The 115,343-nt window shown below is 38.7% G+C and carries 90 protein-coding genes and 1 tRNA gene (1 of these 91 running past the window's edge); 45 read left to right on the top strand and 46 right to left on the bottom strand.

Going from position 1 to position 115,343, the window contains the following annotated elements; genetic code table 11:
• The 3 genes in view from P8O16_RS05710 to P8O16_RS05700 are tightly spaced (at most 8 nt apart) and all read left to right on the top strand, a layout consistent with a single transcriptional unit that may run on beyond the window.
• Window positions 1–240 carry the final stretch of an alpha/beta hydrolase-fold protein gene (locus P8O16_RS05710; RefSeq protein WP_300311779.1) on the top strand. It extends 891 nt beyond the left edge of the window, so 240 of the gene's 1,131 nt are visible here — the last part of the coding sequence; its start codon lies beyond the left edge, outside the window; it ends in the stop codon at window positions 238–240.
• An 8-nt stretch (window positions 241–248) separates the two neighbouring features.
• Window positions 249–1,673 carry a M17 family metallopeptidase gene (locus P8O16_RS05705; RefSeq protein WP_300311776.1) on the top strand — a complete coding sequence of 475 codons (1,425 nt, stop codon included), beginning with the start codon at window positions 249–251 and terminating at the stop codon, window positions 1,671–1,673.
• A gap of 2 nt (window positions 1,674–1,675) precedes the next feature.
• Window positions 1,676–2,893 carry an ATP-grasp domain-containing protein gene (locus P8O16_RS05700; RefSeq protein ID WP_300311773.1) on the top strand — a complete coding sequence of 406 codons (1,218 nt, stop codon included), beginning with the start codon at window positions 1,676–1,678 and terminating at the stop codon, window positions 2,891–2,893.
• Here P8O16_RS05700 and P8O16_RS05695 read toward each other — a convergent pair.
• The 3 genes from P8O16_RS05695 to P8O16_RS05685 form a co-directional block, all read right to left on the bottom strand.
• The gene (locus P8O16_RS05695; RefSeq protein ID WP_300311771.1) at window positions 2,890–3,657 is read right to left on the bottom strand and encodes a TIGR02757 family protein; all 768 of its coding nucleotides are present in this window, start codon (window positions 3,655–3,657) and stop codon (window positions 2,890–2,892) included. The two genes, P8O16_RS05700 and P8O16_RS05695, sit on opposite strands and share 4 nt — an antisense overlap.
• A complete protein-coding gene (locus P8O16_RS05690; RefSeq protein WP_300311768.1) occupies window positions 3,657–4,211 on the bottom strand; it encodes a hypothetical protein in 555 nt (184 codons plus the stop codon). Before P8O16_RS05690 ends, P8O16_RS05695 begins: the two co-directional genes overlap by 1 nt.
• Window positions 4,212–4,349: 138 nt before the next feature.
• The gene (locus P8O16_RS05685; protein ID WP_300311766.1) at window positions 4,350–5,519 is read right to left on the bottom strand and encodes a LysM peptidoglycan-binding domain-containing protein; all 1,170 of its coding nucleotides are present in this window, start codon (window positions 5,517–5,519) and stop codon (window positions 4,350–4,352) included.
• A 182-nt stretch (window positions 5,520–5,701) separates the two neighbouring features.
• Between P8O16_RS05685 and P8O16_RS05680 the strand changes: the two genes are divergently transcribed.
• The 8 genes from P8O16_RS05680 (at window position 5,702) to P8O16_RS05645 (ending at window position 13,761) form a co-directional block, all read left to right on the top strand.
• Window positions 5,702–7,057 carry an NfeD family protein gene (locus tag P8O16_RS05680; protein WP_300311764.1) on the top strand — a complete coding sequence of 452 codons (1,356 nt, stop codon included), beginning with the start codon at window positions 5,702–5,704 and terminating at the stop codon, window positions 7,055–7,057.
• Between the two features lie 22 nt (window positions 7,058–7,079).
• Window positions 7,080–7,454 carry a cyanoglobin gene (locus P8O16_RS05675; RefSeq protein WP_300311761.1) on the top strand — a complete coding sequence of 125 codons (375 nt, stop codon included), beginning with the start codon at window positions 7,080–7,082 and terminating at the stop codon, window positions 7,452–7,454.
• Complete coding sequence (locus P8O16_RS05670; protein ID WP_300311758.1) at window positions 7,447–8,178, top strand: 1-acyl-sn-glycerol-3-phosphate acyltransferase; 732 nt, start codon at window positions 7,447–7,449, stop codon at window positions 8,176–8,178. Before P8O16_RS05675 ends, P8O16_RS05670 begins: the two co-directional genes overlap by 8 nt.
• Entirely contained in the window at window positions 8,175–8,462 is a 288-nt protein-coding gene (gatC, locus tag P8O16_RS05665; RefSeq protein WP_300311755.1) for an Asp-tRNA(Asn)/Glu-tRNA(Gln) amidotransferase subunit GatC, read from the top strand. Before P8O16_RS05670 ends, gatC begins: the two co-directional genes overlap by 4 nt.
• Window positions 8,462–11,251 (top strand): hypothetical protein, encoded by a 2,790-nt coding sequence (locus tag P8O16_RS05660; RefSeq protein ID WP_300311752.1) that lies wholly within the window; start codon window positions 8,462–8,464, stop codon window positions 11,249–11,251. The genes gatC and P8O16_RS05660 overlap by 1 nt, the downstream gene beginning before the upstream one ends.
• 79 nt (window positions 11,252–11,330) lie before the next feature.
• Window positions 11,331–12,047, top strand: coding sequence for an ABC transporter ATP-binding protein (locus P8O16_RS05655; RefSeq protein ID WP_300311750.1), 717 nt, complete (start codon window positions 11,331–11,333; stop codon window positions 12,045–12,047).
• 57 nt (window positions 12,048–12,104) lie between these two features.
• Window positions 12,105–12,653 carry a cob(I)yrinic acid a,c-diamide adenosyltransferase gene (locus P8O16_RS05650; protein ID WP_300311747.1) on the top strand — a complete coding sequence of 183 codons (549 nt, stop codon included), beginning with the start codon at window positions 12,105–12,107 and terminating at the stop codon, window positions 12,651–12,653.
• 40 nt (window positions 12,654–12,693) lie between these two features.
• Window positions 12,694–13,761, top strand: coding sequence for a branched-chain amino acid aminotransferase (locus tag P8O16_RS05645; protein WP_300311744.1), 1,068 nt, complete (start codon window positions 12,694–12,696; stop codon window positions 13,759–13,761).
• Between the two features lie 33 nt (window positions 13,762–13,794).
• On the opposite strand, the gene P8O16_RS05640 is transcribed toward P8O16_RS05645, so the two are convergent.
• Window positions 13,795–14,373, bottom strand: coding sequence for a hypothetical protein (locus tag P8O16_RS05640; RefSeq protein WP_300311741.1), 579 nt, complete (start codon window positions 14,371–14,373; stop codon window positions 13,795–13,797).
• A 62-nt stretch (window positions 14,374–14,435) separates the two neighbouring features.
• On the opposite strand from P8O16_RS05640, the gene P8O16_RS05635 reads away from it, so the two are divergent.
• The 3 genes from P8O16_RS05635 (at window position 14,436) to P8O16_RS05625 (ending at window position 17,399) form a co-directional block, all read left to right on the top strand.
• The gene (locus tag P8O16_RS05635) at window positions 14,436–14,999 is read left to right on the top strand and encodes a hypothetical protein (RefSeq protein ID WP_300311738.1); all 564 of its coding nucleotides are present in this window, start codon (window positions 14,436–14,438) and stop codon (window positions 14,997–14,999) included.
• Window positions 15,000–15,060: 61 nt separating this feature from the next.
• Window positions 15,061–16,162, top strand: a protein-coding gene (gene prfB, locus P8O16_RS05630; protein WP_300311736.1) for a peptide chain release factor 2 whose coding sequence is annotated in 2 segments (ribosomal slippage) — window positions 15,061–15,120 and window positions 15,122–16,162 — 1,101 coding nt in all. Because the reading frame shifts where the segments join, the coding sequence is not laid out codon by codon here.
• Window positions 16,163–16,217: 55 nt separating this feature from the next.
• A complete protein-coding gene (locus tag P8O16_RS05625) occupies window positions 16,218–17,399 on the top strand; it encodes an MFS transporter (protein ID WP_300311733.1) in 1,182 nt (393 codons plus the stop codon).
• Here P8O16_RS05625 and P8O16_RS05620 read toward each other — a convergent pair.
• The 5 genes from P8O16_RS05620 to P8O16_RS05600 form a co-directional block, all read right to left on the bottom strand.
• Window positions 17,396–18,745 carry a M24 family metallopeptidase gene (locus P8O16_RS05620; protein WP_300311730.1) on the bottom strand — a complete coding sequence of 450 codons (1,350 nt, stop codon included), beginning with the start codon at window positions 18,743–18,745 and terminating at the stop codon, window positions 17,396–17,398. The two genes, P8O16_RS05625 and P8O16_RS05620, sit on opposite strands and share 4 nt — an antisense overlap.
• Before the next feature lie 62 nt (window positions 18,746–18,807).
• Complete coding sequence (locus P8O16_RS05615; protein WP_300311729.1) at window positions 18,808–20,175, bottom strand: MATE family efflux transporter; 1,368 nt, start codon at window positions 20,173–20,175, stop codon at window positions 18,808–18,810.
• A 1-nt stretch (window position 20,176) separates the two neighbouring features.
• Entirely contained in the window at window positions 20,177–20,719 is a 543-nt protein-coding gene (locus P8O16_RS05610) for an NUDIX hydrolase (RefSeq protein WP_300311726.1), read from the bottom strand.
• 55 nt (window positions 20,720–20,774) lie between these two features.
• A complete protein-coding gene (locus P8O16_RS05605) occupies window positions 20,775–21,257 on the bottom strand; it encodes an Lrp/AsnC family transcriptional regulator (RefSeq protein WP_075350942.1) in 483 nt (160 codons plus the stop codon).
• A 209-nt stretch (window positions 21,258–21,466) separates the two neighbouring features.
• Window positions 21,467–22,666 (bottom strand): tol-pal system protein YbgF, encoded by a 1,200-nt coding sequence (locus P8O16_RS05600; RefSeq protein ID WP_300311720.1) that lies wholly within the window; start codon window positions 22,664–22,666, stop codon window positions 21,467–21,469.
• A 78-nt stretch (window positions 22,667–22,744) separates the two neighbouring features.
• Between P8O16_RS05600 and P8O16_RS05595 the strand changes: the two genes are divergently transcribed.
• Window positions 22,745–23,395, top strand: a complete 651-nt coding sequence (locus P8O16_RS05595) for a sulfate ABC transporter permease (protein WP_300311717.1) — start codon at window positions 22,745–22,747, stop codon at window positions 23,393–23,395.
• Between the two features lie 2 nt (window positions 23,396–23,397).
• On the opposite strand, the gene P8O16_RS05590 is transcribed toward P8O16_RS05595, so the two are convergent.
• Both P8O16_RS05590 and P8O16_RS05585 read right to left on the bottom strand, forming a co-directional pair.
• Window positions 23,398–23,544 (bottom strand): DUF2256 domain-containing protein, encoded by a 147-nt coding sequence (locus P8O16_RS05590; RefSeq protein ID WP_300311714.1) that lies wholly within the window; start codon window positions 23,542–23,544, stop codon window positions 23,398–23,400.
• The gene (locus P8O16_RS05585; RefSeq protein WP_300311711.1) at window positions 23,541–25,010 is read right to left on the bottom strand and encodes a cryptochrome/deoxyribodipyrimidine photo-lyase family protein; all 1,470 of its coding nucleotides are present in this window, start codon (window positions 25,008–25,010) and stop codon (window positions 23,541–23,543) included. Before P8O16_RS05585 ends, P8O16_RS05590 begins: the two co-directional genes overlap by 4 nt.
• 39 nt (window positions 25,011–25,049) lie before the next feature.
• On the opposite strand from P8O16_RS05585, the gene P8O16_RS05580 reads away from it, so the two are divergent.
• Window positions 25,050–25,334 carry a TIGR03643 family protein gene (locus P8O16_RS05580; RefSeq protein WP_300311709.1) on the top strand — a complete coding sequence of 95 codons (285 nt, stop codon included), beginning with the start codon at window positions 25,050–25,052 and terminating at the stop codon, window positions 25,332–25,334.
• Between the two features lie 48 nt (window positions 25,335–25,382).
• Here the strand turns inward: P8O16_RS05580 and P8O16_RS05575 are convergent, their stop codons facing one another.
• The 4 genes from P8O16_RS05575 to P8O16_RS05560 form a co-directional block, all read right to left on the bottom strand.
• The gene (locus P8O16_RS05575; RefSeq protein ID WP_300311706.1) at window positions 25,383–25,718 is read right to left on the bottom strand and encodes a rhodanese-like domain-containing protein; all 336 of its coding nucleotides are present in this window, start codon (window positions 25,716–25,718) and stop codon (window positions 25,383–25,385) included.
• Between the two features lie 70 nt (window positions 25,719–25,788).
• The gene (locus P8O16_RS05570; protein WP_300311703.1) at window positions 25,789–26,043 is read right to left on the bottom strand and encodes a hypothetical protein; all 255 of its coding nucleotides are present in this window, start codon (window positions 26,041–26,043) and stop codon (window positions 25,789–25,791) included.
• A complete protein-coding gene (locus P8O16_RS05565) occupies window positions 26,019–26,897 on the bottom strand; it encodes a sterol desaturase family protein (RefSeq protein WP_300311700.1) in 879 nt (292 codons plus the stop codon). The genes P8O16_RS05570 and P8O16_RS05565 overlap by 25 nt, the downstream gene beginning before the upstream one ends.
• Window positions 26,898–26,909: 12 nt before the next feature.
• Window positions 26,910–27,716 carry a sulfite exporter TauE/SafE family protein gene (locus P8O16_RS05560; protein ID WP_300311698.1) on the bottom strand — a complete coding sequence of 269 codons (807 nt, stop codon included), beginning with the start codon at window positions 27,714–27,716 and terminating at the stop codon, window positions 26,910–26,912.
• 221 nt (window positions 27,717–27,937) lie between these two features.
• On the opposite strand from P8O16_RS05560, the gene P8O16_RS05555 reads away from it, so the two are divergent.
• Entirely contained in the window at window positions 27,938–28,741 is an 804-nt protein-coding gene (locus P8O16_RS05555; RefSeq protein WP_300311695.1) for a universal stress protein, read from the top strand.
• On the opposite strand, the gene P8O16_RS05550 is transcribed toward P8O16_RS05555, so the two are convergent.
• Window positions 28,742–29,398, bottom strand: a complete 657-nt coding sequence (locus P8O16_RS05550) for a Crp/Fnr family transcriptional regulator (protein ID WP_300311692.1) — start codon at window positions 29,396–29,398, stop codon at window positions 28,742–28,744. It abuts the gene before it with no gap.
• Window positions 29,399–29,583: 185 nt separating this feature from the next.
• Here P8O16_RS05550 and P8O16_RS05545 point away from each other — a divergent pair, with 185 nt between their 5' ends.
• On the top strand, window positions 29,584–30,846 hold the full coding sequence (locus P8O16_RS05545) for an FAD/NAD(P)-binding oxidoreductase (RefSeq protein ID WP_300311690.1): 1,263 nt from the start codon (window positions 29,584–29,586) through the stop codon (window positions 30,844–30,846).
• A 36-nt stretch (window positions 30,847–30,882) separates the two neighbouring features.
• Here P8O16_RS05545 and P8O16_RS05540 read toward each other — a convergent pair whose 3' ends face one another.
• Entirely contained in the window at window positions 30,883–35,004 is a 4,122-nt protein-coding gene (locus P8O16_RS05540) for a hypothetical protein (protein WP_300311688.1), read from the bottom strand.
• A 29-nt stretch (window positions 35,005–35,033) separates the two neighbouring features.
• Entirely contained in the window at window positions 35,034–40,298 is a 5,265-nt protein-coding gene (locus tag P8O16_RS05535; protein WP_300311686.1) for a hypothetical protein, read from the bottom strand.
• A gap of 329 nt (window positions 40,299–40,627) precedes the next feature.
• Between P8O16_RS05535 and P8O16_RS05530 the strand changes: the two genes are divergently transcribed.
• The 9 genes from P8O16_RS05530 to P8O16_RS05490 all read left to right on the top strand — a co-directional run bounded on the left by P8O16_RS05530 (window position 40,628) and on the right by P8O16_RS05490 (window position 50,650).
• Window positions 40,628–43,033: a TonB-dependent siderophore receptor gene (locus P8O16_RS05530; RefSeq protein ID WP_300311683.1), complete on the top strand. Its 2,406-nt coding sequence runs from the start codon at window positions 40,628–40,630 to the stop codon at window positions 43,031–43,033.
• A 50-nt stretch (window positions 43,034–43,083) separates the two neighbouring features.
• Window positions 43,084–43,719 (top strand): hypothetical protein, encoded by a 636-nt coding sequence (locus P8O16_RS05525; protein WP_300311681.1) that lies wholly within the window; start codon window positions 43,084–43,086, stop codon window positions 43,717–43,719.
• Between the two features lie 95 nt (window positions 43,720–43,814).
• Window positions 43,815–44,042 carry a FeoA family protein gene (locus P8O16_RS05520; protein WP_075350745.1) on the top strand — a complete coding sequence of 76 codons (228 nt, stop codon included), beginning with the start codon at window positions 43,815–43,817 and terminating at the stop codon, window positions 44,040–44,042.
• Between the two features lie 3 nt (window positions 44,043–44,045).
• Window positions 44,046–46,175 (top strand): ferrous iron transport protein B, encoded by a 2,130-nt coding sequence (gene feoB, locus P8O16_RS05515; protein WP_300311676.1) that lies wholly within the window; start codon window positions 44,046–44,048, stop codon window positions 46,173–46,175.
• A gap of 172 nt (window positions 46,176–46,347) precedes the next feature.
• Window positions 46,348–47,823: a lipopolysaccharide biosynthesis protein gene (locus P8O16_RS05510; protein ID WP_300311674.1), complete on the top strand. Its 1,476-nt coding sequence runs from the start codon at window positions 46,348–46,350 to the stop codon at window positions 47,821–47,823.
• A 445-nt stretch (window positions 47,824–48,268) separates the two neighbouring features.
• On the top strand, window positions 48,269–49,189 hold the full coding sequence (locus P8O16_RS05505; RefSeq protein ID WP_300311672.1) for a universal stress protein: 921 nt from the start codon (window positions 48,269–48,271) through the stop codon (window positions 49,187–49,189).
• 88 nt (window positions 49,190–49,277) lie between these two features.
• Entirely contained in the window at window positions 49,278–49,826 is a 549-nt protein-coding gene (locus tag P8O16_RS05500) for an RNA polymerase sigma factor (protein WP_300311670.1), read from the top strand.
• Between the two features lie 33 nt (window positions 49,827–49,859).
• Window positions 49,860–50,213 (top strand): hypothetical protein, encoded by a 354-nt coding sequence (locus P8O16_RS05495; protein ID WP_300311668.1) that lies wholly within the window; start codon window positions 49,860–49,862, stop codon window positions 50,211–50,213.
• A gap of 2 nt (window positions 50,214–50,215) precedes the next feature.
• Window positions 50,216–50,650 carry a hypothetical protein gene (locus P8O16_RS05490; protein WP_300311666.1) on the top strand — a complete coding sequence of 145 codons (435 nt, stop codon included), beginning with the start codon at window positions 50,216–50,218 and terminating at the stop codon, window positions 50,648–50,650.
• 51 nt (window positions 50,651–50,701) lie between these two features.
• Here P8O16_RS05490 and mscL read toward each other — a convergent pair whose 3' ends face one another.
• Complete coding sequence (gene mscL / locus P8O16_RS05485) at window positions 50,702–51,115, bottom strand: large-conductance mechanosensitive channel protein MscL (protein ID WP_300311664.1); 414 nt, start codon at window positions 51,113–51,115, stop codon at window positions 50,702–50,704.
• A gap of 338 nt (window positions 51,116–51,453) precedes the next feature.
• Between mscL and P8O16_RS05480 the strand changes: the two genes are divergently transcribed.
• The 3 genes from P8O16_RS05480 to pfkA all read left to right on the top strand — a co-directional run bounded on the left by P8O16_RS05480 (window position 51,454) and on the right by pfkA (window position 54,947).
• Window positions 51,454–53,499 carry a S9 family peptidase gene (locus tag P8O16_RS05480; protein WP_300311663.1) on the top strand — a complete coding sequence of 682 codons (2,046 nt, stop codon included), beginning with the start codon at window positions 51,454–51,456 and terminating at the stop codon, window positions 53,497–53,499.
• Window positions 53,500–53,585: 86 nt separating this feature from the next.
• A complete protein-coding gene (locus P8O16_RS05475; protein ID WP_300311661.1) occupies window positions 53,586–53,960 on the top strand; it encodes a methylglyoxal synthase in 375 nt (124 codons plus the stop codon).
• Window positions 53,961–54,947: a 6-phosphofructokinase gene (gene pfkA, locus P8O16_RS05470; RefSeq protein WP_300311659.1), complete on the top strand. Its 987-nt coding sequence runs from the start codon at window positions 53,961–53,963 to the stop codon at window positions 54,945–54,947. It abuts the gene before it with no gap.
• A gap of 81 nt (window positions 54,948–55,028) precedes the next feature.
• Here the strand turns inward: pfkA and P8O16_RS05465 are convergent, their stop codons facing one another.
• The 4 genes from P8O16_RS05465 to P8O16_RS05450 all read right to left on the bottom strand — a co-directional run bounded on the left by P8O16_RS05465 (window position 55,029) and on the right by P8O16_RS05450 (window position 61,650).
• Window positions 55,029–56,552 (bottom strand): alpha-amylase family glycosyl hydrolase, encoded by a 1,524-nt coding sequence (locus P8O16_RS05465; protein ID WP_300311795.1) that lies wholly within the window; start codon window positions 56,550–56,552, stop codon window positions 55,029–55,031.
• An 89-nt stretch (window positions 56,553–56,641) separates the two neighbouring features.
• Window positions 56,642–57,703, bottom strand: a complete 1,062-nt coding sequence (fbaA, locus tag P8O16_RS05460) for a class II fructose-bisphosphate aldolase (protein WP_300311657.1) — start codon at window positions 57,701–57,703, stop codon at window positions 56,642–56,644.
• Window positions 57,704–57,720: 17 nt separating this feature from the next.
• Window positions 57,721–60,519, bottom strand: coding sequence for an alpha-amylase family glycosyl hydrolase (locus P8O16_RS05455; RefSeq protein ID WP_300311655.1), 2,799 nt, complete (start codon window positions 60,517–60,519; stop codon window positions 57,721–57,723).
• 87 nt (window positions 60,520–60,606) lie between these two features.
• Window positions 60,607–61,650, bottom strand: coding sequence for a SusE domain-containing protein (locus tag P8O16_RS05450; RefSeq protein WP_300311653.1), 1,044 nt, complete (start codon window positions 61,648–61,650; stop codon window positions 60,607–60,609).
• Window positions 61,651–61,990: 340 nt separating this feature from the next.
• On the opposite strand from P8O16_RS05450, the gene P8O16_RS05445 reads away from it, so the two are divergent.
• The 4 genes from P8O16_RS05445 (at window position 61,991) to P8O16_RS05430 (ending at window position 67,950) form a co-directional block, all read left to right on the top strand.
• Window positions 61,991–63,019, top strand: coding sequence for a LacI family DNA-binding transcriptional regulator (locus P8O16_RS05445; protein WP_300311651.1), 1,029 nt, complete (start codon window positions 61,991–61,993; stop codon window positions 63,017–63,019).
• Between the two features lie 196 nt (window positions 63,020–63,215).
• Window positions 63,216–65,654: a glycoside hydrolase family 31 protein gene (locus P8O16_RS05440; protein ID WP_300311650.1), complete on the top strand. Its 2,439-nt coding sequence runs from the start codon at window positions 63,216–63,218 to the stop codon at window positions 65,652–65,654.
• Between the two features lie 27 nt (window positions 65,655–65,681).
• The gene (locus P8O16_RS05435) at window positions 65,682–67,004 is read left to right on the top strand and encodes an MFS transporter (RefSeq protein WP_300311648.1); all 1,323 of its coding nucleotides are present in this window, start codon (window positions 65,682–65,684) and stop codon (window positions 67,002–67,004) included.
• A gap of 73 nt (window positions 67,005–67,077) precedes the next feature.
• Window positions 67,078–67,950 carry an ABC transporter substrate-binding protein gene (locus tag P8O16_RS05430; RefSeq protein ID WP_300311646.1) on the top strand — a complete coding sequence of 291 codons (873 nt, stop codon included), beginning with the start codon at window positions 67,078–67,080 and terminating at the stop codon, window positions 67,948–67,950.
• On the opposite strand, the gene P8O16_RS05425 is transcribed toward P8O16_RS05430, so the two are convergent.
• The 5 genes from P8O16_RS05425 to dnaG form a co-directional block, all read right to left on the bottom strand.
• A complete protein-coding gene (locus tag P8O16_RS05425) occupies window positions 67,947–69,833 on the bottom strand; it encodes a tetratricopeptide repeat protein (RefSeq protein WP_300311644.1) in 1,887 nt (628 codons plus the stop codon). The genes P8O16_RS05430 and P8O16_RS05425 overlap by 4 nt on opposite strands.
• A gap of 103 nt (window positions 69,834–69,936) precedes the next feature.
• On the bottom strand, window positions 69,937–70,722 hold the full coding sequence (gene surE / locus P8O16_RS05420; RefSeq protein WP_300311642.1) for a 5'/3'-nucleotidase SurE: 786 nt from the start codon (window positions 70,720–70,722) through the stop codon (window positions 69,937–69,939).
• Complete coding sequence (locus tag P8O16_RS05415; protein WP_300311640.1) at window positions 70,722–71,372, bottom strand: hypothetical protein; 651 nt, start codon at window positions 71,370–71,372, stop codon at window positions 70,722–70,724. Before P8O16_RS05415 ends, surE begins: the two co-directional genes overlap by 1 nt.
• Window positions 71,373–71,455: 83 nt before the next feature.
• Complete coding sequence (locus P8O16_RS05410) at window positions 71,456–72,667, bottom strand: bifunctional 3,4-dihydroxy-2-butanone-4-phosphate synthase/GTP cyclohydrolase II (protein ID WP_300311638.1); 1,212 nt, start codon at window positions 72,665–72,667, stop codon at window positions 71,456–71,458.
• A gap of 86 nt (window positions 72,668–72,753) precedes the next feature.
• Entirely contained in the window at window positions 72,754–74,691 is a 1,938-nt protein-coding gene (gene dnaG / locus P8O16_RS05405) for a DNA primase (RefSeq protein WP_300311637.1), read from the bottom strand.
• Window positions 74,692–74,851: 160 nt separating this feature from the next.
• Here dnaG and P8O16_RS05400 point away from each other — a divergent pair, with 160 nt between their 5' ends.
• From P8O16_RS05400 to P8O16_RS05375, 6 genes are all read left to right on the top strand, one after another.
• Window positions 74,852–75,946 carry an Mrp/NBP35 family ATP-binding protein gene (locus P8O16_RS05400; RefSeq protein ID WP_300311635.1) on the top strand — a complete coding sequence of 365 codons (1,095 nt, stop codon included), beginning with the start codon at window positions 74,852–74,854 and terminating at the stop codon, window positions 75,944–75,946.
• A gap of 8 nt (window positions 75,947–75,954) precedes the next feature.
• Complete coding sequence (locus P8O16_RS05395; protein ID WP_075350768.1) at window positions 75,955–76,203, top strand: NifU family protein; 249 nt, start codon at window positions 75,955–75,957, stop codon at window positions 76,201–76,203.
• Window positions 76,204–76,215: 12 nt separating this feature from the next.
• Window positions 76,216–79,290, top strand: a complete 3,075-nt coding sequence (locus P8O16_RS05390; protein ID WP_300311632.1) for a M43 family zinc metalloprotease — start codon at window positions 76,216–76,218, stop codon at window positions 79,288–79,290.
• A gap of 146 nt (window positions 79,291–79,436) precedes the next feature.
• Window positions 79,437–80,177 carry a PASTA domain-containing protein gene (locus P8O16_RS05385; protein ID WP_300311631.1) on the top strand — a complete coding sequence of 247 codons (741 nt, stop codon included), beginning with the start codon at window positions 79,437–79,439 and terminating at the stop codon, window positions 80,175–80,177.
• Window positions 80,178–80,181: 4 nt separating this feature from the next.
• Complete coding sequence (locus P8O16_RS05380; protein ID WP_300311629.1) at window positions 80,182–82,017, top strand: T9SS type A sorting domain-containing protein; 1,836 nt, start codon at window positions 80,182–80,184, stop codon at window positions 82,015–82,017.
• A 5-nt stretch (window positions 82,018–82,022) separates the two neighbouring features.
• Window positions 82,023–82,319, top strand: a complete 297-nt coding sequence (locus tag P8O16_RS05375; protein ID WP_300311626.1) for a rhodanese-like domain-containing protein — start codon at window positions 82,023–82,025, stop codon at window positions 82,317–82,319.
• A gap of 13 nt (window positions 82,320–82,332) precedes the next feature.
• Here the strand turns inward: P8O16_RS05375 and P8O16_RS05370 are convergent, their stop codons facing one another.
• The gene (locus P8O16_RS05370; RefSeq protein ID WP_300311624.1) at window positions 82,333–83,442 is read right to left on the bottom strand and encodes a site-2 protease family protein; all 1,110 of its coding nucleotides are present in this window, start codon (window positions 83,440–83,442) and stop codon (window positions 82,333–82,335) included.
• Window positions 83,435–84,064, bottom strand: coding sequence for an HAD family phosphatase (locus P8O16_RS05365; RefSeq protein ID WP_300311622.1), 630 nt, complete (start codon window positions 84,062–84,064; stop codon window positions 83,435–83,437). Before P8O16_RS05365 ends, P8O16_RS05370 begins: the two co-directional genes overlap by 8 nt.
• A gap of 100 nt (window positions 84,065–84,164) precedes the next feature.
• Between P8O16_RS05365 and P8O16_RS05360 the strand changes: the two genes are divergently transcribed.
• A tRNA-Ile gene (locus P8O16_RS05360) sits at window positions 84,165–84,238 on the top strand.
• 27 nt (window positions 84,239–84,265) lie between these two features.
• On the opposite strand, the gene P8O16_RS05355 is transcribed toward P8O16_RS05360, so the two are convergent.
• The 4 genes from P8O16_RS05355 to P8O16_RS05340 form a co-directional block, all read right to left on the bottom strand.
• Window positions 84,266–84,622, bottom strand: a complete 357-nt coding sequence (locus P8O16_RS05355) for an STAS/SEC14 domain-containing protein (RefSeq protein WP_300311620.1) — start codon at window positions 84,620–84,622, stop codon at window positions 84,266–84,268.
• A 22-nt stretch (window positions 84,623–84,644) separates the two neighbouring features.
• Window positions 84,645–87,251: an FtsX-like permease family protein gene (locus tag P8O16_RS05350; protein ID WP_300311618.1), complete on the bottom strand. Its 2,607-nt coding sequence runs from the start codon at window positions 87,249–87,251 to the stop codon at window positions 84,645–84,647.
• Entirely contained in the window at window positions 87,241–87,582 is a 342-nt protein-coding gene (locus P8O16_RS05345; protein WP_300311617.1) for a PadR family transcriptional regulator, read from the bottom strand. The genes P8O16_RS05350 and P8O16_RS05345 overlap by 11 nt, the downstream gene beginning before the upstream one ends.
• Before the next feature lie 252 nt (window positions 87,583–87,834).
• A complete protein-coding gene (locus tag P8O16_RS05340; protein ID WP_300311615.1) occupies window positions 87,835–89,472 on the bottom strand; it encodes an FAD-dependent oxidoreductase in 1,638 nt (545 codons plus the stop codon).
• 105 nt (window positions 89,473–89,577) lie between these two features.
• Here P8O16_RS05340 and P8O16_RS05335 point away from each other — a divergent pair, with 105 nt between their 5' ends.
• From P8O16_RS05335 to P8O16_RS05320, 4 genes are all read left to right on the top strand, one after another.
• Window positions 89,578–90,495 (top strand): NAD-dependent epimerase/dehydratase family protein, encoded by a 918-nt coding sequence (locus P8O16_RS05335; protein WP_300311613.1) that lies wholly within the window; start codon window positions 89,578–89,580, stop codon window positions 90,493–90,495.
• An 80-nt stretch (window positions 90,496–90,575) separates the two neighbouring features.
• Window positions 90,576–91,454, top strand: a complete 879-nt coding sequence (locus P8O16_RS05330) for a cation diffusion facilitator family transporter (protein ID WP_300311611.1) — start codon at window positions 90,576–90,578, stop codon at window positions 91,452–91,454.
• Window positions 91,455–91,672: 218 nt separating this feature from the next.
• Window positions 91,673–92,266 carry a DUF4136 domain-containing protein gene (locus P8O16_RS05325; RefSeq protein ID WP_300311609.1) on the top strand — a complete coding sequence of 198 codons (594 nt, stop codon included), beginning with the start codon at window positions 91,673–91,675 and terminating at the stop codon, window positions 92,264–92,266.
• Window positions 92,267–92,469: 203 nt separating this feature from the next.
• On the top strand, window positions 92,470–93,315 hold the full coding sequence (locus P8O16_RS05320) for an OmpA family protein (RefSeq protein ID WP_300311607.1): 846 nt from the start codon (window positions 92,470–92,472) through the stop codon (window positions 93,313–93,315).
• A gap of 187 nt (window positions 93,316–93,502) precedes the next feature.
• On the opposite strand, the gene P8O16_RS05315 is transcribed toward P8O16_RS05320, so the two are convergent.
• From P8O16_RS05315 to P8O16_RS05260, 12 genes are all read right to left on the bottom strand, one after another.
• Window positions 93,503–94,852: a TolC family protein gene (locus tag P8O16_RS05315; protein WP_300311605.1), complete on the bottom strand. Its 1,350-nt coding sequence runs from the start codon at window positions 94,850–94,852 to the stop codon at window positions 93,503–93,505.
• Window positions 94,839–95,513 (bottom strand): ABC transporter ATP-binding protein, encoded by a 675-nt coding sequence (locus tag P8O16_RS05310; RefSeq protein ID WP_300311603.1) that lies wholly within the window; start codon window positions 95,511–95,513, stop codon window positions 94,839–94,841. Before P8O16_RS05310 ends, P8O16_RS05315 begins: the two co-directional genes overlap by 14 nt.
• Before the next feature lie 171 nt (window positions 95,514–95,684).
• On the bottom strand, window positions 95,685–98,084 hold the full coding sequence (locus P8O16_RS05305; protein ID WP_300311602.1) for an FtsX-like permease family protein: 2,400 nt from the start codon (window positions 98,082–98,084) through the stop codon (window positions 95,685–95,687).
• Window positions 98,085–98,308: 224 nt separating this feature from the next.
• Window positions 98,309–99,658: a Gfo/Idh/MocA family oxidoreductase gene (locus P8O16_RS05300; protein ID WP_300311600.1), complete on the bottom strand. Its 1,350-nt coding sequence runs from the start codon at window positions 99,656–99,658 to the stop codon at window positions 98,309–98,311.
• A 27-nt stretch (window positions 99,659–99,685) separates the two neighbouring features.
• A complete protein-coding gene (locus P8O16_RS05295) occupies window positions 99,686–100,273 on the bottom strand; it encodes a DUF1080 domain-containing protein (RefSeq protein WP_300311598.1) in 588 nt (195 codons plus the stop codon).
• A 375-nt stretch (window positions 100,274–100,648) separates the two neighbouring features.
• Window positions 100,649–103,066 (bottom strand): outer membrane beta-barrel family protein, encoded by a 2,418-nt coding sequence (locus tag P8O16_RS05290; RefSeq protein WP_300311596.1) that lies wholly within the window; start codon window positions 103,064–103,066, stop codon window positions 100,649–100,651.
• A gap of 238 nt (window positions 103,067–103,304) precedes the next feature.
• Window positions 103,305–105,716, bottom strand: coding sequence for an ABC transporter permease (locus P8O16_RS05285; RefSeq protein ID WP_300311594.1), 2,412 nt, complete (start codon window positions 105,714–105,716; stop codon window positions 103,305–103,307).
• 204 nt (window positions 105,717–105,920) lie between these two features.
• On the bottom strand, window positions 105,921–108,344 hold the full coding sequence (locus P8O16_RS05280) for an ABC transporter permease (protein WP_300311592.1): 2,424 nt from the start codon (window positions 108,342–108,344) through the stop codon (window positions 105,921–105,923).
• 272 nt (window positions 108,345–108,616) lie between these two features.
• Complete coding sequence (locus P8O16_RS05275; protein ID WP_300311590.1) at window positions 108,617–111,061, bottom strand: ABC transporter permease; 2,445 nt, start codon at window positions 111,059–111,061, stop codon at window positions 108,617–108,619.
• A 332-nt stretch (window positions 111,062–111,393) separates the two neighbouring features.
• Entirely contained in the window at window positions 111,394–111,753 is a 360-nt protein-coding gene (locus tag P8O16_RS05270; protein WP_300311588.1) for a hypothetical protein, read from the bottom strand.
• Window positions 111,754–112,027: 274 nt separating this feature from the next.
• A complete protein-coding gene (locus P8O16_RS05265) occupies window positions 112,028–112,603 on the bottom strand; it encodes a hypothetical protein (RefSeq protein WP_300311586.1) in 576 nt (191 codons plus the stop codon).
• 175 nt (window positions 112,604–112,778) lie between these two features.
• Window positions 112,779–115,193, bottom strand: coding sequence for an ABC transporter permease (locus P8O16_RS05260; protein ID WP_300311584.1), 2,415 nt, complete (start codon window positions 115,191–115,193; stop codon window positions 112,779–112,781).
• Window positions 115,194–115,343: the final 150 nt, after the last annotated feature.

Raw genomic sequence — 115,343 nt, 5'->3', positions numbered from 1 at the left:
ATGGATTTCTTTGAGCCTTTGGAAACCAGGCTTTACTTATATGCCGGTGGAGATGAGAGTGACACTATGGTATCGCATGTCATAAAACTGAGAAAAAGATTACTGAAAAGAGAAAGTCTCCAAGGTAAAATGAAGGTTCGTATGAGTATCAATATGGAAGGCAAACACAATGAAACTTATTGGAGTGATGAGTTTCCAAAAGCAATTGAATGGCTGTTTTTCAGTAATAGCCCTGACTAAAACGAAATATGATATTTGAATTAAGCGGAGGTACTACTTCCAAATCACCCCTTAGAATCCTTCCCATTTTTGTAAACTCGGTTGCAGACATCTTGCAATCCAAGTTCGGATTGGATATTCATCCTTCAGTATTTTCAGGAAAAAAAGACAGTACTTATCTGCTTCAACATCATGATCAATTGGTTTTATTGATTGGATTGGGGGAAGATCCTGAATTGAACGAAGTTGAAAAAAGCTTCAGAAGAATTCTGCCTAAAAATTCTGAAATAATTCAGGATAAAGTCACTTTGGATTTTGCACAGGATTTAGATTCTAAGCTGATCGAATCGGCTCTAATAGGCTTTTCCTTAGGAGGATATTCATTTGATTTTTTCAAAAAAGAAAAAGACAAAAAGAAGGATTTCCAAGATTTAAAAGTTGAAATAAATTCCAACAATGAATCAATTCAGCAAATAATAAATCGAGCTGAAAAAATCTCAAATGCCAAAATAGAAGCCTTCAAATTAGTCGATTTACCTCCAAATGTACTTACACCGACTTTTCTAGCTGAATGGGCGATTAAACTTGAGGGAAAAAATGGTTTAAAAGCAATAATTTTTGACCAGAAAAAAGCAAAATCTGAACGATTGGAAGCATTTCTTGCGGTATCAAGAGGAAGTGCAAAAGAACCAAAATTCATCATCCTTGAACACCGACATCCTCAAGCAAAATTCCATCTTGGTTTAGTGGGTAAAGGCGTCACTTTTGATACAGGCGGACTTAATATCAAAACCCAAGGTATGGTTCACATGAAGTCGGATATGGGTGGTGCCGCTGCAGTCTTGGCCACTACTCAGTTGATTGTAGATCTCAATCTCCCGATTAATCTAACGAGTATCGTCCCTGCTGTAGAAAATGCAGTGGATAAAGATTCTTATCTCCCAAGTGAAGTGATTCAAAGTCACGCTGGATTAAGCATAGAAGTGATCGATACTGATGCTGAAGGAAGATTGATTTTAGCAGATGGTCTCTCCTATCTTGTTCAAAATTATTCAATAGATCAAGTTATAGATTTAGCCACCTTAACTGGAAGTAGCGTAGCGACTTTTGGCTATGAATGTGGGGCATTGTTTTCTAATTCCGAAGAACTCTCAAACAGCCTCCAAAAAGCAGGCTTAGAGACTTATGAGAAAGTATGGCCCCTTCCGATGTGGGAAAACTACCGAAAGGAAATGGACAGTGAAATAGCCGATATAAAGAATTACCATGGCAAACCAATAGCAGGCGCAATTACTGCTGCCAAGTTTTTGGAGGCATTTATCCACGAACATCCATCTTGGGCACATTTGGATATTGCTGGTGTAGCTTATGGAGACACAGAATTTTCAAAAACAAAATCGGGAACTGCATTTGGCGTACAATTATTACTTAAATTCATCGAAAATCAATTGTAATCATGGATCAAAGTGGCAAAACATTTCTCTGCATTTCAAATTTTTTTAAAGGAAATGCATTCCTAATAGCCTTGAAAAAACAAGGGAATCGGGTCTTTTTAATTACTTCCGAAAAATTGAAAGATCAACCTTGGGCTTTTGAATACATCGATGATGTGTTTTATATGCCTGGACAAGACCTTGATTGGGATTTGGATTTACTGATGAAGGGAGTTGGGGGATTGATGAAAAATCACAAAATCGAAAGCATTATTGCATTGGATGATTATGATGTAGAAAAAGCAACTTACCTGCGAGAAAACCTTCGAATTCCGGGTATGGGTCAAACCACTGGTCGCTTCTTCAGGGATAAACTAGCTATGCGTATCAAAGCTCAAGACTCTGGAATCAAAGTCCCTCCTTTTTCCCCGCTTTTCAATGACGAAGACATCAATCAATATGCAGATCATATTCCAGCGCCTTGGGTATTAAAACCCAGATCTGAGGCATCAGCCCATGGAATTATTAAGGTGGAGAATAAGGAATCACTTTGGGAAAACATCCATAAACTTGGCGACAATAGACTTTACTATCTAGTAGAACAATTTAAACCGGGGGATGTCTATCATGCAGATGGACTAATGCTTGATGGGAAAAACATCTTTTGTTCAGTATCAAAATACCTATCAACACCGATGGAAATCTCTCAAGGCGGTGGGATTTTTCGGTCTGCTAACCTGAAATATGGCTCAGAGGATGAGAAAAAAATCAAAAAGGCAAATGCAGAAATCATGAAAGCATTCGGTATGAAATCCGGAGCTACGCATACAGAATTCATAAAATCCAAAGAAGATGGAGAAATCTATTTTTTAGAGACTTCATCCAGAGTTGGAGGCGCCCACCTTGCAGAAATGGTAGAAGCTGCGACAGGAGTTAATCTATGGGCAGAATGGGCTAAAATAGAAGATTCTCTTGCAAAAAACACCAAATATACGCTGCCAAAAGTTTCAAAAAACTATGCCGGTATTCTTCTAACACTCTCTAAATACGAACATCCAGATTTGAGTAGTTTTGATGACGAAGAAGTATATTTCAGAGTTCCCTTGGAATATCATGCGGGATTGATCGTCAAATCAAAGAATCAGAATCGTGTCATGGAACTTCTTGATAGCTACGCGGTACGGATATCAGATGAATTCTCTACCGTTGCTAATGCGCCTGAAGTCAAGAAATTTCATTAAAACTTCTCTTCTACTCCTAGCCCAAATAAGGCAAAATCATATTTAACCGGATCTTCGGGATCAAATTCCCGAAGTTTCTCGGTCAATTCCACAGCTGTTTGCCAATCAGTTTGCTTTCTTGTGATCAAACCGAGTTTTCTTCCCACCCTGTCAACATGTAAGTCACAAGGGCAGATCAATTGGGACGGTTTTATTTTTTGCCAAATACCAAAATCTACTCCCTTATCATCAGAACGCACCATCCATCTTAAAAACATATTAATTCGCTTGCAGGCTGCTTTTCGCTTTGGTGTTGCGATGTGCTTTTTGGTGCGATTAGGCGCGTCAGGTATCGAAAAAAAGAATTCATGGAATTGTTCCAAAATGGAAAACATTGAATCCTGAGATCCTGTTTGGCCGATCAAAAAAGCCTCTTCTAAAAAAGTATGCTTTTTGTAAAACCAATTAAAAAAATGTATGAAATACAGGGTGTCGATTTCATTGAAAGTCCGATGCTTGAAACTTAAAAAAGGCTTAAGATCTGACTCCTTGTGATGAATAATGAACTGATGAGGGTCATTATCCATCAATTGAAACAACTCCTGACATTTATTTATAATTGTTTTTCGCTGACCCCATGCCAAAATAGCCGCTATAAAACCGGTGATTTCTATATCCTCTTTTTTGGAAAATTGGTGTGGAATCGAAATAGGATCGAGTATGATAAATTCTGGACGATTATACTCTTCGACTTTTTCGTCCAAGAAACCCTTCAAATCTTGCATCAAAGTGCTACTTTAACTTCACCTCCTTGAGTTCCATCAAACCATTTGAAGGAAAGTTCATTATCAACTTTTTCTGAAACGTGCCAATCAAAGCAATTAATATTAGTCAGAGATTTCAAGGAGTCTTCATCTGGATTGTAAAGACAAATATCAAAATCAGGAAGATCTTTTGATTCAAGTGAATTCCATTTTTCAAGAATAAACCCTTCATCAATAACTCGGACTTTTTTACCAAAAACAAAATCAGAAAGAACAGAAGGCACTCCATCTTTCCTTCGAAGAATAAATCCTGAAGGTCCAAACATAATTTGCTTAACAAGCTTAGCCTCAAACAAATCAGACGAATGAGGAAGAGTTTCCCATTCAGACTCTTTAAGTACTACAGCCTTCCCTTCAGGTTTGATTCTAGCCAAAAATCCAGAAAGCAAGGAAAACACATAGGTAATCCCGATGAAAATCAATCCAAAACTCGCCAAGACTGGATAAGATATAATAAATATCAAATTCCAGATAAATCTAAAAACATGGTGAAATATAAGTTGGAGTCGATTCATTTCAGTGTAACTAATGTCGAAATTAGAACTATTGATCGGAAAGTAAAAAAGGAAGCAATTTTGGAATCCTATTGATCCCCAAAAAACAAAAAAGGCCAGCCTAATGCTGACCTTTTTTCAGGATATAATTTAATGTTTTCAATACATCACTTCTACAGGGAATCTTCCATTTACAGCTTTAAGTTGATCAAAAGCAGCTTGGGATAGCTTTATGACTAATTTGGAATTATCTCCTGTCTCAGGAAGTACCCCCACAACCCGTGCGAAAATTGTCACATCGTTCTCTTCATTTTTTACTCGCATGATCGTACCAATTGGTGCTGTACGATGTAACACTAAATATTTTTTATGGCCACCAGTGCCTTCGATCAATTCAGCTTGGCCAGTTTCTTTTACATTTTTAAAGCCGCCAGATGTATTTTCAGCAGTTGGTTCTATGTTCATTTCTTCAACACTGGAAACTACCTTTGGAGTACCAACTACCGGAACTTTTGACTCTTCAGGAGCGCCTCTGCCTACTTTAAGAACTTGACCAGGAGCGAGATTATTTGATGTCAAGGCATTCCAAGTAATCAAATCTTCAACTCGGGCACCATATTGACTTGCGATGGAAAATAAGGTCTCATCAGACTTAACAGTGTGGGACATCCAATCCCCTGGCACTATTGGAGTTGTGCTTTTTGTCGCAGCAACAGTCGATGGTCGACTAGCCTCTGGCTTTGGAGCTACTGGCTTTGGGTTTTCAGGCTTAGGCTTAGGTTCAGGTTTTGCTTTTGCCTCTTTTACAGGTGCAGGAGTTTCAGCTTTTGGAGTAGCTGTATTTGTAACTGATGGGGTAGAAACCGGAGTGGGTTTAGTCTCTGCTACGACTGGTTTTTGAATCACTAATGGCTGACCAACACTGAGGTCGTTCCCTTTAAGTTCATTGGAGGCCATTATTTCATTCACAGACACACCATACTTCTTAGAAATCGAAAAAAGAGTCTCACCAGGGACAACCTTGTGCAATATTGCACCTGCCGGTAATTCAGACTTCGGGATAAAAGGAACTCGAATTGTCTGACCGATTTTCAATCCTTGCTTTAGGGACGCATTTGCATTAACAATATCCCCAACGGGAGCTTGATATCTTCTAGAAATTCCAAAAAGAGTTTCTTTCGGCTCTACCTCATGGAGGATATATGACTGATCTCCAACTCTCTCCACTCCAACGGAATCAATCGTGGAAGCTGAAGAACTTATTGAAAATGATAAAAACGATGTAATGGCTATACAAAATGACCAAAGGTAAGTTGATCTGAATCTCATAAGAATTTGAAAATTTGGGGCTACTCTAAATTTGATTTAAAATTATTTTCTAAAAATGAAGGGTGCAAGAATTATGCTAGAAAACAAAGCTAGCATTTACCATAGTTAAAGTGATTTCATCAAAAAAAGCCAGTTTAACAGATGATTTTGTATCTTATCAGCCTAGAATCATAGCTCCAAAAATGAAAAAAAATCTACTTGTATTTCTTATTCTTTTGCTTTCCTTTTCTTCAGTAGGCTTTGGCCAAGTTAACTCAAAGGAGATAAACAAAATCTTCACATTCAAGATCGATAAAGATATTGATCCGGGTATGAATAGACGAGTAAAAATAGCGCTGGAAAAAGCAAAAGACGAGGATGCAGATCTCATCATAATCGAAATGGACACCTACGGCGGTGCAGTAAATGATGCTGATGACATCCGAACCATGCTTTTAGAAAGTCAAATCCCCATTTATGTTTTTATTAATAAAGACGCCGCTTCAGCTGGGGCTTTGATCTCTATAGCAACAGACAGTATTTACATGGCTCCAGGCTCTAGCATTGGAGCAGCTACAGTAGTCAATGGAACAGATGGCGCAGCAGCGCCAGACAAGTACCAATCCTATATGCGCTCAATGATGCGAAGTACTGCTGAGGCCCAAGGACGAGATCCAAAAATCGCCGAAGCAATGGTTGATGAAAAAATTCAGATCGATGGAATTACAGAGGAAGGATCGGTTATCACATTTTCTGTCTCTGAAGCCATAAAATACGGCTTTTGTGATGGTGAGTATACAAGTATTGCTGAAATTCTGGAAGCACAAAACCTACAAAATGCCGAACTGATCACCTATGAGCCAGACCAAACAGAGCAGATTATATCATTTTTTCTTAGTCCTGCTGTAAGTGGATTTTTGATACTTATTATCATTGGAGGGCTTTATTTCGAGCTTCAGACCCCAGGAATTGGATTTCCATTGGCGGCATCGATTATCGCAGTGATTCTATATTTCATTCCTTTTTATTTAAATGGATTAGCTGAAAACTGGGAGATCATTGTGTTTTTTGTAGGAGTGATTTTGCTCGCTGTGGAACTGTTTGTAATTCCTGGCTTTGGGGTTTTTGGAGTTCTGGGCATTGTCTGTATTTTGGCTGGATTAGTTCTTGGCATGCTACCAAACCAAAACTTTGATTTTCAGTTTGTCCCAGCAGAAGATCTATTTGGCGCATTGCTAACAGTAATTATCGCTTCCATTGCTTCTGTCGGCTTAGTATTTTGGTTGACCCCAAAAGTCAATGAATGGGGAGCATTCAGCGGTGTCACTCTAGCAAATACCCAACAACGATCTGAAGGATTTACTTCCACTATTTATGCAAATGAATTGATAGGAAAAAGAGGAAAAGTACACTCAAGACTCCGGCCAAGCGGAAGAGTAGAAATCGAAGGTGAAATCTATGATGCCTATTCACGTGGGGAATTCTTAGATCAAGGAGAAGAAGTAGTAGTCATTTCCACAGAAGGTACATCCATAAAGGTAAAAAAGTGGGAGGCTTGAGAGATTTTGGTAAGTTTACCGAATGAATCCATTTCAGAGTGTTTTTGAATTGATTGGAGCGGATCGAATCAAACAACTTACAAGCTATTTTTATGAAGAAGTGGCCTCCAACCCAGAACTGCGAGAGCTTTATCCAGAAGACATGTCCGGAGCTGAGGAGCGATTATACCTTTTTTTATTACAAGTGTTTGGAGGTCCCCAAAAATACTCTGAGCAGCGTGGTCATCCACGTCTGAGAATGAGACATCTGGAATGGGAAATCGATTCGACGATGAGGAATCATTGGCTAAATGCCATGTTTTCTGCGCTTGACAAACTTCAATTGGAACCAAATGTCAAGGAATTAATGATGGAGTATTTCATTAAGGTGGCTAACCATTTGATTAATCATGAATAAGGCTTTTCGCTACCTTTATACATTTTATGCTGGAATCCTTTTTATGATCTCCTTTCTGATCATTTTTCCATTTTTACTCTTGTGTATATGGATTCCTGGTTGGAAAAGATTTGGCAGAAAAATAAATAGATATTGGGCTAGGGCATATTTCTCAATTATTTTTCTTCCCGTTGAGATTCAAAATAATTCACATCTAGTCAAAGGGAAGCCCTATATTTTCCTTGCAAATCACTTTAGTTATCTCGATATCCCCATGATGGGATTTATTCCAGGTGACGTATTATTTGTAGGAAAGGCTTCGATACGAAAAGCCCCACTTTTCGGCTATTATTTCAAAAGTCTACATATCGCTGTGGATCGGGAAAGATTGAAAAGTAGAGCCGAAACTCTAAAAAGGGCAAGTGAGGCTTTAGATTCCGGAAGTGGAATCATTATTTTTCCGGAAGGAGGAATCTATACCAAAAATCCACCCAAAATGATTCCCTTTAAAAATGGGGCTTTCCGATTAGCAATCGATAAACAAATCCCAATTATCCCTGTCACTTTATCCTATAATCATCTAATTTTGCCTGATGATGGAAATCTTCTTTTGAGAAGAAGAAATGCGAAAATGATTCTTCACGAACCAATTTTAGCCAAAGAAGGAGAGTCTGAGGAAAGCATAAAGGCAACGTGTTTTCAGGTTATTCAAAATCAACTTGATAAAGACAATAACACACTATGAAAATCGATAAAGATTCAATCAAGAAAATTGCTCACTTAGCTAGGCTGGAGTTTGACGAAAGCAGCGCGGAAAAAATGTCAAAAGATATGAGCCAGATTCTTGATTGGGTGGAGCAATTGAATGAAATCGATACCGAGAATATCGAGCCACTGACGACTATGTCTACTGAAGTAAATGTAATGCGTGAGGATAAAGTAGCCAATCAATTAAGCCATTCCGAAGGTTTGAAAAATGCCCCAAAAAGTGATTCCGACTACTTCCGCGTTCCGAAGGTATTAGAATAATGAATCCAGAAAGCAAATTGAGTTCAGCATCATACTCCAAAATTCCCAGCTTCCTTTTTCTAATTCTAGGCGTTTTTTTTGCGCTCTATTACATTGTTTTCAATCCAGTTCCTTACGAAAATATTTCAACCGCTTACTTCTCTGAACGCGTCTCGATTCCTTTCGATTGGGCACAGATCGGACCTATTTCATTTCCGATTGAAGTAGACAACTTTCTTGTCTTTCAGGAATTCAAATCATTTCGCCCGGACTTTCATGTTTCAGAATCCTATATTTTCGGAATTATAGTTTCGGTAGTAAGTATCTCTTTCCTAACACTTTTGAGCGAATTCAAAAAGTTATACTTTATTATCGGTGGAGCTGCCTGGATCATTTTAATCACTTTTAGCAACCTTAATGGATTAAATATCGGAGGAGTAAGTTCCAATTTTTCCTTGATCATCAGCTTGGTTGGGACGATAACTCCTGCTATCATTTTTCATGTATGGGGTCAAAATTGGAACCTCAAGATTAAATGGATTTGTACAGCAATAAGCTTTGCAGGTACTGTATTCATTTTGACATCTCTAAGTCCAATAAAAGAACCTATGCTTTATTTGGCTGAACATTCCCTGATCATAGGTTTATGTCTGAGTCTAGCTTGGATCTTTTGGAATGGTCATGGGGTATTGTCAGGAATATACTTTCTGATTGCAAGGGCAAACCGAACACTACAGCTTCGTGTTTCTATTCAGATCGCGTTGATTGGATTTCTGTATTTAGCTTTAGTTTTCTTCATATTCCTAGAGCTTACAGGTGAATCCGGTCTCCCATTCCCTACCTTCTCTCCCCTATTTATTATTTTTCCAATGGGAATATTTGGCTGGGTTTCACTACAAGCTAAGCTGAACCAATGTACTGATCTAGCAACAAACTCAAAAGCTTTAAAAGCGCTCTATCTTTTAGGTTTTGCTATTTCCTGCTGGTTAATCTGGAAATTAAAACTGGCTGGAAATCAGCCTGCCGAAGAGTTATTCAAGCATCTAATCACTTATAGCCAACTGGGATTTTCTTTGTTTTTTTTAGTTTATATTTTTTCGAACTTCCTTTCAGTAATGGACTCAGGAAAGTCAGTCGACTTAATTCTATACAAGCCACATTCATTACCTTATTACCATTTAAGAATTGGTGGTTTGATTACCATGCTAGTTTTGATCACTTATTCGGATGCAATAATAGGAGTTCAAGTCAATGCCATGACTACCAATACTTTGGCCGATTATTACTATCAGACAGATCAAAAGCTTGAGGCTAGCATTCTTTATGAAAATGCTTGGATGCGCTATCGTAAAAACCCCAAAGCAAAAAATGCTACAGCTCAATTACTTCTGGAATTAAAGCAACCTACATTGGCCAAGCAACACCTTGAAGAAAGTTTTGCAGAAGCCCCTCAAGTAGACAATATTTTGTTGTTAAGCGATCAATTGCATAGTGAAAACACACTTTTTGAAGCAGTTTATTATCTGGAAAGAGGATTGAATTATTTCCCTGACCATCCAAAATTGATAAATAATCTAGCTCTTTTCTACACTAAAATTAATAAGCGAGAAGAAGCTTTGGAGCTTTTGAGGAGCATTAGCAACCCTGAAGAAATTTTACTATCAAATCTTTCGGCACTCCAGACGATGGCTGGCAAACCTGAATCGACTCAGATTCTTCAAAAAGATCTCCCTTCAAACATCAATCTTCTTGTTGCTTCAAATGCTTTAGGGAATATCCCAAGCAAAGACTTGATTCAAAAAATTGAAAATCAGATAGAAACATCATCCAGCCCAATGCTGGTTAATGCTGGCTATAGAAATCTTTTTGCTTCTCAAAAAAAGAATAACCCGGATACCGAGCTTAAACTTTTAGATAGTTTAGCGAATTCGCCTTTATATCAATCCTTTCAGATGCAATTACAGGAAACCGAAGTCATAAGAAGTCTGGCTGCTGGAAGAATTGTGGACGTTGTAAAAAATTTGAATGGATTAGCTTTTCGAAACACTGGTGATGCTGGGTATTATTTGCAATTATCTGCTTTGATTTTAGCTCAAAACCTAGATTTTAGAAAGGCTGCATTAGAATTAGAAGCCGCACAAGAAAAAGGTTTTCAGGCATTCGACACGCATCATTGGAGTATTTATGGACTTGGCGGGTTACCTGAAAAAGCAATTGAATTACGTGAGAAATTCAATGTTCTATTGCCAGTTTACCTAACAGATGAAGGAACTAGCACACCGAAGTACTTAGAATTGATTAGCAAATTTCATCAAAGTCTACCGCAAGCACTTTTTACACAGTGGCTCGAATTCGAAGAAAGTGAATATAAAACAGACCTTGCTATCCGATTAATCGCACATAAGTCTCATGGCCTGAAAGCTGCCCAAACACAAGCTTTGGGAGATTACATATCCGCTAAAATCGGAGTACGGGAAAAGCTTGAAAAGTATCTTAGCAATCCGGATTTGAAATCTATTGATTCCGTCGAATCTCTTCTGACTTGGCTGGGATTGGAGGAAGAATTGACCGGTAACCCTTATTATACTCCGCTGATAATTAGTGCAGCTTTGATTAACCAAGATCCTCTAACCAAATATGAAATCTTGAATTCAGCTACGGAGTTTAATCGAGACCCTCTTCTCTGGATAGCTAAAATTAATGCTGCTAAAGCAATAGGACTTGATAATTACGCCAATGATGCTTTAATTCAAATGCAGGAATGGCTTTCGAAAGAAGAAATTTTCCAACTAGAAAGAGGAAACTATTAAAAAGCATTCACGTAATTTGAAACAGGTTCTAAACCAAAATAAATACTAAACCACTACTTTAACTCAAAACCACCACCCCATGTCCAAGATTATAGAAACTCACGAAATCAACAAAACCTATAAAATGGGCTTTGAAATCATTGAAGCTTTGAAGTCTATTTCTATAACTGTTGATCGTGGGGAATATGTAGCTTTCATGGGTCCCTCGGGTTCCGGAAAATCGACCTTAATGAACATTATTGGCTGCTTAGATACTCCAACATCTGGGACTTATATCCTAAATGATAAAGATGTCTCCCATATGAGTGAAAACGAGCTTGCTGAGATTCGTAATAAGGAAATTGGATTTGTATTTCAAACTTTTAACCTTTTACCAAGAGCGAGCTGTTTGGAAAATGTAGCCTTACCCCTCGTCTATGCGGGTTTTAGCAAATCTGAGCGTGAAGAGCGAGCTTTTCAAGCGCTTTCTAATGTAGGTCTTGGAGATCGGACAAAACATAGACCAAACGAGCTTTCTGGTGGACAAAGACAACGTGTGGCAATCGCAAGAGCCCTTGTAAATGATCCAAGTATCATTTTGGCAGATGAACCTACAGGTAATTTGGACTCTAAAACTTCCTACGACATCATGGAGCTTTTTCATGAGCTTCATTCAAAAGGCAATACTATAATTATGGTAACACACGAAGATGACATAGCACACTATGCACATCGTGTCGTGAGACTGAGAGATGGATTAGTAGAAACTGACACAATCAATCCAAATCCGACAAGAGGTGTAGCTATGCATACCTAATAATCCTCTTTTATTAAAATAGATTCTTATTTTTGCTTTTTGAAATAAGGATTAAAAATGAAAATATATACCAAGACTGGAGACCAAGGGATCACCTCATTATTGGGGGGTACTCGGGTACCCAAGTCAGATCTAAGAATTGATGCCTATGGAACTGTGGATGAGTTAAATTCATACATAGGTTTGCTAAGGGATCAAGAAGTGAATAAGGACCGTTCAGAACTTTTGAAAGAAATTCAAGACCGATTATTTACAATAGGTGCCGACCTGGCTACAGTGCCCGGAAAAGATAAAGTAAAAAAGCCCGACCTCCTCTCAGAAGATATTGAATTGTTAGAAAAGGAAATGGACCAAATGGAATTAAAACTTCCTCCTCTGACTGCTTTTATACTACCTGGAGGACATACAGCAGTTTCTTTCTGCCATCTAGCAAGAACTGTCTGTAGAAGAACCGAGCGAATCACAGTAGAATTAGCTTCTTTTGAGCCTGTTTCAGAACTAGTAATTCAATATCTTAATAGACTTTCCGATTATCTTTTTGTCTTAGGCAGAATGATGGCGCTTGAACTAGATGTAGAAGAAGTGACCTGGAAACCCAGAATTTAACAATAATACCTTGGCCGAAAGTCCATTAAATTTCAATTTCATGAAGACCACACTCGATTTCCCCGTTTCCAGAACAACAAACTCTAAATTAGCTTCAGTAGATTTTTCAAACTTGGTTTTTGGAAAAACAATTAGTGACCACATGTTTGTGGCGGATTACAAAAATGGAGAATGGACCGATTTGAGAATTGAGCCCTACGCACCATTACAATTGAGCCCTGCCAATGCAACACTTCACTATGGACAATCCATTTTTGAAGGAATGAAAGCCTATAAAAATTCAAATGGTGAGGTTATTGTCTTCAGAGGTGATGCAAACTGGAAAAGATTGAATGAGTCAGCACAGAGAATGTGCATGCCACAACTTCCGGAAGAAATCTTTATGGAAGGACTGACACAACTTCTTGATTTGGATCGGGCCTGGGTGCCTACAGCTAAAGGCGCTTCGCTTTATGTACGCCCGTTCATGTTTGCAACCGATGACTATATTGGAGTAAAACCTTCAGAGACTTATAAATTCATGATCTTCACTTGTCCTGTGGGGAATTACTACAGCAAGCCTGTAAGTGTCAAGGTAGAGACGACCTTTACAAGAGCTACTGAAGGTGGTACAGGAGCCGCAAAAACAGCAGGAAACTACGCTGCATCTTTATATCCTGCTCTTCAAGCCCAGAAATCAGGATATGATCAATTGCTTTGGACTGATGGGAAAAGTCATAGTAAAATCGAGGAAAGCGGAACGATGAATGTGATGTTTAAGATCGATGGAAAAATCATTACTGCACCGACTAATACAGGGACGATTTTGAAAGGAATAACCAGAGACTCTGTTATTCAATTGGCAAAGGATTGGAACGAACCATTGGAAGAGCGATTTCTAACTGTAAAGGAATTAGAATCTGCCCTGATAGAAGGAAGTTTGGAAGAGGCATTCGGAACTGGAACTGCTGCCACAATCGCTCATATCGAGCGCATAAATATCAACGGTAAGGATTATATTCTTCCTCAGAAAAGTGTAGATGCTTTTTCATTAAGGGTACTATCAGAATTGGATGGAATAAAATATGGAGAAATAGATGACACTCATAATTGGGTAATCAAAATCTAAAATCAAGCGAGAGTTACCCTCTCGCTTTTTTTATCATAAAATTCGAATTTCTTTTGTTGAGGTTTCATACTCTGTTCCATCCATCATTTTCAAGTGTATCGTAAAGATTTGCAGCTCACCAATGATATCTGGAGGACCTACTAAAACCAGATTGAACTTATCAAAATTAAAACTTTCTCTAAAAATCAGGTTGAATTCCTGAATTGATAGTAATTCACCTAAAACCTCAATTCCAAAAATTCGATTGGCTAAATCTCCTGTCTGTATTAAACTGGAATAATTTGAATTACTAAAAATAGCTAATTCTTTAATTCCAATTCGTGAGCCTAAATATCCAGGAGATGCGCAATCTAAAGCAAACAAAGTTCCATTTGGAGACAGATGATGCTCAGCAACACCTTTATACTGAAGACTTATCTGATAGCTTACATCAGACCATTTAGTTGGGTTTGAAGTAGAAATAGATTGTTGATTTTGCTTATTCAGAGCAGAACTAACTAGTTCAACAATTTCAAAATATGGAAGAACTTGGGGACATTCTTCTTCGTAACATGAAAAAATCACAGATGAAAAAAGTAATACCACCAAAAAAACTATTCCTTTTAAATTCATAGCTATAAAGTATTATTTTCACATGACGAAAACAAGATGGTTTGCTCAACTACCCCATATAAATGAAATACACTTTTAATTTTTCCAAAGAAGGTTGTTGCGCTTTTTTCAAAAGTCTTTCAATAGTCTGGTTTTCATTAACCATTCTATTTTCAGCAAATCTCTCTTTTTCACAATCAAAAGACTTTTTACTATTGAAAAGAGGTGCTAATCAAAAATCACAGATTCGATTTTATCCTGGAGAAGACATTACATATAAAAGTGATAAACTGGGTTATTTTATCACAGATCGAATTGTAAGTTTAGATAAAGATTTCATTTACTTAAGGGAAAACATTTTACGAATAGATAATATTAAAGAAATAGATATTCGAAGTAAAGACCCAAGAAACAGGACCTTAAGAAACTTAAATGCATTGATTTTGGGAGCTGGAGTCATTTTGATAAGTGTAGAATCAATCAATAGCATTTATCAGACAGAAAGCTTTTCGATAGACAAAGGAGTTGGAGTTACCTCCGCGATTTTAATAGGGACTGGTTTAGCTTTGCTTCCAGTCCGATATAAAACATTCAAAAACGAAGGCCGAAATAAAATTCAAATCATTCAAATGCGAATGGATAATTGAATCCAAGTAGCAAAAACAGATTTTTTTTCGGACTTTTGCAGCTTAATTTTAACCTAGACAGATGACTTCAGAACAACTGAAAGACTTGAAAGCCCGCACATCGGCTTTGAGGAGGTATCTTTGACTACGATCGTAAGAAAGTAGAAATCGAAGACTTTGAGGCCATTTCGGCCCAGCCAGAATTTTGGAACGATCCAGAAGCGGCAGAGAAAACAATGAAACAGATTCAAGCCAGAAAAGCTTGGACAAGTTCTTATGAGAACTTAGATCAAATCATTCAGGATCTAGATGTATTGTATGAATTCTACAATGCAGATGAGGTTACTGAGGAAGAGATCAAAGTGGAATTCAAGAAAGCACAAGCTGCTGTAGAAGAGTTGGAACTCAAAAAAATGCTTTCATCTGAGGAAGATCAGTTGAATGCAGTTCTTGAGATTAATCCAGGAGCAGGCGGAACAGAAAGTAACGATTGGGCATCAATCCTCATGCGAATGTATATCATGTGGGGTGAGAAGAATGGATATAAAGTCCGCGAAGTAGACGTACAACCAGGAGAAGTAGCGGGAATTAAATCTTGTACACTCGAATTCGAAGGTCCTTTAGCCTATGGATTTCTAAAGTCGGAAACTGGTGTTCACAGATTAGTGAGGATTTCCCCTTTTGATTCCGGCGGAAGAAGACATACTTCCTTTGCGTCTGTTTATGCTTATCCTGAAGTTGATGATTCAATCGAAATTGAAATCAACCCTGCGGATGTTGAGCTTCATACTTCAAGGTCGGGAGGAGCAGGTGGACAAAACGTAAACAAAGTGGAAACGAAAGTTCAGTTGACTCATAAACCAACAGGTATAGTGGTAGTTTGTCAGATAGAGCGGTCTCAACTTGCCAACCGAGAGAAAGCGATGCAGATGTTGAAATCACGTCTATATCAGATGGAGTTGGAAAAGCGAAATGCAGAAATAGCCAAAATCGAATCTTCCAAATTACGCGTGGACTTTGGTTCTCAGATCAGAAACTACGTCTTGCACCCTTATAAACTAGTCAAAGACAACCGTACAGGCCATGAGACATCTGATACCCAACACGTTTTAGATGGTGGGCTGAATGAATTTATGAAAGCATACCTCTTAGCGCAAAGCGAAGAACAGGCAAATAAAGACTAACCAACGATTGAGGCCGGATATTTCTCCGGCCTTTTTTCTTACTTTCGAAGGCGCTATGAGAATCCTCCCCTCCTTTTTTACACTCAATTTTTTTCTGCTTTGCCTCAGTTCTTTTCTTTTTTTCTCATCCTTTAACATGATTATTCCTGAGCTCCCAAATTATCTAACTAGCCTTGGCGGAGCAGAATATAAAGGATTGATTATAGCACTGTTCACGCTCTCAGCAGGATTATCAAGACCGTTCAGTGGAAAACTTGCTGATAAAATCGGTCGAATTCCCGTAATGATTTTCGGAGCATCAGTTTGCTTCGTCGTCAGCCTTCTCTATCCAGTACTTACGTTTGTGAGTGGATTCTTATTTCTTCGCTTCGCACATGGATTTTCAGCAGGATTTACGCCTACCGGAGTTTCTGCCTATGTAGCAGATATAGTTCCCTTTCAAAAGCGAGGGGAAGCAATGGGAATCCAATCGCTTTTTGGTTCGCTTGGTATGGCCGCCGGACCTGCAATTGGCGGATGGATTGCTACTTATTGGCCGATTGATTTTCTTTTCTATGTTTCTGCTTTTACAGCTATATTTTCAATTTTAATACTTGTCCGACTCAAAGAAACTTTAGAAGAAAAGGAGCCTCTTTCTTTAAAACTATTCAATTTGAAAAAAGATGAAATCATTGAAAAAAGAGTTCTTATTCCGTCATTAATTCTTTTTCTATCAGTCTTTTCTTTTGGAGTGGTATTGACAATTGTCCCTGATTTTTCTGAGTTTTTGGGAATCAAAAACAAGGGACTTTTCTTCGCTGTATTTACACTCTCCTCTTTAGGAATTCGTCTTTTGGCAGGAAAAACTTCTGATCGATTTGGAAGAGTCCCGGTAATGCGAGTAGCAAGTATCACCATGGTCTTGGCTATGGTTACTATCGCTTTTGCAGAGAGCAAACTTGCTTTAATGCTTTCAGGTGTATTATTTGGGTCAGCTGTCGGCATGTATAGTCCTACAACAGCCGCTTGGGTTATTGATTTATCTCTAGATAAATTCAGGGGAAGAGCACTTGCTACAATGTATATATTTCTGGAAGCAGGTATCGGAGTGGGAGCTATAGTTTCCGGATTCCTATATAATAATCAGTCAGAAAACTTCAGACTTGTATTCCTTTTTAGTGGTGGGATGGCATTTCTGGCTTTTATCGCTTTAATTTTTGTAAAGCGAGACAGAAAGCCAGAAATGCCACTTGGTTAATAACCTAAGTAATTACTTACTCTCGGGATAGCCAAGATAGACTTTTGCCGTCCATTGTAGTAGGTCACATTCTTCCCGTCAAACAAGGCTCCTTCTTCGAGCATGATTCGTACATCTTTATTCCACTCTTTGACAAAAACCACTGCATTCAACTCAATGGCATATCCAGTCATCGCATGTAGTGGAAAATCCCCAGCTCCTTTAGTGTCTCCTTGATTATCCCACATTCCAATAGTAGGACCTGCAGAATGACCGTAAAAGCCCAAAGGATGAGTATAGATGCTTCCTCTTAGTCCCTCGGCATCCATCATCTTTCTAGTTTCCCGAAGTATCTCATTTCCGGTTCTTCCTGAAACATAGTTTTGTGTTAACAAATCCTGGACACGATTCCCTGCTTTAAAAGCCTCTTGAAGGTACTTAGGAACCTCAGTTTCTCCAGCCTTAAGCACATAAGCAAGTTCCTGTGTATCTGTATTTAACCTCAAATAGGTAATCCCAAAATCGATATGAAGTAAATCTCCAGGCAGGATTACTGTCTCTGCAGCTTTTGTAGCAAAATTCCGATTTTGCTCATCGTTTGCAGGATCAGCACGCTGAATATCTACCGAAGGATGAAACCAAGTATCCAATTTCATTTCTTTTATCTTTTCTCGATACCACCAAACCACATCTTCTGTAGTCGTGACACCTGGCGTGATCACGCGCTCTGAAAGACCTTCTTGAATAATAAAATGCGCTATTTCTTGAATGTGCTTATATGTCGCCATTTCTGACGTGGTCCTAGTTTCTAACCATCTCACTGCCAAGGTTTGTGCAGAAGTTACATTTCCTTTCAAATTAGCAGGAAGGTATTCCATAAATGTCTGGTATTCATTTTGGGTCAATCCATCTGCATGTCCATAGTCCTTTGCATAGTTCAGACCAATTTTCTTTGGATTTTTCTCCGAAATCAGTTTCATCAAAGCATCCCATTGATCAGACTGTTCCTCAGGATTCCATGCTCTTTTGAATGCTTTCCCTACGTCATAACGTGCAACTGCGTAGGTTTCAACTGCTGAATTTGGAGAAGGTTGATACATCACCAAGATTGTTCGACGACGTGCTGCCATCCATGTAGGTGGAAGCAAAGTGCGAATCACTGGATCTTCATTGTATTCCCTAGAGATTACGACCCACATATCGATTCCTGTTTCAGTCATTAGCTGAGGAAGTAGATTTGTGATTCGTTCGTCCAACCAAGAATCAATCACTTCTGCTTGAGCTCGCTGACTTAAAACAGCTAAATCCTGGGCTTTAGCTGAAAGAAAAATAAATAGGAATAAGAAAAGGATTAGGGTTTGTTTCATTTTTTAAAAGACTTATTTGATCCTGAATATAAAAGAAAACTGAGAAACTATGAGTCAGTATTTTACTTAAGGTTGGGTGCAACTGCCAGCTCCACCGATTTTTCAATTGTCCTTTTACTTAAAATTTTAAATCTCAAGAAAAGGACTACAGCAGTAATACTTAGTCCTATCAGTAATCCGTACCAGATCCCCTCTGCACCAAATCCGAGTTCAAATGCCAAATAATAACCCAGTGGCAGACCCAAAACCCAATAGGCTATCAATGTGATGATGGTTGGAAACTGTACATCCTCCATACCTCTCAAAACTCCAAGCCCGACTACTTGGACTCCATCAGATAGCTGAAAAAGCCCAGCGATTACCAGTAATGAAGCCGAAATGGCTATTACCTCTGGATCATTGATGTAAAAAGTTGGAAGAAAATTACGAAGCCCTATAAAAATCAAAGCTGCAGAAAACATAAAGATTAAAACCATTCCAAATACGACCATGCCAGCTTCCTGCATTCCTTTTGGATTTCCTTTACCAATCTGATTACTCACTCTGATCATCCCTGCGGTGCTCAGCCCTGCTGCCATCATGTAGCTGATGGATGCTAAGTTTAGCGCAATTTGATGACCAGCCAATGCATTTACACCTATCCAGCCCATCATGATAGCTGCTGCACTAAAAGCACTCACCTCAAAAATATATTGAAACCCAGTTGGCAACCCTATTTTCAAAATTCGATTGATCATGTAAAACCGAAGTTTCTTTATTCCCCACTGCAAGTTGAAAATCTTATATCTATTCGAACGACTTATGTACCAACCCATCATTAGCGGCATTAAAATCCTGGAAATCAATGTTGCAATTCCTGCTCCGTTTAATCCAAGTTCAGGAGCTCCAAGTTCACCATAAATCAAAACCCAATTCAAAAAGACATTTACCAGATTACAAAAAATGGTAACATACATCGCTTGCTTGGTTTGAGATAAGCCTTCCGCAAATTGCTTAAAGGTCTGAAAAATCATAAACGGAAACAGCGAAGCTGTAATGATAAATAAATAAGGAATGGTCAAGGTCACAACTTCCTCTGGTTGATCTAGAAAATGGAGGCCTTGAGAGAGCATGAAAATCACAACTATCAAAACTATAGCTGTAAAGATGTTGATCCACATTCCATGCTGAAATAGATGGGAAATTCTTTTGTTTTTGCCTTTACCTTCTGCTATAGAAATTAAAGGTGTAATCCCCATTGAGACCCCCATTCCAAACATCAACAACACAAAAAATATACTATTCCCCAATGAAGCAGCAGCAAGAGGAACTGCCCCAAGTCTTCCGACCATCATACTATCTGCTACTCCTACTAAAACCTGCCCCAACTGACTTAGGACAACTGGAAATGCAAGAGTAAATGTGATTTTGAAATGCTCTTTGATAGTCATCTTAATATCCTAAAATCCTGGCGGCCTTAAAGATACCAGCGAGGCTGATACCATCCGTAATCTCCCCTCTCATTGCCATTTCTAATACATCTTTGAAGGGAAGTTTTTTGACTTGAAGAATCTCTGTATCCTCAAATTCTGTTTCACCTGGAGTAAGTTCTTCCGCTAAGTAAACGATTCCCACCTCGTCAGTTACAGAGTTTGATGTATGTATTTTCAATAGCTCTGTCCATTTATCTGCAGTCAATCCTGTCTCCTCTTTTAATTCGCGTTTTGCACTTTCCAAAAAATCTAAGCCTATCAGACCGCCTCCCATGGGGATTTCCCATGAATATTCATTCAAAGAATATCGATATTGCCCTATCAGCCATGTGTTCTCCTCCGAATCAATGGGAATTATTCCCATAGCTCGATTCTTAAAATGCACTGTTCCGTAAATCCCGTCCTTTCCTGCAGGATTAATCACCTCATGTTCTTCTACTTTAATCCATGGATTTTCATAGATCAATTTTGAAGTATTAGTTTTCCAGGGATTTTGTTCCATTTTTAATCAAAAAAAAAGGGCGACTTACGCCACCCTTACTTTATTAATTTTCTAATTATGCAGGTATTGGCATTACTTTCGAATCCTTGAAAGTAGAAAGAATAACCATGGATTGCATGGAATCCACCTCTCTGATTTCAGAAACTTTTTCAAGCATCAATTTCTGATAGGCTGTAATATCTTTTGCTATGATTTTCAAAATAAAATCACCTGTACCAGTAATGTGATGACATTCAATTACCTCAGGAATCAAGTTGATTTCCTTCATAAAGGCATCTATGTTTCCTTTGTTATGTCCTATCAAGCTTACCAACACAAAAGTGCTCACGCCAAGTCCGATTTTTTCCGGATCAAGTTTGGCATGATAGCTTTTTATTATTCCAGATTGCTCGAGTTTCTTGACACGCTCCAATGTAGGAGCAGGAGACAAGCCAATGTCTTTTGACAATTGAGCATTTGTAATTTTCGCGTTCGCTTGCAGGATCTCTAGAATCCTCCGATCAATCTTATCGAATTTAATTCTTAAGCTATTATCCATGATCTCTTGCATTGACAAAATTTTATATTGTGCAAATTTAATATAATTGATGATTGTTTTAAACCATTCATCAGAATTTTGGAAATGAAATTCAAAATTTTCTAAACACTTATCGGGTTTTTGGCAAAGATTACCTCTAATTTATCTTATAGCCTTAGAAAAATTCAAATTTTCTCCTGTTGTAAGCTTTAAAAACGTCCAAAAAGGAATTAAAGTTTATTCTTTTTCAAATATTCCCGAGCGGCCACATGGGAAGGGTGTTTCCGCTTCGCATATTTCTTCACTTCTTTAAAGTAATTTTTTGCTTGTGCTTTATTTCCTTCCTCCATAGCTAATATCCCAAGCTGGACTAATGAGTGAAGGTAATATCCACTTTCCTGAGATTCTGATTCTTCTCCATAAGAGATCGTTTTCTGGTAATACTTCTTAGCTTCTTTAACATCTCCTGTTCGGTCATAATATTCAGCAATGAAAAAGGCTGCATATCGGCCACTATTCGATTCATAGCCAGTTTGCTTTGCATCTATACGGTCGAGGATCTCAAAAGACTGTTTAACTGATTCATTCCAGCGACCAACTGTATATAAATGTCTTGCATAAGATCTATGGAAATAGGGATTATTTGGGAACTTGGTATTCAAATATTCAGAAATTTGAAGCGCTTCGTAAGGCTTCTTTTCTTCAGAGGCATAAAGCCGAAATAGAAAATATTGTGCCTCAACCCTCGTATAAAAAGCATTTGTGGCGACTTCTTCTAACTGTTGAAGCCCCAATTGCTTATTTCCTTTTGGGAATAATGCCATAACTGGCTTCAAGAGTGGATAATTTTCTGGAATCCAAACTGAGAAATAATTAAAAAGTGCATCCCCTAACAGCAACTCCGGATTAAATTCAGCTTCCCCCCTACTTAATTCCATATACTTGAGTGCATTCCTTCCAGCCCAAGCAGCTTTTGTCCAACTTTTTCGCTCAGAATAAAGCCTTCCTTGGAATCCATACCCTGCTGCTAGGAAGAATGCTGCCTCTTTATTTGTCTTATCATCATCATACATGAATTGGGCTTTTTCAATAGCCAAATCCAAATATTTCAAGAATGACTTATCATAAGTTTCTTTGGTGACATCAACTTCAATTCGCCACCAATATCCCAATGCAACCAAAAAATATGGAAGAGGGTGCTCCGGATACTGATTTGCAATTACCGCAAAATCCCGCTCTGCAACCGGAAAGTTGAAGTCATACATACTGTTAATGGACTTAGTAATTCGGTATTGCAATCCCTTATCAAGCAGTAAATACTTACTGGGGGGATTGATCATGGAATCCTGTAAGGCATTTTGTGCCTGGACTTCAATTCCAATCCCCAATTGGGTAAATAAAATAATGACCAATACTACGATTGAACGCATTTTATAATATTTAATTCAAGTTCAAAATTAGATTTAATCCCAAACAAAATTTTAGATTTGATTAAGATTCATCTTAAAATGGCAAAACCACTTTCTCCAGAAGGACAACGATTAAAAGAGTTAATTGATTTTGACAAAAGACTCTATTTTCTGGTTTTAGTCCTTTTACTATTGGTTATCAGGTATCTTACCAACACATTTATTCTCGAAGCCATTCCAAATTATCAGGAACTCGAAGCAAAAGGTGATTTTATGTTTTTCCATATTTTTTCTTTTGCGAATTACCTTTGGACGCCATTTGGACTACTTTGGAAATTCACAGTCATTGCGTTTCTCTTTTGGGTTGGGGGATTTATGGTAGGATTTAAAGTTCCCTATAAAGAACTCTGGCAATTTGCTTTAGTAGCCGAATTAGTTTTTGTATTTCCTGAACTTATTCGACTTCTGGTATATTTAGCACCAGATTCAGGAGTTTCATATTTGGAGATTCAAGAATATCGTCCACTTTCACTTTTGCAATTATTAGGACCAGAAAACATTGATAAGCAATACAGGTATGCTTTAGCCAGCATCAATATATTTGAAGTGATTTACGGAATTGTCTGGATGTATGGTTTTCATATGATTAGCCGAAGGTCCATGGGAGAATCTGCGCTTGTCACACTAGTGAGTTATTTCTTCCCACTTGTCATTTGGTTGACATGGTACGTGATGGTCTATAGAGGCTAAGTTCAGACTGATTTAGATTTTGCACTGCATTTTTTTGAGCAATATTTCACGCTTTCCCAATTCTTCTCCCATTTTTTTCTCCAAGAGAAAGGACGATTACAAACCGTACAGATTTTACTTGGGAGATTTTGTTTTTTTACATTTTTCATGACCAGCGTTTGGAGTTAGTATGCTTTGCTAAAATTCGTTTCGCTTCCTTTAATACTTCCGGGTCTTTCTGGGCCGCCCATATTGATTCCCTTGCTAAAGCTCCCTCCATTTCTATGGAGACAATTGGTTTAGGATAATTTAAACCAATTTTCACTCTAAATAATTGCTGTTCCATTTCTGATAATTCCCAAGGCTTATGGATTAGATTTGAAGGAATTTCAGAAAGTTCAGGAACCCATTTTTTTATAAAGATTCCATCTGGATCATGATCTTGAGATTGCTTGATTGGATTATATATTCTAACGGTATTTATTCCTGTCACACCAGCTTGCATCTGAAGCTGCGGATAATGGATTCCGGGTTCAAAATCCAAAAACATCCGAGCTAAATGATTTGATCCAACTTTCCAATATTGACTCAAATGATGCGTAAGAAAAGAAACCAGCATGGCCCTCATTCTGAAATTTAGATATCCAGTCTGAATAAGACATCGCATACAAGCATCAACAATTGGAATTCCGGTTTCTCCCTTTTCCCAAGCTTCAATTACTATTGGGTTAGCTTTGTTTTGGAATTTTTCAAATCCTCGATTAATAGATCCAAATTCCATGCTGCATTCCATTTCGAATTTTTGGATAAAATGGCAATGCCAATGTAAACGAGATTGAAAATTAGCAATCGCTTGAAGATTTTTTCCTTTTGTTACTTCTACCTCTGCATGTTGGAATACTTGTCTAATCGAAAGACAACCCCATGCGAAATAAGGTGAGAGACGACTACAACTTCTTCTGCTTAATTCTGGCTTACTAATATGTCTACTGTAGTTTTTCACTCTATCCTTAAAAAAACTTTCTAGGTATTTTTTCCCATTTAAAGTACCTCCAGGCTGCATTAGTGGATTAGCGCTTCCTAAAGATTTTAAAAATGGTTTTGAATCAAACTTTGATTCAATCGATTTTTCTATTTGAATAAATGAAGCCGAAAGAAAGTCTGGATTCTGAATTTTACTTTTGACATGGGCAAACCAGTAATTATTCCATCGCTCCCTATTTTTTCTACCACGCTCCACCCCTTGTTGGGAGAACTCAAACCATGGAATGCTTTTATCTTTCAAAAGAGTGGAGACGAATTTATCACGATCGTAAGTGATTTTGATCCCTGTCTCCTGATGAGAATAGACAGAACGGATGTCATACTTTTCAGTCAGATGCTCAATAATCTTTGGTACTTCACCAAATAGCGTGGTCACTTTTCCCCCAAAAGGAAAAAGTGTTTTATTCATGTCCTGAATGCTTTGCAAAACAAATCGCCAATGCCTACTGTCACTTTGAGGAGCAGCGATTAGACTTGGTTCAAAGACAAAAAGTAAAAGAATTGGAAGACCAGACTTAATTGCCTCCGAAAGAGGCTCGTGGTCTTCGCACCTTAAGTCCCTTTTTAACCAAACTAGTGAGATTTTTTCCACTATTGATAAACTTTAGATCCCAATCAAAGTTTTGATATTATGAAAATACTTAAAGCATTATCGATTGAGGAAATAGATCGGATTGTAGAAATGGCTTGGGAAGACAGGACTCCTTTCGACGCGATTGAAGTGCAATTTGGGATCAATGAGTCTCAAGTAATTCAACTCATGCGCAAAAACATGAAAGAGAGTTCATTCAAAATGTGGAGAGCCCGGGTTCAAGGAAGGAAAACGAAACACAGACATAAAAGTCCTGAAGAAATGGACACTTTTAAATCACGAATGCAACGTGGAATTGCTCTGAATAAAATTTCTAAGCGATAAAAAAAGCGGACCAATAGGCCCGCTTGAGTTATAAACTATGCTATGTTTTTAGACTGTTTCAAAAGGCCAACTCATTATTCCGCCTTTGAGATTTTTTACTTTTTCAAAGCCTAAATCACCCATGATTTCGCAGGCTTGACCACTTCTATTACCACTTCGACAATAAACTAAATACGTTTTATCTTTTGGCAAATTCTTCACTTGGTTTGAGAAATCACTTGACATAATATCAAGATTTCTGGCGCCTCTTATTTTTCCACCAGCAAATTCACCTGCCGATCTGACATCAATAATTACAGTATTCGGTTGGATCATCAGATCATGAAATTCACCTGAAGGAATATCTTGGTAATTTTTCGGGGTTGTTTTGAAGAAATTTAACATGGCTTTTGAATTTTTATTTACACAAAATTAATTGAACAAAAGCTTTTTTACAGTAATAAAAGTCACCTAATCAAGACTTTACTTCACTAGGCTTGAACTTAAGAATAATGAGCCGACCTAATAAAATCCATGGAAAACCATGAAGAAGAAGATCTCCCCAGTCAATTAATTTCATCCCATTGGCTCCACCTGCGACCCATTTGATTTTGCCCCAGATATGTGGTTCTGGAAAAAAGGGGGCTAAGCCTAACCATGCACACATGATCAACACTAAACCCCAATTATTCAGAGGATTCTTAGCTATTTTTGTTTCTTTGTTGACCATGGATAGGTGATTTGTGACCAAAAGGTTTGTGGAAATTCTTCAATTTTTTCAAACCCAAGGGGCTCATTTTTTCCCGAATTAGGAACGTATGCAGTGCCAAATAAGTAATCCCAAAGACTGAGGGTAATGCCATAATTCACACCATGACTTCCTTCGGGGAGATGCTTGGCATGATGCCAAGTATGCATTACCGGATTATTCAAAATGTATTTTAAAGGCCCATAAGTGAGCTTAATATTGGCATGATTGAGATGCCCGATTGCTATCGTGAAAATATGCAATACAAAGAAATCATCCAGCCCAAATCCAATCATTGACAAAGGAATATATTGGATTGATTTATAAATAATCGTCTCCATCCAATGATATCTTAGGTGAGCTGCAAAACCCATTTCCTCAACCGAATGATGAACTTTATGAAACTCCCAAAGCCAAGGGCTACTATGAAGTAATCGATGTACATTCCACTGGATAAAATCTGCAATTACAAACATTAGCAGAAATTGACCCCAGATCGGCCAGCTATTTACTTCTATTGCAACAAGATTCCTTATTCCAAACGAAGCTAAGAAATCATTAAATGCAGCCACAAAAACATTTGAGAGCGAATTATAAATTATAAGTGAAAAAAGGAAAAAGTTGAAAAACATATAGAATGCATCCAACCAAAAATCCTTTCTAAAGGCTGATTTTCGTTCGCGCCAAGGAAATATCAACTCTAATCCCCAAACTACAACAGATAATCCTATCAGCCACCAAAAGTAGCTATGCCAAGAAGGATGGAGTATTTCGGTTTTCAGATAATCCCAATAACCATAATATCCATCCAGTGCAATTTTTATGTATTTATTCAAAGCTCATTTCTTTTAAAGAGATAATAACTCTTTACTGATGATATAGATTCCCATTATCAGAACAAACCATCCAAAACCCTTTTTCAAAGCCTTCTCATTGATTCGTTTGGAGAGTGTACTGCCAATAAAAATCCCAACAATAGAGAGTCCTGTGAATATTAACAGCATCTTCCAGTCAATGGTTTGACTACTTACATCACCTAAAAATCCAATCAATGATTTAGCTGCGATAATTAACAACGAAGTTCCTACCGCCATTTTCATGGGAAGCTTAGCCAAAAGCACAAGCGCTGGGATAATCAAAAATCCCCCACCTGCACCTACAATCCCTGTAATAACACCCACAACCATGCCTTCCAATGCGATGAGCGGGATATTAAATTTCACTTCAGAGTCTTCATCTGATTCTTTCTTACCCCCACCTTTTATCATAGAATAAGATGCAGCCAGCATGATTAATGCAAAGAAAATCATGATTCCAATATTCTTCGAAATCACCCATGTTCCCAATTCAAACAGCTGATCTGGCAAAGCAGGTACTAAGAATTTTCGTGTGAGAAAAACGGCAATGAAAGATGGAATCGCAAAAACCAATGCGGTCTTGTAATTGACCAGACCTTTTTTCATAAAAGTAAATGAACCAACCAGAGAAGTACTTCCCACTACAAACAAAGAATATGCAGTGGCCAAAACTGGCTCAACTCCTAGAATATATACCAATACCGGAACAGTGAGGATTGAACCTCCACCACCTATCAGCCCAAGGCTTACGCCGATTAAAACTGCAGATGCAAAACCTATTAGAACGATGTAATCCATTTTTTTAATTTTTCAAATTTGACTACACAAAAGTAGATCTGTAAATGGACCAAAGTGGTGACAATTGTTACAATAAGTAATTATTAGAGGTCCAAAATCCTTCTTTACAAAGAATCTCTGGATTTAATATTAAATCAAAAATAAATTAATCCAGAGGTGACTTTTATCATTTTTATATATTAACAGATGCTGTACTTTACTTGAAGCTAAACTGCAAACCCATGAAAATTCTCGTTCCAATAGATTTCTCACAAGATTCTTTAAAAGCATTAGAATTTGCTTTAGGGCTTGGAAGAGGAAAGAAAACAGAAATACTACTTGTACATATTATTGAGGTTGTATATGATTTTGCTTCTCAAGCGGCAATAGCTTTAGACACTATGCACAAAGATGCTGAATCAATGATGAACAAGTTGATCAAAGATTATTCTTCTGATGAGGTCCACCTAATAAAAATAATCAAAGAAGGAACTGCATCTATTTCTTTAGCCAGAATAGCCGAAGAAAAAAACGTTGATCTAATTGTCATGGGTACAAAAGGGGCAAGTGGAGTGAAAAAAATCCTGATTGGAAGTACCACAGTTAATTTGATCAAAGAGTCAAACATCCCAATTTTAGTAGTACCAGAAAAATCAAGGATAGAACAGATTTTAAACTTAACTCTTGCGCTTGAATTTTCTGACCATGAAATCCCATTAATTCAAAAATCTATTGGATTAAGTAAAGAATGGGATCTCCCCCTTAATTTTCTACATATTCAAAAGACTCCAAATTTCAAGGACAAATTGGCAGCAATAGGTCTCAAAAACTACATTGAAACCACTTATGATAAAAAAAACACTAAGGTAAATACTATTAATTCTGACACCTTAAGTGAAGGAATTGAAACATTTCTAAGTATAAATGAAGAGACTATCTTAATCATGTGTCACCAGCACAAAAATTTCTGGAAACAAATGATAGAGGGAAGCCAATCAATCAACATGGCTTACCACATACACATCCCCCTATTAGTAATGAATTGATTATTTGGAAATCAATTCTTCAAAATCATCACGGATATAAATCACATTTCTACCCAATTCGATCCATTTCTTTTTCTCAAGTTGCTTTAAAAGTCTGGAAACAACTTCTCTTGATGTTCCCAGTTCTGTTGCTATTTCCTGATGAGTTGTATGTAATTCGTTTGCCTTGAATTGCTTCATCTTGGTCACAATGTAGCGCATCAAACGCTCATCCATTCTCTTAAAAGCCACTGCATCCAATGCTTCCAACATCTCCTGAAATCTTCGTTGATAAGTAGTTGAGACAAAATCTTTCCACTGCTTGAATTCATCTGAAAATTCCTCATGAACTTTGACAGGCACTGCTAAAAGCAGCGTATTTTCTTCCACAACAGCCTTAATCTCACTTGGTTTTGAGGCCGAACAGCATGTCAACGAAAGTGCACATGTTTCGCCAGGATCTAGATAGTATAAAAAAAGTTCTTTTCCCTCCTCATCCATCCGCATTATTTTGATTGCTCCCTCCAATACAAGGGGAACCATTTTCACAAACTGACCTGGCTCCATTAATACCTTCCCTGGTTCAAGCTTGATCAATTGACTTTTGTCTAAGATTGCTTGAAGTAATCTTGGATCTGTAAAACTTGGCAAATAAGCCTTTAATTCTTCTATGGTCATTAATTCCTAATGGTTCATTTAAGTAAATTAATTTCTAAATTAAGGATAAATATCAAAACCCATTTGCCTTGTATTAATAGATATTTCAAACAAATCTTTTAAATAAAAGAATTTAGGTGATAAATGTCACTAAATCAATTTAATACTCCGACTAAATTAGAATATTAAATCAACCCGACCTAACTATGAAACATTATCAGATTTTGATTATTGGTGGTGGAACTGCCGGTATTACTGTAGCAGCCCAATTAAAACGCAAAGATTCATCATTAAACATGGCGATAATTGAGCCTTCGGAAAAACATTACTATCAGCCAGCTTGGACTCTTGTCGGTGCAGGAACTTTTGATTACAAGGACACAGAGCGAGACGAGGCTGATTACATTCCTACAGGAGTAGATTGGATTAAGGATAAAGCTACAGGAATAAATCCTGAAAAAAACGAAGTTACTACTGCCAGTTCGGGTGCTTTTACTTATGATTATTTGATTCCTGTTCCTGGTTTGGTGATGGCTCCCGAGCTACTCCCGGGATTGCCAGAGGCTTTGGATAATGGAGTTGTTTGCTCGAACTACACTAATCCTGAACACACTTGGGAAGTCTTACAAAATTTCAAAGGTGGAAACGCTGTATTTACACAACCAACTACCCCAATTAAATGTGGCGGTGCTCCTCAGAAAATCATGTATTTGGCCGAGGATTATTTCAGAAAGCAAGGAATTAGAGACAAAACCAATGTGCTTTTTGCCACTCCAGGTACTGTTATTTTTGGAGTACCTGACTTCGCAAAGACATTGAACAAAATAATTCATGACAGAAATATAATTTTCAAACCGTTCTATGCTCCAGTCAAAATTGATGGAGAAAAGCAAGAAATTACTTTCCAATACTCTAAGCCTGGCGAAAGTAATTGTACTATAATGGAAGGTAATGTATTGGGTGAAGAGCTAATTGGTGCAATGGAAATTAAAGTTCATTTCGACATGCTTCATTTAGCACCACCACAAGCAGCTCCCAAGTTTATCCAAGAATCACTGGTATCAATCCAAGACGGGCCTGGCAAAGGATGGATTGATGTCGATATTCACACTATGCAACACAAGCGCTTTCCAAATATTTTCTCAATCGGAGATGTAGCTTCTTTACCCACTGCTAAAACAGGTGCTGCTATTCGCAAGCAAGCTCCAGTATTGGTTGATAATCTACTTCAATTAATAAAAACCGGAAAAGTAGGTCACGAATCCTATGAAGGTTATTCTTCTTGTCCTATCGTAACGGGTTATGGAAAGATGCTATTAGCTGAATTTAAATACGATAATGTTAGAGATAGCGATCCATTGATTTCAAAATTTGTGGATACTACCAAAGAACAATACAGCATGTGGCTGCTAAAAAAATATGGTTTACCATTTATGTATTGGAATCTAATGCTAAAAGGCAAAGCCTAAAAAAAGACCGACTTAAGTCGGTCTTTTTCATTTTCTTTAGCAAGTCGGACAACAAACGAATGGGACTTTGGTCAGTGGTGAAGTCCTTAGTATCCTAAAATGACCCAAACTTGTGCTTAACGGTCTCATTTCCTCAGGAGAGTTCGTTTCTGGCATCTCTTGCAAGTTTTGTTTCTTTAAAATAGTATGAAAAACCTGCGAATCATCCAGATCCTTATATGCCTCCATGTGATCAAATAGATTGGTTATGTTTCCAAAAACTTCAACAACCAAAACACTCAAAGGGCTATCTTCTGGTAATCCAAACATTGCTAATCGATTTGCAATCTCTTGAGATTCAAAAATAGCTGTACCCACAGGCTGATTTTCTTTAAAGGTCGCTATCAAATGCCCAATTTCAAGTTGAGCTATATTTTTTGTTAAAGCAGAGGGCAGTACTTTTGAGACAATATTATTTTTGTAACCCGCATCCACTATAGACTTAAATTTATCTTCCTCTTTTTTGGAAGGTTTTACTTTCAAACCGATTTTCATAATCCGCTCCCCTAACAAAATATTTCTAAAATCCTTTCCATCAGCCTGAGTAACCTGGGCATATAAAACAGCCCAAAGACTGGTTCTAGGTGGTTTTGCAGTGACATTTTTGCCATTAAAAACGGCCTTGGCAAAAGGGGCGGAAATATACATCTGCTCAGAATCCCTATTAAGAGAACAAAGTAAAGTTGGAGCAGGATGTTGAATACCTGTTACTCTTAGTGCTCTTCCAAAACGACCTTGAGCTGTTGACCAAAGGTTATCATCCTTATCATCAAAATAAGCATGACCAACCCTAAATTCGTAAGTAAAAAACCCAAAAAGCTCAGGGCTCTCTGCATGCATTCCAGGAGGGATCGGCAGAATAAAATGACGATCACTATCTAATGAAGGCATCATCTGTTGCATCGCTCCTATTCCAGCTAAGTCATCACTTTGATCAGGAATTATAACGCGGGTTTGCTCTGGATCCAAAGACAAAGGACTCTCCTCTGGAGCAATAAATTGATCCTGTGAGTTGTTAGAAAGTAATTGGTCTGGAGCGTTAGCCAATACTCGACAAAAATACAAGTCATCAGGATTTGATACAGGCTCTTCAAATTCAATCCAAAGATGCCTTCTCCGCACTTCGGATGAACTGTAATCCTCAGTCCGCTCATAAGGAGAAAAAGCCAATCCCACACTTTTTAACTTTGGCATTTGAGATGGTGGCAATACGGTTGGCAATGATAACCGCTCCAATTCCAAGGAGGCAGTAGAAGCATGATTTGGTTTGAAATTCGGAGTAACTCTGTATTCCACCCAGACTTCATCAGGGAATCTAAGTTCTCCATTTGGTCTTTTAAGATCATTCTTTGGCTCAATAGCATCTAGAAAAATAATTCGTGTGTAGTCGCGATTAATCCGTCCAAAACGATCCGATTGTAGCGCTTCAAAAGATACAGTATGCTTTAACTCCACCTCGCCTGCATTATGTAGGTTTCGCCATTCAGAATCATTATCTCTTCTGAATTTATATCGCTTACTTATTATGAAAGCATCGTTTACCAAACTATCCCAAGTCCAATCCCGCTGGATTTTGTAATTAATTCCTCCTATCCAATGGTTTTGAAGCTCAGCTTTAGATGCAAAAGTGATACTACTTCCATCAGGTGCAAGTGAGTGCCTGATCCGAGAACTACAGCCAAAGGCAATTCTTTCACCTTTTGGAGCAATAAGGGTAAGTCCTTTAGAAAGACATCCTAATGCTTCTGCCAGCCTACTTACTACATCTGGAGTTCCACTCTCTGTTTCCCTTTTCAAAAGAATGGAAAAAGGGTTTCTTTTGCGGGTAGGGACATCGTCTGGTTTCAGAAAAACCCCCTGAACTACTGGTACATTTTGATAAGGAGCCAATAACTCAGTTTCATTTTGAGGTTCCTTATAAAATAGAAGCTGTGTCGTTTTACCATATCGACTATCCAACTCTATATCTGAACTGATTGATCCAAAATATTCATCTGGATCTTCCTCCGTTGATGCAAATGCACGCATCGTCACGCGGACATGACGGCCAGTAGGGATTATTAGCTGATCCATTGCATCCAAATCAGAGTTTTTGAGATTTGCCATGAAAAAAGGATTGGCTTCCTCACCAAGATTTAATACTGGCACATCAATAAACTCAACCGGAATTGTCAAATTAGAATCAAATGACTCTCCGAAAGATCTTTTGGTTTGGTATAGTGTGATGAAAGAATCCTTTCCTGACTGACTGAGCGAAGTATCCATTCGCAAAGATTTTACCTCTACTCTAATGAATACTTCCCTGACATCTGGATCGGGCAATGCAGGTTTTAAGGAATTATTCGAAAAACTTAAACTTTTCAATTCAGCGATAGGATCAATTCCTATCTTTTGATACTTCATTGTAAAAAAAACTGCTGGATATTCCAATAACGGTCGCTCCACCACGATTTCTGGATTTGCTGAAAACTGCGTTTCATCCAAATCGGTAGAATTAAAATACTCTCCTGTCTGATTCAATAAATGTCCAGGTTTTACAATTCGCAACATTCCAGGATTTACAAATCTTTTAAAAGAAACCGAAGTAGCCGCGCTTGGAGCTGGGTTTAAGGGAAAATCTTCGATTTTGGGTCCTCCACCACTAATGTCTGTAAGACGAATTCTAAAGTCATAACTTTGTCCATACCTTAAAATTGTTTTTAAGGGCTTTGGTTTAAGAGTTGAATTCATTTCGACTTTCCTGTTTTCAGGACCTCCAATCAATGCGCCATTGTCTTGATCATTTTTATAAATCTGAAGGGCATCTTGGTCTTCGGTAACCAGACTTTTACCAAGCCAATAGGCATAATACATGGGCAACCAATAATTTGCTCCAGCCGGACCATTGATTTTGGTGGGATAAACTTGATAAGGAATCTCTGTTGTTTTGCCTGGTAAAAAAGCCGCCATCGAGTGGGTATTTGAAATCTCAACCTCATTCAAACTTTCCCAAACACTTCCTGAGCTAGACTCTTTGACATCAAGATGGTAACCTATGACACTAAGCGCAGAATCTACTCGCTCTCCTGATCCTGATGCAGCTGGGTTTTCGGTGAGTTGGCGGATATACCAGATCAATATCTGCTCATCATCCCAACCACAGCGAATCCCGGTTTCTTTTTGAGGATGAAATCCGTCGGAGCTTTCCTTAAGCATATTCCCGCTAATGGGTTGATTGGCATGTACAATCTTGGCAAAACCATCATCATAAGTATTCGCTTCTTGAAATAATTCGTCCCATGGCCCCAAAGGAATTGTAGGTGTAGTAGAAGGTGCCTTAATCACCAAAACTGGGAATAATACTGGTGCAAATACAACCCTTGGTTTTTTTGAATCCAATTCAGGAATTCGGGCTGCATATTGCTTTACCAGCTGACCATTTGGTGAAGTTATCTGCTTAAATTGTACGTCAGCATATGGATCATTGGTGATTTTAGCAAAAAGGTACCCACCATTTTTAAACCAATCCGGCTTAACTGGAAGAGTTACCTTATAAATCATCCCACATGCTTCTGCCAACAAAGGCTGCTTGAGAATTTGCGCAAAGACTTTTCCCCAACTTACTTTTTCCTTTGGAGTAACTGGTTGAAGTGGAAGTTTTTCCCTGATTGCACATTCGTAGCTATCATCAGTCACTCCATTAGGGTGCCGAGGCTGCGTGAAATTAAAACTATTTCTATAGGAACTTGGGAGGTATTTTTTTACGCTTTTTTCAACTGGAATCGGAGCCTGAAGCTTGTCTGAAGTGTCAGTGACAGGAACCGGAAAGCTTTCTGAAATTTGCTTTAAAAGAATCCCCTTTTTTTCAGCTTTTTTTACTTCCACCGGCACAAAAAGAGGTTTTCTAGCAGGGTTCGTAGTATTCTCCACTGGAAAATCTTCAGTTCCTTTCACTATTGCCAAGGAGAATTCAGGCTGAAAATCAGCAAACCCCATTACTTTGGAAGGGTTAGGGAGTCCGGTATTCCAATCTTGAAAAGGATTGGCATTTCTTGGTATAACGACTATATGAACCGTGAGATTTTCCCCATCAAAATGTTGGGGAAGCGTCATGAGCGTGATTAATCTGTTTTTTTCCATGATAAAAATGGTAAAGTGAAAAGTAATAATTAAGCGATCTGTCTGGACTCTTCCCAAGTCTCCTCAAAATCAATATTGATTACAAAGCATATGCTGATCTCAATTCCAAACGTCACTGAAGCAGTGCACTCAGTTCGATCCTCAGCAATAAGCCTAGTGATTGTGCCGCTGGCTTCAATGTATATCGTCACCGAAACCAACCCTCCAACTAGGCTAGCCCGACCTTTGAATAGCATGTAAGCCGTGACACTTATTTGAGTAAGATCCGCATAGAGCTCACAACCTACGATATAGGTAACAGAAACATTACCTACAACCGGTAGACCAACAGCTATTGAAGCCCCAAACCCAAATCGCATCAATAGACTAGGTCCGATCTTCGTATCACAAGCAACTTTGAGTACGACTTCACCTACTGCAAAAACGGTTGCTCCACCAACAGTCACACACATGACCTCCAATCCTCCATTGAATTGAATATATGCTCCCGCTGTCGGAAGCAATTGCTTTGGATCGTCAGTCACCTTTAAAGCAGCATTGAAATAAACGCCCAACTCTAAGCCAGCTTCTAATTTTAGAGGAGTAGTAGGATTATTGTAGAGATTTTCTTCAGGTGGGAACCTGACCAGCGGGATTTCCTTGGAGGCTTCAAATTTGTATTCCCAGATTTCTCCTGCATTACTCATGGCAATCTGAAGTCCTTTCTTCATTACATCTGCATATTTCCCCTGACTTAAGGACATCAACATCTGCAATAGGTCTATGACAGGTTGGAGCGCATCGCTAAACTCGATTTCGGGAGAAGGATAGCCGATACTAGGGAAATTAGAATCAGGGCCTCCTTTATAGCTTGATTCCGAACCTTTATTAGAGTCAAAATTCCCTTTGATTGTCATCAATCTTTTGAATGACCCCAAGTCAACCACCATAGCAATATTATTGAGCCGATTTTTCCAAGTTTCAGCGGCATCATTTGCAAAAGAGTTGATATCAAAATTCAACTTGCTGTCTACATATGTTCCAGAAGACTTACTCTTCTGAGTTTTATAATCTATGTAGATTTTCAAAGATTCCATCTCTACCAAAACCACTTCCCAAGGAGGCATATCAAATGCCAAAGCTTTTTCAGCTAGGCTATTTGTTTTGTCAGCTATCAACTTGAATCCGGAATCAACCAAAGAATCTCCTTGTTTTTCGGAAAGGATAGCTAGCAGTTCTAAAACCTTCACCCCTCCATCTACAAAAGTCGGATTCTCTTTAAAGATTGAACTTGATACATTTTGCCCTTCTTTCAACCCGTCTGTTAATGCCACTGCCTTCCCAAAGTCGTCAATTGCATTTCCGATATTTGGGAAAATCCCGTTTCCTGACATCAAACGATAAGCATCCGCATAAAGTAGTGGAGTTTTACTGAGCAGCTTGCTATTCCCTTTCGCAAAAGACGGTGTAAGAACAAGTGCTTTTTGAGTTGAAGTGGTCTGAAGTAATCCGTAGTTTATGGTATTTGTATTTGGAGCTCTTAATAACTCAGTTGGATTTGCCAATCGAAGCAATTGACTGTTTACATCTGAATCCTTAACCACTGTAGCCTGATCCCATTCTCCGATTCGAATTAGTGGCACAGGAATATGAGGAGGCAAAGGTGAAACTTCACCACTAGCAATTTGGTGCTGAACGGTGGTCCAGCTACCAGTTTTGGGTAGTAGTACACTTCCTCTTGCAGAAGCTACAAAAATGGGATCTGATCCATTTGTTGCAACTGAATTGGAGAAATCAAACCTTGAAATTCGCATCAATTGTCCAGACTTGTTCACATCCATTACGCAGTCAATATCTCCTCCAAGCGAGCCACCCTGAAGATTTATAAGTTCCTTGAATCGCTCAGGAGTAAGTGTGAATCCGGTTGGAGATAGCTGAACGTATCCAAGAATTTTCTTGGCAGGAGTTCGATTATTTTTATGGCCCTGAACAAGGTTTTCAAGTTCTACATCTGCATCAAAAAAAACCGGAGCACAAATGATCTTGATTTCTTTTGGAGTTGTATCATTCCATGTCTGTTCCACACCCAATATATCGATGTATTTTTCGCCCTTTTTTACCAAATCAGTTCGTTCAAATTCACCGATTGAAGCATCTTCAGTAATATTTCTGATATTATACAAACCTCTTAAGGTACCTGGGTGAATTTTGTAAGGTACCACCTCTACTGAATTTGCTCCTCTTACAAAACTATATGTAAAATCAAACCTGCCGTCGCTCTCCGGCTGCCAGCCACTATCAACTCGATAAACGTAGCCCGAACTGGTTCTGAATAATGTGATTGTTCTGACCACGCGAATCCCCCAAGGATAAACCAAACTTTTTACCTGAATAACCTCATGCCCTGTTCGGCCGAGCATAATATCAAACCTTGCTTGACTCGTACTTGCAATTGCTGCTGAAGGGCTTAACCAATTGCTGAAAGTACTAGCTCCATATCCTGAAAAATCAATACTTACAACAGGTACACCTTTTGGATCTCCATTGATAGTTGAAAACTCACCATTAAAAATTTTTGTCACATGATCTCCCAGTGTACTTGCCCCCGACGGTGCTCCAATAATGTTTAAGACATTATTTATTTGAAAAGTAAACCCATCAAACATTGGGAAATCATCCATGCCAACTTTATCTGGAATCTTTTTACCTGCATCTCCCCCTATTGCCCTCAGCTGTATTCCTCCTGTTAAATCATTAGGGAAATTTGGCCGTATATTTTCGAGTTTAGGTTTCAGCTGATTATAAGGAGCACTTTGACTAAGTTGAGCTACTGCTTTTAGCCCGAATGGCAAAGTAAATTGTGCTATCACTTCGGTTTTAAGGAGTTTGAAATTCTCCAAAACGAAGGATGTCAAGGGAATCGGAGCCAGCGTTACAGGATTAGAATTACTATTCAAAAGCCGAGAAGGACCTCCATCATTTGGATAATAATTGAAATAAGCAGGTGGATCCATAGGACCAGCTTGTTCCGGAGGAGGTGGTGGAGTGAGATTTTGTACTGGTTCCCAAGCTACTTGCGGAAGCAAAAATATCCTAGCCATGTAGCCAGGAACTTTTACCTCCATTCCATCGACTAGTAAAGTCTCACTAGTATTTCCCGAAACCACTGCTTCTGACTCTGAAACATGGGTAACTGTCGCAGTAATCTTTCTTGGGCTAGAAAAACCAGGGTTACCTCCATAGCTAACTCCTATTTGGTTTGCATTGGAACTTACATCTAAAAGAGTAAAATAATCATTTCCAATAGGACTGACTGCTTGGTTATATGCTGTTTCATAATCAGGAACATCTTTCCTAAATGCTGACTTTGTGGTGCTTTTTATCCGATTGACCGGAGATTCGGCAGCGAGATTGTTAGCTACGGCATTTTGATTTGATTGATTGAGATTCTGTGGTCCAAAATGAAAAGAAACAGAAACCTCATCGTCTTTATCTTCGATTGGCTTTTGAATTATTCGGCAAATCAACCAGCTTTTGATACTAGTAAGCTCACCTGTTTGTTTGCCTATAAATCTGTTTAAAATCCCAAGGTTAGCTAAATAAGGATCGGGAAGAGTTGGCAAATAGGATATCATCCCAAATACCAAATACGTCTGACTTTGTGTGATCTTTTCCCAAGCATCGTCACACTTTCCAAAAATCATCGCTCCGTTTACAGGAGAAACGGTAAAGAGTGCATTTTCTAGTGCAAGAGCGAGAGATTTAAACTTCGGAACTTTATCAAATGGTAATTTATTATCCCACAGAATATTATCATCAATCAGATAAAATAAATTTTGAAGCTCCCCTCCTCCCAAGAGGACCAATGATTTCTTTGTTTTTACTGAAACTGCATGACCGTTTACCTGCTTTGGTCTATCCACGGACAGTACAGCATCAGCCTGAGAAATCACAAGTTCAGTTCCTGAAGAAACACAATTGTACAAGAAAAGATTTTGACCAGTATATTTTAGGTTCACTGAAGTCCCATATGGATTTTGAGCGTCTTTCCAATGATCAAAATCCTGAGAGATCCCTGCATTCCCAGAATCCAAGGAGGTAATAGCAATTCTACCTTCTTCCACCAAAAACAAACTCTCATTGATCGGAAGTGATCCTCCCTTTAAACCTTTCCAATTACAACTAATACCTGGCTCCCAATGCTGAACCATTCCTCCAATACCAGCAGCTTCGAGTGGCGCATTGGTATCAATTGCCCCAGCGGGAATTGCCCAAAAACTAGCCTTAATTGATGACTTTCCTTCCATGGAAAAATACTTCCCGGAGAAACTCAGCGGTTCAAAATCCCCTTTTGAATAATTAAAAGGAATACAAAAACGATTTAGTTGACTATTAAAAACGGGTTGCTTGTTTGCAAATTGGAAAGCCCCTTTTTCCCCGTATACTTCCCACTTGGCATTTCCTGAAGCTTGAATTTGTCCTACCCCATTCCCTCTGAAGCGAAATCTTAATTTATCAGGCAATTGCAGCGAAAGATCGGCTGCATCCGATCCATATTTCTTTTTGCTCTTAGACCCTTTTATAGATGGTGAATCCAATTCTAAATTAACGTTAACTTGAGTAGTTGCGCCGAGAACTAAATTGGAACCTTGAGCCACTGGTGCTGCAGTCAAGTCAATCTGCCCACCTTTTACCTTCAATCCAAAATACCGATCGCTTGGTGCAGAGGAATCAAATAACTTCACTTGAACCCAAACAGTACCCGAAAGTACTTTGTAAGAATCTAACACCTCAATTGGTGGAGCATTTAAAGTCTGAAATCTGGGTTTGGTAAAGCTTGATTTAAATAGAATAAATGGTTCATTGGTATTCTGCTTTCGAAGAGCTATCAATTTCTCAACTCGGTAAACATCCAAGAAAACTTGAAGTCCATCCACCCTTGTGATCGGGCCTATTGTTTTATCCACTTTTGCTCCCACAGCCCAGGCCGGGACACTGGATTTGATCTGACTAGTCCTAATGGGAATCTCTCTAACAAAAACCTTAGTATTTGGCTCTTTCTCTTGGACTTTTACAGCTTCCTTGACTACTTTCTCAAGCTCAATTTGTCTCGGCTTACTCATCCTTTCCCTAAAAAAGAAATCTGCTGATTGGATGCTTAGCTTTTCGGATTGAGATTCTTCAGCTGATTGGAATTTCATTGCCTGGGCTACCAGAGGCATTCCTTCTTTAATAGCTGAAACTTCTTTTGGATTCGCTCCTTCTAACTGACCAAAAATCTCAGCTAATAAATCTTGTAATAAGTCTTTTTCCATGGTAAAAAAAATTTATAGTGGAGCTTTCTCCCAACAGAAAACCAGATTCTACCCGACAATAAAAATTCAACAGCACCAATTTTGGATTGAAAAAAAGCATTAGTAAGCTATGATTTTTTCTACATAAATCCCAATAATAATTCATTATAAATAATTGAAAATCTATTATTTAAGATTTATTTTGAAACCAAAAAGTTTAATGAAAAAAGTCCTTAATAATCTTAAAGTTCAAGAAAACTTGAAATGTTAAAAACCATTTATACAAATGTCCAACTCAAAATAAATTATATCCATTTAACTTCGATTCTGAATTAGCTCTTTTACGATTTATGAAATCAGTATTTCTTTCTGTAATAGCCTTCTTTTTCTATGCTTTTGCGTTTTCTCAACAAGTGAAAATCATAGAGTCTGATAGCAATTTACCGCTTCCGGGTGTGATGATTTATTCCTATGCTCCGGGAAATTCCATTCTGACGAATAATGAAGGAATTGCAGATTTGGGGATTTTTGACAAAAGTAAAATTTTGAATTTTCAACTATTAGGATTCAGTTCATTAAAATTGACGTTTGAAGAACTGGAAAAAAATGAATTTCTGATAAAAATGAATCCTGATTTGATGAGTTTAGAACCTGCAGTAGTTTCCGCATCAAGATGGAGTCAAAGCAGTACTGATGTACCTACCAAGATTTCTGTTTTTTCATCCAAGAACATCCTAATTCGTAACCCGGCTAATACCGCAGATTGGCTTGGAAATAGTGGTGAAGTTTTCGTTCAGAAAAGTCAACAGGGAGGAGGTAGTCCAATGATCCGTGGATTTTCTGCAAATCGGCTCTTATATGCTGTGGATGGGGTCAGAATGAATACTGCAATTTTTCGAAGTGGCAATCTTCATAATGTAATTTCTTTGGATCCTTTTGCAATTTCGACTACTGAAGTTCTTTTTGGACCGGGTTCAGTCATGTATGGTAGCGATGCAATTGGAGGGGTAATGTCATTTGAAACACTCGATCCTAGTTTTGCTAATGGAGAAAAGAATTGGTCTGCCAATGTGATTTCACGATTTGCTTCAGCAAATAACGAGGCAACAATTCATGCTGATTTGAGGTACTCCACCAAACGATGGGCATTTTTATCCAGTTTTTCAAAATTTGAATACGGAGATTTGAAAATGGGTAGTAATGGACCTTCTGATTATTTACGACCAAATTATGCAGGTTTAGAAAATGGATTGGACGTGATGATCCAAAATTCGAATCCGAAAGTTCAGGTAACGAGCGGATATGAACAGTATAATTTGATGCAGAAAATAAAATTTAAGGCAAATGAAAAAACGGTCTTAAGCTATGGTTTTCACTTCAGTAAGTCTAGCAATATTCCTCGATACGACAGATTGATCGAGCAAAATGGGAATAAATTGAAATTTGCTGTTTGGTCTTATGGTCCTCAAGTTTGGCTTATGAATAATTTGGGAATCATCAGGGAAAGCAATTCAAAATTCTTCAACCAGATGAAGGTCAAAATCGCACAGCAATACTTCGAGGAGAGTCGGATTGACCGGCGATTTGGAAATCAAAATCAGAATACCCGAACTGAAAAGGTTAACGCATATTCCGTTAATGCTGATTTCTTGAAAACCATTAAAAATGAAAGCTTTTTGAGTTACGGAGCTGAACTGGTCTTCAATCGTGTCAACTCGGAAGGAATTACCGAAAACATTGGTAATGGGACGACTGAGCCTACAACAAGCAGGTATCCCAATTCAGATTGGTTTTCTGCTGGAATCTATTCGACCTACCATGCTACCCTGTCAGAAAAAGTGAAGATGCAGACAGGACTTCGGTATAATTTTACAAGTCTAAGTGCAGATTTTTCAAATAACAATACATTCTATCCTTTACCCTTTTCAACGAGTGAAAATAACTTCGGCGCTCTTACCGGTAGTTTTGGATTGGTGATACAGCCTGAACAATCCTTTTCCATCTCCCCGACCCTATCGACAGGGTTCCGAGCGCCAAATGTGGATGATGTGGGAAAAATCTTCGATTCTGCCCCTGGTGCTGTTTTGGTTCCCAATCCAGAGCTCAAACCAGAATATGCCTACAATGCAGAACTAAATCTGAATAAGCATTTTCAACGATTCAAATTTGACTTAAGCGGATACTACACCCTCCTCCGAGATGCAATGGTGAGAAGGCCATTCACACTTAATGGAGAATCGATAATTGATTATGACGGAGAGCCCAGCCAAGTTTTCGAAATTCAAAATGCTGCCTCTGCAAAGGTTTATGGAGTACAGGCAGGTTTTGAACTTGCCATTTCTAAATATTTCTTAATTACATCTCGTTATAACTGGCAAAATGGTACTGAGGAATTAGATGATGGTAGTAAAAGTCCATCTAGACATGCTGCCCCAGCTTTCGGCTTGAGTAGATTGACTTTTTCTAAAAAGGATCTCAAAATAGAGCTTACTAGTCAGTACAGTGCTAAGGTTTCCTTTTCTGAACTGCCTCTTGAAGAACAAGGAAAACCCCAAATCTATGCCAAAGATGAAAATGGAAATCCTTATGCTCCAAGTTGGACTATTTTTAATTTGAATACTACATACCAACTCTTTCCTGCCCTTCAGTTTATGGCTGGAGTCGAAAACATATGGGACAAAAGGTATCAATCTTATAGTTCAGGGCTTGCTGCTCCTGGGAGAAATTTTAGCTTTTCGATTAAAGCCTCCTTTTAGGTTAAACCAAAATTTCTTTAGACAGTTAATTTAAAGGAGTTAATAAAATGATGAAGAATAGTATTAAAAAATCGATAGTAACAATTGGAGTATTAACCTTAATAACTCTAATTCCGATAGGCTGTGGTGTCATTTGCAGTGATCCATGTGGCTGCGGTCCTAGATTTGAGGTAAAGGACTTTACAATTCTTTCATTCGAAACTCTTTCGCTTACTAAAGCTGGACAGCGAGTCAACCCTGGCACTCCCCTTCCTTATAGAGATATATTTAAAGCTTTCCGAATACTTGATACCCAAACACTATCTTACAATAATGAGAAAAATGACCTTGGTTCGCTAGGAGTAGCATATGCCTGTAGTCCTGAAAGCCCGAAATCAAAAGACTTGATGACAGGAATTCAAATTTTAAACTCCAAAGAAGTGATACTAGGTGACGGTAGAATACTTGAGGTAGGTGACGATATCACTGATTTTTTTGAGATTAATTATTTTTTTACCGAAAACACAAGCCCATTTGAAGTCTTTTTCAAAGCCCCTCTTGAAGTGTACAGAGATGATCTTTTTAAGCTTGGTTGGAAGGAAAACCCAGGTAAAGAGATAGTTCTGGAATTTAGTATTCGAATATTTTTCACCAATAACAAGGAGTTTAATCTCAGCAACGAAGTTTTTGCAATAAGGGAATTCTAAATCATTTGAAAAGCTGATAAAAATCTTCTTTATTTTTCTTTAGATTCATTCCAAATAATGTTATTTTTGCATTCGCTATACGGCTTGATCTTCTTATGTTGAAAACTGCAGACCAAATTCCTGTCACCCAAACGGCTGTAATTAAAGAAATAATTGATTCACCATTAAAAATCAACTTAATGGAGTTGGGATTTCTCCCCGGTAAAGAGATCACCTTAAAATTTTCCGCCCCAATGGGAGGACCTATGGCTTTTAAATTAGATGAGACTATTTTGGCACTTCGCAAAAATGAGGCCTCTCTAATAGAAGTGCAATTGCTCTGATTAATGACTGTACCCACCATGATCTCCATCACAAAGACTCCAAAGATTGCTATAATTGGCAATCCAAACGTGGGTAAATCAACTATTTTCAATCAACTGACAGGGCTCAATCAGAAAATAGGGAACTATCCAGGAGTCACTGTGGACAAAAAAGTCGGAACGATGAGTTATCAGGGAAGCACCTATGAAATCATCGATTTACCTGGAACCTATAGTTTATATCCAAATTCTGAGGATGAAGTCATCGCTCATAGGGTACTAAATCAATTGAGCGAAACAGAAAAGCCTGAATATGTTCTAATGGTCATTAACTCTAGTCAATTGTCCAGAGGACTCTTTTTGGCAACTCAACTAATTGACCTTGGATTAAACCTTGCCATCGTCTTAAATATGGCTGATTTAGCAACCAAAAGAAATATTTCAATTCGGACTTTTGAAATTTTCAAGGCACTTGGCGTTCCTATTTTGAGTACAGACGCCAGAGGAGAAAAGGGGCTTGACCAAATTCGAGAATTAATCCACACCCGGAATTTTAGCAAAAAGGGTAGTTTTTTGGCAATAGAGGAAGTAGTTCCAATTACCCTTTTGGAAGAAGTCAAGCGTAAATTCAATATGAGCAACAATTATCAAGCTTACCAAATGCTTCGATTTGGAAGGATTGATAAAGTTATTGCACAGGCAGATAGAGATTGGATTAAGTCAAAGCTTGAAGAGATCAATTTCGATCTTGCAGCAGCTCAACTTGAGGAAACTAAAATCCGCTATCGAAAAATAACCAAAATCGTAGATCTGGCTGTGGTGAAAGAGTCTCAACCAAAGAATGAGAAATCCGGTCTTGACGGTATTTTTCTTCATCCAGTTCTGGGTTATGTAATCTTTGCTGCTATCCTACTAATTATGTTCCAAGCAATTTTTGCATGGGCATCAGTTCCAATGGATTTGATTGATGGATTTTTTGCTGAATTATCAGGTAAAGTATCTGATCTGCTTCCTTCTGGCCCGATCAGCAGTTTGATTTCTGAAGGGATTATCCCAGGGATTGGTGGAGTAGTTATTTTTATTCCGCAAATAGCCATGTTGTTTGGCTTTTTGGCAATTCTGGAAGATACAGGATACATGTCTAGAGTAGTATTCTTGATGGATCGTTGGATGAGACCTTTTGGCTTGCATGGTAAGAGTGTCGTACCCTTAGTTTCAGGTGTTGCTTGTGCGATACCAGGAGTTATGGCAGCCCGAAATATTGGAAACTGGAAAGAAAAAATAATTACCATTATGGTAACTCCATTAATGAGTTGCTCTGCAAGATTACCGGTTTACGTCATTTTGATAGGTCTGGTGGTACCAAATAAAACCATTGCCTTCGTCAACCTTCAGGCTCTAACCTTACTTGGCTTATATTTTCTAGGAATAATTGGTGTACTCGGTACGGCATTTTTACTAAAAAACATTTTAAAAACCACTGAGAAAAGTTTTCTTATGGTTGAACTTCCATCCTATCGATCTCCAAGGTGGTGGGATGTGATTCTGACCATGTATAATAAGTCCAGAACGTTTGTGATGGAAGCAGGAAAAGTGATTTTAGCGATATCTGTGATTTTATGGGTTTTGGCTTTATATGGTCCACCTTCCAGAATGGATGAAATCCGAACAGCCGGAGAACAAAAACTTGCATTGGCAACAAGCCCGGAAATGGAAGATCAAATCCATGCTGAAACTTCTTCCCTCTTGCTAGAAAATTCATTTATCGGAATAATGGGTAGAGGTATCGAGCCTGTCATCAGGCCATTGGGGTACGATTGGAAGATTGGAATTGCTCTTATTGCCTCTTTTGCAGCAAGGGAAGTTTTCGTATCAACAATCGCCACAATATATAGTATTGGTGGCGATCCAGAGGACGATTTGACGATTCGGCAAAAACTTGATCAGCAGATCAGACCCGATGGTGAAAAAGTGTATAACACAGCCACAGCTTTTTCTTTAATGATTTTCTATGCTTTTGCTATGCAATGCATGAGTACACTTGCGGTAGTCTATCGAGAAACTAAAGGTTGGAAATGGCCGTTAATCCAAACAGTATACATGACAGCTTTAGCATATCTATCAGCGCTGTTGGTTTATCAAATTTTATCTTAAACAATGATACAGGAACTTTTTATTGGGTTAGTAGTATTGGCAGCTTTGGCTTATTTGGTGAAAAAATTCTTTTTCAAATCCAAAACTGAAGCCGGTTGTGATAAATGCGCCAAGCCCTAATATTCCTGAAATTCGCAATCCATATTCCTGATTTTTTAATACTTTTAAGCTCATGGGCAAAGTAGCCAGTCAGAGCATCCAAACCACCATATTTTCCTATCTAGGCGTAGTTATAGGCTATTTCAACGTACTTTGGCTTTATCCCTATGCACTTGATGCGTCAGAACTAGGGACTTTTCGTACTATTCAAGACCTTGGGCTATTATTCGTGCCATTCGCTCAACTCGGTGTTGGTCATGGAATCACTCGCTATTTTCCAAAATTAGATCACAATAAGTCTGCATTTTTAAGTTACAGCCTTTTGATTGCACTCGGTGGGTTTGTAGTAGTCAGTACATTATTCTTGGGTTTCAAAAGTCAAATCATAGGTTTATTTGCAGCTAATTCCCCGGAAGTAATTGATTTTCTTGGAGTGGTTCTCCTAATCACCCTTTTCGCACTACTAAACAGTATCCTAGATTCCTATAGTAGATCTTTCTTAAAAATTGCAATACCCACTTTCTTTAGGGAAGTTTTTCTCCGCTTGCTTACAGGGCTTCTAGTTGGAATGTATTTATTGAAGTGGATCAATTTCACCTTAGTGATGCAAGGATTGATTTTCGTTTATGGATTCTCGCTTTTTGGCGTATTGGGATACTTAATTTGGCTGAAAGTACTTCGATTTGATATTCAATGGGGAAGGTTCCCAAAGGGCTTTAGAAGTTCTTTTATTCAGTTTAGCCTTATTACATTTCTGGCTACCGCGGCATCTACGCTGATCATGAAGATTGATAGCATTATGGTAAGTTCGATGATTAGTCTAGAGGCTAATGCGATTTATACGATTGCATTTAGCATGGCTTTGGTAATCGAACTCCCTCGAAGAGCAATTTCCCAAGTTGTGATGCCTGTGGTGGCTGATCATTTTGCAAAGGATAATCTATCAGAAATCAATGTTTTGTATAAACAGGTTTCGAATCGACAACTTTACGTTTGCATCCTTCTTTTCATTGGTATTTGGGCTAATATCGACGCTATATATTCCTTTGTACCAAACAAAGAAATTTACCTCACGGGAAAATGGGTGGTGTTTTTAATTGGTTTGGGAAAACTATTTGATGTTGCTTTCTCAATAAATAGTGAGATTTTGGTTTTCTCAAAATATTACCGATTCAATTTAATTCTGACTATTACAATGAGTGCATTAATCATTGCACTGAATTATTTAATGATTCCGATTTATGGAATAGAAGGAGCTGCAGGGGCTTCAGCCATTGTTATGCTACTTTTTAATGTAGTGAAATATCTGTTTTTGAAAATAAAACTAGGATTGGAGCCATTCTCAAAAGAAACCTTAAAGATTTTAGGTGTTGGAATATTAACTTTCAATTCAGCAAGATTTATAAGTTTAGAAGCTTCACCTTTTGAACAGCTAATTTTCACTTCATTTTTTACATTTGCCATCTTCCTAATGTGGTCCTTGATCTTGAGGGCGGGGAGGGAAGAATGGTTATGGATCAAGGAAAGAATAAAAAAGTCCGGATCTTAGAGTGTTACAAACCTCCTATAAGACAAGATTTGAGCTGCCTTGGGACCGCAAACTTCCACTGTTATCCTGCTTTTTGAGCGAGGTCCTTATTCTGATAGAAATCAGAAAAGGATGAGGCCTGTTTTTGGAAAGGGCTTTACTCGGTAATTTTGATAATTGTGAAGTTTGAACATGTCGACGACCCGGACAATACAAATATACGATTTATTGGAAATCAGGGTTGGTTTTTAGACAGAGGATTCCGAATATGGGGAAGCATTTTATAAACAATAACAATTAAAAAAACCTTCAAATCAGAATTAAATTTCTCAAAAGAACAAAAAGAGGAAGAATAAATAGGGTTTGGAGATATAGAATAAAAAATTTCAGAATATTATTTCAAGTTTCGTAAAGAGGAATACTTGGATAAATATTAACTTTGCACTTCCTAAACTCATTGCAGAATATGTACTTGATTAAGAAATTGATTGTTTGCCTGGATCAGACTTCGTTGGATCAGACATTGATTCAGTACGCAGCTTTTATTGCGCAAGTCAATCAAACCAAGAAGATCTATTTTGTAAACGTCATAAGGAATCTAAGTATTCCTAAAGAAGTACTGGAAGAATTTCCAAATTTGGTTGAAAACATGATCACAGAGCGCCAAGATCAGATGGAAGCCGTGGTCAACGAAAACTTCCCTAAAATAAAAGGCATCTCTTTAAATTATATCGTAAAAGAAGGTTCACTCTCGAAGAAAATTCTAAAACTTTCGGAAGAAAAATCGGCCGACATGATTCTCATTGGTCGAAAAGTTCAACTTCAAGGTAGTGGAATTGCCTCATTGCGACTAGCAAGAAGAGCAAGTTGCTCGCTTTTAATTGTACCTGAAGGAAGCACTCCGAAACTAAAAAAACTACTTGTTCCCAGTGATTTTTCAGACTATTCGAAAGATGCTTTAGAAGAGGCTGTGATGATCGCTAACAAGCATGGAAAGGTAGAAATCATTTGTCAAAACGTATTTGCTGTACCTTCAGGTTATCATTTTACTGGGAAAACTTATGAGGAGTTTACAGCTATAATGCAAATGCATGCGGAGATCTCATATAAAAAGTTTATCCGAAAGATCGATACTAAAGGAGTGAAAATCACCCCTATCTACACACAGGATGACGATGATGATCCCGTGCAAGAGATTGTCGCTAAAGCTTTGGAAACAGAAGCTGATGGAATTATTATCGGAGCCAAAGGCAGGACCGCTGCTACTGCCCTTTTTATAGGAAGCATGGCTGAACGATTAATTCAGTTTAATGATAGCCTCCCTTTATTGGTCACTAGACCTAAAGGAAAAAATGCCGGAATTCTAGATTACATCCTAGAGATTTGAAACTTTTGAAAAGCTGGATAAAAAGACTTTTTATTTTTTTTTAGGATGGGGGCTAAACCTTTAACCTTGGTAAAAGTCTAAATCCAGAATGAATCAAATCAGTGAACAAGAACTTATACAGTTAATTCATGATCCTAAGACTAGGGAAATTGGATACCGGCAGTTGATTCTTGCTTACCAAAAAAGGGTGTACCATTTGATCAGAAGAATGGTTTTGATTCACGAAGATGCAGATGATCTCACTCAAAACACCTTTGTCAAAGCCTTCCGGAATTTTGATAAGTTTCAGGGGAACTCAAGTCTTTTTACCTGGTTGTATCGCATAGGAACCAATGAAGCATTGACTTTCTTGGAAAAAAAGAAAAAGCGTTTCTTTTTTTCGATTGATGACCATCAAGAAAAATTAGAATCTTATGTAGATCAACCTGGAAACATTTCAGGAGATGAGATACAAAGAGCACTTCAAAAGGCCCTTTTGACCTTGCCGGAAAAACAAAGACTTGTCTTTCATTTGAAGTATCAAGAAGAACTGACCTACGAAGAAATGTCAGAAATAACCGGAACAAGCATAGGTGCTCTAAAGGCCAGTTACCATCATGCAGTAAAGAAAATTGAATTATCCTTAAAAGCAGAATAAACTATTGAAACTGAATCTAGTCTAACTTATATCATGGAAAAACTGCCAAAAATAGATGAATTCAAAACTCCAGAAGGATATTTTGAACAGCTACCGGATAAAATCCTAGATTCACTCCAACCAAGGCGGAATCTTACCTGGGTGAAATATGCCGCTGTCGTATTGATATTTCTTTCTGCAGGGATTTGGGCACTTGCACCATTTGACCAAGAAAACATAGAATTAACTTTTGATCAAGAAGTTAATCTTTATATAGATAGTCAATATTGGACAGCTGAGGACATCCTAAGTATGGCAGATAATCCAAACGAGATACTTGAACAAATTATAGAAGAAGAATATCCTGAAAGTGAATTGCTTTGGGAAGAAGATCAAAATTGGTTTTAATTATGAAAAAATACGTCTTAACACTTTCAATTCTGCTGATCAGTCTTGGTTTCAGCTTTGCCCAGCGATCTACCGAACGATATGACCCTGAAAAATTGCAGGCAGCTCGAATCGCATTTATAACAACTAGACTGGATTTGACACCTCCTCAGGCAGAAAAATTTTGGCCGGTATTCAATCAATATAGCGACATGCGAGAAGCATTATTGAAAGAAATGTCAGCATTGAGTGACAGTAGAAATGGTCAGATAACTGAATCAGATGCTAAAAAAAGAGTTGAACAGCGATTTGAAATTCAAAAAAAATTACTGACATATGAAGAAAAATTTGTGGCGGATATAAGTAAAGTGATCAGCTACAATCAAATCTTAGCATTAAATGGATTAGCTAGAGATTTTACCCGGCAGCTTTATCAGCGGCAAAGAAAAGAAAATTAAAAAAAGGCAACCATTTAGGTTGCCTTTTAAGTTTCAAGTGAAGCATATTTTTTACTTCTTGAGAAGGTCTCTAATCTCCTCAAGCAATACCTCAGATTTAGGAGGTGCGACAGGTGCAGCAGGTGCCTCTTCTTCTTTGCGTTTCATGGAATTGATTCCCTTAATAGCAAGGAAAATAACGAATGCTACAATTGCAAAATCCACAACATTTTGGATGAATGCACCATAGTTCAAGGTTACCGCTGCGATTGTTTCCCCTGCTGCGTCAAGTTCCTCTGGCTTTAAAACCAAATTCAATTTCTTGAAATCCATACCGCCCACCAGCAATCCAATTGGTGGCATTACTATATCATTCACAAATGAAGCCACGATTTTACCGAAGGCTCCACCTATTATCACACCGACAGCAAGGTCGATGACATTGCCTTTGACAGCAAATTCTTTAAACTCTTTTAGCATTCCCATAAGGTGGTTGATAAGGTTAATTATGTATATATACAGTGAATATTTTAAAAAATCTCATTTGAAACAAATCCTAGATTCTTTTTATAAGATCTAAAACGCATTTTTTCAATAAAAAAATCAAGGAAACTATTTATCAAAATCAATCCTTTACCCTAAATCAAGCTAAATTTGAATCCAGCCAAACATTTTTCACTTCTCTTTATTTATTTCTATTTATTCTAAGATGGATGAATAATTAAGATGTTATTAGATAATGGGTTTATTTAAATTGAAATTCATAACCATAAAGATTTAACCACACAGATTAGATTTAGAAAATCACCAAGCCAAAAGACAAAATGAAGCCACCTATTGCTAAAAAAATCCCTGAGAAGCTCGAAATCCACAACCACGAGCGAATCGATAATTACTATTGGATGCGAGATCGGGACAATCCAGAAGTGATAGAATACCTTAATCAAGAAAATGAGTATTTAAAAGAGACCTTAAAATCAACTGAAAAATTTCAAAATACTCTTTTTGAGGAGATGAAAGGAAGAATCAAAGAAGATGATCAGAGTGTTCCCTATTTCAAATCAGGTTATTTTTGGTACGCACGTTATGAAAAAGGGGCTGAATACCCAATCTATTGTAGAAAAAAGGAAAGTCTTGATGCAACAGAGGAAATTATTTTAAATGTAAACCTTCTCGCCGAAGGAAAAGCTTACTATAATGTAGGAGGAACTGCCACTTCGACCAATCAAAAAATCCTTGCTTTTGCCGCAGATGAGGTAGGTCGAAGGATTTACACAATCTATTTCAAAGACCTTGAAACTGGGAAATTACTGGAAGATAAAATACCCAATATCACCGGAAATTTTACCTGGGCAGCCGATCAGAAGACGCTTTTTTATTCCAAACAAGATCCGGATACATTAAGGTCATATCAAATTTATGCCCATCTCTTAGGCACTGAAGCAGAAAATGATCGATTGATTTTCGAAGAAAAAGACCCTGAGTTCAATTGCGCAGTTCAAAAAACTAAATCTGAAAAGTATTTATTTATCCACTCTGAAAGTACTATTTCCTCAGAAATCAGGTTTCTCGAGTCGTCAAAACCTGAAGGAGAGTTTCGGCTTATTCAACCACGTATTCCGCATTTGGAGTATGCTGCTGATCATTACGAGGATCATTTTTGGATCCGAACAAACCATGAGGCCCAAAACTTTAAAATAATCAAAGCCCCGATAAAAAGTCCTGGATTAGAAAATTGGGAAGATGTGATCCCACATCGAGAAACAAGCCTTTTAGAGGATTTTGATCTTTTCGCTGACTTTTTGGTAATCCAAGAGCGCACAAATGGATTAACAAACATCTTTATAAAACCTTGGGATAATTCCCAAGGACATCAGCTAGAATTTGACGATGAGACTTATACGGCCTGGATCAGTACCAATCCCGAATTCAATACCTCTATCCTTAGATTTGGCTATAATTCCTTAGTAACTCCTGCAAGTACTTTTGATTATCATATGATCACCAAATCAAAAACATTACTTAAACAGCAGGAAATAGTGGGGGGCTATGATGCAACAGCGTATCAATCTGCACGAATTTGGGCTAAGGCTGAAGATGGTAAAATGGTCCCTATATCGCTAGTATATAAGATTGACCAGTTTAAAGCAGATGGTTCAAATCCCCTGTTATTATATTCTTACGGTTCATATGGATATAGTTCTGAAGCCTACTTTTCAAGTACGCGACTGAGCTTATTGGATCGAGGTTTTGTTTTTGCCATTGCTCATATCAGAGGTGGCGAGGATCTTGGAAGGCATTGGTACGAGGATGGGAAAATGCTTCGCAAACGAAATACATTTACCGATTTTATTGCTTGTGCTGAGCATTTGATTTCTGAAAATTATACCTGCACTTCTCATCTCTATGGAATGGGAGGCTCAGCAGGAGGACTATTGATGGGAGCAGTCATGAATCTGCGGCCAGACTTATTCAACGGTTTAATAGCAGCAGTTCCATTTGTAGATGTGGTAACTACAATGCTGGATGAAAGTATTCCGCTGACCACAGGTGAATTTCAGGAATGGGGAAATCCCGAAAATCAGGAATATTATGAATACATGCTGTCATATTCCCCTTATGATAATGTGAGGCCTACCTCCTACCCCAATCTCTTGGTCACTTCAGGCCTGCATGACAGTCAAGTTCAATATTGGGAACCGACTAAATGGGTGGCAAAGCTGAGAGAATATAAAACTGATCAAAACTTACTACTACTGCACACCAACATGGATGCTGGTCATGGCGGAGCCTCCGGAAGATTCAACGCATTGAAAGAATTAGCTTTAGAGTACACTTTTCTTTTCTACTTAGAAAATATGATTTCGTAAGCTAAGTATGCCTGTAAAATAATCTGTCTTAAAGTGAGAAAAGCATTTTTTTTCTAACTTTGACCTCAACCTATTAAACCTTACAAATGAAAATTGCGCTAATCGCCCATGATGGTAAAAAAGCCGACATGGTTCATTTTTTAAGTGGATTCAAGGATCGGCTCCTTCAAGCTGATGTGGATCTTGTAGCTACAGGAACCACCGGTTCGCATATTGAAAAAGCAGGTTTTGAGGTTCAAAAGTTACTTTCTGGACCAATAGGTGGAGATGCACAAATTGCCGCAATGGCCGCTCAAAAAGAATTAACCATGGTTATTTTCTTCCGAGATCCATTGGACAAACATCCTCACGAACCAGACGTTCAGATGCTTATGCGGATCTGTGATGTGCATAATATTCCGCTGGCTACTAACCCGGCTTCGGCAGAATTGATGTTTAAAGCCTTAACTCAAACCTTATAAATGGAACCTAAAACCATAAAAAAAATCGGTGTCTTAACTTCAGGTGGTGATTCACCTGGGATGAACGCCGCTATTCGCGCAGTAGTCCGTGCGGGATTCTATTACAATCTTGACATGTATGGAATATACCGAGGCTACGAAGGAATGATTCAAAACGACATTAAGAAACTTGAATCTCGGCATATAACCCATGTCTTGGAAAGAGGTGGAACATTCTTGAAATCTGCTCGAAGTGATGAGTTCAGAACTCCAGAAGGCCGGAAAAAAGCTTACGAAAATCTTAAAAGCCATGGAATCGACGCACTAGTTGTCATCGGCGGGGATGGTTCGTTGACTGGTGCTCATTTATTTTACCAGGAGTTTGGTATTCCTTCCATAGGACTTCCTGGCACCATAGACAATGATCTATCAGGTACTGATTCAACAATCGGATTTGATACTGCTTGTAATACAGCGATCGAAGCAATTGACAAAATCAGAGATACCGCTACTTCTCATGACCGACTTTTCTTTGTGGAAGTGATGGGAAGAGATGCTGGTTTTATTGCGATCAATGCAGGAATAGGAAGCGCTGCAGCAGCAATCCTAATTCCTGAGAAAAAAATGCCAATTGAGCAATTGGTAGAGAAACTTAAAGTTAGAACCAAAGCCAAAAAATCTTCTAACATCGTTATTGTTGCAGAAGGAGGAAAAAGCGGAGGTGCTGGTGATATTCCCGCTTTAGTCAAAAAACATCTGCCTTATTATGATATAAAAGTCACTATACTTGGTCACCTTCAACGAGGAGGAGCCCCTTCTTCTTTTGATAGACTTCTAGCTTCAAAACTAGGAGTGTCCGCGGTAGAAGGTCTTTTGGCTGGAAAGTATGATGTAATGGCAGGATTGATAAATCATAAGGTTGTGTTCACACCGATCAAAAAAGCAATCGTTGATGATAAAACAGTAGATGAAGATGACTTCAGAATCGCAAAGATTCTAAGCACATAAAAAAATTAAAGTTTGACTTATAATGAACAAAGCTTGATCATTGATCAAGCTTTGTTCATTTAAGCCTTGTTATTAAGCTTATTATTTAGTCAGGAGTATGCTGGAATTCTTTCCAAGTTTCACTTTTCCTTCCGCATATACTGCACCGCCCAGCTGGTAGATTTTATTCGAAAATTCTTTGGGAACATCCACCGTAATTTCCTTTTCCCCAAGATTATGGAGGACAAAAATCTCTTCATTTTGGGCTTTCCTAAAGTAAGCCATTACACTTTTTGGATAAACCTCAGAAGCTAATTCCAAGGATCCAATTGCCAATGCAGGATGAGTATTTCTCATGAAAATAAGTCCCTTATAGTGATTGAAATAACTATTGGGATCCTCCTTTTGAATGGATAGTGGAGTAACTGTAGCATCAGTGCTATAAACAGGTTCAATCCAACTGGTTCTCCCCTTATCTTTCTCTTTAAGATCCCAAAGAAATGGTTCTCTTATATTTTCATCAGGTTTCAAACCAAGCATCCCGATTTCCTCACCATAATAGAGATAAGGGGCTCCAGGCATAGTCAGTAAAATTGCACTTGCTTGTTTATACTTTTCCGGATCACTTCCCAATTCATTGAGCAATCTTGGCTGATCGTGATTGGAAGAGATCGTAGCATCAATGAAATTAGGAGTGATTCCTTGGTAAAAATCCAGAATCTCCTTTTGCTTCTTGGCAAGCAGCATTCCATTCTCAGTATTCAATGCCTCAAGCAAGGTATAATGAAAATCAAAATTGAATAAGGCAGGTAATCCAGGTAGATAAGGGGCTACAATTTCCTTTTTGTCATACACTTCACCAACCAAGTAAACATCTGGTTTGATGGCTTCCATTTTCGCCCGAAACTCTTTCCAAAAGGCATGATTATCTAAAGGTCTATCATCCGGAAAAATATGCTTCGCTGCATCTAAGCGGAATCCATCGACACCTACTTCCTCCAGCCAAAATTTTCCAATATCATAGATTTCTTCTCGGACTTTAGGGTTATCAAAATTCAGATCAGGCATTCCTCCAATAAAAAACCCATAATAAAAATCTTCACCATTTCCTGGGTCATGCCATTGTCTGATATTATCACTGTCAAGAGTGATGACTTTCTTTTCTATGGATTCTGCAATGGTATCTTTTTGAGCCCAAACATAATAATCCCGAAATTCATTGTCTCTCCCTTTTCTCGACTCCACAAACCAAGGATGCTCACTGCTACTATGATTGATGATCATGTCAATTACAATCTTGATATCTCTCTTGTGAGCTTCATCTAATAGATTCTTAAAGTCCTCCATTGTTCCATAGTCAGGATGAATTGCTCTGTAATCAGTAACATCATATTTATGATAGCTTGGAGAAGGCATGATCGGCATAAACCAAATCGCGTTAGCTCCTAACTCTTTTACATAATCAAGTTTTTCGGTTACACCATTTAGGTCTCCTATTCCATCTCCATCAGAATCATTGAACGATTGGACGAAAATCTCATACGTCACTCCAGCTTGTGGCCAATAATTTACTGGTTCGGCAACCTCTTTTGGAGAGCATGCAATTGCAAATGCAAATCCAGCCATAAGGATCAATTTTGAATTCTTCATCGGGATACTTTTTAAATAGAAAAAGTCACCGATCAAAGTGACTTTTTCTAGAAAATCAAAGTTTGTTAATTTCTATTTACTGCATTCAGCATATCAAATGCCATCTCAAGACGCTTCACGAAGTTTTCCTCTCCCTTACGCAACCAGTTTCTTGGATCATAATATTTCTTATTTGGACTATCTGATCCTTCCGGATTACCAAGTTGGGACTGAAGATAGGCTTCATTCTTTTTATAATTCATCAAAATACCTTCCCAAAATGCCCATTGCATATCGGTGTCAATATTCATTTTAATAGAGCCATAGCTATTTGCTTCTCGGATTTCCTCAACAGTAGAACCAGAACCTCCATGGAATACAAAATTTAAAGGCTTTCCAGTCGTACCGTATTTCTGATTGATATAGTCCTGCGAATTCTTCAAAATGATTGGCTTCAGAGAAACATTTCCAGGCTTATAAACACCGTGAACGTTTCCAAAGGCAGCAGCAATGGTAAATAAATCTCCAATTTGCTTCAAATGCTCATAAGCATAAGCCACTTCTTCAGGCTGAGTATATAATTTTGAAGAATCCACATCAGAATTATCCACTCCATCTTCCTCACCACCAGTCACTCCAAGTTCAATCTCGATCGCCATGTCGAGCTTCGCAAATTCTTTGAAGTAATTACAAGAGATTTCAACGTTCTCTTCAAGCGGCTCTTCAGAAAGATCCAGCATATGCGAGCTATACAAAGGTCTCTTGTGAGTTGCATAATAAGCTTTTCCTGCTTCAAGTAAGCCATCAATCCAAGGCAATAGTTTTTTGGCTGCATGATCTGTATGCAAGATAACTGGGACGCCATAAGCCTCGGCCATCAAGTGAACATGGTGCGCTCCGGAAATCCCACCTGCAATACTTGCTTGTTGTTTATCATTTGCCAATGACTTACCTGCAAAAAATTGGGCACCTCCATTTGAGAATTGAATAATTACTGGTGAATTCACCTTCTTGGCAGTTTCAAAAACTGCATTTACAGAATTGGTATTGATTACATTGACTGCCGGCATTGCAAACTCATTCTCTTTTGCATAAGCATAAAGATCCTTAAGCTCCTCACCGTATTTTACTCCTGGTTTAAATTTCATAGTGGAATTAGGTTTGATTATCTTTTTATAAAGCGCTTTACAAGCACATTTTTAGTATCGTAAGCTTCAAAGATATAAATCCCTGCCTTAATATTCCTCACATCTAATTCTAATTTCTGGGTATTTGCTCCAGTTTTCCCTTCAATCAAAGGTCTTCCTGTCATGTCTACGATTCGGTAATTAGATCCTGCCATTTCATTTGGCAGCTCTATTATTAACTCGCCTGAAGTAGGAACAGGGTACATTTTAAAGGATCCGTTCAGATTTATTTCTTTTGGTACGGAGGTCACAAAATCCTCTTGAAGAATTCCCTTAGCAGGTGTTGGAAGTTTTTTGTCGGTGAAAAGATAAAACTCACTTGATCTCAGACTAAAATTAATTGTCGTGTTTGTTACATTGAATTCCTCACCGGTAAAATAATTATACCATTTTCCGGTCTTTGGGAAAGTTAGGGGAATATTCCCCACACTTGACAATCCAAAATTCCCATGAAGTACTACATCCATATCCTCACTTTCTAAAATGATAGACTTTACAGCTCCACTAAGTGTTAGGGTAGTTTTTTCAGGTTTATTAAATACTTGATGCGCATCTTTAAGAGATATCATTTCCTGATAAAGTTGAAATAATCGCTGCCTTTCTGGATTATCAAGGTAATTCCATTTGGTTGGCTTGATACCAAGACGATCATTATTCAGTTCTTGATCATAGCCAAATTCCCCAAACTGCCAGATCATTTTTGGTCCTGGAATCGTGAAATAGAAAGCAGTCATCAACTGATTTCGATTCACAGCATTTTCCAACTGTTTTAAGTTTATCGGAGAAGTTGCCCCAAAATTTAGGGTTTCCCACATCACGCGCTCTTCGTCATGAGATTCTTGATATGCAATAAGATTCGGTTCTTTCCACCCCCGATTCCCGTAGTAGGCCCAGCCTAAATCTTTGTTTTGTCCTTTGGCAATTTCTCTAAAATCGAAATTCATATTTCCCCAAAACATCAATCCATAATCCGCCAATTCTTTTTCCTCATCATTGGCTGATAAATGCTCCAAAATCACATAAGCATCAGGATGGTTTGACTTGATTCTGTCGTAGATGTGTTTCCAAATTTTAATTCGTGAGGGATCATATTGTGACCAGATGCCAACATTATCTCCTGATTCTACTTGAGTAAATCCCTTTGAAAGGTCAAAGCGGAACCCATCTACTTTGTACTCTGTAAGCCAATAATTATTTACAGAATCGACAAATGCCTGCGTGTATTTACTCTCATGATTGAAATCATACCCCACATTAAATGGATGTTTGGCCTCACGATTAAACCATGGGCTATCCGACGTTGGCGCACCATAATCACCATCATTGTAGAGTCTCACCATCGGATTTTGGCCAAAAGCATGATTAAGGACCATGTCTAAAATCACAGCTATTCCTTTACCATGAGCCTCGTCAATAAGTCTTTTGAGATCATTTTTTGTCCCATAGTATTTATCCGGTGCAAAGAAGAAGGAAGGATTATATCCCCAAGATAAATTTCCTTCAAATTCCCCAACAGGCATCAGTTCAATGGCATTTATACCTAGGTCCTTCAAATAATCTAATCGATCAATAACTGCATTGTAGCTTCGCTCCTCATCAAAATCACGAACTAATAATTCATACACTACAAGCTCTTCTGGCTTTGGTTTTTGGAAACTGGAATTTTTCCAGACAAAGGGATCTTGGGCAGTTTGAAGATAGGTAGCCTGAAATTGAGTCTTAGTGGATGGATAAGGCAGCAAACCGGGATATCTTCCTTGGGAAATAATTTCTTGGTCTCCGTTTGGGTCGGATGTTTTATCTGCATATGGATCCCCAATACGAATCAGCCCATCTATTAAGTATTGGAAAATATACTCTTTCTTAGGAATCAAATTTGAAATCTTTAGCCAGAAAATCTCCCCATCTGGCGTTCTGTTCATTTGATATTCTGCTGACTTCTCCCAATTGTTGAAATCCCCAATTACCTGAACCAGTTTCTTCCCAGGCGCATTAAGTGCTAAAATTACTTCGGTATCTGAGAGATAATTAATTCCTAATTTGACTCCTGAAGGAAGAGGAGCTATAATAGAAGGAGCAAAAACTTCGATATTTACAGTTTCTGAATCCTGGTTACTACCACTTATGGCTTTTGCTGTAAGCTTATAATTTCCAGCTTTAGTTGCTGTATAGGAATAGGTTAAAGAAGAAGCTTCTGCTATATTTTTAACTTCTATTCCATCCAATTCGAAAGAAATGGAAGCAGGCGAGGAAGTTTCAGCCTGAAATTCAAAAGACTCTCCAATCTCGAGCGAAACTTCAGAAGAATTGGGAGCCGTAAATGCCACTTGAAAACCTTGTGCTAGATTTACAAAAAAATCACCATTCGCAGTAGTTTTCCCCTCTTTTGAACCATCTCCATTTCGGAAGACCATTCCCAGTCTATAGATGGTTAGTCCATTTGGATTGGTAAAAAAACTATCTGGAGTGAGCTCGAAATAATATTGATTTGTCTGACCAACTACTTTGGTCATTTTAGCGTTGGGGTCCGTGGTCGCCCAGGTAAAAGGGACAATTGACCATGTAGTAGAAGAAGCACTTTCTGTGACTGCACCGATGTGAATATACACATCACAATTACAATCTTTCAACCCCGAAGAACCCTGACTTGCATCGTAAATAATTCTTACTTTTTCACCTGCATTTGGCACTGATGGATCAGTAGTTACCTGGGCAAAAGCAACTTGTGAAAGAAACACAAGGAGAAATAAAGGAAGAAATTTCTTGACGATTTTCATGGGTTTATTTATAAAGGATGACCGACAATGGACTTTGAAGACCCATTGTCGGTCTTTAATTCAAACAGCTTATAGCACCTCTTGCTATTAGTTTTCTGTCATTGTATAAGACACTTCACCAGGAATTTTAAAATCCAAAGTAATCGTGTATTTACCAGCAGCCTCAATTTTAATGTTGTCTCCACCATTTACGAGCGCCCCATCTTTAAGTCCTAAATTAAAGTCCCATGACTGGTTGGCACGAAACTTCATTTCGCCTACTTTAAGATCAGTAGTGATAGTAAGTACATTCAGGTCTTTATCAAAATTCATCGGAGTCTCAGAATCCCATCCTTTTTTAGTGGCATCACCAATAATCCCCCAAAGTTTTGGATCAGACATAGTATATGTTTTCGATTCGAGGTCTACTGTAACTTCATAAGTACCAAACTTTGTCACTTTGATATTGCTAGCATCTGATTGATTATCAAGTTTACCGTCTGCACCAGTATCTCCGTAGTTTTTACCGTCTACCCAATCAGGCTCTTCGGTAAATTTGAATTCTCCACTTCCACCCAATACATGCACGAATCCAGTAAATGTTTTATTGAAATTTACAGATTTCAAAGTTGTATTCAAGTTACTTGGATTCCAGCCTTGGTAATCTCCTGGAACATAAAGCAATGGGAATTCAACAAAAGAATCATAAGGAGTCACTGAAAGCGTTGTTGTTTCCCCGTAGATTGGGGAAAGTGGCTGTGTGATGGTTGCTTTAACTCTAAACTCTACATCAGAAGCGACTCCAAGAGGCAGGCCTTTTGCAACCAATTCTTCGTTCAGTTTTTCTGTGCTGACTTCTATGATGTTAGATTTGGAGAAGCCAAGTTCTTTTGCATTTGAAAAGTTCGCTCCAGCAATGTCCATTTCCAGATAGTAGGTCACCTCACCTTGCATTCCAAAGTCTGCTGCAGTAACGGAAAATGGAATCAAGGCTTCAGGTGCATCTCTGTCCAACACTAGTGAAGAACCCGAAGAAGGGTCTACAAGGGCTGCCCCGATTTGATCAATGATCGGAGGCATTTCATAATTATCGCAAGCGAATAGTAATGGAACTAAAGCTGCGAACCAAGCGATTTTTTGGATGGTTTTCATAAAGTAAAATTGGTAATTGTTTATTGATTCTTGAAATAATTAAATTTTTTTGTAAAATATTTAAATATTAAAGAGCCCTCAAATGAATTATTTAACGGTCATTTGACTTCCCTACTGAAATTATAAACCTGAATAATCAATAAAACAATAGCACGAGTTGAGCTAACTACTAAATTTTTATTGCAATCGTTTGCGTTGACGATTGCATAAGAAAAGTTTTTTTCAAAAGACAAAGAATCAAATTTACTTGTTTTGAAATTTGACCTTAAATTAAATAGATTGCTCACGCACAATCAATAAATGGATTGATTGAAACATATTCTAGGAATAATCTAATTGTATGAAAATTGGTCAAGCCACAATAAAAGATATTGCACGGGAACTTAATGTATCCTCTTCTACCGTTTCCAGAGCATTGAAAGATTATCCCGGAATCAGTGATGAAACCAAGCGAAAAGTCAAAGAAGTAGCTGAAAAACTTAATTACAGGCCAAATGCAATAGCACTTTCGCTACGAAAAAGCAGATCTTTTACCATTGGAGTGATTATTCCTGAGGTGGTTCACTTCTTTTTTTCAACCGTCATCAGTGGAATTGAGGAAGTCGCTTCATCTCGAGGTTATAATGTCATCCTTTCCCAAACCAATGAGAGTTTGACTCGGGAAAAGTCAAGTATTGACACCATGCTTTCCAATCAGATTGATGGTTTCCTTGTAAGCTTTTCCAAAGAAACAACTGATTTCGAGCACTTTTCCAGACTTTTAGATCATGGCTATCCTATTATATTTTTCGATCGGGTACCCAATATTCCCCATTCCATTAATGTAATGGTAGATGATTATCATGGCGCTTATAATGCTACCTCTCACCTGATTTCCCAAGGATACAATCGAATAGTGCATCTTGCAGGGCCAAAAAACCTAAGCATCAGCAAAGAAAGAGAGAGAGGCTATCGAGATGCGCTTACCAATCATGGAATCCCCATCGATCCAACCCTTATCATTGAGTGCGCTTATGGAACTTCAGATGAAGGGTTTAAGATCACAGAAAAGCTTTTTAAAGAACAAAAAGAAAAGCCAGATGGGATTTTTGCAAATAATGATATCGCAGCTGCCGGTGCTATTCTAGCCTGCAAATCGTTGGGCTATTCAGTCCCTGATGATGTAGGAGTAGTAGGTTTCAGTAACTGGCAATTTTGTTCGATGATTGAACCCACTCTTTCTTCTGTTTCACAGCCTGGATTTAAAATGGGATCAAAAGCCACTGAGCTACTGCTTGACCTAATCGAAAAAAAGCTAGATCCAGATACCATCACTGAACCCATCGTACTTGAAACCGAGCTTTTGATTCGGAATTCATCGGTAAAATGAGAAATTCAAAAAAAATTTTTTGAATTTCTCATTTTTGGTGCAAACGATTGAATAAGCCCAAAAATCGAATAATTGGTATTTCATCTAAATTCACTTTAGCAAATCAGCCTGTTTTGATTCCCTAGGAGGATTTTTTGTATCCACAATCGTTTCTAAATTAGCCCAATCACTCCTTCAAATTCGAATAAGATTACCCATGAAATCCCCTGAAACATCTTTAAAAAAATCGAAATCTTCAGCTAGACATATCGGAATGGGAGCTTTGAGTTTTTGGAAAGAAACTGAAACAGGTATAGAAGGTAATTCAGTAGCTGGAAAGTTCAAGTTCACCGTTTATGATTCAGGAATGATCAGGATTCAGATGAGCAGATACCCTGACTTTGAATCCAATCCATATTCAGTGATTTCAACTCCTAAAAGTGTAAAATTTACTATTACCGAAAAAGACAATCATCTTTTCCTTAAAACTGAAAAGTTACTTCTGAAGGTAAATTTCGAGACATTCAGCTTAAGTTTTTTTGATCATGAAGGGAGGCTATTAAATGCTGATGATTCATTGGGGACTGCTTGGATCGGAACAGAAGTAACCACCTATAAGCAAGTTCAAAAAGATGAAAAATTCATTGGACTGGGGGAAAAAACAGGAAATCTAAACAGGTTCGGAAAGGCATTTACCAATTGGAATACGGACTACTTCGCTTACGGTGTAGGAGATGATCCACTCTACATGAGCATTCCTTTCTACATTGGAGTTCATGATCAGGGGGCTTATGGCATATTTTTGGACAACACACATAAAACAGTTTTTAACTTTGGAGCATCTACAAATCGCTTCATTTATTTCACTGCTGAAGATGGTGATATGGATTATTATTTCATTCACGAGCCTACAGTATCAGGAATCATCAGCAGCTACACGGCACTTACTGGCAGAATGGCTATGCCACCCAAATGGTCATTGGGATTTCAGCAATGCCGGTATTCTTACTATCCTGACAAGGAAGTGCTAACGCTTGCCAATACTTTTCGAGATAAAAACATGCCTGCTGATGTGATCTACTTGGATATTCATCACATGGAGGCGTACAAGGTTTTCACTTTTGATGGGGAAAAATTCCCTGATCCAAAAGCTATGATTACTGCTTTGAAAGCAAAGGGCTTTCGAATAATCGTAATAATGGATCCTGGAATCAAAACTGAGAAAGGGTACCTTCCCTATGAAGAGGGAAAGGAAAAGGATCTATTTGTGAAATTCCCTGACGGACAGCAATACGAAGGTCAGGTATGGCCCGGATGGTGCTCTTTTCCAGATTTTACCAAAGCCGAAACTAGATCTTGGTGGGCAGAAAAAATGAAGTTTTACACAGAGGCTGGAGTCGATGGTTTCTGGACGGATATGAATGAACCTGCTTCTTGGGGGCAATTCACTCCTAATTTGATTGAATTTGATTACGAAGGAAATCCTGCTTCTCATCGCCAAGCAAGAAACATCTACGGGATGCAAATGGCTCGCAGCGCTCAGGAAGGTTCCTTATTGCAAAATAAAACAGAACGACCTTTTGTGCTTACCCGCTCTGGATTTTCAGGAATCCAGCGATTTGCTGCAGCTTGGACCGGTGATAATGTAGCCTCAGAAGAACATATGTTGGCGGGGATTCGCTTAATAAATAGTCTAGGCTTAAGTGGCGTAGCTTTTTCAGGATATGATGTCGGAGGATTTGCCGGAGAGGCGAGCAAATCACTATTCGCTCGATGGATGAGTATTGCAGCTTTTTCACCACTATATCGTGCGCATTCCATGATCAATACAAACGATGCTGAGCCATGGGCATTTGGAGAAGAAGTAGAGGAAATATCACGTAATTACATGAAACTTCGATATAGACTTCTTCCTACGATTTATAGTGCATTTTATGAAGCGACTCAATCGGGATTGCCTTTGGTAAGTAGCCTTGCGATAGATTATCCAAATGACGAGAATATTTACAGTTCAGCTTTTCAAAATCAATATTTATTCTGCAATCGATTTTTGGTTGCACCTGTTGAAAGCTATAAAGAAATCACAAAGGTCTATTTACCTGAAGGACAATGGTATTATATGTATTCTGATCAACTAGCTGAAGGTAAGAATACAATTTATCAGGATACACCCATAAACTATTTACCAGTTTATGTCAAAGCAGGAAGTGTTTTTAGCATGCAGTCGGATGTTTTCTCTACCAGCGAATCACATGATGGAACATTAAGAATTCATGTTTACTATGGAGACAATGGAAGTTCATACCTGCACTATGAAGATGATGGCATCTCCCATGATTATCAGTCAGGTAACTATTCGAAACGAGAAATCACTTATTCCCCGGGTCAAAATCAACTAGTTTTAGGTAAAACTGAGGGGAGCTACCCCAGTGATTTCAGTAAACTCAAGATTTTCTTTCATGGATTTAAATTTCATCACTTTGAGGTAAATGGATCGGGAAAACAGTCTGGCAAAACAGATTTCGCTTTCCTATCCAAGCTTACAGAATTTGATCCACTTCCGGAAAACGATCATCCATATTATCAAATCAAAGATTTGACTTTCTTGGAAATTGAAAATTCATCTGGGAAAATTGTAATAGATATCCTATCCTAAGTTCAAATAACCCTAAGCAGCCCCAAAATGACCCAAAAGAAGAATTTAAGTTTCTGGCAAATCTGGAATATGAGTTTTGGATTTCTAGGAATTCAGTTCGGATTTGCATTACAAGGAGGATTCATGTCTCGAATCTTCCAAACACTTGGTGCAGATAAAGATGCCATTCCATTTCTTTGGATTGCAGCTCCACTGACAGGCTTATTGGTACAGCCCATAGTCGGTTATTTAAGCGATCGCACATGGCATCCAAAGTTTGGAAGAAGAAAACCCTTCTTTTTTATCGGAGCAGTACTAAGCACTATTGCCTTGTTTTTTGCACCATATTCCTCTGCATTGTGGATGGCGGCAGGATCACTTTGGATATTGGATGCATCAATCAATATCAGTATGGAGCCTTTCCGAGCATTGGTAGCAGATAAGCTTCCTGATTCTCAACGATCTTATGGATTCGTAGTACAAACACTTGTAATAGGAATAGGGACTTGGATCGCCTCAAATCTTCCTTGGATGATGACCCAATTGGGCGTTCCGAATACTGCTCCTGAAGGTGTGGTTCCTGATTCAGTGAAATATGCTTTTGCGATAGGAGCTTTTGTACTCTTCACCTCTATTGTTTATACCATTTTTACCACAGAAGAATATCCTCCAGAGGATATGGATGAGTTTGAAAGGGAAAAAGCTGCAAATAAAGGTGCATTCTCTGGCTTCAAAGAGATCACTCAAAATATTGCTTCCATGCCTAAGGTTATGAAGCAGTTAGGCCTAGTTCAGTTTTTCTCCTGGTTTGCATTCTTTACCATGTGGAGTTTCGCTACGCCTGCAATTACTGAGCATATTTTTGGAGCGACAGATACAAGTTCTGCAGCTTATAATGATGCAGCCGATAGCGTGGGGAATTATTTGGGTACTTATGGGTTAGTTTCCATGTTTTATGCCTTGATTTTGGCCTATGTGGCCAGCAAAATCAAGATAAACAGAAGGCTTGTCCATTTGGTGAGTTTAATAGCAGGAGGTTGTGGTTTCATTTTAATCTATTTTATTTCCGAACCATGGATGCTCCATATTTGCTTTTCTCTAGTTGGAATAGCTTGGGCCAGCATTCTTTCCATGCCATATGCCATGCTCTCCAGTTCTGTAGAACCCAAAAAGATGGGAGTTTACATGGGTATATTCAATATGTTTATTGTGATACCCCAAATAGTTGCAGCACTTGGGGGGGTTAACTTTCTATATAAATTAATTTTCGGTGAGGCTGTGATCAATACAATGCTATTGGCTGGGTTACTTCTCATATTGGCTGGATTAAGCAACCTGATGATCACTGATCGCAAAGTCACACACGACTAACCAATCCTATAAAATATTGGAAAGCCGGTTCTATTTGGGATCGGCTTTCTTATTTTTAGGAAAATAAACTGACATGAAAACACTTCGAATCACTGGAGTACCAGAACATTTCAATTACCCTTGGAAAAAAGTAATAGCTCGCCAACCTTTTCTTTCCGAGGGAATTAAACTGGAATGGATTGATGAATCCCGGGGGTCTGGTCAGATGAATCAAGCTTTGCGGGAAAATGAAACCGAACTAGCGATTGTTTTAACGGAGAGCTTTCTCAAGGATTTTGAAGTGGGGAACCCTTCAAAAATGATTGGTTTTCATGTGAACTCACCCTTAATTTGGGGAATTCATATTCCAGGAGGATCAATCGAAAACTCTGTACATGAGTTGAAAAAACATGATTTTTTAATCTCAAGACTGGGGTCTGGCTCTTACCTTATGGCTTTTGTCTTGGCACAAAGAGAAAACTGGAAGACTCAAGATTTAGAGTTCAAAATAGTGGGCAATCTTCCTGGTGCACTTGAACACATGAACCCGACTCATCCCGAGATATTTCTTTGGGAGAAGTTCACTACCAAACCTTGGGTAGATTCTGGAGAAATGAAACTTATCGGAGAGGTTCCTAGCCCTTGGGCTTGCTTCGTAGTCGTCGCCACAAATGCTGCATTGAAAGAATTTGGTGAGGTTATCTTTCAGCTTAGAGATTTGGTGTATTCAGAAGCTTCAAAATTAAAAAGCACTAAGAGTACAATTTCAGAGATTTCTCAAGCCTATGGATTAAATGAGAAAGATCTTGAATTCTGGTTTGCTGAAACCGATTGGGCAACAAAGCCAGTCATTTCAAGAAAAGAACTGAACAGCTCTATGGAGAAAATGGTCGAACTTGGGATTCTAAAGTCAATTCAAAAGCCAGAAGATTTTCTTATAATGGATAGACTGACTGTAGAGAATTAGGCCTTAGATAACACTATGCAAACTGTGGTGCCTTGATTGGGTGTACTTTCTATGCTAAGATCTCCCCCATTCATTTTAACGAACTCTTTACAGATCTGAAGTCCAAGTCCGGATCCTTGTTCAGATAATGTGCCTGGTTTTGAGTCCGAAATAGTAATACGTTCAGAGAGAATTTGATTGATTTGATCTTTAGTCATCCCCACTCCATGATCTGTGATACAGAGCTTTACACTTTCCCCATATCCTAAAGATTTTATAATTAAATTATCTCCCGGCTTGGAAAACTTTACGGCATTGGTAATTATATTCCGAATTGCCACTTCGATCAAATCAGGATCTGCCATGATAGGCAATTCATTTTGAAAGTCACTTTGAATTTGAATCAACTTTTCTTCCAATTGAGGCTTGATCAATGCCAATATAGAACTTACAGTATCTGAATATTTAATCTCTCTTTTATTCAATTTGAACCCTTCCATTTGAGTCAAGGACCACTTTAGTGTATTATTTAAAGTGAGATAAACTGTATCCACATCCTTCTTAATATTCCCGATCAATTCCTCGAACTCTTCCTTTTCAAGTTCTCCGGCTAGAAGCAAATCAACACAGTTTTTTACCTGACCTATTGGACTTCTTAGGTCATGTCCTAGAATTGAAAAGAGTTTATTTTTTGCTTGATTGATTTTCTCGAGCTCTTTAGATTTTTGTTCCAGATCAATATTTTGTTCTCTTTTCTTTTTATTTAACCGAACCAGCCAAATACTCAACATCAATATCAGAACCCCTGCAATACTAATCACCCAAACAATCCTATTAATAAATTGGAGTCGATTTGCTTGATTTTCATTTTGAGCCTGAAGTAATTCTAATTCTGATTTTTTTAGATTATCCTGAAACATCCCCTGAAGCAAAGCCAATCGATCTTTGTTTGTTTGACCTAGTAGAGAATCATTCAAACTCAAATATTTCGACTGCTCCTCAAAAGCAGCTGCAATTTTTCCTTCTGCCTCATAAACTTTTGCGAGATACTTATGGGATTTAGTTAGTTCGTCTAAAAAAGAGTTTTCTGAAGATAATTTGATTCCCCGTTTTAAAAACTCTTCAGCTTCTACAAGATTTCCTTTCTGTAATAAAGTATTACCCAACCGATGTAAGAGACTAGCTTTTAATGTTAAAATGCCTTGTATTTCTGCATAATCGAGTGATTTTCGAAAAGCAGCTTCCGCTAGATCAAGTTCAGCTTTAGCCAAATTAACATCCCCAATAATTCGAAATGTAAAAGCTGTTAAATAAGGTGACCCAGCATTTCTATTAGTTTCAATGGACTTGTTGGCATAGTAAAGAGCAGAATCTAATTCTCCTAATTGGATGAAATTATATCCCACATTATTTAAACTTCGAATTTGAGTGTAAAGGTCATCCGTGGATTTGGAGATTCGATAAGCTTCCTTGAACTGAACGATAGCCATGGAAAAGTTTTGTTGCTCATAATATAACGCTCCCAAATTATTTAATATCCTTGCAGCCTCTCCGTAGTCTGAGGCTTGAAGAGCTAACTCGTAGGCTTTTTCAGAATAGCTGAAACTCTTCTGCCATTGCCCTTGACGATAGTAGATCCATGCAATATTTTCTTTTGCTTTAGCTTCCCCAGATTTATTCTTCAATTCTTTGGACAGTTGCTCAGCCTCTATAGAATAAGACATAGCCTCTTCCTGAGAAATCTCTCTGAGATTAGTTCCAAGTTCATTAAGAGTGTTTATTCTTGAATTACCTTCAGATTCTGAAAGAACTGCCTTAAGGCTATCAGTATCGAGATCTTGAGAATAAGCGTGGGTCGAATAAATAAAAAAAAGGAAGACCGAAAAACAGGTTAATTTAAACAAGGGCAATAAATTTCAATTGGATCGCAAAATAATAATATTCGACACCTATCTCTACTTTTAAGTACAGAAAATTGTAAGGAAATAAATTGGAGTATGCTAAAGTCTAAACTTTTAATTCATCCCAATTCCAGTCTTTATTCATTTGGGAAATTGCGTGATGCGCTGTAAGATCATATTGACAGGGCACAATAGAGATAAAATTATTTGCAATAGCCCATTCATCATTATCTTCCCCTTTGTCAAAGTTGACAAAATTTCCAGCCATCCAATAATACTTTCTCCCTGTAGGATCAAAACGTTCGGAAAACTCCTCTTGCCATTTGGCGTCTGCCTGCCGCACAACTTTAATTCCTTGAATAGTTTGATTTTGTTTCGGTGGAAAGTTAACATTCAGCGCTATCCCTTTTGGGATTCCATTTTCAAGGACTTGTCTTGCTATTTTTTCTACCCATTCTTCCACATGTGAAAAATCCGCTTTGGAAGAATAATCGCAAAGGCTAAATCCAATAGAAGGATATCCCTCCAAAGCACCCTCGATAGCTGCCGACATTGTACCTGAGTATAAGACCGAGATTGAAGTATTTGACCCATGGTTGATTCCGCTTACTACTAGATCAGGAGTCCTGTTCTTTAAAACATGGTGTTTGGCCAATTTGACACAGTCAGCAGGAGTGCCACTGGATTTATAAGCTTGTACATCTTTAAAAATATCCTCCTCCACAAGTCTTAGAGTCTCCCCAATGGTGATCGCATGCCCCATCCCAGATTGAGGGCTATCAGGCGCTACCACCACCACCTCACCAAGTTTTTTCATTACAGAGACTAAAACTCTTATTCCTTTAGAAGTGATTCCATCGTCATTAGAGACGAGAATTAGTGGCTTTGACATTAGTTTTTGTTGAGTTCATTGTAATAAGCTGTGATGCGGAGTAAATCTCCTCGCTTATCGTGTTCTAATCGGTTTTTTCGCATAAAAAGACTAATTTCTTCATCATGACCGGTGAGCATATCAAAGAGGTCTTTTTTCTTGAGGCTATATCGATCTATAGATCCATTTTTGAAAAAGTAATAATTGAACGCCAATCGATATCCAATCATAGTCGGTGGACCCCAAAAAGGATTCATGCCCATGGTATTCATTGCACCCATATTTCGAGAATCGGTTGCAATATATTCTCTACAAAGTAGTGCTACATTTTCCCCTTCGGTAAGGACCTCAAAGAAAATAGGTGTCTCATAATCTCCATTAAGTGCATAGGGCAAAGAGTAAAACTTTCGAAGTCCTCCGAATACCTCGTCAAAAATCTCAAAATATGAGACATTGGAGGCGGTGAAGGTAGTGATGGTTTCGTTCTGAAGCTGGACAAGGTTATTTACTAAATCGTACTTTACCAAGCCAGAATATACTTGTCCATCCGTGCCATAAATATTTCCCTTGTGGAAAATTTGCGAAGGAAATTGATTTTGCGCAGATACCGCTCCTGCTCCTAACACTAGGAGAAAGGCTAATATCCAAATTTTGACTATCGTACTTTTCATCATTCCCTGTTCTACGTAATTATATTAAAGCAGTTTATTGAATGCATTTAGAAATCTTTGACTTTGGTCAATAAAACAGCATTCTACTTTAAAATATTATGCCCCATTTTATCTCTTTTTGTTTGAAGATATCGCTCATTATGAGGATTTGGAACTATTTCGATTGGAAGCTGCTCTACGATCTCCAAACCATATCCAAGAAGTCCAACTCTTTTCTTTGGATTATTTGAGATCAAACGAATCTTGGAAACGCCCAAGTCACGTAATATCTGAGCTCCTACTCCATAATCTCTACTATCCATTGGAAGACCTAAAGCCAAATTAGCTTGTACCGTATCCATTCCTTGCTCCTGAAGTTTGTAAGCTTTCAATTTATTAATCAAGCCTATTCCTCTTCCCTCCTGATTCATATATAAAATCACTCCTTTTCCTTCTTCCTCTACCATCTTCATGGCATTGTGAAGTTGGGGGCCACAATCACAACGACAAGACCCAAAAATATCTCCTGTAGCACAAGACGAATGAACACGAACCATAATCGGCTCTTCTTCTGTCCATGTGCCTTTGATCAAGGCCATGTGAATCTCTTCGGTATTGGTCTGACGAAACGCAATCAAATCAAAATCACCATATGTTGTAGGTAACTCGACTCCTATCTCTCGTTTGATCAACGATTCATTTTTTAATCGATATGCGATCAAATCTTTAATAGAGATAAGTTTCAGGTTGAACTTCTTTGCGACATGCACTAAATCCGGAAGTCTAGCCATAGATCCATCTTCATTCATGATCTCTACCAATACTCCTGCAGGAGAAAAGCCAGCTAATCTAGCTAAATCTATTGCCGCTTCGGTATGGCCTGCTCTTCGAAGAACTCCTCCTCTTTTTGCTTTCAATGGGAAGATATGTCCGGGCTTACCTAATTCAGAAGGATGAATTGAATCATCAACCAAAGCTTTGATTGTCTTAGCACGGTCAGATGCTGAAATACCAGTTGTACAACCATGTCCCACAAGATCAACAGAAACGGTAAATGGCGTCTCAAATGCTGCTGTATTACTTCCTACCATCAACTCCAGACCAAGCTGTTCGCAGCGGTCTTCTATCAATGGTGCACAGATCAAACCTCTCCCATGAGTTGCCATGAAATTGACGATCTCAGGAGTAATAGATTCTGCAGCGCATACAAAATCACCCTCATTTTCACGATCCTCATCATCTACTACAATGATTACTTCTCCTTTTTTGATCGCTTCGATTGCATCTTCAATCGGATCAAGAATTATATTTTCCACAAAACTTGGGTTTACATTTTCTAATTGGAGGTGCAAATTTACACGCTTTCAGTTTAAAACAGGATTACACCAAATAAAGTTTGGTTTCAACCAATCACAATTCCCAGCTCTCTATCTATCTCCAATTGGACTTTTTTCAATTCAAAATAAAGCTCCTGAAAACCAATAATTTGTTGGTCAGGCAATTTTTCCATTTCTGCGTTTTTCAGTTTCAGCTTTGCCTCTTCCATCATCTTCTGAACCATTTTCCGCTTGAGCCTTAATATAGTTTTGTACCCTGTCAATGATAAATCATCCGACTCCTTATTAATGATTATTTGATGCTTGTCGGCCCAGTGAACGGATACTTCGTGGCGCATAGTAACCAAATCAATCACTTCTTTTTGGATCTCTTGATCTCCTAGACCAATAAAATACTCCACTGTGGGAATTAGTCCTTTTACCAAAGCATATCTGTACAGTTTCAACAAACGAGCATAAACCGGAGTACTGAATTCTAAATCTTCTGTTTCAGACAAAAGGTAACTTGATAAGGAAATTTCTTGCTCGGACAGCTTTTGGGTTCCATAATTCACCAATATCCGAACCATTTCTCTTTCTTGAATTCGAAGAATCTCTTCAAAAGAAGTTTCAATTTCTGTAGGAAGAATTTCTTGAATAGCTTCCTCTGCCTCAATTTCCTGCTTCTGCTTATTGTAAAAATCTTTTTGCGTTTTTAGAATAGATTTATTCAATTCTGCATGAATAATCTCTTCCTCAATTTCCAATAAATTAGAAGCTTCTTTAGCATAAACCGATCGAATAATCGGATCAGGTATTTTTCCAATGCTTAATACCACTTCTCTGATTACCTCTGCTTTGCGAATAGGGTCTTTGGCATATTCTTCCTGATAGAGTCCAATTTTAAAACCTATAAAATCACGACTATTTGAGGCCAAATAAGCTTGAAATGCTTCAGAACCAACCTTCCTAGAGTAACTGTCTGGATCTTCTCCATCTGGAAAAACCACTGCTTTTACATTAAGCCCTCCTTCCAAAAGCAAATCAATTCCTCTCAACGAAGCTTTAATCCCGGCAGAGTCTCCATCATAAAGAACTGTCACTTGATTGGTAAATCGCTTGATCAATTTAATCTGTCCGTCGGTAAGAGAGGTTCCAGAGGAGGCTACCACATTCTCTATACCGGAAAGATGCATGGATACCACATCCGTATAGCCTTCTACCAAAAAGCAGTTGTCCTTGTCCCGAATTGCTTTTTTTGCCTGAAACATCCCATAAAGCACATCACTTTTGTGATAGACTGGAGTTTCAGGGGAGTTGATATATTTGGGTTGATTTTTGTCTTTCGTAAGAATCCTTGCACCAAAGCCTATCGGCTTTCCGCTGATATTGTGAATCGTGAAAATTACCCGGTTTCGAAATCGATCATAAATCCTCGATGGATCTCCTTCCTTTTGTAAAACCAAGCCAGCTTTGAGAAGGATATCTTCTTGAAAACCTGCTGACTTTGCAGCCTTCAACATATTATCCCATCCATCAAGAGCATATCCTAAGTCGAATTTCTCGATAATAGAAGGTGTAAAGCCCCGCTCTTTGAAATAACTCAGTCCGATGGATCTTCCTTCATCAGATTGCAGATTCTTAACAAAAAAATCTCTTGCAAAACCTAAAGCAATAAAAAGACTTTCCCGCTCATTTTGGGCCTGATCTTGTTCTGGAGTACGATCTTGATCTTCCTCAACCTCGATCCCATACTTTTCGGCAAGGTGTCGGATCGCTTCCTGAAACCCGACCCCCTCGATATCCATTATAAATTGAATCGGGTCACCAGCTTTACCACAACCGAAACATTTATAAATCTGCTTGGCCGGGGAAAGCGAGAAAGAAGGTGTTTTTTCACCATGAAATGGACAACAAGCCCAAAGGTTTTGGCCTTTCTTTTTCAAAGGAACATAGTCACCGACCACCTCTGCGATGTCCATGCGTTCTTTAACCTTATCCGTGGTAAGCTTACTGATTCCCATAAATTATTTGTTAGAACAAAGTTAGTCGCTAGGCGATTTAATCTTAAACAAATCTCGCAGAACTATTTCCTCTATCCCTAAGTTAATTCTCATACATTTAAAATGTCGCTTCATAAAGAGCATGAGATGCTCTAAATTGCGAAAAATTTCCACATTACCCATGCAATTAACACAGGACTCAATCCTAAAATCCCTTTCAAGAGTACAAGATCCAGATTTGAAAAAAGATCTAGTGACCCTTGGTATGATTCAAAAAATTGAAATAGAGGGGAATACTGTTCGCTTCAATGTCGTACTTACCACTCCGGCTTGTCCTCTGAAAGAGGTGATCAAGAATAATTGCCTAGAAGAATTGGAAAAAGACTTTGGGACGGGCATCAACTGGGATCTGAACATGACCTCAGAAGTGACTACTATCAGAAATGCGACCCCTATCCTTCCTCAGGTGAAAAATATTATCGCGATTGCCTCTGGCAAAGGTGGTGTTGGAAAGTCTACGACAGCTGTCAATTTGGCCGTTGCCCTGGCACAAACTGGAGCAAAAGTAGGACTGATAGATGCAGATATTTCGGGACCTTCCATTCCGACTATGTTTAATGTGGAAGGGGAGCAGCCTGCTGTTAAAAAAATTGGAGAAAAGAATACAATTATCCCTATTTCCCAATACGGAGTAAAACTGATGTCTATTGGATTCTTAACTCCAACAGATAGTGCAGTAGTTTGGCGGGGACCAATGGCGAGTTCGGCATTGCGACAATTCATCTCTGATGTCGAATGGGGAGAACTTGACTACCTGCTTATCGATTTACCTCCCGGAACTTCCGATATCCACTTGACCATGGTGCAGACCTTACCTGTAACTGGCGCAGTAATCGTGACCACTCCACAAAAAGTCGCTCTTGCAGATGCTAATAAGGGATTATCAATGTTCAGACAGCCACAAATTAATGTTCCCGTTTTAGGTGTTATTGAAAATATGGCTTATTTTACACCCGAAGAGCTACCAGACAATAAATACTACCTGTTTGGCAAAGAAGGAGGTAGAAGATTAGCAGAGAAATACAGTGTGCCTTTTCTGGGAGAAGTGCCAATTATTCAAAGCATCCGCGAGAGCGGAGATACCGGATTTCCGGCTGTGATGAAAAAAGGATTAACTCAAGATGCATACATGAATTTGGCACAAGCAGTTGCAAGCCAAGTCGCCATCAGAAATGCCTCACAAGGCAAAACCGAGGTAGTAGAGATAAAAGGATAATTGAAAAAATGACAACAGAACTAAGAGAACAAATCGAATTCGCACTTGACACCATAAGACCTTATTTGGAGGCGGATGGAGGGAATGTTCGGATAGTAGAGTTGACAGAAGATCGGGTTCTAAGAATAGAAATGCTTGGGAATTGCGGTTCCTGCCCTATGTCTACCATGACACTAAAAGCTGGAGTAGAAGAAGCAATTAAAAGAGCTATTCCCGAAATCGTCAGAGTAGAAGCAGTTAATCTCACAGAAGCCTAATCTCTCCTCTTGATGAACAAACTGTTTGGGTTTTTAAAAAAAACCATTTTCCTATTTCTAGGAGTAGTTATATTTTTTAGTGAAGCTGATGCTCAGCAATTCCAAACTGTCAACGTCACAGGAAATCTTAGCAACACGACCACCCATGATCACAATGAAAAATGTGGTCATGGAATTCTCGAAGCAAAACTTGAGAAGGAGATGGGATATTTTGGCTCAAAGACATTTTTTGAGTCTTGGATTGATGGGAAAATTGAGATCGCTAAAAGTCAGCCACAGATTTTAGCAAAAATCAATGAAGAAGTAAGATTGATCCCTGTGGTAGTTCACGTTATTCACAATGGGCAAGAAATTGGCAATGGGACGAATATTCCACTAAGTCAGATTGAAGAACAAATAAGAATCCTTAATGAGGATTTTAGAAGATTAAACGCTGACGCAAGCCAAACTCCAGCTGAATTCCTTCCCGCAGCTGGCGATGCAAATATTGAGTTTGTTCTAGCAAAACAAGACCCTTCAGGACTGCCTACAGACGGGATAGTTCGTGTCCAAGGCACCAAAACCAGCTATTCCCCAGACGATGCCACAATTATAGGTCAATTATCCCAATGGGATCCTGCAACTTATATGAATATATGGGTTGTACCGCTCGTTCAGCCATTTATTGGCTACGCCTCTTTTCCAGTGTCAGATTTACCAGGTTTAAATTTCCCTCCCTTCTCTAGTATTACTGATGGGGTTACCATTGATTATAGATTTTTTGGTGTCGGAGGAAGTGCTATTTCAGCCTCTTTAGGAAGAACTGCAACTCATGAAGTAGGCCATTATTTCGGTCTGAGGCATATTTGGGGAGATGGTGGTTGTGGAGTAGATGATTTTGTGACTGATACACCACTTCAGGATAATTCCAACAATTCATGCACCGCAAATCCTTCAAGGTTCAGTTGTGATTCTAATGATATGATTCAGAACTACATGGATTACACTCCTGATGCGTGTATGAATCTTTTCACCAAAGGTCAAATCGAAAGATTTAATGTGGTTTTGGCTAATAGCCCAAGAAGAATAACGTTAGTGAATAATCGGGCGACAATTTCACCAGAATTAGTTGACCTTGATCTAGCTATTTCAAGAGTAATTGAACCTTCAGACTTTGCTTGTGGAATTGAAATCAACCCACAAATTGAGCTTTTGAATGCTGGAAACAATCTTCTTACTTCAGGAAGAGTGGAACTTCGTCAAAATGGAAACTTGATTGAAAGTAAAAGATTCACTTTTTCGCTAACAACCGGAGAAAGTGCTTTATTTTCATTTAGCCCCTTCAATTTAGTTGCTGACCAAAATGCAATTGAATTTAGAATCACACAAGTGAATGATCAAACTGATCAAAATGCTGATAACAATGTAAAAACTGTAAACCCGATTTTACAGAACTCAATAGACCTACCTTATTCATTTTCATTTTCCGACTTTCCAAATCCATGGACAATCAAAAACCCAGACAACAACTTTGGATGGGAAAGAACATCTCTGCAAATATCAGGTGAGGCAGAGGAGATGATTTATATTCGAAACTATGAATACGAAGGCCCTGGGCAGCTTGATTATTTTATTTCTCCGATCATTAATTTAAATGAATTTCCAAATGCCCAATTGGTTTTTGAAATGGCTCACGCACCTTACAACCAACAAGGTTTTCAAGACCGATTGATCGTGGCAGTTTCTCAGGATTGCGGCAATACATTCGATATTGCAAATTCCACTTATTCAAAAAGTGGCCAACGCCTGGAAACCTCCCCCGCACTATTGGATGAATTTATCCCTACGGAGTCCAGTCAGTTTAGAACTGAAATTGTAAATCTTGCAGCCTATGCAGACCTCGGTTCAGTCCGAATAGCAATAATTAATGAGAATGCATACGGGAATAATGTTTATCTAAAAAATATTAGAATTTCTCCGACAGAAGAATTAAATTACGAATTGAAAATTGAGGAGTTGCTTGTCCCTGCTCCTATCTCTGACGGGACACATGAAAATGAAATTATCCAACTGAGAAACACGGGGAATCTTCCTGTTTCTAAATTCCTGTTTTCCAGAAGTACAAATGGAGCTACTACTCAAACCTTTATTGCGAGCGGAAATGCTGTAAGCGGTGGTGAAACCTTTAATCTTACAGGGGATAACACTACAACAGAAGGTGTAAACAGACTAGACTTCACTGTATTTGAGCCTAATTTCGATCAAAACGCTGGGAACGCAGATAGTTTTAGATCTTATGCGCTAGAAGATCGATCCACTACGATTGTCCCTTGGAGAGAGAATTTCAACAATAGCTCGCAACTCAATCCTTGGCTGGCGATAAATCCGCAGGAAAATTCTACTTCTTGGACCGTATTTGCTGTCACAAATGGGAATGGTCCTAGCAATGTCGCTAGAGTTCAAACTTTGAAGAATGATAATTCCTATTGGTTAGGAACACAGATTTTTGATTTAACAGTTAGCAGTCAAGCAAGTGTTTTCTTCGACTATGCTGTAGGACAGGTAAGTTCGCAAACAAAATTAAAACTCCTCGCCAGTGACAATGCTGGTGAGAATTATACTGAAGTATGGTCAGCTACGGGAGCCGAACTTTCTACTGTAGAGATAGGCGAAGCAAATCCAAACAATGCCAACGACTACATCAGAAAATATGTAAACCTTACAGAATTTGCAGGGGTAGGTAAAAATCAAGTTCGATTAGCTTTCGTTCTTGAAGGAGGTTCAGAAACAGATTCTCCACTCTTTCTCGATAATGTCGAGCTATTCCTAAGCGCCAATCCAAATCCGGTAATTCCATCTGAGGGCATGACGATATTATATCCAAACCCAGCAACAGAATTCTTTAATATCGCATTTAACTTATCTAGACTGGAAACAGTTACAATACAAATCATTTCCAGTACTGGAGCTGTTGTTCAGGAAATTGAGTATCCAAATACTTTAAACCAAACCTATTCCTTCAGCACATCACTATTTTCCCCCGGAGTATTTATAATTAAAATCACTAGTGATACAGTCCGGGATACCAGGAGATTAATTATTAATTAAAGTCAAAATAAGCCGAAGAAAACCACTTCGGCTTATTTTTTGAAAGGTGAAATTATCAGTTTTTGAAAACTCCTTCGTTGGTAGGATTCAAAATTCCCAATATCTTTAGCTTACTTAATTTCAAACGAATACGACTCCATAAGGCTTTGAAAAAAATAATCATCACACTATCCATCATTTTTGGATTGACCATTTTATTAGGCTTCCTTTTTTTAAAAGTGTATCTACCAATGTACACCAATCATGGTGAAACAGTATCTGTTCCGGATTTATCAGGATACACCTTTGACGAAGGGGTCGAAATACTCTCCAAATCAGGCTTGCAATATCAGGTTTCTGTAGACTCAAGTTTCAGTACGGATGAAAAGCCTTTGGCAATTTTGAAGCAAATCCCTGAGGCTAATAGTCAGGTAAAAAGTGGGAGAAGGATTTACCTTACGCTAAACGCTCGAAATGCCCCCATGCTCAAAATGCCAAATTTGATCAATAATCCACTTAAAAATGCTCAGGAAATATTAGCTAATATGGGACTAGAACGTGGTGAGATCATCTATGTACCGGATATTGGGATTAATGTGGTATTAGGACAAAAATACCAAGGTGTTGATATTAAGGAGGGAGCAGAGATTCCAAAAGGGGCCAGAATAGACCTTACTGTAGGTGATGGTCTTGGAAATCAAATTTTGACGGTCCCTAACCTGATCGGAATGGACGAAATCGATGCGGAGTTTTTGATTTTGGGATCAAGTCTTCGAATTGGCGAAAAATACTTTATTGAAAATGACACCGTTCCTTCAGGAAAAGTATTTAAACAATCACCTACCTCAGATATGCAAGTCAAAACTGGCGAGTTGATTGAACTCTGGATTTCGAAAGAAAAATTTTAATTGAATGGAATTTAAACTTCACATTTTTCGATTACTTGGACTCATGATGAGTTTGGGAATCGTAAATCTGGCTCAAGCCCAGTTTGTGGAGTTTGCTCCAATTCCAAATACCAAAATAAAGTCCTTTTCACCAAACGAATTTGGGAGTAGAATTCAAAATGGAAATAGGCTCCCCTTCTGGGATGATTTTTCCGGAGGTTTGGATACTTTGAAATGGACTTTTTCTGGTACTTCCTATACGGAAACTATCGGATTAAATGCTCCTTCAATAGGAATGCTTCTATTTGATGGAGTGGATCAAAATGGCAGCCCATACTCTTTACAACAGACAGAACAAGGAGATGCAGATCAAGTAACGTCCAAACCATTTGATCTTAGCACTATAAGCCAAATAGATCAAAATAGTCTTTTCATTAGCTTCTTTTGGCAAGCCGGTGGAAGAGGAGAATTACCGGATGAAAATGATCAGTTAATTCTTCAATTCTTAAATCCGGAAGGAAATTGGATTACAGTATGGAGACAGTTTGGGGGAGTATCATTAGACCGGGAAAATTTCTCGCAGGAGTCGATTCAAGTAACCCCTGACTTCCAACACGATAATTTCCAGTTTCGATTTTTTACGCAAGGCAGACTTTCCGGACCTTTCGATAGCTGGTTGGTTGATTATGTTTTTTTTAATACTGGAAGAACTGAAAATGAAGTCAATTTCCCAGACCGAAGTTTGACTCGTAGAAATGAGCTTAGATTAGCTGATTATGGAGCATATCCACTAGCATTATTGGAAGGAAACCAAAATGGTGTATGGTCCACTATTGAAAATGAATTCTTAAACCTTGAGAATAGATTTCGAGCGATGGAATACACCATTTTAGCTCTTGACACTACTGACAATTCCATCTTTTCAATTAACGCTAATACTCCTTTCAACCCAGTACCAAATTCAAATGAGCGACGTGTTTTTGAAAGTAGAATTTTTGATGGATTTCCTGTCCCCGGCGAAGAAACTGAATTGGCAATCATCACAGAATTAACTTCGGGAGACGATTTTTTATTTAATGTTATTGCCGGAGATACCACGAGATTTGAGGACGTCGATTTTAGGGCTAACGATACGGTTCGATCCTATTTCCCCGTTCGTGATTTCTTTGCTTATGATAATGGCTCGGCAGATTATGCGGCAGGAATCAACCAGAAATCAGGGTTTTTGGCGGTAGAATATCAAACACCCGAAGAAGTTTTCATTAAAGGTATTTCTATTAATTTCACTAATCCTCGACAGGCTAATCAAGCCATAGATATTTATATCTGGAAGGAGCTGGACGAAGACCCGATATTCAGAAGAGAAGACTTGATACCGGTAAAGGAGGCAAACGAGAAATTCATCTATTATTCTTTGGACACAAACATCAGGGTCACTGGAACATATTATATTGGATTTGCTCAGTTTACCAATGATTTTATTTTTGTAGGGTTAGACAAAACCAATGACTTTGGTGACAGAATTTATTACAATGTGGCAGGTGCGTGGGCGCAAAATGAAGAAGTGAAAGGCTCACTGATGATCCGCCCACATATTAGCTTGTCTGCTCCCTTTGAACAAAGTGAAATTCCAGACGAAAATTTGAGAATTTTTCCAAATCCAGTTGAAAATTTCTTAAATGTAGAAGGTGCTTTTGGCCAAATCAGGATCTTTGATTCTTTCGGTAGAGAGATATTTTTAGAGAGAGAACTCACAACCAATGGAGAAATTGTTAATTTTAAAGGACAGCGACCTGGGATTTATGTCATTAATGTCGCTCGAGAAAATGGAATCGAATCATTCAGAATATTAGTTAAATAAAACTTATGGAAGATATCACTGTACAGGACCTGAAAAAAAGATTAGACAATAAAGACAAATTCTTATTTCTCGATGTAAGAGAAGAATGGGAATATGAAGAGGATAATCTAGGTGCAAAAAACATCCCTTTGGGCGAATTACCCAATCGGTTAGATGAATTGGAAGATTATAAAAACTCCGAAATTATCATCCATTGCCGATCAGGAGCAAGAAGCGGAAACGCTAAAAACTTCTTAACCTCTAAGGGTTTTACTCAAGTAAGAAATACACTGGGTGGCATTATGGCTTATCGAAATATGTAAGTCCTCTTCGCCCCTATTCGAAAATAAAGGGTCGTGGAGAAAAGCAAAGAATGAAAATAATAATGGCGAGCCAACCAATGGCTTGCCTTTTTTTATCCAAAGGCTGGTGCCCCGACACTTCTGGATGTGAAACCCCCATCACTCTTCCAAGTAAGAAACTATAAAATAACCAGCCTTGATAACCTTCCCAGTCAGGCTGGAAAAAGGCAACCGAATATTGAAATGCTGCCAAAGATAAAATTAAAGCAATTCTAGACTGGAGTTGTAATCCGGATTTAGAATAACAGATATACAGAAAACCTAAGTAAAGGGGAATTCGAAAAATCAGTTCTTCAGGGGGTAAAAAAGGGCTTATAATTCCTATACCAGCATATCCAATAAATAGTGTGAAAGCTGTCAATGATATTTCACGATGTTTTCTCGGGAATAGCCCAAAAATCACATGACCTCCATCTAACTGGCCTATCGGAAGTAAATTCAATGCAGTAAAAAACAAGGCCAAATAGCCGGCAAAAAGATAGGGATAATGAATCATCTCAGACATCTCAGGAAGTCGATTAGGATCAGCTAAAAGCCTCCCCATCCCATTAAACAATAAATTATCACCCAATTCAAATTCTAATACTTCCTCGCCATACCCTTGGAAGTCAGGATCTGCATATTCAGGATGAATGGAATAAATATATTCTGGCTCAGGCAAGGTCATAAATCCGTAAGCCAGTACCCCCAATGCAATCACAAAACCTGCTAATGGACCCGCTACTCCTATATCAAAGAATTTTTTACGGCTATTCACATAGCCTTTCATCTGAATCACCGCTCCAAATGTTCCTATAGACGGAGCTCCAATAAACCCAAGCCAGCCTGGAATAAAGAAAGGCAAGGTACATTTTACCTTATGGTAAATGGAAGTAAAGAAATGCCCAAGTTCATGAATCAGCAAGATTCCTATGAATGGAATGGAATAAGCCATCGACTTCCAGAAGTATTCCAAAGTAAGAAAATCATCACCGGAGGCTATGATGGATTTACCATAGACCCATTCCCCGCCCGCAAAAGTGGTGAAGATTAAGGTGATTATAAATAACAGGCCGTGTTTTAGGTATTCTTTGCCGCTATACATCTTTGAAGTAGTCAAAAATAACCTGAGGCCCAGTCACATGAACTGCCTGAATACCTACTTCTCGAGCACCACTTACATTCTCTGCCAAGTCATCGAAAAAGATCACCCTGTCGGCAGTGGTATGTAAATCATTAACCATTTTTTCGTAGATCTCCAGACTTGGTTTGGACAACCCCATTTCATGACTCAAAAACACCCAGTCAAATATCGGATCAAAATTTTCCAATCCGTGATCTGTCTTCAAGATTTCATTTACTCCGAGAATATGAATGAGATTTGTGTTGCTAAGGACTCCTACCTGAAAATTTTCTCTAAGTTTTTTAACCAATTTTAATCTTTCTCCAGGAATTTTTCCAAGTAAACTATTCCATAAAAAATCAACTTTTTGATCTTCCCAATCTACTCCAAAATAGGTCCGAACTTCATCTCTGAACTGTGAAGAATTTATCCTTCCTTTTTCGTATTCTTTATGAAAATCAGTGAGATAAAAGGTATCGACTTTAGGGTGAATTGACTCTGGAAGTTCCTGTTTGATTCGGTTGATCGAGCCTCGGTAATCTATGTCAATGATGACATTGCCTAGGTCAAAAATTAAAAAGTCCGCGTCTAGCGTTTTTTTCATTCGAAATTGGGGTTGTGAATATCCCTTCAAATATGTAACATTGCACTCCCAAAACCAAGGTTTCAAGCCAAATCAGGCTAAAAATCATGAAAAGGGAAAAGGGCCTATAGCTCATTCGGTTAGAGCAACTGACTCATAATCAGTAGGTGCTTGGTTCGATTCCAAGTGGGCCCACAAGCCATCCGATTATTCGGATGGCTTTTATTTTTTCAACCACTTTAAAGCAAGCTCCCTTTGATCTAAGTCAAAAGTCGTGAATTCAATCTTCGGAAAGAATAGACCGATCATTTTGATTAGATATTGAAGCCATCTAAGATAAGTTACCATCACATAATTAGTCAAATGAGGAAGTATTTTAGAATCAAATAAAAAAGCTGACTTTGCTGCTGCAAAACTTCTATATCCCCCGAATTGCGGGACAATAACCAGAACTCTTAGCTTTTGATCTGGTTCCAACCTTGACTGAAAAGCCCTCAATTCATCCATAAACGATTTATCAATTACCCCATCAATAGTATAAACCAAAAGACTTTCCTTAGCGTCAAAATCCACTTGCATTGTTTCTGGGTTTAAGTTAATCTTATTCCGATTTCAAAATGTCCGCTGGATTTGCCTTCATTACTTTGAAGATTTGTGAACTCACCGTAAGACCTATCACCAAAAGCAATCCCAACAAACCTGTGGTGAGTGGAATAAAACCGACCCCAGAATGAAACGCAAAAAAGCTATCTAGGAATTGATTCACCATCACAAAGGCTAAGCATCCTCCTAGAATCGAAGCAATTCCCCAACTGATGAGATAGCGCTTGAATAGTTTTCTAGTCAGTTCATTCGTCCCTGCACCGAATACTTTCCGTACACAGAAATCTTTGATCCTCGAATTCATATTCAAAGAAACTAGTCCAAACAAACCCATTGCAGCCAGAATCACAGCCAAAACGGCCGCAAAAATGATGATGTGTTGGATACCTCGCACATCGGAAAACTCACGCTCAAAAACATCTGCCTGAAGCTTGCCTTCAAATAGTCCTGCGGGAATCGCCTCTCGCCAGGTTTTCTTCACCAAATCCATGGCTGAAAGTGCAGTTCCAGGGCTCATTTGGAGCGTCAGGTAGTTATAAATAGAATCAGAACCAGAACGAATGACCATCGGTACAATTGGCCGCTGGAAGAAAGTCATATGAAAATCTTCAACTACACCCACAATCTGATAATTTACAGAATCCAAAACAATCGATTCTTCTACTGGAAAACTCAATCCCAATTCTGTCATAAATCGCTCATTGACTAGCAAGGATTGCGTCTGATCAGAGACTAGATTTGAATTCAAAAATCTTCCCGAAATCAATCTTAACTCAAGAACCTCTGCATAATTTGCCTCCGCTTCTAGGTAATCCACCTCATACTTTTGCTCTTGATATGTCACTTCTTTTTCCTCAGCCCCATTACCTATAAAATTTTCACTTCCACTCACTTCTTTTACTGAAGCAATGGCTGAAATTTGATCCTTCAGAGTGAAATATGCTTTCGTATCAGGTACATTCACAATAATTTTATCCGAATTATCATAGCCCCAGTCCCGATTTTCATTGAGGTAGTTAGTTTGGAGAAATGCAACACCAGCCACAATGCTGATGATTGCTAGCGTAAATTGAAAAGTAAGTAACACACTCGTCATAAAGCTCTTAGATCCCAATTTCTGATTACCATTTAAGATAGTCACCGGCTTAAAACCTGATACAAAAACAGCGGGATAAAGACCGGATACTAAAGTGATGAATCCCATCAATCCGATCAAAAACATCCATAAGTAGGGGTCATGAAGCAAGTCGAGCTTCAGACTTTTCGAAGCGACCTGATTGAAACCCGGGAGCAATACAAATATTGCCAAAAGGCAACCGATGAATAACGCGAAAAAACAAACGATTAGATTCTCACTTAAAAACTGTGCGATTAATTGTCCTCTCCGACTTCCAATAACTTTTCGAACACCGATTTCCTTTAGTCGCCTAGAAGCCATCAAAATAGAAATATTGATGTAATTGAAAACTGCCAAAATCAGAATAAATAGTCCTATTGCTCCTAACAAAATCTGCGGGCCCAATCCTAAAAAATTCCGCACACCTTTTTCAATTTTCCCGATTTGATACACCAAATCGGTATAGGCAATTAAATCCAAACTGAGGTAAGGGTTTCCCGAATTGATTTCGTTTTGTCGTTTTTTTATTGAGGCTAAACCAGCTTGAAGTTCTGCAGGGTTCACACCTTTCTCCAATTGTACAAAAGTCCATAGTTCAGCATCCCAAGATTGTTTCAAAGAGACTTGTGGCTTTTCCGATTCGATAGATTCCAAATTTACCAAAAGATCAAAATTGAATATTTCCATATCATTCAACTTTTTCATCACTCCACCTACCTTATATCGTTTCTCTTCTCCATCAGTCACCAGGCTGATCTCTTGGCCGACAGGATGCGTATCACCAAATAACTTCTCTGAAAGCTCAAAAGTCAAGATCACCTGATCCGGCTCAGTCAATGCTTGCGGATAGCCATACTCCATGCGATACACAAACATATCCATGAAGCCGGGGTCAACATAATTTACGCGCTGGTAGAAGCTTTCAGTTTGATAGATCAAAATTGGCAACCCTTGCTTTACCCTACTTTGGGATTTTATTTGAGTAAATTCATTTGAGAGTAATTCAGCAATTGGTTCTGCTACAGTGCCGTAGGTAACCTTACCTTCTTCCTCATCAATCGTATAGGTCAACTGATAGATTTCATTCTTATTGGGTTGTAGCATCCCTTTAAACCAAATGTTGGCTATAAAGAGATATGCTACTAGGCAGCAACCTACCGCGCTGGCTAGCCCAAAGACCGAAATAAAAGTGGTGGCTTTCTGTTTGAGGAGATTCCTCCATCCGATTTTAAGGTAATTTTTAAACATGGCAGTGGAATTTGAAGTGTAATAGTTGGTTTTTGTACGCTTGATATTACTCCATCTGAAAAAGCTCAGGACATGAATCCAATACCTAAACCGAGCATAAGCCAGGCCTCTGTCTTCGAGATTTAGGTAAAATAACTCATAAGCATCGCCCTGAATCTGTTCCAACTTAAAAGGCACACAGTAAAACTCAAGGAACCGATCTGCCCATTTTGGAGGGAAATACTTCCGCTTAGTATCCATGAGAAAAATCTAAAGAAAGAGGCGGAATCTGATCGTAAAGCTTATTTCGTAAAGTTCTGATTTCGGTAATGGCCGATCTTCCACTTGCGGAGATTCGAAAGAGCCGCTTACGTCGACCTCCTCTTTCTTCAGTGGCTCCACCCATTTGAGAATCTAAAAATCCCTTTTCCTCCAAGCGATTCAAAACAGTATGAATTGCACTGATATTTACCTTTCGCCCAGTTTGGTTTTTAATTTCTTCCAAAACAGAGACTCCATAAGCCTCTTGATCCAGAATACCTACTGTAAGCAAAACTAACTCTTCCAGCTCTCCTAAATGATATCCCTTCATTTCTTGTTTCTATTACTTTTACAAATATGAATCTAATATATTTTATCCTTATTTGTAAAACAAATAAATGTGATGAAATAGAGTTGATCAGGGATGAGTTTTTTTTTAAAAAATGAATAGTGAGAATCGAGCTAGAAAAGTTTAATAAACTATCCTTAATTACACAAGTGAATTTTAAAAGTTTTGTAATTCTGAATAGACCTAGAACCATTACTTTTAATGGTTTGCGATCTCGGAGTTTGAATAGGCTTTTCAATACTCCAAAGATAAAATCTGATTTTCTTGAAGTAAAATCGATTCAAGCTTTGGGTATGAAATATCCTGAACAGAAAGTCCACCATCAATCGCTAAGACTGCAGCTGCTGCAGCTGACTGCCCTAGAATCATAAATACAGGCTCCATTCGGATCGACCCAAAAGCTGTATGAGAACTCGAAACACAAACCGGCACCAGCAAATTTTCGCATTCAGATTTTTTTGGAATTAGCGTACCATAGGAAATGGAATAAGGATTTTTCGGGTGAACGCCTATATCTCCTTCATTTTGAACCATACCGTCTTCAGTCACAAAACGTTGGACATTATGAGAATCAAGCGAGTAAGAGCCCATTCCTATAGGCTGAGGCACTTCTTTATCACCCAAAACATCGTGTTCCGTCATCACATAACCCCCTATCATCCTTCTTGCTTCACGGACATAGATCTGATGTGGCCAATTCCCATTATCTTTAAATTCATCCTTTGCCAATCCCCATTGAGCCATTTTATCTCTGACTTTTTGGGGAACCTGTGGATCATGGGAAAGAAAATAAAGTAAACCCTTTTGATAGATCTCATGATCCTTTATGATAGCCTCTCTTTCTGAATAGCTTGCCTCAGGGTATTCGTAGTTTTTGCCAATATAATCCGTACTAAAAGGCCCATGATTGTTAGTATCGGTCTTTAGGTTTGGAATGGGATCGAATTTATCGAAAGTCTCGTCCCATCCAGTCTCATACACACGCGCCAATAGCTCATACCGTGCAGGGTCATAGTTCTCTGGTTTTTCAAAAGGAACTCGATTAGCTGGGTTTTTACTCATGGCCAGTCGAAAAGTATACGCTTGAATTCTAGTGTCTCCTTGTCCATTTACACCGGGAGGTTTTGATGAAATTTCTGGCAAAAGGCCACTCGTGGGATCTCCTGGAATTTGATACGCACTCACCGGTTTTTTGAAATAATGTCTATGCTGATAAACCCCAATTTGAACGCCATTCCAGGTTTCCCCATAGGTAGCATTCGATTCGCGACCGACATGGTAGCTCACTTCTGCAGCGGCCATCAGATCTCCTTCATAGGTTGCGTCAATAAATACTTTCCCTTCAAATACTTTCCCTGAAAGGGTTTTAATTGATTTGATTCTACCATCCTCCTTTCGTACACCTGTAGTTCGGTCTAACCATTCATCACGCATGACTAAAATGGAGTTTTCTGCCACAAAATCTTCAAAAATCCCCTCCGCAACATGCGGTTCAAAAATCCACATCGTGCGATTTTCTCCATCCATAGCCGGAGTTCCCTGACCTTTATTCCCATATTCTTCTCGCTTTTGCCATTTCCAGGCAGAATCGGTTTGATAATGAAGATAAACCCGATGGTAAAATTCACGAGCAAGTCCGCCTATCACAGATTTATTCCCCGTATCGGTAAAACCTAAGCCTCCAGAAGATAGGCCTCCTAAATGCTGGTCAGGAGATACGACAATAACCGATTTCCCAAGCTTTTTGGCTTGAACTGCAGCAGTAATGGCCGCAGAAGTGCCCCCATAAATAATAATATCTGCCTGATAGTAATCTTGAGAAAATGAAACCGTACAGTACAAAAGGAGAAAAAGCGATAAAATAAATTTCATAGAATGATGGATAGAAATTAGAAAATCAGAACTTTAAGGGAACTGAAGTAACCAAAAGCTACATAAGAATCACGTTTCTTCCAACCTATATACCGACTATTCATCATGGCTACTTACACGATTTTAGGCGCCAATGGCAATATTGCCCAAGAAGTTTCCAAAGCTTTGGCACAACCCAAGAATCAAATCCGGCAATTCAGCAGAAATCCAAAAAAAGTAAACGATTCAGATGAGCTTTTCCCAGGAAATCTTCTGAATGCAGCAGAAGTATCAAAGGCTGTGAAAGGCTCAGATGTTGTTTTCCTTTTAGCTGGAATTCAATACAATAAAAAAATCTGGAGGCGAGACTGGCCGATAATTATGCGAAATGCACTGGATGCCTGCATTTCACATGGAGCAAAGCTGGTTTTTTTTGATAATATGTATGCCTTCGATCCCAATGAAGTTGGTCACCTGACTGAAGATAGTACCATGGCTCCGCAAAGTGAAAAAGGGAAAGTAAGAAAGGAAATTTTAGATATGCTCTGGAAAGATGTCAAAGTAGGAAAACTCACTGCTTTAGTAGCAAGAGCCGCTGACTTTTATGGACCAGGCGCATCTAATAGCTTTTTGAATGAGTTGGTAATCGATAAAATGAAAGCGGGAAAAAGTCCACAATGGCTTTATGCTGGAGATAAAAAACATTCCTTCACCTATATCCCAGATGCCGGAAAGGCTACTGCCTTTTTAGCTCAACAAGAGGATTCCTGGAATCAAAGTTGGCATCTCCCTACTGATCCGGCTTATCCATCAGGTCAGGAAATCACTACGATCTTAAATAAGAAACTCGGAAAAAATCTAAAACTTAAGGTTCTTCCGGCCTTTGCTGTGAGTTTGCTAGGACTATTTATTGCTCCGCTTCGCGAAGTCAAGGAGCTACGCTATCAGACTGATTCGGATTATTGTTTTGATTCCTCAAAAATCAAGAAAGTATATGGCTTGAAACCAACTCCAATTGAAGTTGGATTATATTCTTGTCTTTAAATTAGTTTACATCAGACTTTGACTTGCAATAAGCTTGCAAGTCTCTTTTTCTATCTTGAATTGTTATTCAAGAATTTATTATGGCCCACGATCATTCTCACCATCATTCCCATTCAAATCTTAAACTAGCTTTTTTCCTCAATTTAGCTTTTACCATTTTGGAGATTGTCGGAGGAATCTATACCAATTCGGTTGCAATTCTTTCGGATGCAGTTCATGATCTCGGAGACAGTTTTTCCTTAGGCTTGGCTTGGTATCTGGATAAGAAGTCTAAGAAATCAGCTTCCAGCCAGTTTTCCTTTGGCTATCAGCGTTTTTCTTTAGCTGGAGCTTTTGTCAATGCCTTGATCCTCTTACTAGGATCGATCTATCTTATCAGTGAAGCAATCCAACGTTTTCAAAATCCGGAGGAATCAGATGCTCAGGGAATGATACTATTTGCCCTTCTTGGCATTTTCGTCAATGGGTACGCAGCCTTTAAAGTATCTAAAGGATCATCTCAAAACGAAAAAGTAATCAGTTGGCATTTGATTGAAGACGTCTTAGGTTGGGCAGCTGTATTAATAGCAGGAATAGTTCTTTATTTCAAAGAAATCCCTTGGCTTGACCCAGCCCTTTCACTAGGCATTTCAATATTTATCCTTTGGAATGTTTTCAAAAATCTAAAAGGAACGATTATGATTTTTCTCCAAGCCGTACCGGAAGATGTGTCGCTGGATGAAATCAAATCAAAAATCTGTGAAGTGGAAAAAGTTGATTCTGTTCATCATATGCACATTTGGTCACTAGAAGGTGAGCACCATGTTTTTACAGTTCATGTAAAGCTCAAACCAATTGAAACTTTAATTGAATTAAATGAAATTAAAACCGAAATAAAAAAACTGCTAAAGACTTATCCTTTTTCACACTACACCATAGAGATTGAAGCAGATCAAGAAGAGTGCAGCATGAACCCTTAATTTGGAAATCAAATTCTACCTAGTCCTTATCTAGGTCTTTTCCTGTATTTATGGCGACAAAATCAAATTCAAAACACCCAGAATAGTTTTTTTCAAAAGATTTTGAATAAATTAATATGGCTATTTAATTGAACAACAAGTGATTGGTAAAACATCATTTCGCTTTACGAGTTACCTACTTATTGTTCTTTCAGTCATCAACCAAATCTATTTTAAGCATGAAAAAAATCTACTTTCTCTCAGCATTGATTGCAGTAATCACATGTGGATGTTTTTCTCAGAAAGATTATGTCACTGAATACGACTATAACTATCAGGGTTCTTTCAAAAAATATAAAACCTTTGCTTTTGTAGAGACAAATGAGGGAGATTCTTCTATGATTTCGCCAGTATTGAATGCGACTATTGGTGCAAGACTCGGATCACAAGGATTCAAAGAAAAACCAGTTCAACCTGACATGTTAGTCAGCTATAAGATTTTCACAGATTCAATAAGCTATCGTGGCTATGTACAGCCTGAGTTTGACTACTGGCTAAAGCGTAGAGGAACAACTTATCGAGACGAGGAAGGTGAATTAGCTCGAGAGCAGGAAAAAGATGAAACATACAACATGGTGAGGTATAGTAAAAATGAAGGTATGCTTGTAATTTATGTTATAGATAGCAAGCTTGGCAATACCATCTGGCAAGGCTACACTCCTACTCGGTTTGACTTCAATTCTCCGGATTTTCAAGCTGATATCACAAGAGCTGCTTATCGGGTTATGAATGAATTTAAAATCGTCAACCGATTTGGAGAATCTCCTCGTTAGTCGGGCAATTTTAGGGGCAACCTGTTGCTTTGCTCCACAACTTTCAAAGAATTAATAATTCTGATCTAAAACCTATTAATCCTTTGATTTTAGAATAAACGGCCTCCTATATCACATAGAGAGGCTTTTTTCTTTTTGATTAGGTTCAGCATTTTTCTGGCAATCGATTTGGGTTTGATGATACCAAACAACACAAATCAACAATGAAAAAGACGATCATTTTGACGGGAATTCTTAGTGCTGCATTGACAGTATCATGTGTTTCTAAAAAGAAATACACAGCTCTTGAAAGCAATCTCTTCCAGACTCAGACTGAACTAGCCATGACCAATCAAGAAAAGGCAGAGCTCGAAGAAAAAATGTCAATAATAGAAGCAAGAGTAGCCGAATACAATGCGAGAATCAACTCACTTAAAGACACCAATGACCAACTATCGCTTCAAAACGATGGAATGCTTACTCTAGAGGGTGCAACCTTGATGTCTAAGAATAATAAAGAAAAAATGAAAGCTACTTTGGCAAAAGTAGATCCTGCTAAACTAGCCGAAGCTCGAACAATGGAGGATTCTGTCAATCTGGCTGTAGAATATAACCTCACTCAAAACATCTCAGATACTACAGGAGAGGATAGCGATGACATCAAAATCAGTATTGAAAATACCGTGGTGATGATCTCCGTATCTGACAAATTACTTTTCAATACGGGTAGCTATAGAATCAATTCAAAAGCAGATCCACTATTGGCGAAACTTGCCGAATTGATCAATGCCGAACCAAGTCTTGAGGTTATGGTTGAAGGTCATACAGATCCTCGAACCATCTCTACAGGTGTAGTTCAGGACAACTGGGATTTATCTGTAAAGCGGGCAACCAGCATCATCAGAAAGCTTCAGAATGACTATAACGTCGCACCAGAGAAAATGATCGCTGCCGGAAGATCGAGCTATATGCCTTTAGTAGAAAATGATTCTCCTGAAAATATGGCAATCAACAGAAGAACTAGAATCGTTTTGATCCCAGATCTGGATATGTTCTTTGCAATGTTATAATAAACTGGCTCAGATATAAAATAGAAAAAGCAAGCTCAATCGGCTTGCTTTTTTCTATTTTACTGAATTACTTTTTTTTAAATTCTCTTTTATTTCAATTTTACTTAAGCCTAAGATTATCAATTTGGCCCAGAGTATATTCTTCTTTTTCATCCGCTCTGGAAGATTGGCTGAAGAATTTACCAAATTAATCCAACACTTCCAAGGTCCCCAAAGCGTGCTTCATCAAAACCTCTTGGAAAAACAAGGTATAAACTGACTGTGCTTGGTCAGCTTGGGCGGCTACTAATTGCTGATTGGCAGTTGCCAAATCCACAAAATTTGAAAGTCCTAGTCTAAAACGCTCCGCAATAGCTAATTGAGCCTCTTTGGCAGCAAATACTTGCACATCCGTATTTGCCGTTTTTCGAACAGCTGCCTGGTAATTCTGATAAGCCAATCTGACATCTTGATAGACTTTTCTATCAATAGCTGCTTTTCGAATTTCTTGGTTTTTATATGCAACCCTACTCCTGCTTACATCCACTCGGTTTTGGAAATTATTGAAAATCGGGATTGTAAGGTTCAATCCAAGATTATTTTGTGGGTAAATTCTCAATAATTGTTCTTGAATAGACCGATCATCCAATGAAGTAAAGAATGTTGAATAATTATAAAAAGCCGAAAGACGTGGAAAATACATTGCCTTTATAGCTTTCAAATCCTTTTTGGTAGAATTCACAAGAAGTTCTTGTTGTGCTTTGTCAGCACGATTAGCAGCTGCGATTTCATAAAGTTCATCCATTGGGAGATCTTGCAGACTATTCTCCCTTGCTGAAGCATCTACAGGAGTCAAATCCGGGGTTACACCTGGCTGTAATTGCAAATATTCAGATAGATCCCAAAGGTCATTTTCCAATTGCACCTGAGCGTCCACCAATACAGATTCTAATCGAGCTACTTCAGATTGTTGATTGTATTGATCAGATAGTGTCCGCAAACCTGCATCTACAAATCCTTGAATCTGTCTCAATTGCTCCTTTTGATTAGCAAGATTTTCAGTGGCAATTCGAAGTAATTCCTGATCTAATAAAACTTGTAAATACCTCCTTGCCACATCAAAAACCACTTGCTGACTCGCACGATCTAGCCCTTTTTCGCCAGCGTCATAAGCGAGTTTTGCAGATTGAGTATCAAGAATTCTTCTTCCGGAATTGAATATTGGCATATTTAAATTCAATCCCGACGAGATAATCTCATTAGTCACATTTGTCACTACGATTTCTCCCTCAATCTGTTGAAACTGCTGACCTGACTGCTGCGCAAAAGTAGTATTGAATCCGACGGAAGGAAAATGGGAAAACATTGCCACTTGCTTTTCCTTTTGCAAAACTTCCAAAGAGTTCAATTGAGTTTGATATGCTGCATTGGCCTGAAGGGCTAATTCCACTGCCTCACGGAAATCAATTTTTAACGTGTCTTGAGCTAAAATTTCCCCCGAAAAAAGAAAAGAAATCCCAACACTCAAATAAATTTTTATCCAATTAAATCGCTTCATCACTTTCAATTTTACCATCTAGCATATTAATTAATCGGGTTCCAAAATCGGCGTTTTCCCTTGCATGCGTTGCCTGAATAATTGTAGTCCCTTCTCGATGAAGCTCTTGGAAAATCTCCATGATCTCTTTAGCCTGACCAGAATGAAGATTTCCAGTTGGCTCATCTGCAAGCAAAACTCTAGGCCTTCCTGCAACCGCCCTAGCAATCCCAACCAGCTGCTGCTGACCTCCGGAAAGTTGGGCAGGGAACAGATCTTTTTTCGCCACCATATTGAATCGATCCATTAAGTTGGCTATGATACTTTTTCGCTCAGAAGAAGAGACATTTCTATAAAGTAGCGGAGTCTCTATATTTTCATAGACAGTCAACTCATCGATCAAATGATAGGCTTGAAAAATGTATCCAAACTCACTTTTGTGCAGTGCAGACCGCTCTCGTTCTTTCATGGATTTAATACTTCGATCTCCAAAAGAATAATCGCCCTCATAATACTCATCCAGCAAACCTAAAACATTTAACAGGGTTGATTTCCCCGCACCACTTGGTCCCATAAGTGTGAGAAATTCTCCTTCATTTATGGTTAGATCAATCCCTTTCAGAATAAAGACCCGTTGGAAACGTGATTCGATGAATTTATCTAAGTTTTTGAGTTGTATCATTAGAATTTGAAAATTGTAAAATTGAAAGATTGCAAAATTTGTGACGGATGAAGAGGAGTAGATGAAGTTTGTTAATGAGTTGGTGAGGAAGAAGGGGAATAAATCCTCCATAAATCTCGTAAATCGTCATTCGTATTTCATTATCAAAGTGGATAGTTGTCGTTGAATCACTTACTCGCTCTTCAATGTCCTAGCTGGGTTCAATCGGAATACTTTCCAGCTTCTGTACCCAATTGTCAATGTTGCCAAAATCATGACTGCCAAAATAGCAATCACAAATGGCCATATTGTTAAAGCCGTTCGATTGGCAAAAGCCGCCAGCCAAGAATCTGAGAACCACATGCCAAACCCAATCGCCAAGACTGCTGAAATGCCAAGAAGCTTTAAGAAATCAAAAGAAAGAACCTTGAGCACATCTCCTTGCGTAGCACCGAGGACTTTTCGAATGCTAATCTCACGAGTTCTTCGCAAAGCCACGTAAGAAACCAATCCAAAAAGACCCATGCACGCTATGAAGATTGCTATTCCTGAAAACAAGCCAAAAATCAAACCCACCTTTTGCTCTGATTGGTAGAGGCTTGCATATTCCTGATCCAAAAACTTAGGATTGAAAGGACGACCTGGAACCAGTTTCTTCCAGATTGATTCAAGAGAAGCGAGATTTGCAGTCGGATTTCCAGCCGCCAATTTTATCAAAAGCACATTCGCTTCTTCCGGATCGTTAAAGATCACCATTGGGCCTACTTTTTGGTGAAGGGAACTGAAATAGAAGTCCTTCACAATTCCTTTTACTATTGCATTATTGGTGAATCCTACGTTTACTTTTTTCCCTATTGCTTCTTGGGAAGTCCAGCCCATTTCCGCTATAGCGGATTCGTTTAAGAGAATTGGCATCTCTCCATTTTCTTCAAGTCCTCTCCTTACCGGGTCAGATTGTGTATAATTTTCTCCTGCTAGCAGCTCCAAATTGATGGTCCCAATCAATTCCGGGTCTACCGCGTATCCAGTAATCATAAACTCACGGCTATTATCTCCCCCGGGAAAAATCTTGTATCCCGCCTTTACATCATGAGGCATATCCGCTGCTCTGGCAATAGAAACCGCCGCTCCCGATCGAATCATTTCATCTCGGAGTGTTGGGATAGACTCTCGCATAGTATAATGATAATTCAAGGCCACTACTTGCTCTTTATCATATCCCAAATTCACTTCACGCATGAAGTCCAGCTGACTCTTTACCACAAAAGTGGAAATAAGAAGTCCCATCGAAACAAAAAACTGGAAGACAACCAGTGATTTTCTGACCCAGGCGCCCCCTCCGATTTTTAATTTATTTCCTAAAGCTTTCATCGGCTCCATTCCGGATAATATCAGCGAAGGGTAAAAACCAGCCAATAGTCCCACCATAAGAAAGAGACCTGTCAGCCCAAAGATCCCAATAGGTGAAAACAATAAATTCAAATCAAGGGGAACACCTCCGAAATTCTCAAAGGGAATAGCAACCAAATAGATTACCAAAATACTCAACAAAATTGCCCCTAAAGAAAGAATCATCGATTCTGATACAAACTGACCAAAAAGTTGGCTTCGATCAGCTCCCATCACTTTGCGAAGGCCTACTTCTTTGTTTCGCTCGGTAGCTTCGGCAGTAGCCAGATTCACATAATTGATGATCCCTATGGCAATCAATAAGATCGCAACCACCCCAAAAATATAAATGTATTTAATATCTGTTCCCGGCTTGATCGTGCTCAAAGTAGGATCTCCTAAGTGGATGTTTGTAACGGGTTGAGTAAAAAAAGCTGTTTCATAGCCGTATTCTGCCAAGTCCGCACCTAAGTATTTCTCAACCATTTCTGCCATGTTGGATTCGAAAGAGGCCACATCGGTTCCTGGCTTCAGTTTCACGTAATTGTTATAATTACTCGGTGACCATTCTGGTTCGCGGCTATGGCGATGGCTTTTGAAGGATGCCAAAAAGTCAAAAGCAAGATGACTATTACTTGGAAAATCTTCCATTACACCGGTGACCAAAAAATCCTTACCATCCACTTTCAATGACTTTCCTTCTGCATTAAAAGCTGAACCAAAATAGCGCTTGGCAGTGGACTCAGTAAGGACTAGCTGATTTGGTTCAGAAAGAATTCCGGTTTTTTGTCCTGCGATCAGATTGAAATCAAATACCTCAAAAAAATGCTCATCCACCATAGCATAGTGATTCTCCTCTTGGCTTCCTTCACCTGCATCAATCATCACAGATGAAAATATACTCAAGTCGAAAATCAAAGTGGCATTTTCCACTTCAGGAAATTCCTCTAAAAGTGTTACTGGAAGTAAAGAGGGAGAGGAACCCACGAGCTGGGATTCTCCGTTTGAAATAAACTCCTGATTGATCTTGTAAATTCGATCATAGTCTGCATACATGCGATCATAGCTCCACTCGTGGTTAATGTAAAGTGCTATCACAATAAAACTAACCAGAGCAACTGTCAAGCCCAGCAAATTGATCCCCGTATAAAGCTTCCGCTTTCTAAGATTTCTAAAGGAAATTTTAAGATAGTTTTTCCACATAATAATTGGAAGATTTTAAAATTGAAAAATTGGAAGATTATCCATTCCTGAAATATCAATTTTACATTTTACATTCTAAATTCTACATTAATCATTCCCACTTTTATGCCATAAAAAAAGCCCCTGAATTAGCTTCAGAGGCCTTTATTTAGATTTTCACCAACTGTTTTCTCGAACATTTTTGTTCGGTAGCGGACAAATCAATTTGATTCATTCAGTTCTTTTTAAAACTTTCTGTACTTACCCTTCAAAAACTTATTTGCTTTTTTCTCTGCAAACTTGGCTTTTCTACTATCCCAATGAAGTGTCTCATTTGGGAAGCGACCAGCGATTACTCCCAAAAGGATGGTTTCTGTCAATCGAGCTGAATAATCAAAAGGAGCGGTTGTCTCGGTTTTTCCAAGACAAGCATCCACAAATTGGTGGTAGTGCTTTTTACTTTCGGAAGCATAATCTTTTACCGGTTTACCAAGATTGAAAGACTCGATATCCATTTCAACATATTTTCCGTCAACTATTTTCCGAGGCAATTGCTGGAAATGTGGAAGTAATAATCTTCCATTTTCTCCCAAAAACATAGCTCCTTGATCAGGAAGCTCATCTCCATTTGGCAAAATCAAATCCTCATGGGCTGGTGGTGCTCCTGGTCCATCGTACCATACCCACTTCAATGTTTCGGTAGTATACGGAGTTTGAGGGAATTCGTAAGTCACAACATTATTCACTGGATAGCCAAAACCATTAGGCTCCCTACATTCATTTACAATAGTGCGAGGGACATCAAGCTCAAGCGCGTTATAAGGAGTATCAAAAATATGTACACCCATATCACCCAAGGTTCCACATCCGTAATCAACTAATTGTCTCCAATTTCCAGGATGATAAACGTTTTCTTTATACGGTCGCTCAGCCGAAGTTCCTAACCAAAGGTTCCAGTCTAAAGTAGAAGGAACTGGATCACTTCCTACAGGTTCAGGACCGTCGTAGCCCCAATTTTTTGGAGACCAAGCACGGACGGTATGTACTTTTCCAATGATTCCAGATTGGATCAAAAGTGTAGCTAATTTGTAATCGTAAAAAGAATGAACCTGAATTCCCATCTGTGTGACAAGGTTTTTCTTTTTCGCCAAAGCCTTCATCTTTCGAGCTTCAGTCACATAATGCGTCAATGGTTTTTGACAATAAACGGGTTTATCCATCTTCATCGCCATCAGAGATGCCGGAGCATGGGTATGATCAGGTGTAGAAACAACCACTGCATCAACCGATTCTTCCATTTCTTTCAGCATAATGCGATAGTCCGAATAGGTTTTCGCATTAGGGAAAAGCTTCGATGCTGCAGCAAGATTATTGCTATCCACATCACAAAGGGCAGTAACATCTACCAATTCATGTGAAGAAATAGCCTTTAAATCCTCCATCCCCATATTTCCAACTCCAATATGTGCGGTACGAAGTCTACCTCCTGCTTTGACATTTGCAAGTGCAGCTGGGGTCAATGCTAATCCGAATAATCCAAGACCTGTTTTCTTGATGAAATCCCGTCGGTCGATAAATGTGAATTTTTTACTCATATCCTTCTTTGTTTAATTCTTATATATCTACAATTCCTTAATTCTAATATTTTTGAAATGGACTACATCTCCATGTCCCAAAAAGCCAATATGACCTCTATCACGCTGCAAGCCCGGATGTTCTTTTCCATCTAACGTTCCATTCTTACTAGCTTCCAGATAATCTCCCTCTAAGATCACTGTACCATTTAGAATCACTGTGATTTTGGGATGCTGGACGATTACTTCTTGCTGATTCCATTCTCCAACAGGTTTTAAAAAGCCTTTTTTGGCAGGAATTACCCCGTAGACAGAACCATGAAATTGGTATTCTTTCAGTCCATCGTATTTGGAAGCGGTGTTATCTAAGATCTGAATTTCCTTGCCTAAATAGGCCGCATCCCCTTCTAAAGGTGCATGAATACCTAGACCATTATTAGCGCCTGGGGTTAGCTGAAATTCAAAGCGGAGAATAAAGTCTCCATATTCCTTTTCAGTATAAAGATTCCCTCCACCCTTTCCTTTAGGATCAATAATAATTAGCCCATTTTCAGATCGATAAGACTCTTTATTACCAACCCAACCCTCTAGATTCTTCCCATTATAGAGTGGGGAAAAGCCTTTTTCATTTTTCATTTTTTGACCAAATGAAGCAAAAGAGAAAACGGAAAAAATTAAAATGAAAGTGACTAAGATGGGTTTATTCATAGGGTAATAAATTATTTTTCAAAAGCCATATGGAATCTCGCAGTTTATAATCACAGCTCTGTAAGTAGCTTAGGTAATGCTCGATTTCATTAGAAAAAAGAATTAACTAGGAGAAATTAATCTTCAATCTTATCTGCAAGATAACTTTTCAGAGGAAATTCTCTTCGAAAAACTTACTTAAAAATATTTATTACACCAGTGGATGTTTGTTGATTTTTTTGAAAAAGAAAACTTATGGATTAGCAAAACATCGCCAAGGGCTTATACCCTTGGACTATATTAAATCGTGACTATTCACTCGTCCTAAAACTTCCTGGTATACCCGACTCTTATCACCTGTGTCTCGTAGTAATCCGCGCTGGTGTAGCTAAAGTCATTTCCTTGAATAGTTCGATTGATTACCAAAGTATTGAATAGGTCTGTGGCATTAAAAAACAGTTCCCCTTTTCCATTTTGGATTGAACGCTTCAAACCTACATCTACCGAAAATCTAGAATCTATTCGGCCCTGTGGAATCAAATCCGGAGCGAGATAAATTACAGAAACTTGCCCACTCAGATTTTCTGAAAACTTGAATTTGGAATTCCACTTCACATTTCCTGAAAAGATCTCCTGTTTCTCAGCAGTGAAAGTATGTGGCTTTGGATATAAGTTTTCAACCGTAAACGCATCAATCTGATTATGATAGCCCGTCAGGTTTAAATCAAAAGTATACCAGTCGTTCACCTCTTGATTCCAAATCAATTCAATTCCGCTGTTATAGCTTTTATCTGCATTTTGGAAAATAGCATAGATCAATCGGCTGTCAGGTACGGTAGTCGAAATTCTGGTAATCGTACCATTGACCATCCGATGATAAATGGCGGAATAAAGATAGCCAGAGTTCCAACCTGCTTTCCATCCTAACTCAAATGAATTCGTGAATTGGGGCTGTAAAGCTGGATTTCCAACTTTGATAATCTCAGCATCATCGTATTTTGGAAAGATCCTGATATCCACTTCATTTGGTCGATCCACTCGGCGATTATAGGAAAAAGTCAACTTATTAAAATCATTGACTTTGTAGGAAATTCGGGTATTTGGGAATGGTTGGAAATACTGATAGCCATCGCTTTTATAAGTTGGATGATTTGGATTCACTTCGTAGTTCAGATTCACGTATTCCACTCTTAAGCCGATCTCAGCTTCGAGTTTCTTGGTTTCATAAATGTAATTGCCATAGACTGCAGGAATGGTTTCACGATACGTAGCCGCTCCACCAGCCAAGGAATCTATAGGCGAATTCAATCCTGGAAAAAACTGCATATTCGTAGGAATCCATCGTCTTCGAAGCTTCATACCCATTTCCAATTTACCTTGAGGCAATGGCTTCACATAGTCAAGTGTCCAATCCAAAACATTCTCATCTGACAATAACTTGAATGCATCTTGGCCAACAGAATTAGGAAGCGTATTGGTAAAGAAATACTGCTCATCCTCTCGGTGAAAAGTATAATTCATACCTGCAGAAAGGGTATGACCTGGATCAGAAAACTTGTGCTGAAAGGCCGCAGTGGCCATCACTGTAGTTTTCAACTCATCTTCCAAAAACTGCCAAAGTCTCAGTTGCTCTGTAAAATCTTCATTATAAAATGGCTGATCCCCTCGATCAATAATTTTCTCACTCCCGAAAAGTCCTGAAATCGTTAAGATATTCGAAGAATTAATCGTCCAATCTACTCCGGCCCGTGTGGTGAGAAAATTGGTATTCCGATTTCGTTTGAGCTGCTGATTGATCACCGTACCATCATCATAAGTTCGGATTACAAACTCATTCTTATTGAGTGTTTGGGTATAGAGATTATCCGCTTGGATGAAAAAATTCAAGTCTTTCTTTCTGAAATTCAGAGAAAGCGATGGGTTGATTTTAGGGGTGTTTTGATACTGAGGCCGAATACCCGGCAGATTTGCTTTCTTCTCCCACATTGCCCCAAGGCCTAGTGCTAATCCCACACTTCCATTTACACCTTGTTTTTGCTCTTTTTTAAGAATAATGTTGATGATTCCACCATTCCCATTTGCATCAAACTTAGCCGAAGGATTATTGATGATTTCGATTTTTTCCACGGCGGAAGCAGGCAGATTATCCAAGCCAGTTTGATTTCCAAATCCTGTCAAAGCGGTTTGCTTTCCATCAATTAATACAGTGATTCGATCATTTCCTCTGATCTGCACTTTCTCTTCCTGAACTGCTACCCCTGGCAAGTTTTGCATTGCTTGAAGCACGGATCCTCCAGATTGGCTGATATTTTCAGAAAGATCATAGGTCTTCTTATCCAGCTTGGTAGCAACTGCATCTTGCTGTCCGATAACCTCCACCTCGCCTAATTCCTGAATTGAAGTTTTCATCTGCAACTCTCCCAAATTTAAAAATGGAGAATTTGATCCGACAAAAACTGGGATAATTACAGATTCGAATCCTATAAAACTTGTTTCTAAAACGTACTCCCCTGATGGTACATCATTAAGGATAAATAAACCAGCTTCATCAGAAATCGAGCCCGTCACAAAAGTTGAGTCAATGTTTTTCTTTAGCAAAACATTCACATAGGGCAAAGGCTCTTGGGTAGTTTCATCAATGATTTTCCCGGAGAGCTTTACTTTTATGGATTGGGAAAACAGGTTGTTAAAACCTCCAAGGATTCCAAATATAAAAAAGAAAACCAAAATTGATTTTTTCATGAGGCATTGTATTCAAACATTCCAACACCTCAAAAATCGAAATAATTTAACCCGGGTAATCACCTCCTAAATAATTTAAGGAGAAAATAAGATCGGGTTAACAATTGTATCATCTTCACCCACGATTAAAAAAGTGGGCTAGAGAATACGGCTTTAATTTAAGAACCCGTCTTTTATTCTCCATCTGTTGTAATAGACCCTAAAATCTTATATCTGAAATCCTAAATCTAAAATCCACTCATTCGCTTTTCAGCACTTCCGCCGGATTGCTTTGCGAAGCGATGTAAGAATGGGTACCCACAATGATCAGACAGATCGCCATCACTCCAAGTCCTGCTGCAGCAAAGATCAGGTAAGGCATATCGATTCTTGTATTAAAGCCATTCAGCCAATCATTCAAGAAATAATAGGAAGGATAAATCGCCAATAAAAATGCGATTCCTACTAAAATCACATAGTCCTTGGAAATCAAAAATAAGATCTGCTGCAAGGTGGCTCCCAGCACTTTCCGGATACTGATTTCCTTGGTTCGCTGTGCTATAGTGAAGGAAGAAAGTCCAAATAAACCCATACAGCTGATCAAGATTGCCAAGCCACAGGCAAAGCCCAAGACATTTCTGATTTTAAGATCTTCTTCGTAAAACTTCTCAATCTGAGTATCCAGAAAACTAAATGAAGCCTCCTCATTTGGATAAATCGATTCATAAATATTCTCCAGATTTTGCTTGGCTTCTGCCAAATTTTGATCGCTGTTAAGTTTCACACTCACCGTTTGGAAGTAAGTTGGTTCCCGCTTCATCAGCATGGGTCTAATCTCTTCGCGCAATGTTCTCGAATGAAAATTTCCAATAACACCTATAATCCTAAATTCCTTTCCACCGTGTCGGATCTGCAACCCAATTGCTTCCTCTTTTGAGCTAAAACCAGCTTCTTTGAGGAAATTTTCATTGACAATCAGTTCGTCATCACTTTTGATCGCAGCAGTTCCTGCCAACAGCGAAATTCCATTTACTCGTACAAAAGCGGAATCCACATTCATCACTTGGACATAAATTTGCTTTTCGGTAGTATCCACAGGAACGTAGGCATCCGAAGTCCAAAGACTGTTGGACGACACCAAACTCCCGCTCAAACTCGCTGCGTCCACCGCAGATTCTTGGTTTAAGCGATTCTGAAGTTGGAGCATTTTATCTGGATCAGACATAAATGGTAACCCAGAATAAAGCACTGCATCTTTTTCAAAACCAAGGGGTTGGCTCGTTACAAATTTGAGTTGCGAATTCAGAACCAAGACCAAAATGATAAAGGCTATGGAAGATGCAAATTGAAGCACCGTTAGATTTTTCCGAAGAAAAGCTCCCATTGAAAATTTCCCCGATTTTGAAAATTCACCTTTCAAAGCCCGCTGAGCTTGGTATCCGGATAAAATCAAAGAGGGATAAATGCCTGTCACCAAGGTGAGCGTAAGGGGAAAAGCCAAATAGAAAATCAAATTGACATTCGATAAAAACTCCAAATTGAAATCCTGAGGGAGGTAACTGGCAAATGAAAGCCGAAGCCCTTCTACAAAAACCATCGCAAATAAGGTGCTCAGTAAAACTAATAAAAAGGTCTCAGTCAAGAATTGAAGGATCAACTCTCCTCTACTCCCCCCTATTGTCTTTCTGATTCCCACTTCCTTTGCCCGGTTGATAGCTTGGGCAGTTTCAAGATTGATAAAATTCAAACTTGCTAAAACCAGAATAATCAAGCCGATAAAAATCAATCCTTTTAAGAAGACTTTGGAGACATGATCATCTGCATAGTTTTGAGAGAAATGCATTTCTGCCAAGGGCTCTGCAAAAAAACTTGTCTTTGAGTCATCGTCTAATTCAAAATGCTTTTCTACCAGAGATGTAAAAGCTTTATCAATAGATTCGAGGTCAACATTTGGGTCAAGTTTTACAAAAAGCTGTGAACTCGAGTTGACAGAACCCCAAATATGAAGTCCATACCATTCTTTAAGTGCTTCAGTTTGAATGGTGCTTAGGGAAATGAAGTCCTGGAAAATGAAATCAGAATTCTCAGTATAGTCCGTAACAACACCAGTGATCATTGCCGGAATGCTATCTGCTTCTACAAACAAAAGCTCCTTTCCCAAAACATCAGCAGCTTCTGATCCTGGAAAATATTTATGAAGACTTACCTCGGAAATCACCAGACTGTTTGGCTTTTCTAATGCAGTTTTGGGATCGCCGGCCAACCAAGTTCTAGGGAAAATCTCAAAGAAACCTCCATCGGCATAAGTCACAAAATTAGATCTACCAAATGTCCGATTGTTGGAAGGGTCAGCTACCAAAGTCTGATATCCGGTATATAATCTTCCTTTCTGTGCTATACCCGGGATTTCATCTTGAATCACCTCTCCCAATGGACCTGGAGTACCGGAATTAGGAAAAGCTCCCCCATCGCCCCAATCCGTCAAAGTATTGATGCGATATATCCGCTCTACATCAGGGTGAAATCGATCAAAGCTATAGGAATGGGTGACCACATTGAAAATCAAAAAACAGATCGCAATCCCAATCGAAAGCCCTAAAATATGGATTGCAGATCTTACCTTATTTCTGAAAACATTTCTCCAAGCGATTTTTAAGTAGTTTTTAAGCATGGTTTCTTTTGATTATAAAATTTGAAGATTAAAAAATTCTAAAATTCTAATAAACATCTGACATCTAAATTCATCATTCGATATTCCTAGACTTCATCATTCGAAATTCCTCATTCGATATTTTTCATTTCTAAATCCACGTTCAACTCTATCACGAATCCTGTAAATCGCAATTTCTAAATTGTAAATCCTCTCATTCATCCATCATTCGCTTTTCAGGCTTTTAACCGGATTGGCAATAGCTGCTTTAATTGATTGAAAGCTTACTGTTAGCAAGGCCAATAGCAAAGCAAAACCTCCTGCAATTCCTACGATCCACCATTCAAAACTGATCCGGTAGGCATAGTCTTCTAGCCATTGGTTGACGGCAAACCATGAAATCGGAACAGCAAGGAGAATTGCCCAAAAGACCGGCATAACGAAATCTTTGGAAAGCAGCATCACCACTTTAGCGACTGATGCACCTAATACTTTGCGAATTCCTATTTCCTTAACCCGCTGCTCGGTGGCAAATGAGGCCAAACCAAACAAGCCCAAGCAGGAAATCAAAATGGAAAGTATGGTTAGCAAGCCTACGATGTAATTCACCGTGCGGTCGGCTCGATACAATTCCTCAAAATGGGAATTCAGAAAACTGTATTCGAACTCTCTTTCCGGAAAATGCTGATTCCAAACAGTTTCGATAGCCGCAATTGCCTCGTTGGCTTGTGAGCCGTTGATTTTGACAGAAATCTCAGCATAGCCCCAGTTTTCCTCACGGACCAGAAATAGCGTTTCGATTTTGTGATGGAGTGAATTAAAATTGAAGTCTCTTACTACCCCGACGATCTGACCCAATGAATCTGCCCAACCAAATCCAAAAGGTTTGCCGATTAAAGATTCCAAAGTTGCATTTTGGCTTTCCGCAGCAAGTAATTCTTTGGCTAAGGATTCATTGATGATAAAGCCCTTACCGCTTTCGGCCTTGTTTTCGGGAATAAAGTTTCTCCCTGCTACCAATTCCATTTGGTAAAGACTGACAAAGTCGGGATCCACGACCAGATGGGAAGTCGAAAGCTCACGGGTATCTTCTTTTCCTTCAAAAATCATAGAGGTCTGGTGCAGGTTATTCCCCAGTCTCTGACCTGAAGCTGATACACTTTGAACCGAAGAGTTGCTCAGAAGTTGCTGTTTGAAAGGTCCATACTTTTCGATCGGCTGATTGCCAAAGGGGATCGTCAAAATTTGGTCATAGGCAAAACCCAAGTCTTTCGCCTGCATGTAGCGCAATTGCCTGCTCGCAAAAATGGTGGAGATGATCAAGAATATCGCAGCTGAAAACTGCACCACCACAAGCGTAGTCCTAAATCCTGATTTATTCCCAATCTTCAAATCTGCGCCTTTCAATATTCCCGCAGGTCGGAAACCAGATAGGTACAAGGCTGGGTAAAGTCCAGACAAGATCCCAATCAAAACCGCTCCGGAAAGGATATAAATCAAAGTTAATGGTTCCGATAGAATCGGAAATACGAGGGATCGCTGACTGAATTGATTGAGTGAAGGAAGGAAAAACCCAACCAACACCAAGGCAAAAAACATCGCTATCAAACTGATAAATACCGATTCACCTATGAATTGGAAATAAAGATTGGATTTTGTGGCGCCTGACACTTTTCTCACCCCGATTTCCATGGCGCGATTGATGGATTTAGCGGTGGAGAGATTGACAAAATTGAGCGCAGCAATCACCATGACCAGGATCGCGATGTAAAAAAAGATGCGGGTGTAGGCTTTGTCGAACTTCTGAAAATTGAGGTAATCATGTGTGATATCCGAGGATCCGGCATGAACCTCACTCAATGGCTGAAGAAACAACTCATAGTCATCTGCTTCTCTTTCATCCATGTGGGAAAGAAGATAATCCGGAAACTTCTTCTCCAACTCTTCAATATTCACATCCTCTCCCAATTCTAGGTAAGTCGTCAGCCAATTGCCTCCCCAGTTTTCTATCGCTTGTGGACCAACATAGCTATTGAATGAGCTCAGTGCATTAAACTGCAAATGGGAGTTTTCTGGAAAGTTTTCCATTACCCCGGTCACGGAGTAAGAAACAGTGTCTTGCTCGGAAAGCGTTAGAACCTCACCGAGAGCCGGTTTACTTCCGAAGATTTTCTCTGCACTTTCCCGAGTCAAAACTATACTGAAGGGATCCTTCAGAGCAGTTTCCGGATTTCCTTCGATAAGTTTAAAATCAAAAAGCTGGAAAAAGGAAGAGTCCGCCCAAACGGTTTTTGAAAGAATGGTCTCTTTATTTTCATTTTTCACCTTGAATTCACCAGCCAAACTAAGTCGTGTAAAATTCTTGATCTCGGGGAATTCCTCCAAAAGCGTTGGCCCCATGGGATACATGGATAGGGCTACCTTTTGGGGAGCGACCATTCCCTCCCAATTCTGAACTTCATTTAGCCGATAAATATTTTTGGTGTGAAATCGATCAAAATCCCGTTCATAATTCACAAAAAGCATAATCAATATGCAGACCGTCATACCGATGGACAAACCTGAAATATTTACAAAGGAATAAAGCTTATTTCTAAGCAGGTTCCTCCAAGCGATTTTTAAGTAGTTTTTGAGCATGGTATTCGTCATTACGAGGATTTATTCCTCTGATTTTTTTATATTTTTTTTCAAATCCGAAGCAATCTGAACCGTCAATGACAGGGTATTACTTCTATTCAATATTCGAGGACAGTCTCTTTCGTCATTGCGAGGAAATAAGCGACTCATCCTTGTAATAATATTTTTCCATTTCCGAAGCAATCTGCTTCCTCCAACAGATTGCTTCAATCTTTGAGTTGTTTGCCTATTTCCACAATCGGAAAAAAGATCTCGCAATGACGTTTTCAGACATCATAAATCCCTCATTCGTCCTTCAGTGTCTCCACCGGATTCATCTGTGTGGCTCGGTAAGATTGTGCTGAGACAATCAAGAGCGTGAATCCTATTCCTCCTATTCCAAGCATTGCAAAGCTGATCCAAGAAGGCCATTCTTTTATGGCAAACTGAGAAATCCAATCTTGCATCAAATACAGGCTCAGCGGTAATGCGAAGAACACACCTATCAAAGTGATAATTAAAAACTCTTTATTAAACATCCAGCTGATACTCCAACTGGAAGCGCCAAGGACTTTTCGGATCCCGATCTCTTTGGTCCGTCCTGAAATACTAAGTGCTACTAAAGCAAATAATCCCATCGCTGCAATTAGAATCGCTATTCCAGCCGCAAGGAAAACCATTTTCCCCAAGCGCTCATCTGCTTTGTATTGCTCTTGTACGGTCTCATCCATAAAGTTAAAAGAGAAGGCTTCGGATGGAAAAGTCTTTTTCCACTCACTTTCCAAAACTGCTTTAAATGCTTCAAAGTCTGTCCCAGAACCTTTCACTAGCACCTTTGGATTAGTCGTGGATTGAATCATCAATCTATTAATTCCACTAAAAGCTATTTTTGGACTTTTAGCAATAAGAACCGGTTCAATTTCTTTATAGAGTGAAGAGTGATGGAAGTCTTTAACTACACCAACTATTTGATGTGGATCAAAGCGGCTGGGATCTAGTATTTCCTTCGTAGGATCATCCCAATTCATAGCTTGAGCAAATGCTTCATTAATTAAAAAAGCTGCAGAATCAGCCCCAGGAGCTGGATCCAAATCGCGCCCTTCCAAGATTTCAAAACCTAATGTTTTCACATAATCACCCCCTACGAAATTGATCCTGTAGTTAAAGCTTTTGCCATCCTCCAATGGAAATCCAGCCTGCCAAAATGCATTATCTCCATAAGTCGCAATGGAAATCCCTGCTGATTGCACCTCCGATCTCCGAATCAATGCTTGGCGATATAGCTCGGCTTGTTTGAAACTTTCCTCTACAGAAGTCTCAAAACTCTTAGATGGGAAATCGGGCACATCCACCATCAAAACCATCTCCTGATCAAAACCCAAATCAAAGGTTCGAATGGCATTCATCTGATTTACCATGATCAATGTCGCAGCAATCAGTAAGAAGGAGATGAAAAATTGAAATGCGACCAAGCCTTTTCGAAGTGCCTGCTTTCCAAAATTCATCGACAGATTCCCTTTCAAAACCTTTATGGGCTTCAAGCTCGACATGAATAGTGCTGGATATGCTCCAGCCAGAGCAGTGATCAATAGGATCAAACCAATTAGAATCCCGATCTGGGAAGGACCATAGATTAGGTTTAATTCCTTTTCAAAAAGCTCATTGAATGTAGGCAAAAGCACTTCTGCCAAAATCAACCCAAATACCAATGCAAGTAGCGTAGTCAAAAAGGCTTCAGTCAAAAATTGGAAAATCAGTTGCTTAAAGTCTGCCCCCATCGTTTTCCGAACCCCAACTTCTTTAGCTCGAGTAGTCGCCCGACCGATAGCCATGGTGGTAAAATTGATACTAGCTATTAACAAAATTAAAAATGCAATTCCACCTAGGATTAAAAGCAACTTCGGTTTGGTGACTTCCACCATGCCCTCAGTTTCCACATCCGTCAAGTGCATGTCGCGAATTGGCTCCAATGTGAAATAATATTCTCCCTGCTTATAATCCTCACCCAGAACTTTCTTCATCATCGCCTCCATTCCTGCCTCCACATTTTGCTCTAGAGATGCATCTGAAAGCTTTACATAAGTCTCTCCAAAAATATTAAACCAGTTGGTCAGAGACTCTTCATCGAAAGAATAAGAGAGGTTTTCGTCATTGAGCAGAATTTCAAATTTGATACTCGAGTTTTCTGGAATGTCTTTTAATAAGCCAGTGACTTGGTAGCTTTCAAAGTTTTCACCCATCTTCAACCGGATTGATTTTCCGATTGGGTTTTCATCGGCAAAGAATTTTTTCGCGGTCTCTTCGGTAATTACTGCGCTGTATTTATCAGCCAGTACCTGACTTTTATTTCCTTGGATTAATTCAAAATCAAAAATCTCCAAGAAGGTAGGACTCACCATCATGAAAGTTTGAAAATCAGTATTTTCATCAGTAATATAAGCTTGAACGCCCCCACCAACCATGCGTGTTACTTTTTCAATTTCCGGGAATTCAGCTGCTAAAGTCGGAGCGGTGATTGCAGGTGAAGAATAGCTTTCTCGGAAAGTACCCTCAATCATTTCAAACCGTTTTATCCTAAAAACCTTTTCCCCATCTGCATGGAAAGAATCAAAACTCATCTCTTGCTGCACAAAAAAGAAAATCAGAATACTGACTCCCAGTCCAAGCGACAATCCGATCAAGTTAATTCCTGTATGAAGCTTATGCTTCAGGAGGTTTCTTACGGCGATTTTAAAGTAGTTTTTGAGCATAAATGTGAAAAGTTTCTTTGGATCATTCCTGTGTATTCCAGTTCTGTACCAGTTGAAAAGTGCCTAAAAAAGTCAGAAACGCCTATTTTTGAATTCACTGGATCAAAACCTCGGACATTTTTGTTCGATATCGGGCAAAACCCGCCTTCCGCTCATTGAAGGACCCGACATTTCTAATGGAAGTACTGGCTAAAAGAATTAATTGCCACTGGATTTAACCCTAAACTTTTCATCAAAAAAGGATACAGATTCAGCTGTTCAAAGCATCCCCATTATCAAAAAAAAAGCGTAAGCATGATGCTTACGCTTTCAAATTCACTTTAATACTTCGATCACTTTTTGGGAGAAATCAGATACATTCTTCTCAGGTTATATTCTGCGATCAGTGTCGCATTTTCAAATACATTTTCGAACTGTTTTTTCAATTGGTTTGTATCCCCGTAAAATTGGGCTACAATATTGAGTTTGTCGTCTACCAAGGTAATGGATGGCAGCTCAGGCACATCATTGATTTTAAGTGTGAAATCCAGCGGCTTTTCTTCTGAATAATTGCTCGTAGAGTCTGTAGCCTTCAGCGTAGTCGCCTCTACCCCAGCCAAAGTGGCTAGCCCTAAAAAAAGCAGGAAAGATGCCTTTTTCAGATTCATTACTTGGTTGATTTTCCATTTGCTCAATAAATTATGAGTTTTCATCTTCAATTGGTTTTGTTTTCAAGGAGTAGCAACGACATTTTTTGCAACAAGGTTACATAACAAATCTTTAAGCAAGAAGACCTCCTTAGTAATCCAAAATAAAATTTATGTATATCCGCTTTTCAGCCAGTAAAAGATCTCAAAGCAGCAAATAATAAGTTAAACTCTAGATTTTAGGCCGCTTCGGTCATCCGTCATCGGTCTTCCAGCCCAAAAATCAAATGAAATTTCCCTACTCCCTTAATTCCGAAAACTCATATTTTCTAATCTAAAATCACATTCCCAACCTCCTCATCACCAATTCATCAATTTTTTCATAGAGTTGTTTTGGGTGACGGGTTCTCCACCCAACGTCGTTTAGCTTCCCTCCCATGACCAAGTATCGATCGATGCCATATTTACACATCTCGGTAAATACATGATCCCGCAAGTTTAATACAGCAATCCAGCCATCTTCTAATTCATCTTGCCATTCATCGTAATAATCATCTGAATCCAAATCAGCGTGAAAGTTGAGCACATTTTCACAAATCAAGATGTATTTAGTAATCCCTTCTGCGATCATTAACTCAATCACTCCTCGCTTTAGCGTCATGATATCGTTATGCAAAAGATCATTCCATTCTCCCATCAGTTCGATTACTGCAAAACCATCCTCGTAGTCCGCATAAATTACCTTTAGAAAAAGTGTTTCGCTGCCGATATTATCCCATTGCGGGTGAATCAAAAAATTATAAATCTGATCTGTGAATTGAACCTCACTGTTCTCATAACCGAAAAATGGGGACTGAGGGTCTTCAGAAGCTATATAGCTATTACGCCAGTTATAATAAGGTTCGATGGTATGCATGCGACGTTAACCATATTTCCATGGCTTTGGTTGCACTCAGCAATTAAGGTTTCGATTGTGAGTTGTGAGTTGTCGAATCTTGGTTCTCAGATCTTGATTCTCGGATCTTGGCTTTGCCGATTTTCAGCTTTCTTACTTTAAATCCTATATCCTAAATCTTATATCTTATATCATCTCACTCGCTTTTCAAGCTTTCCACAGGATTCATCATTGCAGATCGAATCGATTGGAAACTCACGGTGATCATTGCAATCATCAAAGCCACCAAACCAGTCACAGCAAAATACCACCATTTCAGTTCGATTTTGAAGGCGAAATTCTCCAGCCAGGCATTTGACAAATAGAGACTGAGCGGAATAGAAATCAGAATTGCCAGTAAAACTGTCTTTCCAAAATCCTTCGAAAGCAAGGTCACAATACTCCAATCGCTTGCACCCATTGTCTTTCGAATGCCAATTTCCTTTGTTCGTTGCTCTGTCATAAAAGTGGTAAGTCCATACAAACCAAGACAAGCTATAATTATTGCCAACAAGGCAAAACCTATGATGATGTTTGCTACACGCTCTTCCTTCTCATAATTCCGCTGAAAATCCTGATCCAAAAATGAATAGATAAAAGGATCAGCAATGTTGACTTTTCCCCAGATGGACTCGGCAGTGGCTAGCACTTCGTCCGTATTTGGTCCTGCAAAATTAGCGATCAGGTATCCGCCTCTATTTTCTTTGATAAAAGCGTAAGGATTAATCTTCGTGTGAAGACTTTGATAATTAAAATCCTTTACCACACCTACGATTTCCAATGTATTCAACTCCCCTTTCCAATCGAAGTGGACCTTTCTTCCAACCGCCTCACCCACTTCATATCCCAAGGATTTTAAAGCTGACTCATTCAAAATAATCATTGGATATTCCGAGGTATATTCTTCCGTAAAAGATCTTCCTTCCAGTAGCTGAAATCCGAGTGTCTCTACAAAATCATCGCCTACAAAAGCATTGGTGATATTGACTACATCGTCAACAGTCTTACCATCTGCATAATACATCATGCTCTCAATGCTCTCAATGCCGGGATAAGTCGTTGCCAAGGTCACAGATTTCACACTTGAATTTTGCAACAAACCAGCTTTGAGCACATCATACTTTGAAACAGCATCCTCGCTCTTGAGCGGTAAGATCAATTGCTGCTCTTTATTAAAGCCTAGGTCTTGATCTTGGACAAAGTCCAACTGATTCTTGATCACAAAAACCATCAAGATCAGACAAGCTGAAATAGCAAACTGGAAAACAACAAGTACCTGACGAAGTGAAAAACCAGACAATCTTCCCCTGAATTTCCCTTTCAAAACAGCACTTGGCGTAAATGCCGATAGGAAAAAAGCAGGATAAGTTCCGGCAAGCAAGCCCGCTACAATAGCCAACAAGAAGATCGCAATTAAAGGAAACGATCGTTGGTATAAATCGAGTTCTTTGCCTGTCAAGTCATTGAAATAAGGCATCAAAAATGAAGCGAGAAGAAAAGCTATAATCAATCCAATCAATGAAACTAGCATAGATTCTCCCAAAAACTGTCTAACCAATTCTCTTTTATTCGCGCCTAGTAGTTTCCGAATCCCCACTTCCTTCGATCGCTTTTCGGATCGGGCCGTGGCCAAATTCATAAAGTTGATACAAGCGATCAAAAGAATAAAACCAGCAACTGACCCAAATACATAAAGCGTGGTGACATTTCCGGTAGCACCTAGTTCATATTCTATATTGGAGTGTAGGTAAATATCTTGCAGAGGTTGCAAAAACAGACTTTTCTCCACTCCCATAGCCTTCAAATCAGCCGCTCCATGCTTGTCAAAAAAAGCAGGAAGCTTGGCTTCAAAAACGTTGGGTTCAGTAGTTGGCTTTAGCTTCACATAGGTGTAAAAGATATTGTTAGCCGCCCAACTTGTCATGCGCTTGACTCCATTTCCAATGTCATTATTTTCCATCGACAGAAAATAATTCGCATCGATATGGGATTGCCGGTTGCGATCTTCAAATACTCCCGTAATGGTATAATCGAAGTCACCAAAAGGCAGACCGATAGTTATTGGCTGATTTAAAGGATCGGTTTCTCCAAAAAACTTTTCAGCAAGTGAAGCAGATAGAATAACCGAATTAGGAGCTTTTAAAGCGTTAGAGGGAAGACCACTTATAAACTCATAATCGATTACATCAAAAAAGGTGGAATCCACATAGTACCCTTTGGTCTCATAAAATTGCTTGATCTCCCCGTTGCTTTCACTTTTCAGAAGCATTTGGTCCAATTCTGGAAACTTCATGATCCGTGTAGAATTTTCTACTTCCTCAAAATCATTTTTCAATCCTTCTGCCAGCGGTCCAGGACTTCCTGCCCATTTGGTGTCGGAAGTTTCCAAGGCTACACGGTAAATTCGATCTCCATCTTTGATGTTTTGATCGTACGCCAATTCATCAAAAATAAATAACCCGATCAGCAAACATGCCGCCAAGCCTACAGCCATCCCCAACACATTGATCACTGTAAGCGATTTATGCTTTTTGAGGTTTCTAAGAGAAATTTTGAAGTTATTTCGCAACATGGGTTTTTAAAATTATTAGATCCACAGAAATCTGTCATTCCCTGATATAGGTTGACCGTTTTAAAGCTACTTGAAAAATGCTAAAAACGGGAAAAAGGATCAATCCATACCGGAAGTATTCTGAAGAATTCAAGCGTAAATTGGTAGATG

It is taken from the genome of Algoriphagus sp. (genome assembly GCF_029254265.1).
Classification (GTDB): domain Bacteria; phylum Bacteroidota; class Bacteroidia; order Cytophagales; family Cyclobacteriaceae; genus Algoriphagus.
The sequence above is the reverse complement of the archived record's forward strand: the minus strand, read 5'-3'. Positions and strand labels throughout refer to the sequence as shown.

What these genes read in the sequence shown, in the direction of transcription:
- P8O16_RS05705 (WP_300311776.1), top strand. Translation starts at nt 249, where the DNA reads ATGATATTTGAATTAAGCGGAGGTACTACTTCCAAATCACCCCTTAGA.
- P8O16_RS05700 (WP_300311773.1), top strand. Translation starts at nt 1,676, where the DNA reads ATGGATCAAAGTGGCAAAACATTTCTCTGCATTTCAAATTTTTTTAAA.
- P8O16_RS05695 (WP_300311771.1), bottom strand. Translation starts at nt 3,657, where the DNA reads ATGCAAGATTTGAAGGGTTTCTTGGACGAAAAAGTCGAAGAGTATAAT.
- P8O16_RS05690 (WP_300311768.1), bottom strand. Translation starts at nt 4,211, where the DNA reads ATGAATCGACTCCAACTTATATTTCACCATGTTTTTAGATTTATCTGG.
- P8O16_RS05685 (WP_300311766.1), bottom strand. Translation starts at nt 5,519, where the DNA reads ATGAGATTCAGATCAACTTACCTTTGGTCATTTTGTATAGCCATTACA.
- P8O16_RS05680 (WP_300311764.1), top strand. Translation starts at nt 5,702, where the DNA reads ATGAAAAAAAATCTACTTGTATTTCTTATTCTTTTGCTTTCCTTTTCT.
- P8O16_RS05675 (WP_300311761.1), top strand. Translation starts at nt 7,080, where the DNA reads ATGAATCCATTTCAGAGTGTTTTTGAATTGATTGGAGCGGATCGAATC.
- P8O16_RS05670 (WP_300311758.1), top strand. Translation starts at nt 7,447, where the DNA reads ATGAATAAGGCTTTTCGCTACCTTTATACATTTTATGCTGGAATCCTT.
- gatC (WP_300311755.1), top strand. Translation starts at nt 8,175, where the DNA reads ATGAAAATCGATAAAGATTCAATCAAGAAAATTGCTCACTTAGCTAGG.
- P8O16_RS05660 (WP_300311752.1), top strand. Translation starts at nt 8,462, where the DNA reads ATGAATCCAGAAAGCAAATTGAGTTCAGCATCATACTCCAAAATTCCC.
- P8O16_RS05655 (WP_300311750.1), top strand. Translation starts at nt 11,331, where the DNA reads ATGTCCAAGATTATAGAAACTCACGAAATCAACAAAACCTATAAAATG.
- P8O16_RS05650 (WP_300311747.1), top strand. Translation starts at nt 12,105, where the DNA reads ATGAAAATATATACCAAGACTGGAGACCAAGGGATCACCTCATTATTG.
- P8O16_RS05645 (WP_300311744.1), top strand. Translation starts at nt 12,694, where the DNA reads ATGAAGACCACACTCGATTTCCCCGTTTCCAGAACAACAAACTCTAAA.
- P8O16_RS05640 (WP_300311741.1), bottom strand. Translation starts at nt 14,373, where the DNA reads ATGAATTTAAAAGGAATAGTTTTTTTGGTGGTATTACTTTTTTCATCT.
- P8O16_RS05635 (WP_300311738.1), top strand. Translation starts at nt 14,436, where the DNA reads ATGAAATACACTTTTAATTTTTCCAAAGAAGGTTGTTGCGCTTTTTTC.
- P8O16_RS05625 (WP_300311733.1), top strand. Translation starts at nt 16,218, where the DNA reads ATGAGAATCCTCCCCTCCTTTTTTACACTCAATTTTTTTCTGCTTTGC.
- P8O16_RS05620 (WP_300311730.1), bottom strand. Translation starts at nt 18,745, where the DNA reads ATGAAACAAACCCTAATCCTTTTCTTATTCCTATTTATTTTTCTTTCA.
- P8O16_RS05615 (WP_300311729.1), bottom strand. Translation starts at nt 20,175, where the DNA reads ATGACTATCAAAGAGCATTTCAAAATCACATTTACTCTTGCATTTCCA.
- P8O16_RS05610 (WP_300311726.1), bottom strand. Translation starts at nt 20,719, where the DNA reads ATGGAACAAAATCCCTGGAAAACTAATACTTCAAAATTGATCTATGAA.
- P8O16_RS05605 (WP_075350942.1), bottom strand. Translation starts at nt 21,257, where the DNA reads ATGGATAATAGCTTAAGAATTAAATTCGATAAGATTGATCGGAGGATT.
- P8O16_RS05600 (WP_300311720.1), bottom strand. Translation starts at nt 22,666, where the DNA reads ATGCGTTCAATCGTAGTATTGGTCATTATTTTATTTACCCAATTGGGG.
- P8O16_RS05595 (WP_300311717.1), top strand. Translation starts at nt 22,745, where the DNA reads ATGGCAAAACCACTTTCTCCAGAAGGACAACGATTAAAAGAGTTAATT.
- P8O16_RS05590 (WP_300311714.1), bottom strand. Translation starts at nt 23,544, where the DNA reads ATGAAAAATGTAAAAAAACAAAATCTCCCAAGTAAAATCTGTACGGTT.
- P8O16_RS05580 (WP_300311709.1), top strand. Translation starts at nt 25,050, where the DNA reads ATGAAAATACTTAAAGCATTATCGATTGAGGAAATAGATCGGATTGTA.
- P8O16_RS05575 (WP_300311706.1), bottom strand. Translation starts at nt 25,718, where the DNA reads ATGTTAAATTTCTTCAAAACAACCCCGAAAAATTACCAAGATATTCCT.
- P8O16_RS05570 (WP_300311703.1), bottom strand. Translation starts at nt 26,043, where the DNA reads ATGGTCAACAAAGAAACAAAAATAGCTAAGAATCCTCTGAATAATTGG.
- P8O16_RS05560 (WP_300311698.1), bottom strand. Translation starts at nt 27,716, where the DNA reads ATGGATTACATCGTTCTAATAGGTTTTGCATCTGCAGTTTTAATCGGC.
- P8O16_RS05555 (WP_300311695.1), top strand. Translation starts at nt 27,938, where the DNA reads ATGAAAATTCTCGTTCCAATAGATTTCTCACAAGATTCTTTAAAAGCA.
- P8O16_RS05550 (WP_300311692.1), bottom strand. Translation starts at nt 29,398, where the DNA reads ATGACCATAGAAGAATTAAAGGCTTATTTGCCAAGTTTTACAGATCCA.
- P8O16_RS05545 (WP_300311690.1), top strand. Translation starts at nt 29,584, where the DNA reads ATGAAACATTATCAGATTTTGATTATTGGTGGTGGAACTGCCGGTATT.
- P8O16_RS05540 (WP_300311688.1), bottom strand. Translation starts at nt 35,004, where the DNA reads ATGGAAAAAAACAGATTAATCACGCTCATGACGCTTCCCCAACATTTT.
- P8O16_RS05535 (WP_300311686.1), bottom strand. Translation starts at nt 40,298, where the DNA reads ATGGAAAAAGACTTATTACAAGATTTATTAGCTGAGATTTTTGGTCAG.
- P8O16_RS05530 (WP_300311683.1), top strand. Translation starts at nt 40,628, where the DNA reads ATGAAATCAGTATTTCTTTCTGTAATAGCCTTCTTTTTCTATGCTTTT.
- P8O16_RS05525 (WP_300311681.1), top strand. Translation starts at nt 43,084, where the DNA reads ATGAAGAATAGTATTAAAAAATCGATAGTAACAATTGGAGTATTAACC.
- P8O16_RS05520 (WP_075350745.1), top strand. Translation starts at nt 43,815, where the DNA reads ATGTTGAAAACTGCAGACCAAATTCCTGTCACCCAAACGGCTGTAATT.
- feoB (WP_300311676.1), top strand. Translation starts at nt 44,046, where the DNA reads ATGACTGTACCCACCATGATCTCCATCACAAAGACTCCAAAGATTGCT.
- P8O16_RS05510 (WP_300311674.1), top strand. Translation starts at nt 46,348, where the DNA reads ATGGGCAAAGTAGCCAGTCAGAGCATCCAAACCACCATATTTTCCTAT.
- P8O16_RS05505 (WP_300311672.1), top strand. Translation starts at nt 48,269, where the DNA reads ATGTACTTGATTAAGAAATTGATTGTTTGCCTGGATCAGACTTCGTTG.
- P8O16_RS05500 (WP_300311670.1), top strand. Translation starts at nt 49,278, where the DNA reads ATGAATCAAATCAGTGAACAAGAACTTATACAGTTAATTCATGATCCT.
- P8O16_RS05495 (WP_300311668.1), top strand. Translation starts at nt 49,860, where the DNA reads ATGGAAAAACTGCCAAAAATAGATGAATTCAAAACTCCAGAAGGATAT.
- P8O16_RS05490 (WP_300311666.1), top strand. Translation starts at nt 50,216, where the DNA reads ATGAAAAAATACGTCTTAACACTTTCAATTCTGCTGATCAGTCTTGGT.
- mscL (WP_300311664.1), bottom strand. Translation starts at nt 51,115, where the DNA reads ATGGGAATGCTAAAAGAGTTTAAAGAATTTGCTGTCAAAGGCAATGTC.
- P8O16_RS05480 (WP_300311663.1), top strand. Translation starts at nt 51,454, where the DNA reads ATGAAGCCACCTATTGCTAAAAAAATCCCTGAGAAGCTCGAAATCCAC.
- P8O16_RS05475 (WP_300311661.1), top strand. Translation starts at nt 53,586, where the DNA reads ATGAAAATTGCGCTAATCGCCCATGATGGTAAAAAAGCCGACATGGTT.
- pfkA (WP_300311659.1), top strand. Translation starts at nt 53,961, where the DNA reads ATGGAACCTAAAACCATAAAAAAAATCGGTGTCTTAACTTCAGGTGGT.
- P8O16_RS05465 (WP_300311795.1), bottom strand. Translation starts at nt 56,552, where the DNA reads ATGGCTGGATTTGCATTTGCAATTGCATGCTCTCCAAAAGAGGTTGCC.
- fbaA (WP_300311657.1), bottom strand. Translation starts at nt 57,703, where the DNA reads ATGAAATTTAAACCAGGAGTAAAATACGGTGAGGAGCTTAAGGATCTT.
- P8O16_RS05455 (WP_300311655.1), bottom strand. Translation starts at nt 60,519, where the DNA reads ATGAAAATCGTCAAGAAATTTCTTCCTTTATTTCTCCTTGTGTTTCTT.
- P8O16_RS05450 (WP_300311653.1), bottom strand. Translation starts at nt 61,650, where the DNA reads ATGAAAACCATCCAAAAAATCGCTTGGTTCGCAGCTTTAGTTCCATTA.
- P8O16_RS05445 (WP_300311651.1), top strand. Translation starts at nt 61,991, where the DNA reads ATGAAAATTGGTCAAGCCACAATAAAAGATATTGCACGGGAACTTAAT.
- P8O16_RS05440 (WP_300311650.1), top strand. Translation starts at nt 63,216, where the DNA reads ATGAAATCCCCTGAAACATCTTTAAAAAAATCGAAATCTTCAGCTAGA.
- P8O16_RS05435 (WP_300311648.1), top strand. Translation starts at nt 65,682, where the DNA reads ATGACCCAAAAGAAGAATTTAAGTTTCTGGCAAATCTGGAATATGAGT.
- P8O16_RS05430 (WP_300311646.1), top strand. Translation starts at nt 67,078, where the DNA reads ATGAAAACACTTCGAATCACTGGAGTACCAGAACATTTCAATTACCCT.
- surE (WP_300311642.1), bottom strand. Translation starts at nt 70,722, where the DNA reads ATGTCAAAGCCACTAATTCTCGTCTCTAATGACGATGGAATCACTTCT.
- P8O16_RS05415 (WP_300311640.1), bottom strand. Translation starts at nt 71,372, where the DNA reads ATGAAAAGTACGATAGTCAAAATTTGGATATTAGCCTTTCTCCTAGTG.
- dnaG (WP_300311637.1), bottom strand. Translation starts at nt 74,691, where the DNA reads ATGGGAATCAGTAAGCTTACCACGGATAAGGTTAAAGAACGCATGGAC.
- P8O16_RS05400 (WP_300311635.1), top strand. Translation starts at nt 74,852, where the DNA reads ATGCAATTAACACAGGACTCAATCCTAAAATCCCTTTCAAGAGTACAA.
- P8O16_RS05395 (WP_075350768.1), top strand. Translation starts at nt 75,955, where the DNA reads ATGACAACAGAACTAAGAGAACAAATCGAATTCGCACTTGACACCATA.
- P8O16_RS05390 (WP_300311632.1), top strand. Translation starts at nt 76,216, where the DNA reads ATGAACAAACTGTTTGGGTTTTTAAAAAAAACCATTTTCCTATTTCTA.
- P8O16_RS05380 (WP_300311629.1), top strand. Translation starts at nt 80,182, where the DNA reads ATGGAATTTAAACTTCACATTTTTCGATTACTTGGACTCATGATGAGT.
- P8O16_RS05375 (WP_300311626.1), top strand. Translation starts at nt 82,023, where the DNA reads ATGGAAGATATCACTGTACAGGACCTGAAAAAAAGATTAGACAATAAA.
- P8O16_RS05370 (WP_300311624.1), bottom strand. Translation starts at nt 83,442, where the DNA reads ATGTATAGCGGCAAAGAATACCTAAAACACGGCCTGTTATTTATAATC.
- P8O16_RS05365 (WP_300311622.1), bottom strand. Translation starts at nt 84,064, where the DNA reads ATGAAAAAAACGCTAGACGCGGACTTTTTAATTTTTGACCTAGGCAAT.
- P8O16_RS05355 (WP_300311620.1), bottom strand. Translation starts at nt 84,622, where the DNA reads ATGCAAGTGGATTTTGACGCTAAGGAAAGTCTTTTGGTTTATACTATT.
- P8O16_RS05350 (WP_300311618.1), bottom strand. Translation starts at nt 87,251, where the DNA reads ATGGATACTAAGCGGAAGTATTTCCCTCCAAAATGGGCAGATCGGTTC.
- P8O16_RS05345 (WP_300311617.1), bottom strand. Translation starts at nt 87,582, where the DNA reads ATGAAGGGATATCATTTAGGAGAGCTGGAAGAGTTAGTTTTGCTTACA.
- P8O16_RS05340 (WP_300311615.1), bottom strand. Translation starts at nt 89,472, where the DNA reads ATGAAATTTATTTTATCGCTTTTTCTCCTTTTGTACTGTACGGTTTCA.
- P8O16_RS05335 (WP_300311613.1), top strand. Translation starts at nt 89,578, where the DNA reads ATGGCTACTTACACGATTTTAGGCGCCAATGGCAATATTGCCCAAGAA.
- P8O16_RS05330 (WP_300311611.1), top strand. Translation starts at nt 90,576, where the DNA reads ATGGCCCACGATCATTCTCACCATCATTCCCATTCAAATCTTAAACTA.
- P8O16_RS05325 (WP_300311609.1), top strand. Translation starts at nt 91,673, where the DNA reads ATGAAAAAAATCTACTTTCTCTCAGCATTGATTGCAGTAATCACATGT.
- P8O16_RS05320 (WP_300311607.1), top strand. Translation starts at nt 92,470, where the DNA reads ATGAAAAAGACGATCATTTTGACGGGAATTCTTAGTGCTGCATTGACA.
- P8O16_RS05315 (WP_300311605.1), bottom strand. Translation starts at nt 94,852, where the DNA reads ATGAAGCGATTTAATTGGATAAAAATTTATTTGAGTGTTGGGATTTCT.
- P8O16_RS05310 (WP_300311603.1), bottom strand. Translation starts at nt 95,513, where the DNA reads ATGATACAACTCAAAAACTTAGATAAATTCATCGAATCACGTTTCCAA.
- P8O16_RS05305 (WP_300311602.1), bottom strand. Translation starts at nt 98,084, where the DNA reads ATGTGGAAAAACTATCTTAAAATTTCCTTTAGAAATCTTAGAAAGCGG.
- P8O16_RS05300 (WP_300311600.1), bottom strand. Translation starts at nt 99,658, where the DNA reads ATGAGTAAAAAATTCACATTTATCGACCGACGGGATTTCATCAAGAAA.
- P8O16_RS05295 (WP_300311598.1), bottom strand. Translation starts at nt 100,273, where the DNA reads ATGAAAAATGAAAAAGGCTTTTCCCCACTCTATAATGGGAAGAATCTA.
- P8O16_RS05290 (WP_300311596.1), bottom strand. Translation starts at nt 103,066, where the DNA reads ATGAAAAAATCAATTTTGGTTTTCTTTTTTATATTTGGAATCCTTGGA.
- P8O16_RS05285 (WP_300311594.1), bottom strand. Translation starts at nt 105,716, where the DNA reads ATGCTTAAAAACTACTTAAAAATCGCTTGGAGAAATGTTTTCAGAAAT.
- P8O16_RS05280 (WP_300311592.1), bottom strand. Translation starts at nt 108,344, where the DNA reads ATGACGAATACCATGCTCAAAAACTACTTAAAAATCGCTTGGAGGAAC.
- P8O16_RS05275 (WP_300311590.1), bottom strand. Translation starts at nt 111,061, where the DNA reads ATGCTCAAAAACTACTTTAAAATCGCCGTAAGAAACCTCCTGAAGCAT.
- P8O16_RS05270 (WP_300311588.1), bottom strand. Translation starts at nt 111,753, where the DNA reads ATGAAAACTCATAATTTATTGAGCAAATGGAAAATCAACCAAGTAATG.
- P8O16_RS05265 (WP_300311586.1), bottom strand. Translation starts at nt 112,603, where the DNA reads ATGCATACCATCGAACCTTATTATAACTGGCGTAATAGCTATATAGCT.
- P8O16_RS05260 (WP_300311584.1), bottom strand. Translation starts at nt 115,193, where the DNA reads ATGTTGCGAAATAACTTCAAAATTTCTCTTAGAAACCTCAAAAAGCAT.